This window comes from Microcoleus sp. C2D2, from assembly GCF_036702495.1.
In the GTDB taxonomy this organism is placed as follows: Bacteria; Cyanobacteriota; Cyanobacteriia; order Cyanobacteriales; family Microcoleaceae; genus Microcoleus.
This window is the reverse complement of the sequence record NZ_JAUBTO010000007.1, coordinates 1-113,514: the sequence shown is the minus strand read 5'-3', so window position 1 is coordinate 113,514 and position 113,514 is coordinate 1. Positions and strand designations below refer to the sequence as shown.

113 protein-coding genes and 1 pseudogene are annotated in these 113,514 nt (G+C 45.5%); 66 read left to right on the top strand and 48 right to left on the bottom strand.

From position 1 onward, the window contains the following. Together QUB61_RS39760 and QUB61_RS04550 are read right to left on the bottom strand one after the other, a co-directional pair. A partial coding sequence (locus QUB61_RS39760) for an ATP-binding cassette domain-containing protein (RefSeq protein WP_445300174.1) occupies window positions 1-1,863 on the bottom strand: 1,863 nt, incomplete at its 3' end. A 303-nt stretch (window positions 1,864-2,166) separates the two neighbouring features. Then, window positions 2,167-2,364, bottom strand: a complete 198-nt coding sequence (locus QUB61_RS04550; RefSeq protein WP_333124482.1) for a hypothetical protein — start codon at window positions 2,362-2,364, stop codon at window positions 2,167-2,169. 299 nt (window positions 2,365-2,663) lie between these two features. Here QUB61_RS04550 and QUB61_RS04545 point away from each other — a divergent pair, with 299 nt between their 5' ends. After that, window positions 2,664-2,861: a helix-turn-helix transcriptional regulator gene (locus QUB61_RS04545; protein WP_333124479.1), complete on the top strand. Its 198-nt coding sequence runs from the start codon at window positions 2,664-2,666 to the stop codon at window positions 2,859-2,861. 73 nt (window positions 2,862-2,934) lie between these two features. Here QUB61_RS04545 and QUB61_RS04540 read toward each other — a convergent pair whose 3' ends face one another. The 3 genes from QUB61_RS04540 to QUB61_RS04530 form a co-directional block, all read right to left on the bottom strand. Beyond that, window positions 2,935-3,582 carry a Uma2 family endonuclease gene (locus tag QUB61_RS04540; protein ID WP_333124475.1) on the bottom strand — a complete coding sequence of 216 codons (648 nt, stop codon included), beginning with the start codon at window positions 3,580-3,582 and terminating at the stop codon, window positions 2,935-2,937. 112 nt (window positions 3,583-3,694) lie between these two features. Further along, a complete protein-coding gene (locus QUB61_RS04535) occupies window positions 3,695-5,371 on the bottom strand; it encodes a trypsin-like peptidase domain-containing protein (protein ID WP_333124472.1) in 1,677 nt (558 codons plus the stop codon). Between the two features lie 515 nt (window positions 5,372-5,886). After that, on the bottom strand, window positions 5,887-6,585 hold the full coding sequence (locus tag QUB61_RS04530; protein WP_333124469.1) for a pirin family protein: 699 nt from the start codon (window positions 6,583-6,585) through the stop codon (window positions 5,887-5,889). 116 nt (window positions 6,586-6,701) lie between these two features. Here QUB61_RS04530 and QUB61_RS04525 point away from each other — a divergent pair, with 116 nt between their 5' ends. Beyond that, on the top strand, window positions 6,702-7,040 hold the full coding sequence (locus QUB61_RS04525) for a helix-turn-helix domain-containing protein (protein ID WP_333124466.1): 339 nt from the start codon (window positions 6,702-6,704) through the stop codon (window positions 7,038-7,040). Between the two features lie 71 nt (window positions 7,041-7,111). Then, window positions 7,112-7,510 (top strand): DUF4112 domain-containing protein, encoded by a 399-nt coding sequence (locus QUB61_RS04520; RefSeq protein ID WP_333124463.1) that lies wholly within the window; start codon window positions 7,112-7,114, stop codon window positions 7,508-7,510. A 266-nt stretch (window positions 7,511-7,776) separates the two neighbouring features. Here the strand turns inward: QUB61_RS04520 and QUB61_RS04515 are convergent, their stop codons facing one another. Then, complete coding sequence (locus QUB61_RS04515; protein ID WP_333124460.1) at window positions 7,777-8,835, bottom strand: beta-eliminating lyase-related protein; 1,059 nt, start codon at window positions 8,833-8,835, stop codon at window positions 7,777-7,779. 82 nt (window positions 8,836-8,917) lie between these two features. Between QUB61_RS04515 and QUB61_RS04510 the strand changes: the two genes are divergently transcribed. The 6 genes from QUB61_RS04510 to QUB61_RS04485 all read left to right on the top strand — a co-directional run bounded on the left by QUB61_RS04510 (window position 8,918) and on the right by QUB61_RS04485 (window position 14,052). Further along, a complete protein-coding gene (locus QUB61_RS04510; RefSeq protein WP_006633566.1) occupies window positions 8,918-9,130 on the top strand; it encodes a DUF2997 domain-containing protein in 213 nt (70 codons plus the stop codon). Between the two features lie 11 nt (window positions 9,131-9,141). Beyond that, a complete protein-coding gene (locus tag QUB61_RS04505) occupies window positions 9,142-9,924 on the top strand; it encodes a helix-turn-helix transcriptional regulator (protein WP_333124457.1) in 783 nt (260 codons plus the stop codon). Between the two features lie 123 nt (window positions 9,925-10,047). Further along, window positions 10,048-11,745, top strand: coding sequence for an Hsp70 family protein (locus QUB61_RS04500; RefSeq protein ID WP_333124455.1), 1,698 nt, complete (start codon window positions 10,048-10,050; stop codon window positions 11,743-11,745). Between the two features lie 54 nt (window positions 11,746-11,799). Continuing rightward, window positions 11,800-12,405, top strand: a complete 606-nt coding sequence (locus QUB61_RS04495) for a hypothetical protein (RefSeq protein ID WP_332960102.1) — start codon at window positions 11,800-11,802, stop codon at window positions 12,403-12,405. Between the two features lie 31 nt (window positions 12,406-12,436). Next, entirely contained in the window at window positions 12,437-13,294 is an 858-nt protein-coding gene (locus tag QUB61_RS04490; RefSeq protein ID WP_333124452.1) for a bifunctional class I SAM-dependent methyltransferase/HIT family protein, read from the top strand. 188 nt (window positions 13,295-13,482) lie between these two features. Further along, a complete protein-coding gene (locus QUB61_RS04485) occupies window positions 13,483-14,052 on the top strand; it encodes a hypothetical protein (RefSeq protein ID WP_333124450.1) in 570 nt (189 codons plus the stop codon). Between the two features lie 91 nt (window positions 14,053-14,143). Here the strand turns inward: QUB61_RS04485 and QUB61_RS04480 are convergent, their stop codons facing one another. Beyond that, complete coding sequence (locus QUB61_RS04480; protein ID WP_333124448.1) at window positions 14,144-14,698, bottom strand: GNAT family N-acetyltransferase; 555 nt, start codon at window positions 14,696-14,698, stop codon at window positions 14,144-14,146. Window positions 14,699-14,977: 279 nt separating this feature from the next. Between QUB61_RS04480 and ilvA the strand changes: the two genes are divergently transcribed. Both ilvA and QUB61_RS04470 read left to right on the top strand, forming a co-directional pair. Further along, the gene (gene ilvA / locus QUB61_RS04475) at window positions 14,978-16,510 is read left to right on the top strand and encodes a threonine ammonia-lyase, biosynthetic (RefSeq protein ID WP_333124498.1); all 1,533 of its coding nucleotides are present in this window, start codon (window positions 14,978-14,980) and stop codon (window positions 16,508-16,510) included. 33 nt (window positions 16,511-16,543) lie between these two features. Beyond that, window positions 16,544-17,752, top strand: coding sequence for a hypothetical protein (locus QUB61_RS04470; protein WP_333124445.1), 1,209 nt, complete (start codon window positions 16,544-16,546; stop codon window positions 17,750-17,752). A gap of 20 nt (window positions 17,753-17,772) precedes the next feature. Here QUB61_RS04470 and QUB61_RS04465 read toward each other — a convergent pair whose 3' ends face one another. The 4 genes from QUB61_RS04465 to QUB61_RS04450 all read right to left on the bottom strand — a co-directional run bounded on the left by QUB61_RS04465 (window position 17,773) and on the right by QUB61_RS04450 (window position 20,432). Further along, window positions 17,773-18,594 carry an Rpn family recombination-promoting nuclease/putative transposase gene (locus tag QUB61_RS04465; protein ID WP_333124442.1) on the bottom strand — a complete coding sequence of 274 codons (822 nt, stop codon included), beginning with the start codon at window positions 18,592-18,594 and terminating at the stop codon, window positions 17,773-17,775. Window positions 18,595-18,681: 87 nt separating this feature from the next. Next, window positions 18,682-19,551: an Rpn family recombination-promoting nuclease/putative transposase gene (locus QUB61_RS04460; RefSeq protein WP_333124440.1), complete on the bottom strand. Its 870-nt coding sequence runs from the start codon at window positions 19,549-19,551 to the stop codon at window positions 18,682-18,684. A gap of 48 nt (window positions 19,552-19,599) precedes the next feature. Continuing rightward, window positions 19,600-19,767, bottom strand: coding sequence for a hypothetical protein (locus tag QUB61_RS04455; RefSeq protein ID WP_333124437.1), 168 nt, complete (start codon window positions 19,765-19,767; stop codon window positions 19,600-19,602). 419 nt (window positions 19,768-20,186) lie between these two features. After that, window positions 20,187-20,432 carry a hypothetical protein gene (locus tag QUB61_RS04450; protein WP_333124434.1) on the bottom strand — a complete coding sequence of 82 codons (246 nt, stop codon included), beginning with the start codon at window positions 20,430-20,432 and terminating at the stop codon, window positions 20,187-20,189. 125 nt (window positions 20,433-20,557) lie between these two features. On the opposite strand from QUB61_RS04450, the gene QUB61_RS04445 reads away from it, so the two are divergent. The 3 genes from QUB61_RS04445 to QUB61_RS04435 all read left to right on the top strand — a co-directional run bounded on the left by QUB61_RS04445 (window position 20,558) and on the right by QUB61_RS04435 (window position 21,696). Next, window positions 20,558-20,830: a helix-turn-helix transcriptional regulator gene (locus QUB61_RS04445; RefSeq protein WP_333124431.1), complete on the top strand. Its 273-nt coding sequence runs from the start codon at window positions 20,558-20,560 to the stop codon at window positions 20,828-20,830. Between the two features lie 126 nt (window positions 20,831-20,956). Next, window positions 20,957-21,373, top strand: coding sequence for a XisH family protein (locus QUB61_RS04440; RefSeq protein WP_333124428.1), 417 nt, complete (start codon window positions 20,957-20,959; stop codon window positions 21,371-21,373). Next, on the top strand, window positions 21,361-21,696 hold the full coding sequence (locus QUB61_RS04435) for a XisI protein (RefSeq protein ID WP_333124426.1): 336 nt from the start codon (window positions 21,361-21,363) through the stop codon (window positions 21,694-21,696). Before QUB61_RS04440 ends, QUB61_RS04435 begins: the two co-directional genes overlap by 13 nt. Window positions 21,697-21,841: 145 nt before the next feature. Here QUB61_RS04435 and QUB61_RS04430 read toward each other — a convergent pair whose 3' ends face one another. Together QUB61_RS04430 and QUB61_RS04425 are read right to left on the bottom strand one after the other, a co-directional pair. After that, entirely contained in the window at window positions 21,842-22,186 is a 345-nt protein-coding gene (locus tag QUB61_RS04430; RefSeq protein ID WP_333124423.1) for a hypothetical protein, read from the bottom strand. A 123-nt stretch (window positions 22,187-22,309) separates the two neighbouring features. Beyond that, window positions 22,310-22,789, bottom strand: coding sequence for a DUF6232 family protein (locus QUB61_RS04425; RefSeq protein WP_333124421.1), 480 nt, complete (start codon window positions 22,787-22,789; stop codon window positions 22,310-22,312). 264 nt (window positions 22,790-23,053) lie between these two features. Here QUB61_RS04425 and QUB61_RS04420 point away from each other — a divergent pair, with 264 nt between their 5' ends. From QUB61_RS04420 to QUB61_RS04410, 3 genes are all read left to right on the top strand, one after another. Continuing rightward, complete coding sequence (locus QUB61_RS04420) at window positions 23,054-23,569, top strand: hypothetical protein (protein WP_333124495.1); 516 nt, start codon at window positions 23,054-23,056, stop codon at window positions 23,567-23,569. 139 nt (window positions 23,570-23,708) lie between these two features. Beyond that, window positions 23,709-23,915 (top strand): hypothetical protein, encoded by a 207-nt coding sequence (locus QUB61_RS04415; RefSeq protein WP_333124418.1) that lies wholly within the window; start codon window positions 23,709-23,711, stop codon window positions 23,913-23,915. Beyond that, the gene (locus QUB61_RS04410; protein WP_333124414.1) at window positions 23,915-24,262 is read left to right on the top strand and encodes a type II toxin-antitoxin system PemK/MazF family toxin; all 348 of its coding nucleotides are present in this window, start codon (window positions 23,915-23,917) and stop codon (window positions 24,260-24,262) included. The genes QUB61_RS04415 and QUB61_RS04410 overlap by 1 nt, the downstream gene beginning before the upstream one ends. Here the strand turns inward: QUB61_RS04410 and QUB61_RS04405 are convergent. Beyond that, window positions 24,250-24,501 carry a hypothetical protein gene (locus tag QUB61_RS04405; protein WP_333124412.1) on the bottom strand — a complete coding sequence of 84 codons (252 nt, stop codon included), beginning with the start codon at window positions 24,499-24,501 and terminating at the stop codon, window positions 24,250-24,252. The two genes, QUB61_RS04410 and QUB61_RS04405, sit on opposite strands and share 13 nt — an antisense overlap. Window positions 24,502-24,588: 87 nt before the next feature. Here QUB61_RS04405 and QUB61_RS04400 point away from each other — a divergent pair, with 87 nt between their 5' ends. Further along, window positions 24,589-24,927: a type II toxin-antitoxin system RelE/ParE family toxin gene (locus QUB61_RS04400; protein WP_333124410.1), complete on the top strand. Its 339-nt coding sequence runs from the start codon at window positions 24,589-24,591 to the stop codon at window positions 24,925-24,927. After that, the gene (locus tag QUB61_RS04395) at window positions 24,905-25,168 is read left to right on the top strand and encodes a prevent-host-death protein (RefSeq protein ID WP_333124407.1); all 264 of its coding nucleotides are present in this window, start codon (window positions 24,905-24,907) and stop codon (window positions 25,166-25,168) included. Before QUB61_RS04400 ends, QUB61_RS04395 begins: the two co-directional genes overlap by 23 nt. 54 nt (window positions 25,169-25,222) lie before the next feature. Here QUB61_RS04395 and QUB61_RS04390 read toward each other — a convergent pair whose 3' ends face one another. The 3 genes from QUB61_RS04390 to QUB61_RS04380 are packed head-to-tail and all read right to left on the bottom strand — an operon-like array spanning window position 25,223 to window position 26,682. Then, window positions 25,223-25,417 (bottom strand): hypothetical protein, encoded by a 195-nt coding sequence (locus QUB61_RS04390; RefSeq protein ID WP_333124405.1) that lies wholly within the window; start codon window positions 25,415-25,417, stop codon window positions 25,223-25,225. After that, the gene (locus tag QUB61_RS04385; protein ID WP_333124402.1) at window positions 25,401-26,261 is read right to left on the bottom strand and encodes a DUF6920 family protein; all 861 of its coding nucleotides are present in this window, start codon (window positions 26,259-26,261) and stop codon (window positions 25,401-25,403) included. The genes QUB61_RS04390 and QUB61_RS04385 overlap by 17 nt, the downstream gene beginning before the upstream one ends. Before the next feature lie 46 nt (window positions 26,262-26,307). Next, window positions 26,308-26,682, bottom strand: a complete 375-nt coding sequence (locus QUB61_RS04380; RefSeq protein ID WP_333124399.1) for a DUF1257 domain-containing protein — start codon at window positions 26,680-26,682, stop codon at window positions 26,308-26,310. 259 nt (window positions 26,683-26,941) lie between these two features. Here QUB61_RS04380 and QUB61_RS04375 point away from each other — a divergent pair, with 259 nt between their 5' ends. From QUB61_RS04375 to QUB61_RS04365, 3 genes are all read left to right on the top strand, one after another. Continuing rightward, on the top strand, window positions 26,942-28,138 hold the full coding sequence (locus tag QUB61_RS04375) for a WD40 repeat domain-containing protein (RefSeq protein ID WP_333124396.1): 1,197 nt from the start codon (window positions 26,942-26,944) through the stop codon (window positions 28,136-28,138). A gap of 852 nt (window positions 28,139-28,990) precedes the next feature. Continuing rightward, window positions 28,991-31,360, top strand: coding sequence for a PAS domain S-box protein (locus QUB61_RS04370; protein WP_333124393.1), 2,370 nt, complete (start codon window positions 28,991-28,993; stop codon window positions 31,358-31,360). After that, the gene (locus tag QUB61_RS04365; RefSeq protein WP_333124390.1) at window positions 31,360-33,021 is read left to right on the top strand and encodes an EAL domain-containing protein; all 1,662 of its coding nucleotides are present in this window, start codon (window positions 31,360-31,362) and stop codon (window positions 33,019-33,021) included. Before QUB61_RS04370 ends, QUB61_RS04365 begins: the two co-directional genes overlap by 1 nt. Before the next feature lie 385 nt (window positions 33,022-33,406). Here the strand turns inward: QUB61_RS04365 and QUB61_RS04360 are convergent, their stop codons facing one another. Beyond that, window positions 33,407-34,726: a J domain-containing protein gene (locus QUB61_RS04360; protein ID WP_333124387.1), complete on the bottom strand. Its 1,320-nt coding sequence runs from the start codon at window positions 34,724-34,726 to the stop codon at window positions 33,407-33,409. A 225-nt stretch (window positions 34,727-34,951) separates the two neighbouring features. Here QUB61_RS04360 and QUB61_RS04355 point away from each other — a divergent pair, with 225 nt between their 5' ends. From QUB61_RS04355 to QUB61_RS04320, 8 genes are all read left to right on the top strand, one after another. Next, window positions 34,952-38,389 carry a DNA polymerase I gene (locus tag QUB61_RS04355; protein WP_333189842.1) on the top strand — a complete coding sequence of 1,146 codons (3,438 nt, stop codon included), beginning with the start codon at window positions 34,952-34,954 and terminating at the stop codon, window positions 38,387-38,389. Between the two features lie 12 nt (window positions 38,390-38,401). Then, entirely contained in the window at window positions 38,402-38,602 is a 201-nt protein-coding gene (locus QUB61_RS04350) for a hypothetical protein (protein ID WP_333124382.1), read from the top strand. 43 nt (window positions 38,603-38,645) lie between these two features. Further along, a complete protein-coding gene (locus tag QUB61_RS04345) occupies window positions 38,646-39,218 on the top strand; it encodes a thermonuclease family protein (RefSeq protein ID WP_333124379.1) in 573 nt (190 codons plus the stop codon). A 46-nt stretch (window positions 39,219-39,264) separates the two neighbouring features. Continuing rightward, on the top strand, window positions 39,265-40,263 hold the full coding sequence (locus QUB61_RS04340; RefSeq protein ID WP_333124376.1) for a hypothetical protein: 999 nt from the start codon (window positions 39,265-39,267) through the stop codon (window positions 40,261-40,263). Between the two features lie 189 nt (window positions 40,264-40,452). Beyond that, entirely contained in the window at window positions 40,453-40,974 is a 522-nt protein-coding gene (locus tag QUB61_RS04335; RefSeq protein ID WP_333124374.1) for a hypothetical protein, read from the top strand. A gap of 803 nt (window positions 40,975-41,777) precedes the next feature. Further along, window positions 41,778-43,493 (top strand): HAMP domain-containing sensor histidine kinase, encoded by a 1,716-nt coding sequence (locus QUB61_RS04330; RefSeq protein ID WP_333124371.1) that lies wholly within the window; start codon window positions 41,778-41,780, stop codon window positions 43,491-43,493. A gap of 295 nt (window positions 43,494-43,788) precedes the next feature. Next, on the top strand, window positions 43,789-44,172 hold the full coding sequence (locus QUB61_RS04325; RefSeq protein WP_333124368.1) for a hypothetical protein: 384 nt from the start codon (window positions 43,789-43,791) through the stop codon (window positions 44,170-44,172). 75 nt (window positions 44,173-44,247) lie between these two features. Beyond that, complete coding sequence (locus QUB61_RS04320) at window positions 44,248-44,373, top strand: hypothetical protein (protein ID WP_333189839.1); 126 nt, start codon at window positions 44,248-44,250, stop codon at window positions 44,371-44,373. Between the two features lie 304 nt (window positions 44,374-44,677). Here QUB61_RS04320 and QUB61_RS04315 read toward each other — a convergent pair whose 3' ends face one another. Further along, window positions 44,678-45,232: a hypothetical protein gene (locus tag QUB61_RS04315; RefSeq protein WP_333189837.1), complete on the bottom strand. Its 555-nt coding sequence runs from the start codon at window positions 45,230-45,232 to the stop codon at window positions 44,678-44,680. A gap of 207 nt (window positions 45,233-45,439) precedes the next feature. Further along, window positions 45,440-45,694, bottom strand: a complete 255-nt coding sequence (locus tag QUB61_RS04310) for a hypothetical protein (protein ID WP_333189835.1) — start codon at window positions 45,692-45,694, stop codon at window positions 45,440-45,442. 438 nt (window positions 45,695-46,132) lie between these two features. Between QUB61_RS04310 and clpB the strand changes: the two genes are divergently transcribed. Beyond that, complete coding sequence (clpB, locus tag QUB61_RS04305) at window positions 46,133-48,748, top strand: ATP-dependent chaperone ClpB (RefSeq protein WP_333124357.1); 2,616 nt, start codon at window positions 46,133-46,135, stop codon at window positions 48,746-48,748. Window positions 48,749-48,862: 114 nt separating this feature from the next. On the opposite strand, the gene QUB61_RS04300 is transcribed toward clpB, so the two are convergent. The 3 genes from QUB61_RS04300 to QUB61_RS04290 all read right to left on the bottom strand — a co-directional run bounded on the left by QUB61_RS04300 (window position 48,863) and on the right by QUB61_RS04290 (window position 49,518). Beyond that, complete coding sequence (locus QUB61_RS04300; RefSeq protein ID WP_333189832.1) at window positions 48,863-49,039, bottom strand: ribbon-helix-helix domain-containing protein; 177 nt, start codon at window positions 49,037-49,039, stop codon at window positions 48,863-48,865. A 69-nt stretch (window positions 49,040-49,108) separates the two neighbouring features. Then, complete coding sequence (locus QUB61_RS04295; protein WP_333124351.1) at window positions 49,109-49,288, bottom strand: ribbon-helix-helix domain-containing protein; 180 nt, start codon at window positions 49,286-49,288, stop codon at window positions 49,109-49,111. Window positions 49,289-49,341: 53 nt separating this feature from the next. Continuing rightward, window positions 49,342-49,518, bottom strand: a complete 177-nt coding sequence (locus tag QUB61_RS04290; protein ID WP_333124348.1) for a ribbon-helix-helix domain-containing protein — start codon at window positions 49,516-49,518, stop codon at window positions 49,342-49,344. Between the two features lie 203 nt (window positions 49,519-49,721). Between QUB61_RS04290 and QUB61_RS04285 the strand changes: the two genes are divergently transcribed. The 3 genes from QUB61_RS04285 to QUB61_RS04275 all read left to right on the top strand — a co-directional run bounded on the left by QUB61_RS04285 (window position 49,722) and on the right by QUB61_RS04275 (window position 51,498). Further along, window positions 49,722-49,955, top strand: a complete 234-nt coding sequence (locus QUB61_RS04285) for a hypothetical protein (protein WP_333124345.1) — start codon at window positions 49,722-49,724, stop codon at window positions 49,953-49,955. Window positions 49,956-50,159: 204 nt separating this feature from the next. Next, window positions 50,160-50,693, top strand: a complete 534-nt coding sequence (locus tag QUB61_RS04280) for a DUF262 domain-containing protein (protein WP_333124341.1) — start codon at window positions 50,160-50,162, stop codon at window positions 50,691-50,693. A gap of 112 nt (window positions 50,694-50,805) precedes the next feature. Then, a complete protein-coding gene (locus QUB61_RS04275) occupies window positions 50,806-51,498 on the top strand; it encodes an MAE_28990/MAE_18760 family HEPN-like nuclease (RefSeq protein WP_333124338.1) in 693 nt (230 codons plus the stop codon). A gap of 160 nt (window positions 51,499-51,658) precedes the next feature. Here the strand turns inward: QUB61_RS04275 and QUB61_RS04270 are convergent, their stop codons facing one another. Both QUB61_RS04270 and QUB61_RS04265 read right to left on the bottom strand, forming a co-directional pair. Further along, a complete protein-coding gene (locus tag QUB61_RS04270; protein ID WP_333124336.1) occupies window positions 51,659-52,318 on the bottom strand; it encodes a hypothetical protein in 660 nt (219 codons plus the stop codon). A 690-nt stretch (window positions 52,319-53,008) separates the two neighbouring features. After that, window positions 53,009-54,043, bottom strand: coding sequence for a YihY/virulence factor BrkB family protein (locus QUB61_RS04265; protein ID WP_333124333.1), 1,035 nt, complete (start codon window positions 54,041-54,043; stop codon window positions 53,009-53,011). 150 nt (window positions 54,044-54,193) lie between these two features. On the opposite strand from QUB61_RS04265, the gene QUB61_RS04260 reads away from it, so the two are divergent. Further along, window positions 54,194-54,829 (top strand): hypothetical protein, encoded by a 636-nt coding sequence (locus QUB61_RS04260; RefSeq protein ID WP_333124330.1) that lies wholly within the window; start codon window positions 54,194-54,196, stop codon window positions 54,827-54,829. A 411-nt stretch (window positions 54,830-55,240) separates the two neighbouring features. Beyond that, window positions 55,241-56,227, top strand: a complete 987-nt coding sequence (locus QUB61_RS04255) for a mechanosensitive ion channel family protein (RefSeq protein ID WP_333124326.1) — start codon at window positions 55,241-55,243, stop codon at window positions 56,225-56,227. Between the two features lie 166 nt (window positions 56,228-56,393). Here the strand turns inward: QUB61_RS04255 and thrC are convergent, their stop codons facing one another. Continuing rightward, window positions 56,394-57,518: a threonine synthase gene (thrC, locus tag QUB61_RS04250; protein WP_333124490.1), complete on the bottom strand. Its 1,125-nt coding sequence runs from the start codon at window positions 57,516-57,518 to the stop codon at window positions 56,394-56,396. A gap of 120 nt (window positions 57,519-57,638) precedes the next feature. Between thrC and QUB61_RS04245 the strand changes: the two genes are divergently transcribed. The 5 genes from QUB61_RS04245 (at window position 57,639) to QUB61_RS04225 (ending at window position 63,455) form a co-directional block, all read left to right on the top strand. Further along, on the top strand, window positions 57,639-57,923 hold the full coding sequence (locus QUB61_RS04245) for a hypothetical protein (protein WP_333124323.1): 285 nt from the start codon (window positions 57,639-57,641) through the stop codon (window positions 57,921-57,923). A 257-nt stretch (window positions 57,924-58,180) separates the two neighbouring features. Continuing rightward, window positions 58,181-59,233, top strand: a complete 1,053-nt coding sequence (locus tag QUB61_RS04240) for a fatty acid desaturase (RefSeq protein ID WP_333124320.1) — start codon at window positions 58,181-58,183, stop codon at window positions 59,231-59,233. A 286-nt stretch (window positions 59,234-59,519) separates the two neighbouring features. Continuing rightward, the gene (locus tag QUB61_RS04235) at window positions 59,520-61,022 is read left to right on the top strand and encodes an AAA family ATPase (RefSeq protein WP_333124318.1); all 1,503 of its coding nucleotides are present in this window, start codon (window positions 59,520-59,522) and stop codon (window positions 61,020-61,022) included. After that, window positions 61,022-61,951 (top strand): ParB N-terminal domain-containing protein, encoded by a 930-nt coding sequence (locus QUB61_RS04230; RefSeq protein WP_333124316.1) that lies wholly within the window; start codon window positions 61,022-61,024, stop codon window positions 61,949-61,951. Before QUB61_RS04235 ends, QUB61_RS04230 begins: the two co-directional genes overlap by 1 nt. Window positions 61,952-62,366: 415 nt before the next feature. Next, window positions 62,367-63,455, top strand: coding sequence for a Rho termination factor (modular protein) (locus QUB61_RS04225; protein WP_333124312.1), 1,089 nt, complete (start codon window positions 62,367-62,369; stop codon window positions 63,453-63,455). Between the two features lie 242 nt (window positions 63,456-63,697). Here the strand turns inward: QUB61_RS04225 and QUB61_RS04220 are convergent, their stop codons facing one another. The 4 genes from QUB61_RS04220 to QUB61_RS04205 all read right to left on the bottom strand — a co-directional run bounded on the left by QUB61_RS04220 (window position 63,698) and on the right by QUB61_RS04205 (window position 67,698). Then, on the bottom strand, window positions 63,698-64,033 hold the full coding sequence (locus QUB61_RS04220; RefSeq protein ID WP_333124309.1) for a XisI protein: 336 nt from the start codon (window positions 64,031-64,033) through the stop codon (window positions 63,698-63,700). Continuing rightward, window positions 64,021-64,437, bottom strand: a complete 417-nt coding sequence (locus QUB61_RS04215; protein ID WP_333124307.1) for an element excision factor XisH family protein — start codon at window positions 64,435-64,437, stop codon at window positions 64,021-64,023. The genes QUB61_RS04220 and QUB61_RS04215 overlap by 13 nt, the downstream gene beginning before the upstream one ends. A gap of 85 nt (window positions 64,438-64,522) precedes the next feature. Beyond that, complete coding sequence (locus QUB61_RS04210; RefSeq protein ID WP_333124305.1) at window positions 64,523-66,052, bottom strand: phenylacetate--CoA ligase family protein; 1,530 nt, start codon at window positions 66,050-66,052, stop codon at window positions 64,523-64,525. A gap of 314 nt (window positions 66,053-66,366) precedes the next feature. Further along, entirely contained in the window at window positions 66,367-67,698 is a 1,332-nt protein-coding gene (locus QUB61_RS04205) for a transposase (protein WP_333124302.1), read from the bottom strand. Window positions 67,699-67,812: 114 nt separating this feature from the next. On the opposite strand from QUB61_RS04205, the pseudogene QUB61_RS39755 reads away from it, so the two are divergent. From QUB61_RS39755 to QUB61_RS04180, 5 genes and pseudogenes are all read left to right on the top strand, one after another. After that, a pseudogene (locus QUB61_RS39755) lies at window positions 67,813-67,941 on the top strand (IS200/IS605 family transposase); the annotation flags it as partial. Window positions 67,942-68,073: 132 nt separating this feature from the next. Next, window positions 68,074-69,978 carry a serine/threonine-protein kinase gene (locus QUB61_RS04195; protein ID WP_333124299.1) on the top strand — a complete coding sequence of 635 codons (1,905 nt, stop codon included), beginning with the start codon at window positions 68,074-68,076 and terminating at the stop codon, window positions 69,976-69,978. A 223-nt stretch (window positions 69,979-70,201) separates the two neighbouring features. Next, entirely contained in the window at window positions 70,202-70,471 is a 270-nt protein-coding gene (locus QUB61_RS04190; RefSeq protein ID WP_333124296.1) for a hypothetical protein, read from the top strand. A 596-nt stretch (window positions 70,472-71,067) separates the two neighbouring features. Beyond that, window positions 71,068-72,414, top strand: coding sequence for an EAL domain-containing response regulator (locus tag QUB61_RS04185; RefSeq protein ID WP_333124293.1), 1,347 nt, complete (start codon window positions 71,068-71,070; stop codon window positions 72,412-72,414). A 314-nt stretch (window positions 72,415-72,728) separates the two neighbouring features. Then, window positions 72,729-73,394, top strand: a complete 666-nt coding sequence (locus tag QUB61_RS04180; protein ID WP_333124487.1) for a response regulator — start codon at window positions 72,729-72,731, stop codon at window positions 73,392-73,394. Between the two features lie 319 nt (window positions 73,395-73,713). Here QUB61_RS04180 and QUB61_RS04175 read toward each other — a convergent pair whose 3' ends face one another. Beyond that, a complete protein-coding gene (locus QUB61_RS04175; RefSeq protein WP_333124292.1) occupies window positions 73,714-74,430 on the bottom strand; it encodes a pentapeptide repeat-containing protein in 717 nt (238 codons plus the stop codon). A gap of 191 nt (window positions 74,431-74,621) precedes the next feature. After that, the gene (locus QUB61_RS04170) at window positions 74,622-75,821 is read right to left on the bottom strand and encodes a phosphoglycerate kinase (RefSeq protein ID WP_333124290.1); all 1,200 of its coding nucleotides are present in this window, start codon (window positions 75,819-75,821) and stop codon (window positions 74,622-74,624) included. 184 nt (window positions 75,822-76,005) lie between these two features. Between QUB61_RS04170 and QUB61_RS04165 the strand changes: the two genes are divergently transcribed. Together QUB61_RS04165 and ylqF are read left to right on the top strand one after the other, a co-directional pair. Next, window positions 76,006-76,419, top strand: coding sequence for a universal stress protein (locus tag QUB61_RS04165; RefSeq protein ID WP_333124287.1), 414 nt, complete (start codon window positions 76,006-76,008; stop codon window positions 76,417-76,419). 433 nt (window positions 76,420-76,852) lie between these two features. After that, window positions 76,853-77,707, top strand: a complete 855-nt coding sequence (gene ylqF / locus QUB61_RS04160; protein WP_333124284.1) for a ribosome biogenesis GTPase YlqF — start codon at window positions 76,853-76,855, stop codon at window positions 77,705-77,707. Between the two features lie 19 nt (window positions 77,708-77,726). Here ylqF and QUB61_RS04155 read toward each other — a convergent pair whose 3' ends face one another. Next, on the bottom strand, window positions 77,727-78,542 hold the full coding sequence (locus QUB61_RS04155; protein WP_333124282.1) for an MOSC N-terminal beta barrel domain-containing protein: 816 nt from the start codon (window positions 78,540-78,542) through the stop codon (window positions 77,727-77,729). Between the two features lie 1,127 nt (window positions 78,543-79,669). Here QUB61_RS04155 and QUB61_RS04150 point away from each other — a divergent pair. Beyond that, complete coding sequence (locus QUB61_RS04150) at window positions 79,670-80,380, top strand: carbonic anhydrase (RefSeq protein WP_333124280.1); 711 nt, start codon at window positions 79,670-79,672, stop codon at window positions 80,378-80,380. Window positions 80,381-80,506: 126 nt separating this feature from the next. Here the strand turns inward: QUB61_RS04150 and QUB61_RS04145 are convergent, their stop codons facing one another. Then, complete coding sequence (locus tag QUB61_RS04145) at window positions 80,507-81,694, bottom strand: tetratricopeptide repeat protein (RefSeq protein WP_333124277.1); 1,188 nt, start codon at window positions 81,692-81,694, stop codon at window positions 80,507-80,509. 299 nt (window positions 81,695-81,993) lie between these two features. On the opposite strand from QUB61_RS04145, the gene QUB61_RS04140 reads away from it, so the two are divergent. Then, window positions 81,994-82,269, top strand: a complete 276-nt coding sequence (locus QUB61_RS04140) for a GlsB/YeaQ/YmgE family stress response membrane protein (protein WP_333124275.1) — start codon at window positions 81,994-81,996, stop codon at window positions 82,267-82,269. Window positions 82,270-82,502: 233 nt separating this feature from the next. On the opposite strand, the gene sppA is transcribed toward QUB61_RS04140, so the two are convergent. Both sppA and fni read right to left on the bottom strand, forming a co-directional pair. Further along, window positions 82,503-84,323 carry a signal peptide peptidase SppA gene (gene sppA, locus QUB61_RS04135; protein ID WP_333124272.1) on the bottom strand — a complete coding sequence of 607 codons (1,821 nt, stop codon included), beginning with the start codon at window positions 84,321-84,323 and terminating at the stop codon, window positions 82,503-82,505. Between the two features lie 415 nt (window positions 84,324-84,738). Continuing rightward, window positions 84,739-85,788 carry a type 2 isopentenyl-diphosphate Delta-isomerase gene (gene fni, locus QUB61_RS04130; protein WP_333124270.1) on the bottom strand — a complete coding sequence of 350 codons (1,050 nt, stop codon included), beginning with the start codon at window positions 85,786-85,788 and terminating at the stop codon, window positions 84,739-84,741. Window positions 85,789-86,252: 464 nt separating this feature from the next. On the opposite strand from fni, the gene QUB61_RS04125 reads away from it, so the two are divergent. Further along, entirely contained in the window at window positions 86,253-87,374 is a 1,122-nt protein-coding gene (locus tag QUB61_RS04125; RefSeq protein WP_333124268.1) for a transposase, read from the top strand. Window positions 87,375-87,379: 5 nt separating this feature from the next. On the opposite strand, the gene QUB61_RS04120 is transcribed toward QUB61_RS04125, so the two are convergent. Then, a complete protein-coding gene (locus QUB61_RS04120) occupies window positions 87,380-88,063 on the bottom strand; it encodes an SDR family NAD(P)-dependent oxidoreductase (protein WP_333124265.1) in 684 nt (227 codons plus the stop codon). 78 nt (window positions 88,064-88,141) lie between these two features. Between QUB61_RS04120 and QUB61_RS04115 the strand changes: the two genes are divergently transcribed. Both QUB61_RS04115 and fghA read left to right on the top strand, forming a co-directional pair. Beyond that, complete coding sequence (locus QUB61_RS04115; protein WP_333124262.1) at window positions 88,142-89,251, top strand: S-(hydroxymethyl)glutathione dehydrogenase/class III alcohol dehydrogenase; 1,110 nt, start codon at window positions 88,142-88,144, stop codon at window positions 89,249-89,251. A 193-nt stretch (window positions 89,252-89,444) separates the two neighbouring features. After that, window positions 89,445-90,299: an S-formylglutathione hydrolase gene (gene fghA / locus QUB61_RS04110; protein WP_333124257.1), complete on the top strand. Its 855-nt coding sequence runs from the start codon at window positions 89,445-89,447 to the stop codon at window positions 90,297-90,299. A gap of 260 nt (window positions 90,300-90,559) precedes the next feature. Here the strand turns inward: fghA and QUB61_RS04105 are convergent, their stop codons facing one another. Then, window positions 90,560-91,474, bottom strand: a complete 915-nt coding sequence (locus QUB61_RS04105) for a branched-chain amino acid transaminase (protein ID WP_333124254.1) — start codon at window positions 91,472-91,474, stop codon at window positions 90,560-90,562. Window positions 91,475-91,778: 304 nt separating this feature from the next. Between QUB61_RS04105 and QUB61_RS04100 the strand changes: the two genes are divergently transcribed. Then, window positions 91,779-92,147, top strand: a complete 369-nt coding sequence (locus QUB61_RS04100; RefSeq protein ID WP_333124251.1) for a Lin0512 family protein — start codon at window positions 91,779-91,781, stop codon at window positions 92,145-92,147. A gap of 566 nt (window positions 92,148-92,713) precedes the next feature. Here QUB61_RS04100 and QUB61_RS04095 read toward each other — a convergent pair. The 3 genes from QUB61_RS04095 to QUB61_RS04085 form a co-directional block, all read right to left on the bottom strand. Next, a complete protein-coding gene (locus QUB61_RS04095; protein WP_333124248.1) occupies window positions 92,714-93,517 on the bottom strand; it encodes a DUF4142 domain-containing protein in 804 nt (267 codons plus the stop codon). Window positions 93,518-93,585: 68 nt separating this feature from the next. Continuing rightward, on the bottom strand, window positions 93,586-94,641 hold the full coding sequence (locus QUB61_RS04090) for a hypothetical protein (protein WP_333189831.1): 1,056 nt from the start codon (window positions 94,639-94,641) through the stop codon (window positions 93,586-93,588). A 738-nt stretch (window positions 94,642-95,379) separates the two neighbouring features. Then, complete coding sequence (locus tag QUB61_RS04085; protein ID WP_333124242.1) at window positions 95,380-95,511, bottom strand: hypothetical protein; 132 nt, start codon at window positions 95,509-95,511, stop codon at window positions 95,380-95,382. Between QUB61_RS04085 and QUB61_RS04080 the strand changes: the two genes are divergently transcribed. After that, entirely contained in the window at window positions 95,506-95,982 is a 477-nt protein-coding gene (locus QUB61_RS04080) for a YqhA family protein (protein WP_333124239.1), read from the top strand. The genes QUB61_RS04085 and QUB61_RS04080 overlap by 6 nt on opposite strands. A gap of 201 nt (window positions 95,983-96,183) precedes the next feature. Continuing rightward, window positions 96,184-96,426: a ChaB family protein gene (locus tag QUB61_RS04075; protein ID WP_333124236.1), complete on the top strand. Its 243-nt coding sequence runs from the start codon at window positions 96,184-96,186 to the stop codon at window positions 96,424-96,426. Window positions 96,427-97,040: 614 nt separating this feature from the next. Here the strand turns inward: QUB61_RS04075 and QUB61_RS04070 are convergent. Then, entirely contained in the window at window positions 97,041-97,685 is a 645-nt protein-coding gene (locus QUB61_RS04070) for a hypothetical protein (protein WP_333124234.1), read from the bottom strand. A gap of 248 nt (window positions 97,686-97,933) precedes the next feature. Here QUB61_RS04070 and QUB61_RS04065 point away from each other — a divergent pair, with 248 nt between their 5' ends. Further along, window positions 97,934-98,653 (top strand): SAM-dependent methyltransferase, encoded by a 720-nt coding sequence (locus QUB61_RS04065; RefSeq protein ID WP_333124232.1) that lies wholly within the window; start codon window positions 97,934-97,936, stop codon window positions 98,651-98,653. Window positions 98,654-98,662: 9 nt separating this feature from the next. Continuing rightward, window positions 98,663-98,905 (top strand): hypothetical protein, encoded by a 243-nt coding sequence (locus tag QUB61_RS04060; protein ID WP_333124230.1) that lies wholly within the window; start codon window positions 98,663-98,665, stop codon window positions 98,903-98,905. A gap of 20 nt (window positions 98,906-98,925) precedes the next feature. Here QUB61_RS04060 and QUB61_RS04055 read toward each other — a convergent pair whose 3' ends face one another. Then, window positions 98,926-100,026, bottom strand: coding sequence for an iron-containing redox enzyme family protein (locus QUB61_RS04055; RefSeq protein ID WP_333124229.1), 1,101 nt, complete (start codon window positions 100,024-100,026; stop codon window positions 98,926-98,928). Between the two features lie 265 nt (window positions 100,027-100,291). Between QUB61_RS04055 and QUB61_RS04050 the strand changes: the two genes are divergently transcribed. Further along, entirely contained in the window at window positions 100,292-100,471 is a 180-nt protein-coding gene (locus QUB61_RS04050) for a Uma2 family endonuclease (RefSeq protein WP_445300175.1), read from the top strand. A gap of 3 nt (window positions 100,472-100,474) precedes the next feature. On the opposite strand, the gene QUB61_RS04045 is transcribed toward QUB61_RS04050, so the two are convergent. Next, window positions 100,475-102,277, bottom strand: a complete 1,803-nt coding sequence (locus QUB61_RS04045) for an AAA-like domain-containing protein (RefSeq protein ID WP_333124227.1) — start codon at window positions 102,275-102,277, stop codon at window positions 100,475-100,477. Between the two features lie 175 nt (window positions 102,278-102,452). On the opposite strand from QUB61_RS04045, the gene QUB61_RS04040 reads away from it, so the two are divergent. The 6 genes from QUB61_RS04040 to QUB61_RS04015 all read left to right on the top strand — a co-directional run bounded on the left by QUB61_RS04040 (window position 102,453) and on the right by QUB61_RS04015 (window position 109,296). Next, a complete protein-coding gene (locus QUB61_RS04040) occupies window positions 102,453-102,998 on the top strand; it encodes an NfeD family protein (protein ID WP_333124224.1) in 546 nt (181 codons plus the stop codon). Between the two features lie 61 nt (window positions 102,999-103,059). Further along, a complete protein-coding gene (locus QUB61_RS04035) occupies window positions 103,060-103,620 on the top strand; it encodes an SPFH domain-containing protein (protein ID WP_333124222.1) in 561 nt (186 codons plus the stop codon). A 116-nt stretch (window positions 103,621-103,736) separates the two neighbouring features. Next, the gene (locus QUB61_RS04030) at window positions 103,737-104,258 is read left to right on the top strand and encodes a type IV pilin-like G/H family protein (RefSeq protein WP_333124219.1); all 522 of its coding nucleotides are present in this window, start codon (window positions 103,737-103,739) and stop codon (window positions 104,256-104,258) included. A 275-nt stretch (window positions 104,259-104,533) separates the two neighbouring features. Further along, a complete protein-coding gene (locus tag QUB61_RS04025) occupies window positions 104,534-104,842 on the top strand; it encodes a type IV pilin-like G/H family protein (RefSeq protein WP_333124216.1) in 309 nt (102 codons plus the stop codon). A 160-nt stretch (window positions 104,843-105,002) separates the two neighbouring features. Continuing rightward, window positions 105,003-107,861 (top strand): AAA-like domain-containing protein, encoded by a 2,859-nt coding sequence (locus tag QUB61_RS04020; protein WP_333124213.1) that lies wholly within the window; start codon window positions 105,003-105,005, stop codon window positions 107,859-107,861. A 376-nt stretch (window positions 107,862-108,237) separates the two neighbouring features. Further along, window positions 108,238-109,296, top strand: a complete 1,059-nt coding sequence (locus QUB61_RS04015; RefSeq protein ID WP_333124210.1) for a potassium channel protein — start codon at window positions 108,238-108,240, stop codon at window positions 109,294-109,296. A gap of 153 nt (window positions 109,297-109,449) precedes the next feature. Here QUB61_RS04015 and QUB61_RS04010 read toward each other — a convergent pair whose 3' ends face one another. The 4 genes from QUB61_RS04010 to QUB61_RS03995 form a co-directional block, all read right to left on the bottom strand. Further along, window positions 109,450-110,034 (bottom strand): type I restriction-modification system subunit M N-terminal domain-containing protein, encoded by a 585-nt coding sequence (locus tag QUB61_RS04010; protein ID WP_333124484.1) that lies wholly within the window; start codon window positions 110,032-110,034, stop codon window positions 109,450-109,452. A gap of 42 nt (window positions 110,035-110,076) precedes the next feature. Then, window positions 110,077-111,402 carry a phthiocerol/phthiodiolone dimycocerosyl transferase family protein gene (locus QUB61_RS04005; protein WP_333124207.1) on the bottom strand — a complete coding sequence of 442 codons (1,326 nt, stop codon included), beginning with the start codon at window positions 111,400-111,402 and terminating at the stop codon, window positions 110,077-110,079. Between the two features lie 53 nt (window positions 111,403-111,455). After that, entirely contained in the window at window positions 111,456-112,406 is a 951-nt protein-coding gene (locus QUB61_RS04000) for a type I restriction-modification enzyme R subunit C-terminal domain-containing protein (RefSeq protein ID WP_333124204.1), read from the bottom strand. A 537-nt stretch (window positions 112,407-112,943) separates the two neighbouring features. Next, a complete protein-coding gene (locus tag QUB61_RS03995) occupies window positions 112,944-113,087 on the bottom strand; it encodes a hypothetical protein (RefSeq protein WP_333189829.1) in 144 nt (47 codons plus the stop codon). Window positions 113,088-113,241: 154 nt separating this feature from the next. Between QUB61_RS03995 and QUB61_RS03990 the strand changes: the two genes are divergently transcribed. Continuing rightward, window positions 113,242-113,514, top strand: a 273-nt coding sequence (locus QUB61_RS03990) for a helix-turn-helix domain-containing protein (RefSeq protein ID WP_333189827.1), incomplete at its 3' end; no start/stop codon positions are given.

Below are 113,514 nucleotides of genomic sequence, written 5' to 3'. Positions count from 1 at the left end.
TTCTGGTTGAGGATGTTCTAGGGACTCTACTGTTTCGACAACGAGCAGATTTTCGACAACCGGTTCTGGTTGAGGATGTTCTAGGGACTCTACTGTTTCGACAACGAGCAGATTTTCGACAATCGGTTCTGGTTGAGGATGTTCTAGGAACTCTACTGTTTCAACAACCGGTTCTGGTTGAGGATGTTCTAGGGACTCTACTGTTTCGACAACGAGCAGATTTTCGACAACCGGTTCTGGTTGAGGATTTTCGATCGACTCTTGTCTTTGTACAATTTCCAGAAAAGCTGCCACTGGTTGCATTCCTGGTTCTAAATCGCTTATTTCCTCTGGTGTTTCTGCAATTGGTTCGGATTCTGGTTGAGAATAGTCGAGCGACTCTTGGCTTTCGACAATCGGTTCTGGTTGAGGATTTTCGAGGGACTCTACTGTTTCGACAACGAGGAGAGTTTCGACAATCGGTTCTGGTTGAGGATGTTCTAGCGACTCTTGCGTATCTGAAACTTCCAGATTTTCGACAATCGGTTCTGGTTGAGGATGCTCGATCGACTCTTGCGTATCTGAAATTTCTAGAGTTTCGACAATCGGTTCTGGTTGAGGATGTTCGATCGACTCTTGCGTATCTGAAATTTCTAGAGTTTCGACAATCGGTTCTGGTTGAGGATGTTCGATCGACTCTACGGTTTCTGTAACTGCTTCTGATTCTGGTTGAGGATACTCGATCGACTCTTGCCTATGTGAAACTGGCAGATATTCCACAATCGGTTGGGATTCTGATTGATGAGCATCCGCGATCGTCGGTTGCGATTGGGATTGATGAGCATCCGCGATCGAGTCTTGAATTTCTGCTGCTTCTTGCAGATTTCGAGCGACCTCCGGTTCGCTGTGAACCAGATTTTCTTCGGGTTTCTTTTCAGCCGCTGTCAGCCTTAAAAACACATCTTCCAGAGTAGCGCGAGAGCGGCGCATTTCGCAGAGTCCAAATCCAGAGGCGATGATAGCTGCTGCAATTTCTCGTCCCGGTTCTGTTTCCGGTTCGCACAACGCCCGCAGGCGGTAGCGACTCACTAAAAATTGCTGGCTGGGAATCAATTCGACCGATCGAACTCCCGGCAAATTGTCCAAAGAAGGCAACAGCAGACTGTTTACCAAATCCGCCTCGCCTTCAACTTCGAGATCGTAACCCTCGGAGAGGGCCAACTCTCCCATCAAATTGTCGGGAGTACCCGCAGCGGCGATTTTACCGCGATTGATGATGGTAACGCGGTTGCAAGTCATGCTGACTTCCGGCAGGATGTGCGTGGAAAGGATGATTGTGTGCTGGCCGCCAAGACTTTTGATTAAATTGCGGACTTCGATGATTTGTCGGGGGTCGAGCCCGACGGTTGGTTCGTCTAAGATAATGACGGGCGGGTCGTGGACGATCGCCTGAGCGATACCAACGCGCTGACGAAATCCTTTAGAAAGCTTGCGGATTAAAACTTTGCGTTTATCAACCAGGCCGCAGCGTTCGATCGCGGAGGTAACTTGTCGCGCGCGGTCGCCCGCCGACACTTGCTTAATCCTGGCCACAAAAAACAGAAACCCTTCCACAGTCATTTCTGGATAAAGTGGCGGGTTTTCCGGCAGATAGCCGATGCGCTGTCTGACTCCCATCGAGTTTTCGTGAACGTCGAGGCCGGCGATGCGGGCCGTACCGCTGGATGCCGGCAAATATCCCGACAAAATCCGCATGGTTGTGGTTTTGCCGGCACCGTTGGGTCCCAAAAAACCCAGAATTTCTCCTGATTCGACCGAAAAAGACACGTCCGCGATCGCTGCGGTCGAACCGTAAGTTTTGCTTAAGTGTTCTACTTCAATCATTTGTCAGAAGTCACGCGATTTTAGATTTTAGATTGACTTTACCAGTTGCGCGCTGTGCGCCTTACCCTGTCATCACAGCCGGTCGATCGAATTTATGGCGCAAATCTTAATGTGATTTTGTCTTCCAGTGTAGTCCTGCAAGAACCAAATCTATCATAAGTGTCGATCTTACTTTGAAGCGAGACGCTAGTAGTAGGGTGCGGAGCGCGGAAAAGATTAGCCGATGTGCATCGAATCGCTACCAACTGACGCACCCTACCAGTAGAGTCTGTGCCTGACCGAACCCTCAACTAGCTGCCTTCGCTACAGACGCGGGGCTGCTTCTCGGTTGAGTTCGGCATTAAAAACAATCACAAATTGAGCATTGGGGATTAACTGCCGGATAATCCGCAGATAGCCGTCAGCATCGGAATGTCTCAAGAAATGGGCTACAGTGATTCGCTGCATATTGGGAAGCAGGCGAACAACCAACCACTTGTTGAGGCGGTCTTTATAAGGCATAATTAAGTTTGTCTCCACTTATAGTGTTGGAGCCAAAGCCAGTTCAATGCTTGTCGAGGGCGCGGACTGGCTTTTGACTTTTTTCAGGCTGGGTATCCAGGGTTCCTAATTCCATAGAAGGCTAGAGAAATTAGGTTATTTATAAGCATTATTTCTACCAAGTTTTTTATATCGAGTCAATAGTTATTTACAAAAATTGTTTAAAATAATCAACTAAATATAGTCAACTGACTGTAGATATTCAGTTGACTGTATACAGTCAACTGAATACATACAGTCAACTGAATGAGGGATAGATAATGACGCTGGGGCAAAAGCTAAGAATACGACGCGAAAGTTTAAATTTAACTCGCATACAAGTGGCAAGAGCGTGTAAAGTTGTGCAGTCAACGGTCATCAACTGGGAGACAGACAGACACGTCCCCAAGCTATACCCAGCACAGATGAAAGCCCTGTGCGACTTATTGAAGTTCACGATCGAAGATTTAGTAGTTTAGCTTGGGCAGTTAAGATAAAGTAGGTTGGACAATCGCGCTTTTTTGCAGAGAGGGCGATCGCTTTCTATTTGGATTACTGCTGCTGAAATTGAGCCAACAACCAAGCCCCTACCTGTGCTTGATCTTCAGTGCGACTCCGCCGCAAAGCCTCTTCCAACACAGCAATAGTTAATCCCGGCAAAACTTCCGATTGAACGATCCGCCGACTGCCATTATCAGCAATAATAGCAAAGGCAATAATTTGAGATTTCTGCACGTCTAGTACCCAATATTCAGCGACTTTTAACTCTTCATAAAGCAACCGTTTTTCACCGATATCATCAGCCAAAGTTGAGTCAGCAACTTCTATGACCAAATCTGGCGGTGGGGTAACGTCAAGACTTGCGATCGAACTTCCACTCGGTGCTAATTGCGCTCTTTCTCCAATATAGTATGATACATCCGGTTGACACTCTCGCACTCCAGTTTTCCGGTAGCTACAGTTATCCAATCCGTTAAGAGAAATACCTTTAATAGTACAAAATAGATTAATTGCGAAAAGTGCGATCGCATTATCTCGTGAATGATCGGGCCCTACCGACATAGTTTCAATCCTCATTTGTCCGTTGCGGTAATAGCATTTGGCTTTACTGTAAGCTGGGTCATCTGCCATCGCGATGAATTCTTCCCATGTTGCTGCTACCCAGATATCAGTTGGCAATTTAGTCTTTAGTCCACTCATTTTTTTATCCCAAATATCTCGATCGTATAACACCACTCAATTAAACTTAAACCGCCCTCTTTCTTCTCCTCCTTCGCGCCCTTCGCGCCTTCGCGGTTCGTAAAAAAAAATCTCAACTCCTTTTCCAAATCTTAATTTCCCCCAACCAACCCGCACTAACAATAGTCTTGCCATCTGCACTAATCGCCACAGCACTAACATAGCCAGAATGCCCGCTCAAATTCCCCCTCAAATCCCCCGATCGCACATCCCAAAGCCTCACACTCTTATCCCAACTCCCAGTAACCAGCGTAGTGCCATCCCGACTGAAAGCCACCGACCAAACCCCGTCAGTATGCCCGCTTAAACGCCGAATTAACTGCCCGTTTCCGGCATTCCACAACCCAACAGTGCCATTGCTGCTTCCCGCCGCTAAACTTTTGCCGTCGGGAGTAAAAGCTAGCGACAAAACAGCCAAGTTTTTGCCGCCAATCGTGCGAATTGCTTGACCTGTAGCTAAATTCCACAACCTAATTGAACCATCTTTGCTGCCGCTAGCTAAAACCCCCCCTAGCCCCCCCTTGCCAAGGGGGGGAATTGGAGGGGTGGGTGCGATCGCCACAGCATTCACTAAGCCCGAATGCCCGGTCAAAGTCCGCAGCAATTCCCCCGTTTTCGCATTCCAAATCTTAATCGTTTTGTCCCAACTGCCGCTGGCTACAAATTGACCGTCGGGACTGACGGCAACGCTCGAAACTGCATTGGAATGCCCGCTCAAAGTGCGTACAACCGCGCCAGTTTCTAAATTCCAAATTTTCACAGTTTTGTCGTCGCTGCCGCTAGCTAACACCTTGCCATCCGCACTCGCGCCCAGTGCGTTTACGGCTTCCGTGTGTCCTTGCAGGGTAGTTTTTAATTGCCCGCCGGGAAAATTCCAAACAGAGATTGTGCCGTTGCTATTTCCTGTGGCAAAATAAGTTGAAGCTAGGGCAACGGAACTGACAACTTCCGAAGGTCCTTTGAGGGTATTTGTAGCAGCAAAAGCGATCGCACTTGCTGGCCTGCGGGGCGCATTATTCGCTGGAGTTTTAGGGTTTCCGGCAGTAGGAGATTGGGGAACTACTGGCAGCGAAATAGTCGATCGCCATTTCATGAAAGTATTAATTTCTATCCCCGCCGCCACGATTTTATCAGAGTTATCCTCTAACCTGACAATGCCGTTAATTGCAACAAGTCGCCCCGCGTCATCGAGTACCGGCCCGCCGCTCATGCCCGCTCTCACTAAGTTATTGTATACCAAAGTATAACCGTTCCAGGGAGTTTGGCGGCCGGTAAGCTGACCTTCCGTGGCGATGAAAATCGGCTGTCTCAGAGAACCGCCGGATATCGGCCAGCCGGCCACATAAGCCTTGTTTCCCTTAGTTGCTGCGGAATTGGCTAATTGAGCCAGGGGGTAGCTTTGAGTGCTGCTGAAGGGCACGACCGCTAAATCCATCCCCGGCACTCGCCGCACGAGGCTGTAGTATACAGAGTGAGCTTTGCCGTCCGGAGTTACAACCTGGTAATCGCCGGCTTTATCGACAACGTGCCAGTTTGTGAGAATATAGTATGTGCTGCCCTGTTTTTCTAAAATTACTCCCGAACCGCCTTTTGGCCCCTGGATGCGAACAGTAATTTCTTTAGCGACGGTTTTAACTTTGTCGGCGGTTAATGCGAGGGCAATTTGAGGTGATGTCAGTGGGATGAGGGCGATCGAACTCAGGGCGATCGTAGCACTCAAAATAGCCGGAATTGTTCTGCTGTAATTCATTATTGTGTAAATTTAACATACCCACATATCAACTGACGGATAACTTTTCCGGTTTGTGGCATCTGGAGGGTTGACAACGCTAAAACGCCTGCGCGATCGAACTTTCGACATTCGCACAAGCCTAAAAATATTTGACACAGCCCTCTGGCTAGCAGAAAAATTTAGAATCGGGGACCACAAATAGACTCAACCATAGCAACTGGCTTATCTCTATTTTTTTCTCGGCAAACGATACTTTGAGCCATACGCTGGTCGGAATAATACCCATTAGCCATCCAGCCGAGGGGTGCGCCTGCGATGGCGCCGACTCCTAAACCAGTGATCAGGCTCCAAACAAGATGCTTTCTGGCGAGCGGGTTTTGTTGCATAAAAATTTATCCTAAACACTTAACCTTAGCAAAAATACCACAAATAAAATTTACTGTCTTCCTCCTATTTACTTATTTCCTAAGAAGTAACCCATACTAAGTAGGGTGCGCAATGCGCACCTTACCGAGTATGTAGGGTGCGGAAGTTTATGCTAAATCAAACAGCAAAAATTCCGCATCTTCCGCCGCGTCAATCACCACCTCAGCCTCATCGCTAACCGCCGCAGCGTCGCCATTTTCTAAAGCCAAACCGTTGAGCAAAACCGAGCCGCGAGCAACTTGCACCCAAGCATGGCGATTCGGCCCCAAAGCATGAGAAACCCGCGAGTTTTTATCCAAAACAGCCGCATACAAATCCACATCTTGATGCACTTTCACAGCACCATCTCTCGCATCTCGCGCCGCCACTAAGCGCAGTTTTCCGCGCCTTTCTGCTAGGGGAAAATCCCGCTGCTCGTAACTGGGTGATAAGCCTTTTGTATCGGGTAAAAGCCAGATTTGCAGCAAATGAACCGGGTCTGTTTGCGAGTGATTGAACTCGCTGTGCTGGATGCCCGTACCCGCAGTCATCCGCTGCACTTCACCGGGTTTAATCACTGCACCAGTACCCAAACTGTCCTTGTGTTCTAATGCTCCTTCCAGTACATAAGTAATGATTTCCATGTCGCTGTGCCCGTGAGTGCCGAAACCTCTGCCAGGGCTAACGACATCCTCATTAATTACCCGCAAAGAGCGAAAATTCATATAATTTGGATCGTAATAGCCAGCAAAAGAAAATGTGTGGTAACTGTCCAGCCAACCGTGATTAGCGTGTCCTCTTGCTTCACTTTTTCTAACGGTAATCATTTTCTGAATCCTCAGTGAAATTTATCGGGTGTTTCTGTGATGTTTTTATTTTAAACCGAGTTAAGTTATTATGGGTAGTACGCACTTAAAAGTACGGTACTTACCAAAAAGATACTATGCAAGTCCAAGAAGTAAAAGTCGATCGAGCAAATTGCCCTGTAGAACGAACTCTAGAGGTGATTGGCGGGCGCTGGAAAGTCTTGATTCTGCGGGAGTTGTTTCAAGGAGTGAAGCGTTTTAACGAGCTGCAACGATCTGTCAACGGCATTACTCAGAAAATGCTGACGCAGCAACTGCGCGAAATGGAATCAGACGGGATTGTGCACCGGGAAATTTACCTGCAAGTTCCGCCGAAAGTTGAATATTCGCTAACGCCTGTGGGCGAAAGTCTCAAACCGATTATTGATAGTATGCACGAATGGGGAATTAAGCATATTAGCGAAGAGCGAAAATGAGCGGTTTCTAGATGGTTTTTTTCCATCTTCCGACTGATGTCAGTTTTTCAACCTAATCCAACAATAATAATATGAACAAAATAGAGCGTCTCGCCACCCTCAACCGCATCCGCAAACTCAGCCGCCTGATGGATACCGCCATTGGCATCCCCGGCACTAAATTTCGCATTGGTTTAGATCCCATTATCGGTTTAGTTCCGGGTGCTGGGGATATCGTAGATACCGCGTTTTCCGCATACCTAATTTACTTAGCAACTCAATTCAACATCCCCCAAAAAACTCTAGGGAAAATGATTTACAATATCGGTCTAGAAGCCGTTCTGGGTTCAGTACCTTTAGTCGGAGATATCTTCGATGCTTTTTATAAATCAAACATGAGAAATCTTGCGCTTTTAGAAGCACACCTCGAAGCAGTTGAACCCGACCTAGCCGCAGTTGCAGAACCGATTCCTGAATCCATTAAACGGTAGGGGCGGGTTTCACAAACAATAATTGTAAATAACCAACAATCTCTCAAACCCGCCCCCACCCAAGGAGAAATCCTCGCAGAGATTTTTGATATTTAAACGGTAGGGGCGGGTTTTACAAACAATAATTGCAAATAACCAACAATCTCTCAAACCCGCCCCCACCCAACGAAAAATCACAATATACATTTTCCGCATTCGATTCAAATTTAATGTTGATGTGGGTTATTTGTTGTGGGGGGCGGGTTGATCTAGATTTTTCGTACTGGTCAGATATTATTCGTAAAACCCGCCCCTACGAAATAATCACTGTTTCGTTTAACCGCTTCCACCAAAGCAATAACATCCGCTTCCAGAGTATTAAAAGTCGTTACCAGTCTAACCGTACATTTATCCCACCGATAAAACAGAAAACCCTCAGCTAGAACCGCTGTAATTACCGAGTCTGGAAGTTGAATAAAAATCTCGTTGGCTTCAACCCGATGGCAAAAATTCGCTCCCTCAACTCCTGCCAAACCTTGGGCTAAGTTGGCTGCCATATTATTTGCATGAGCCGCATTGTTCAGCCACAAATCATCCGTTATATACGCTTCCAACTGCGCCGACAAAAACCGCATTTTCGAGAAAAGATGCCCGCTGCGCTTGCGGTAAAAAGGGAAAGTCTTTGCTAATTCTCGATTAAAAAAAACCACAGCTTCCGCACCCATCGCGCCGTTTTTTGTCGCTCCAAACGATAGAATATCCACACCTGCGCGCCAAGTGACATCCGCCGGAGAACAGCCCAAACTGATAACAGCATTGGCAAAGCGGGCTCCATCCATGTGCAGGTGCAAATTATGAGCGCGAACCACTTCCGAAATGTGGGAAATTTCCGCTGGATTGTAGACTGTGCCGGCTTCCGTTGCTTGAGTGATGCTGACGGCTGCGGGTTGTACGTGATGGACGACACCTGCACCAGCGCGATCGAGCATTTTTCCTAAAGTCTCTGCCTCTATTTTAGCATGATTTCCTGTTACTGTCACTAACTTTGCACCGCCTGTAAAAAACTCCGGCGCGCCGCATTCATCTACATTAATATGAGATTCCCCGTGACAGTAAACAGCCCCGTAAGGAGGAGTCACAACCGCAAGGGCCAGAGCATTAGCAGCGGAACCGGTTGCTACAGGAAAAACAGTCACCGATGTCTCGAACAAGTCCGAAAATTTAACTTGCAAACGCTGCGTATATTCATCATCTCCGTAAGACATCGCAGCACCGCAATTAGCCGCTGCTATCGCAGCCATAATCTCCGGCGAAACCCCGGTTGCATTGTCGCTACAAAAATTCATTAGAATAATTGGTAAATAGAATCTATAATATAACTCAACACTCAACAGTCAACACTCAAGCATTAAACGAAGAGGAAGAATTATGGCAGAATACCGCCAAATAGAATACCGCATCGGCAAAGACGGTAAAATTACCGAAACCGTCCTCAACGCCACAGGTTCGAGTTGCACCGAAACCACTGCGGGAATTGAAAAAGCCCTCGGAAAAGTAGAATCTCAAGACTTGCTGCCAGAATACTACCAAGGCGAAGAAAATTTGGTCGTTGAACAAACGCAGACTTTAAAACAAGTTTAGAAGAGTTAAAGATGTTTGATCTCGTCGGTGCAACAGTTGATGTAACAACAGTGCCTGCCTTCAGCATCGCACTAGGTGTCGGGGGCATTTTTCTAATTTTAGTCTACCTTTATGCTGCATCTGAGGCGGGAGATGCGATCGAGTTTAAGTACGATACAATTCTGCGGGAACGCATGAATCAACTAGACATTCTCGATTGGCAAGATTTAGGCGCAAAAGCAGGCTTAAGTCGCTACGCGGTGCGTTTAGTGCGGCAGGGAGACGTGGGAAAACTCACGCTAGACCAACTGAGGCGACTGGCAACAGTGCTGAATTTGAATTTTCAAGAGTTCGATCGCACTTTGAGCGCGCTGCCAATATCGGCTACAATCACAACTAATCCCACCGAAATTGAAGAATTGAGGCAGCAGTGTTTCCGGCTGCGAGAAGAACTGCAGCAGCAAAAAGCTCAACTAACTGCCGATTTTCGCCGCGCTACCTTTGAACAGTTGCAAACTTTGTTAACTAACTATCCCGCCGCCCGCAAAATGGCAGAAGCCAAGCCGGATATGCCCGCCAAAAATCTCTCAGCTTTGTTTACTCCCTTAGAAAATCTCTTGTCAAGCTGGGATTTTCAAACAATCGGTTCTGCCTGGGAACAAACTGCTTACAATCCGCAGTTGCACCAGCCGGATGTTGAGGATATAACAGAAGGAGAATTAGTTTATATTCGGTTTGTCGGCTATCGGGAGGGAGAGCGAATTATTACTCCTGCTAAAGTTAGCCGCACCCTTCCAGGTGGCATAAAAAATTAAGTAAGGGGCGCAATGCGACCCTACAAATAGAGTAGATGCGTAAGTCCTATAAACTTAGCTGCACCACCCAGGGCCGCATGAAAAATTAAATCTAAAATCTAAAATCTAAAATCTAAAATCACCATGACTATACTTGCAATTGACTTCGGCACCAGCAACACGGTTGTCTGCATTCTCAACCCGGATACGCAAACACCAGAAACTTTGAGATTGGGCGAGATGTCCCGCATTTTTAAAACGAAGAATTTGAGCGGAGATGTTCGAGAAATATCTGTAGTGCCGACTTTAGTTTTTGTGAACAAGGCGGGAGAGTTGCTGGTGGGAGAAAAAGTGCGATCGCAGCGTTTGGGGCAATCCCAGCCCGACCGTTTATTCAAAGCTTTTAAACGCAATTTAGCTGCCGACTTTCAGCCGCCCCCCCGCAATATCGACGGCGACACCTACACAGCCGAATCAGTAGCAGAACATTTTATCAAAACTATTTGGAAACAATTATATTTACAAAATATACAGCCAGAAAAAGTAATTTTTACAGTACCAGTCGGAGCATTTGAGCGATATCTAGATTGGTTTCGCGACTTAGGAGAAAATTTGGGAGTTGCGGAAATTCAGGTAATAGATGAATCCACAGCCGCCGCCCTGGGATATGCAGTAAAACGCCCCGGCTCTCTAGTTTTAGTAGTTGATTTTGGCGGGGGAACTTTAGATTTAAGTTTAGTTCGTACTGCTGTAACTCCCCCCTTACCCCCCCTTACCAAGGGGGGGAGAAATCTCGCTCCCCCCCGAAGCTTGGGGGAGAGAAATCTCGCTCCCCCCCGAAGCTTGGGGGAGAGAAATCTCGCTCCCCCCTTTGACAAGGGGGGGCTGGGGGGGGTGCGTGCCGAAGTGTTGGCAAAATCCGATGCTTATGTCGGCGGCGAAGATATTGACATCTGGATTGTGGAAGATTATTTGCGGCAAATTGGTTCGTCGCGGGCAGAAGTCGGCCCAGTTGGCTGGCAAAATTTATTAGAAATAGCGGAAAGATTAAAGATTCAACTTTCTCAAGTTAATGAGGCTAAGGAAAGTTGGTTGGACGATGAAAATTTTATGTCTTACGACTTGCAGCTAAACCGAGAGAAGCTTGAGGAAATTCTGGAATCTAGGCAGTTGTTAGAACAGTTGCGACAAGCTTTAGATGAAGTGCTGAGCATTGCACAGGGAAAAGGTATCTGCAAAGCAGATATCGAACAGGTTTTGCTGGTAGGAGGAACTTCTCTAATTCCGGCTGTATCTAATTTAGTGGTTTCGTATTTTGGGCGGCAAAAAGTCAAAACAGACAAGCCTTTTGAAGCTGTAGCGCACGGTGCTTTAGCGTTGACACAATTAGCGAGTGTTGACGATTATTTGCGCCACAGCTATGCAATTCGCCTCTGGGAACCTTATGCTAAAGCTTATGATTATTCGCCGATATTTAGCAAGGAAATGAAGTATCCCTGTCAAAGTTCCGAAGAGTTGACGCTGCAAGTGGCAATTGAAGGGCAAAGGGAAATTCGGTTAGATATTGGGGAAGTTGCGGAGGTATCGCAAGCGGAGGTTATTTTTAATGAAAAAGGGCAAATGACGAGCAGCTTGCTCAACAAACAGACGGATTTTCGGTCTCTGGAAAGCCACCACCAGCAGGTTTGCGTAGCGCATTTGAATCCGCCCGGGGTATTGGGAATTGACAGGGTTTCGGTGAGTTTTGAGGTGGACCAGAGGCGGGTTTTGTTGGCGACGGTGCGGGATTTGGTGACGGGTAAGGTGTTGGTGGAAAAAGGGGCGATCGCCAAACTGCAATAATGGTAAAATCTCAAGTAGCCTCGGTAATTTGTAGTTAATTTAAGGACTTTTAAAATGTCATATAGTGAATTTACTACCATCACCAAAGTGCGTGCAGCATTTAACCTCACTGTTAATGAAAAAACAGTTTTGTTTGCAGATGTAGAATCAATTGCACCTAGCGACTATCTCAAAACAACCCTAGCAGAATATATCCCTCTCGCCAATGCTATCAATACTGAAAAAGCTCGATCCGAGTTAATTATTGCTCCCGTATTATTAGAAGTACGGCGCATTTTAAACTTCCAAATAGGCTTTTTTTCCGGTACAGAATTTAACCCAGATCCAGAAAGCGGACTTAGCGGCTATTGCGATTATATCCTCACCGCATCCAGCGATTTGTACGAAATCCGAACACCAGTTGTCACCTTAGTAGAAGCCAAAAATGAAAACATCAAAAACGGATTAGGACAGTGTATTGCTGAAATGTTGGGAGCCCAGCGATTCAATCAACAGCAAAATGATGAAATTGAGGCGATTTACGGAGGTGTTACCACGGGAAATGCTTGGAAGTTCCTCAAATTGGTAAATCAAACAGCTTTTATTGACTTGAACGATTATTATATTAACGAAGTTGACAAAATTCTCGGAATTTTAACAAAACCTTTACGCAAAGACTAAAAACCACAATTGAAATCAAATTTATGCCGGCATGAAAAAGCAACAAAATAAATTCAGCCACCTGACGGCAATCGAAAGAATTTATCTGTCATTTCCGGCAAGATTTTTATTGGATAAAAACTTGCTGCAAGGCAAAGTCTTAGATTTTGGGTGCGGCTTGGGCAGCGATGTGAGATTGTTGCAGCAAAAAGGCTTCGATATTACGGGTTATGACCCTTATTATTTCCCGGAATTCCCCGAAGATAAATTCGACACAATCATTTGCTTTTATGTTTTGAATGTTTTGTTTCCTGAAGAACAAGCTAATGTCCTGATGGAAGTGTCGCACCTGTTGAAACCGGGAGGGCATGCGTATTTTGCGGTGAGAAGGGATATCAAAAAAGAAGGCTTTCGAGAACATTATGTCCACAAAAAACCTACATATCAGTGCATTGTCAAACTTCCATTTAAGCCAGTTCACCTAGATGAGTATTGCGAAATATACAAATACGTGCATTACAACCATCAAAGAAATTCTACTAATAACTGCATATTCTGCAATCCGTATAAAAACCTAATTTTGCTAACTGAATCAGCAACAGCTTATGCGATATTTGACGGTTATCCAGCCAGCAAAGGTCATGTTTTAATCATCCCCAAGCGTCACGTTGCCAATTATTTTGAACTGCCGTTTCGAGAGCAATCGGCTTGCTGGTTTATGGCTAATAAGGTGCAAGAAATGTTAAGTAAAAAGTTTCATCCTGACGGGTTTAATGTGGGAATAAATATTAATAAACAGGCTGGTCAAAGTCGCACTCACACGGCTATTCATGTTATCCCCCGTTACAATGGCGATGCGGCTGGGAATAAAGGCGGAATTAGGTATGTGATTCCCAAGAGTGAAAAATAAAAGTTAGCTAATTGTGAAAGGAATTATTTTTTACCGCAGAGGCGCAGAGAACACAGAGGAATAGAGAAGAGAGGACTTTATAATTTGTGTAAGAATTGTTATATTTGAGCAAACGGCGAGCAAAATAGAGTTAAAATGTGTTTGCAAGGTCTAAAACTACACATTAGCAGCAATTTGGTGTTCTGTTTATGTCTAAGCGCAAAAAGCAAGAATGGCTCAAGGAAACCCTAGAGCTCAAAGAAGACCACAATTGGAAGTCAAAGCCTGGAACTCGAATTTTTGTAGCAGGAAGAGGTGCAGTCCGCTTTGATGTCCCGGAAGATTGGCATTTTGAACCGGATACTAAGTCGTTCCGGTTTACGGATAAAAAGCCGCCGGATGATGATTGTTGTTTGGAGGTTTCGTTTAATTTGCTACCACCTGGTAACTGGGCAGATTTTCCGCTGGTGCCGCTATTACAGAAGGTGGTTGAAGATGATACGCGAAATCCGATCGCTCCTGGGGACATTATCCAATTAAAGCGGCAAACTGCCCGCATTGTTTGGACTGAATTTAAGTTTATCGACCCTCCAGAACAGCGGGAAGCTTATTCGCGAATCTGTATTGGATTGGGTTCTAATGTTCAGTGTTTGATTACTTTTGATTACTGGGTTGACGATGCAGAGCGTTTGACTCCTGTCTGGGATACGGTGATGGATTCGTTAGTTCTGGGTTTGTTTATTAGCGACCCTCGAACGGGGTTCGCACGTCCAGACTAGACCGATTTTCTGGGAAACTTTCAACCACTAATTTTGCTAAGTGTTGGATTGGCAAGCCACCTGTCAGTAAATTTAGAACCTACATTAAACTTTACAACCGCTTTGCCATGAAAATATCTGGCTTGCCAATTCCGTTCGCGTCGGGCATCACTCCCACGATCGCAAAACCCATTTTTTGATAAAATTCGTAGGGATGACCGCGCAAATTTCTAATTTTGGCGATGTGTTCCCAAACGTTAGGATAAAGATTGATGCCTGAAAGAGTGGTTTGATTGTCTTCGTCGTCGGTACCCACCCACAGCACGATCCCTCCCCGGTTTTTAGCTTCTGTGGCTAAATCAGCTACGAGCGATCGACCAATTCCTTGTCTGCGAAATTCTGTTCTCACTACCAGCGGGTGCAGTTCCCAAACATTACCGTCATACTGTTTAATCCCGCCAATCCATCCCAAAACTTGATTGCTGTCGCCGACAGCAATTCGACTGATGCGATCGGCTCCTAAAGATTCTTGCACTTCTTGCAAAGCAGATTTTAGATCGGGCCAAGCATCGGGCCAATGCTCTTTAAAACCTTCAACTATTAATCTAGCTACCTGTTGAATTTTTGGCTCGTCAACCGCACGCAAATCTGTAATTTGTACGTTCATGAATTTACATACTAAATCAAGGATTACGGACTAATACGCTCACAAACTGGATTTTATAACCTGGGAAACGGCAAAAATGAAATATTATTCATAGTCTTCAGGCTCCTTATGTTCCCAAAGCGATAAGTTATTATTGAAAACTTGCGTGAAGCGAAGCTATCGGGCTCTTAATCGCCCGTTAGCGTTAGCGAAGCGATCCGAAGGAAAGCCCTCGAAGAGGATCGCCAATTCCCCGCAAAATACTAACACAAGTGCCGTACAATTATCCCACCATCCGGCATCAACCAACCTGCTAACCCCATGCTTTGCGATTACCTGGTACAAATCCTCACCGCCCGCGTCTACGATGTTGCTCAAGAAACAGCCCTAGAAGTAGCCCCGAATCTATCAGCACGGCTCAACAATAAACTTTTGCTGAAGCGAGAGGATATGCAGTCGGTGTTTTCCTTCAAGCTGCGGGGTGCGTATAACAAAATGGCGCAACTGTCGCCGGATTTGCTAGCACAAGGTGTCATTGCAGCTTCCGCCGGCAACCACGCCCAAGGAGTCGCCCTCGCCGCCCGCCACCTGGGAACTCGCGCGATTATCGTCATGCCCGTAACGACGCCGCAGGTGAAGGTAAATGCGGTGATATCCCGGGGTGGAGAGGTAGTTTTGCATGGGGATACCTACGACGATGCCTACGCCTTTGCGCGCCAATTAGAGGCGGAAAAAGGTTTAACTTTTATTCACCCTTTTGATGACCCGCACGTAATTGCGGGACAGGGTACGATCGGCATGGAAATTCTGCGGCAACATCAAAAACCAATTCACGCGATTTTTGTGGCTATTGGCGGCGGCGGATTGATTTCGGGAATTGGGGCCTATGTCAAGCGGTTGCGGCCGGAAATTAAGATTATTGGCGTCGAACCCATCGATTCCGATGCAATGAATCAATCGCTGAAAGCGGGTAAACGGGTGCGTTTGTCGCAGGTGGGTTTATTTGCTGATGGCGTTGCTGTGCGGGAAGTGGGGGAGGAAACTTTTCGGCTGTGTCAGGAGTATGTGGATGAGATTATTTTGGTGGATACGGATGATGTTTGCGCGGCGATTAAGGATGTTTTTGAAGATACGCGATCGATCTTAGAACCTGCTGGTGCTTTGGCGATCGCAGGTGCGAAAGCTTACGTGGAACGGGAACAAATCGCAGGACAAACATTAATTGCTGTTGCTTGCGGCGCGAACATGAATTTCGATCGGCTGCGTTTTGTAGCAGAAAGAGCTGAGTTTGGCGAACGCCGCGAAGCCATTTTTGCAGTCACAATTCCCGAACAACCGGGAAGTCTCCGCAGGTTTTGCGAATGTCTGGGCAAACGCAATTTAACTGAATTTAGCTATCGAATTGCAGATGAGAAAGAGGCACATATTTTTATCGGTGTACAAATTCAAAACCGTGCCGATGCGGTGAAGATAGCGGCAAGTTTTGAAGGTTGTGGATTCAAGACTTTGGATTTAACTGATGATGAATTAACGAAATTGCACGTGCGGCATATGGTGGGCGGGCGTTCGATGCTGGCCGATCATGAATTGTTTTATCGCTTTGAATTTCCCGAACGTCCGGGTGCGTTGATGAAGTTTGTCGGTTCGATGAGCCCTAACTGGAATATCAGCGTTTTTCACTATCGAAATAACGGCGCCGATTACGGGCGAATTGTGGTGGGAATTCAAGTACCGCCCGATGAGATGCAGGAATGGCAGGCTTTTTTGGATACGCTGGGCTATCAGTATGGGGATGAGAGTCAAAATCCGGCGTATAAGCTATTTTTAAGATAGTTTGGTTTGTGGTCTTGAAACAAATTAATATTTATGAACGTACTCAAAAAAATCTTGCCGTTTTTTTTGATGATTTTTGCTGTTGCTGTTGTGGCAGCAGTTGCACATTTTGCGATCGAACAACTTTCCAGCCCAGTCAGTTATTTTCAACCTGTGGATACCAGAGATGGTGCAGAGTTGTACAAAAAAGAACTACCCAACGGAAATCTGGCTTATTTGCAAGTTATTAACGTCCAAAAAATGCAAATAGACCAGCTAATTGGAGAGGTCGATCGGATGGCTTTCAATAAAGGATTGTATTATCATGGAGAAAACAAATATTACAGTCCTTTCTTTAAGAGCAAGTTATTCTCTGAAGTTACAGGTGAATACAAAAAGCTTTACGCTAACGGTGTTTTTTCCGTGATTAACTGTTCTTTTTTTGAACAATACGAACGCAGCACGCAGCTATCTTTTCCTATCAAATTTAACGGTCAAGTTATTACTGGCGGTAACGGCATCTACGGCCCCGTCAAGAAACCCAAAGATGGGCAGTATAAAAATGTTCGATTGAAAGCTTTGGTCTGGAACGATCGAGAAGCATATATCACAAATTACGAACCGCAAACCGGAACGCCATTGAATCAAAAACAAGTACAAAATGCAGTTGTTACTTACGAATACAAGCACCATCCAGCTAAACTCATATCTAAAAATCCCGCAAATAGGTATCACGTCATCGGTACGCTGGACAAAGATGGTCGCAAGGGTAACGAATTGCTGGCAATTATCACTGTTAATGAAGCGACATTAGACGCAGCAGCTAAGTTAATGCGAGAATTCGGAGTGAAAGGAGATATAGTGACGATCGACGGCGGACTCTCAACTTATCTATTCAATCCTAAAATCGGGGAGATTATGTTGCCTCAATCAAATAATATTGCCACTCGGGAACTGCCGCACTATTTAGGATTTAGGAATAGAAAGTCTCAGACAGCTTCACCAAAAATATTGGTGGCTCAACCAGCAGGAAAAGTGCAGGTGGAAGCAAATAAACCTTATTTGATTTTGTGGAGAGACAATATTCAGGATGAGGTCAAGATTGAGCTGTATCAAGAGAATAAGTCGGTTGAAACGATCGCCAACCGCGCGACTAGCGATGGGGTTTATGAATGGAAACCTAAGATTGCTGTAAAATCAGGGTCTTTGATTCGGATTTCAAGTGTTAAAAATGCTAAGGTGTCTGGGGCTTTGCAGTTGTGATTGTTGTTGGCAAAGAAATCTCATTGCGATCGCAAATTCCGCACATCATCAATACTGAGTCCGGTTGTTTGACTGATAGTTGCATCATCCAGGCGATCGAGCAATTGCCGCGCGATCGCCAGCTTTTCTGCTTGAACGGCTTGGAGTATAGCTCCTTGTTGGTCATAAATAAACATTTCTCGCCGTTCGAGATCCGCCAATTCATCGGGGGTTAAGTTCACTTGATTTGCGATGCCAAAGGCTTGATGAATCTCTGGAACGCTATCCATTACTGGCGGGACATCCGTTATCGTCCTCGCATATTTCATGAAATATATCCATTTATCCGCAAGCGTTTCTAGCTGGTCTACTTCTTTGGTGAATTTAGGAAGTTCTACAAATACCAACTCGATGTTATTATCGGTATAGAAGAGATTTGTGCTTGCTTCTTTGTAGATAAATCTCGAAATTAGCTGTTCGCTATTTGGAAACATCTCAAAATCAGTCAGTGTTAATGCAATCACGGGTTTGAGCATTCGGTAGCCTTCTCCTTTCTGCAATTGAAAGGCGTAAGTTTTGGCTGCGTTGTACAAAACTCTCTTGCCGAAGGACTCTACGTTTAATACCTGCATTTCAATAATGACTAGGGTACCATCGGCAAGTTTGGCTTTGACATCTAAATAAGTATCTTTCAAACCTTCGACTCTGGGCGGCAGGTTGGGGTTGATAATTTCTAAGTCTGCAATGGTAGGATTGCCATCGTAAATCATGGCGTTGAGAAAACTGATGAGAATGTCTTTGCTTTCTGAGGAGCCAAATATTTTTTTGAAGGCGTAATCGGTTTTGGGGTTGATGAATGTCATGGTGGGAATCGGGAATAACGATCGCTATTTCGATTCTATCATCGGCGCAATGGGACTTGATGGGCGATCGCCCTTTTGAAATAAATCTCATTCCGATCGCAAATTCTGCACATCCTGAACGCTAAGTCCGGTTATTTGAGCGATTGTTGCGTCATCTAGGCGATCGAGTAACTGCCGTGCGATCGCCTGTTTTTCTTCTTGTCTGCCTTCTTGTCTGCCTTCTTGTCTGCCTTCTTGTCTGCCTTCTTCAACAGCTTTAATTATAGCTCCTTGTTGGTCGTAAATAAACATTTCTCGCCGTTCGAGATCCGCCAATTCATCGGGGGTTAAGTTCACTTGATTTGCGATGCCAAAGGCTTGATGAATCTCTGGAACGCTATCCATTACTGGCGGGACATCCGTTATCGTCCTCGCATATTTCATGAAATATATCCATTTATCCGCAAGCGTTTCTAGCTGGTCTACTTCTTTGGTGAATTTAGGAAGTTCTACAAATACCAACTCGATGTTATTATCGGTATAGATGAGATTTGTGCTTGCTTCTTTGTAGATAAATCTCGAAATTAGCTGTTCGCTATTTGGAAACATCTCAAAATCAGTCAGTGTTAATGCAATCACGGGTTTGAGCATTCGGTAGCCTTCTCCTTTCTGCAATTGAAAGGCGTAAGTTTTGGCTGCGTTGTACAAAACTCTCTTGCCGAAAGACTCTACGTTTAATACCTGCATTTCAATAATGACTAGGGTACCATCAGCGAGTTTGGCTTTGACATCTAAATAAGTATCTTTCAAACCTTCGACTCTGGGCGGCAGGTTGGGGTTGATAATTTCCAAGTCTTCAATGGTAGGATTGCCATCGTAAATCATGGCGTTGAGAAAACTGATGAGAATGTCTTTGCTTTCTGAGGAGCCAAATATTTTTTTGAAGGCGTAATCGGTTTTGGGGTTGATGAATGTCATGGTTAGAATCGGGAATAACGATCGCTATCTCGATCGTAACACTTGATTTCATGGCGAGTAGGAAAAAACTGCCACCAGGGGGGTAATATCGCCAGCAGCTCTTGCTTCATTCATCTTGCGGATCTGTTGTGCTTGTTGCTGTCGAAGCTGCAAATATGTTTCGACTTCCTGCTGATGATTGAGGTAAAAAGCGATCGCGGCATACACATCAGCCAATAGAGCGCGACGGATAACGATAAACGATTTCCTCTGCGGTTGTTCCCTGCTTCAACACTGCAATCACGGTATCTAAAGTCACGGGAGTTTTACCCACTCGCACCACACCGTCAGCATTAGTTTCTAGCGGTGCAGGTTCCGCTACAACTACTAATGTTATGGCAACCTCAACGTTCGCGGTTTTAATTGTATTAGAAGGTCGATCGAACTTGACAAGCGAATTTCAAAGGTGGTACCCGCCACGTGATTTATCCGTGGAATCAATCCAAAATCGAAAATCGAAAATCCTCAAGCCCCCGCATTTATCCGTGGGGTCAATCTAAAATCTAAAATCTAAAATCTAAAATCGATTGACGGGCGATCGCACGATTCCCAAACATCAGGTTTAGGAAATGCGATCGCCCTACTCGTCAGTAGCCTCAATTCTTCTGCAACCATTTTGTCAGCACGCGCATCCACTGGCCCGTATTCGGTGCACGCTGCAAGTCGCTCCAGTCTGCCATTTGGGCAAAACCTAGTCGCACCAGCCAATTTACTACGGCGGTTATGCCTTGGCGGGAGCCAACAACCATGATACGCACGGGTTCCCGGTTTTCTCGATCGTCCGTGGGAGCTGGGTCTTGTTGGGTGTCGTTGGGCGGTTCGGTTAGAAAGTCTTTAGCCATTGGGAAGTCCTCATCTTCAAAATCAACTAATCACTACATATTGTGTAGTTATTACTAATCAGAACGCAATGACTACACATATGTAGTGATTTACGGTTGGAGCATCCCTTGGTATCATGGGGTGCATGAGAAAAGCTGGTCGAGTTCTGAGAGATGTACTAAATACCTATGGCATTAGCCAAAACAAATTGGCGAGCGCAATGGGTGTGCGAAATTCTGTTGTCTATCGTTGGTTTAACGAGCTGATCGATCCAACTGGAGAGACGCTTGTGAAGATGGTTGTGGCGTTAAAGTTGCTCGATATAGATGCAGCGCGGGAGTTTGTGCAGCGCTATTTGGGTGAGATTTTGGAGGATGAGGGTGAGGGTGAGGTCGATCGATCTACAAACACAGAATAGACTTATTGTTCAGAAGGTCGATCGCATTTGACGGGCGATTTCCTTCCGGATAGCTTCGCTGGCGCGCACTTTTCCAGATAGACGCGATGGGAAGTACAATAAAGTTGAAGTGTAAAAAAGGGAAAAATGGCAGCACGAGACCTGTTTCATGAATCTGTTAAGATTGCCCTTCAGAAAGAGAATTGGGTGATTACCGACGATCCGCTGAAGGTGGAAACAGGTGGAGCAAAGTTTGAAATTGATTTGGGTGCAGAGCGCTTACTGGCAGCACAACGGGGAGAAGAGAAAATCGCCGTTGAAATTAAAACATTTTTGGGTGACTCCCCGATTACAGATTATCATGCGGCATTAGGACAGTTTCTGAATTATCGGCTTGCCTTAGAACTTAAGGAACCCGATCGCAAGCTTTATTTAGCAGTTCCTGTTGCGGTGCACGAAGCTTTTTTTCAGCGGGAATTTTTGCAAATCTCGGTAGAGCGGCATCAAGTTAACCGCATTGTTTACGATCCAGTGAATGAGGTGATTGTGCAATGGATAAGCTAGAGCATTATCGTCAGTCGATTCAAGCATTATTGACTGAATATGTGGCAACTCCGATCTCCAATGGTGAGATCGAATCCCAAACGCTTTTTGATACGCAGCGGGATCATTATCAGGTGACGAATGTTGGTTGGGATGGGCATCGGCGGGTGTATGGATGTGTGCTGCATTTGGATATTAAGGATGGCAAGATTTGGTTGCAGCAGAATACAACGGAGATCCGAGTCGCGCACGAGTTGGTGGCTATGGGTGTGGCAAAGGAGGATATTATTTTGGGATTTCAAGCAACCTATGTGCGCGAATATACGGGCTTTGGGGTGGCTTAGCCATTGCCAAGGATGCGGCAATGTTTTTTTTAGAAAGAAACCGGGTTTTTTACGAATAGGATATTCCTTACGTTGAAACGATTTGGTAGTTGCGGGCGATCGCACTTTTGTCTGGTAAGGGCGATCGCTCCTGGCACACCACAATCTATTCTGGTTTTATCCAACCTTTAACGATCGCCTTCCCGACATTGACATAAGGATTGTCTAAAAACTCTTCGATCGCAGCTTCACCGCCAGCCTGCAACGCACCCACCACGCGACGTTTGAAACTACGGGTAGTTTCATCATTAACGTAAACAATTTTTTCAGCCTCAGTAGCGGTAGGATTAGTTTGTTCCAACTGCTTGAGAAGTGTTTGAATCTCAGCAGCCGCTTCTGCTAGAGTTTTCTTGTTTTCAGATATAATTTTATCTCCTATTTGATTGCCCTCTCCTTGAATGAAGTTGCCATCAAAACTACTATTGTCGATTCTTGCAGAATAATTTGTCATTTCTTTTTACCTTATTAATTACTAGACTTTGTGTGATATTGTTTAATATCAAAACTGAACCAGTGCTTCACACAGCAATCCCCCTATAAAATCCTACTTTTTTGAAGTTTTTTTGTTGAGGCATCACATCCTATTGTCAGTACCCATGATAAATTGACCGCTAACAGTGCTGTTCAATATAGATAACTCGTAAGTTTTATTCTCTGCTTTCTCAATAAGCTCATATATAGTGTTAATTTTTTCCTTGAGATGGGGCTTATCATTTGTCACAAAAAGGGTCTGATGACCAGAATTGAAAGTGAGTAACAATCCATAGTGTTTTGGCTTGACAAAGTTCCAAACTGCACCTCCAATTGCAGCCAAACTTAAGGCCAAACCTATTCCACTGTTTGCCAAACCAGCAATTGAACCCATTAAAAGAAGAGCAACTATAATCCCCCAAGGAATCGTTCCTATCTCTACCTCTCCTTCACTAAAACCTGTAATATTATGAGTTTGGTAGACATCATTTGAAAAACGAACAGTTCTTTTAGTTATGGTAATAACTTTATTCCTCTCTAAAGTGATGTTCTGATTACTTGCCAGGGGGTTTGATGTTGCCATTCATTATACCTATAAAATTGATGGTTGAGACTATGTGAAGACACCCATTTCAGCTCAGAGGCGCAACTATGCACCTGTCAATAAACACTCTAGTAAGATGCTTGTGTCCGGTTTATCCATGCTAGACCGATCGCACAAAAAATGTAAAGTAAAAAAAGTTGGAAAAAGTGGGAACTTCCTAAAATTGGGATGCGAGGCCCAAAAAGTTGGAAAAAGTGGGAAAAAGTTTGGTATAGTAACCATACCTATCTCACCATCCCACCTATGGACAGTCCTCAGATATTGCAATTTGTCGATGAAGCTGTCTATACCAACACAGGTAAACGTCTAAATAACTTGCAGCGGAGGATTATCGCAGGCATACTGAATCGTCAAAGATATGCTGACATTGCAGAAACTTATGGTTATAGCTCCCAGCACGTTAAAAAGGCTAGTCACGAACTTTTACAAATGTTATCTGAAGTGTTTGGCGAACCAGTAAAAAAAAGTAATCTTGAATCCGTTATAGAAAGACAGATAAATCAGAATATAAATCTTGGTAATAATACTACTATTAAAAATAGTAGCAATATTAGCTACATTAACAACTGTTCTAATTCCTCTACTCCTACGCCCGATCTGAGTCAGCCGGAAACTCCCGACTTGCAGCAGAAAAGCAAAAATCAAACTAAGATTGAAACAATTGATAAATTACGGCAGTTTGGCTTGAGCGACGAGCAAATTGCAGAAGCGCTAGATATACCTTTAGAGCTGGTTAAGCAGGTGGACTTCGAGGAGTAAATCTGTGCTATCTCCGAATTTTACTGGATCGGGCGATTCCCTACGGGATAGCTTCGCTTCACGCTCTTAGTTGTTTTGTTATAATCATCGAAGGTTGCCTTGTTGAAGTAAAATAAAATATCCCCAGATTTTTTCAGCTATGAACACAAAACTCATTGAGTCCTTAGTACAAATCATCCAGACACTCTCAGAAGACGAGCAATTGCTAATAAAAGCAAAACTATTTAATAACATACCCTATCCTTCTAGTGTGGAAATAACCCAGTTAGCCCAAAGCGGAGGAGCATTTCAATTCCTGCACGACGAACCTGATATTTACACCCTTGAGGATGGAGAGCCAATTTAGTGAAGCTAAAAAAAGGAGATATTGTTTTAGCTGAATTTCCCTTTACAGATTTGAGTCATAAAAAGTTACGTCCTGCTTTAGTTCTGTGGGCAAGTTCAACCATAGAGGAAATTACGCTCTGCTTCATTTCTTCGCAAAATGTCACTAGCCTAAGTTTAGATGAATTTGCTTTAAATGCTTCAGATGCCGAATTTCCCAGCACGGGATTAAAAGTATCTTCTAAAGTTAGAGTGACTCGGATTGTCAGTCTTGAACAGAGATTAATACTGAGACGATTGGGCGAGTTAGGGAGTCAGCAAATGCTGGAATTGAATGCAACTATCATACAAGCATTTCAATTAGTATAGCCTTGTTTACTCTCGCGTACTTGCCGGAAACGATCGCAAATCCCTGCAATAAAGGTTTCGCCATCAATCGGTGGAGTATGTTCGGACATGGCAACAGCAGCATCTATCTTAACTCGTACAGTATCGATCCACTGGCGATCGGCGAGAGCTGCTTGGAAATCATTAAGCCATTCGAGAAACTGTGCGAGGTCATTTTCTGGAAGTTCCCTTACTGCTGTCTTGAGTTCTCTAATGTTCATAGGTAAGTAACTTTTTATTTCCTATTTTAGCCCGTGCTTGTCAGATAATATATCATAACTATATGAAAATTGCAGTATAATTAGTTTATGGCGATTTCGCAATACAGAATTGAGTTTACCGAAACGGCTTTGGAAGATTTAAGGGTTTTGCGTGCCAGCGATCGATCTAAGATTGAGGATGCAATAGAAACTTACTTGCGTTACGAGCCGGACAAGGTGACAAAAAGCAGGATTAAGCGTCTCAGGGGGCTAATTTCACCTGAGTACCGTCTGCGAGTTGACGAGCATCGCGTGTTTTATGACATTGAATATACTGTTGAACCAGAAAATAAGTTAGTCTTGATTCTGGCTGTCAAACATAAATCTGAAGTTAACGAATGGCTCACAGTTCAGGAGGTTAGTGATGAAACAGATTCAGCTCAGTGAAGTTCAAAAAGACTTGCTTCAATTCTTGCTGGTGGCTCAGGAAGAAGATGTGATTCTGATTTATGATGGCAAGCCAGTTGGCTATCTTGTCGGATTTGCCGATGAAGATGATTGGATTGATTATTTGATGCTGAATAATCCTGAGTTTAAAACACGATTGCGCCGCTCTCTTCAAGATGCGCGAGAAGGAAAAACGATCGCTTTTGAAAAAGGAAAGTTGGTTTCAGAGAACGAGAATTAGAAATTGGGTTCTCGCGATCGCACTTGCGATGAAAGCAACAACCCAGCCTACAAGCTATTTTGGGAAACGATCGCAAATCCCTGCAATAAAGGTTTCGCCGTCAATCGGTGGAGTATGTTCGGACATGGCAACAGCAGCATCTATCTTAACTCGTACAGTATCGCTCCACTGGCGATCGGCGCGATCGTACTCATCTAACAATCGCAAAGCAACTTCACCACACAAACTAGAATCATCGTGCAAACTCATAGGCAATATTCGTGATGCGGCCGCGCCAGTAGGGCAATAGCGAGCCATCAGGCAGTTGCCACGCCACCTCACCCGATCGCGGAATCCGCATACCGTCTCGCAATTCGTAGTCCCAGAAACGGCCTTGCCAGGGCGCAAACACCAGTCCCCCGTTAACTGTACGGGCGCGGGCCTCGGCGCGGATACTGGCGATTAGCCCTGCTTCATCAAAGCGGAAATCCAGGGAAACAGCGGTGTCGCCATCCTGTAGCGTTGCTCTGGCCGAAGAATTGTCTATCGCCTCCCAGCGAACACCCTGACTCGGCAGCAGTCTCGTCGGATACCAAGCCGCCTCCGCCAAAAAGCGCATCAGTTCCCCTTGTGCCGCTTCTGGAGTGCCGCGGAGATCCGCCAGAGTCACCAGCCCAAGCAGCGCTGCATGGAGGATGCCTTCGCCAGAAATGTAGGCATCATGAACGAACGCATTGATACCGGGCATCATGGCAATTCGCCCGTCCCAGTCAAAGCCTGGGCGCTGAGTAATTACGAGTTGAGTTGAGGTGAAGGCGCTCCATTTTTCTGCGGTTTCGCTCATGTTAAACGTGCCTTCGTGGGAAACCCGCGCTGCTACAATTAGCGGTTGTCCATCCTCGAGCACCGCGCGAAAGTAGCGCTGCACGGGCTGGGGTAAATCGGCAATTTCCCGCGCATCAAATGTGAGAGGTTTAATCGCCAAGCGTGCAGCTTCCAGATTCGCTCGCAGTTCCTTCGTACCGAGATGCCAGCGGTATGCTCCAAGGGCGATCGCGCCCACAATGCCAACTACAAGCCCCAGGATGATTAGTACGATCGCCGATCGCCACATGGTGATTCCTCTTGATACCTAAAAACGAGTTAATCAAGCGCCAGTCTTAAACCCATCGACCCACTACAACTCTCAGCGTTCCATCTGCCAAAGTTTCCTCTTCTTCAACATGAAAACCCTCTGACTGCACCGCCGCCATCAAACTTTTGCGCGCGTATTTTTGACTAATTAAATTGACAAATTCCTGCTGATTAATTCGAGCGCCCCAAAAATCCGCCACCAATTCGTAATCCTCTCCGCTGCGGCGAAAACCCAAATCGTAACCATTGGATTGCCGAATCACGTACTCGGCATTAGTTTTGTCACCCCGATAACCCCGTACCTGCACATTGGACTCTACTTGATAACCCAACTCTTCCAACACTTGATGCAGCAGTTCGCCGTTTTTTATCTGAACCTTGATCGTTGTGAAGTGTGACATATCACTTTCGGATTTTTGTGTAAAACGCTGATTTGATTATAATAGCATAAACAGCAACAGTCAATAAGTTAGAAGTTTGGATCTTAAACCGGGTTTGAGCGTCACCGAAAGCAGCCCGGGTACAAGCCCCCGGATTCATATGTGCAGAAATTAAAAACATAGTATCCGATAACAATTCCCCAGATTCATCCGTGAGTTCGCTTTCTTCAATCCTCCAATTCTTAAAATCTAAAATCTAAAATCTAAAATCTAAAATCCTATGATGCCCGACAATTCTAACCCACCCAGAGAATATGATGCCGTCCTCGGCGGCCAAAGTCAAATCCCGATCGCCGGCGCTGTTTTGGGAGGCATCGCCGGGGTCAAGCAGCGCTTCAACAGTCTTAGTATCGAGGCTCGGATTGCCGCTGTTAAAGATGCTCCTAAATACGGAGGCGCTGGTTTAAATTTAGCAATTGAGGCGCTGCTTGACCCCGCAGCAGAAGTGCAGCGAGTTGCTTATTTAATTTTGCGACCGAGGACAGAACCTCTAGTGCGCCAAGCTTTAAAAGACTTCGTGCCTTACAAGCTTTTTGACTGCATCCGCAGTGTGAAAACTGGGACAAATCTGGCGATTAGTCCCGGGGGCGATCGCACGGCGAGTTTGCACGGGAAAATAATTAGAATTTGCGATGTAGATACAGGAGAAATACTCTATACTGTTGACAAGTATCCCCGCGCTCAAGAAACTTTTGTCCTTTGCCAAGAAAGCGAAGTTTTTGTGAGGAGCAGAAATACTCCGAAACATCGTGCGATCGAAATTTGGCAGGGAGGAGAATTGCGGCATACTTCCCTCGGACATGAAGCGGAAATTAGCGCAATTGTCATCAGCCCCGACAGTCAAGTTATCGCCAGCGGTTCGGCAGATGCTACTATCAAAATTTGGAATTTAGAGACGGGAAAGTTAATCTGTACTTTTGGCAGTCATTTAACTTGGGGAGCTCATAAAGCAGGAATTGTTAGTCTTGCTTTTAGCCCGATCGCACAAACTCTCGCTAGCAGCAGTTCTGACGGTACAATTAAACTGTGGAACCTCCGCAGCAGAGAATGCTCCCAAACAATTAAGGGTTACGCGAATTGTCTGGCTCATGCTCCAGACGGGCAGACTTTGGCGCATGGCGGCTGGGACAGAAATATTCAACTGCGGCAGCTATCGGATCCAGATAGTTCAATCACTTTGGCAGGGCATTTTAACTCGATAAATGCGATCGCCTTTAGTCCCGACGGACTCACTGTTGTCAGTGCTAGTGCCGATGGTAATATCAAATTTTGGAATGCCAGTACCGGCGAACATATTCACACTCTCAGCGGACATCAAAACTCTGTTACTTGTCTTACTTTTAGCAGCGATGGTGAAACTATTATCAGTGGCAGTACAGACAAAACTTTCAAAATTTGGGGAGTTATACCATTTTAGATTTTAGATTTTAGATTTTAGATTGAAGAATTGGGCATGACTGATCTGCTATGGGTTTGGAGCTTGCCTACAGTTGCAATTTCATTGACCGAAAGCATCCAGGATACAAGCCCCCGGATTCATTCCGAAAGCAGACTCAGGACCCAGAAATAAAAAACCTGTATCCGATAAAACTTGCCCCCCGAATTTATCCGTGGGGTTAATGCTTCAATTCTTTAATCTAAAATCTAAAATCTAAAATCTAAAATCGATTGACGGCTATTAATTGAATTCCCGCGAATACCAGACTAAAAAAATATTATTCCGATGCAAATGTCAACGATATTATTCTTATATTTTTGATCGCTCAACCCGAGCTTTTTTCGTATAAACTGGGTTTAGCAAGGCAAGCCTGTGTTCAGGACTATCCTCATAAAACTCCCTCGGACGGGCTTCCTAACTACAAACACCTTTTATGAGTGGTAACTGACCGGACATGAGATCGAGAGTGCGTCCAGGACTGTTTAATATTTCCCAATTCCCAATTCCTCGGTGCGTGAATATACGCAAACAAATATAATAAATTTACACTTCCAGTTCTTGTGTAAACCGAGGATGGCGGAACTTTTTTTTGCACGACTACACATACTTACAGTACAAGTACCGATTCACAGGCATTATTCACCTGATTGTCAATTTCTGAACAGTCGCCAGAAAGCCGGAGCCAGCCGCAATTCCTGAATCGTTTAAACTAGCTTTAAACTATCGCATCTGGCTCGGCTGAGTATCGCAGCTAACGGTAATATTTGACTGAAAAAGTTTATGCTTAAAAGATAGGCTGGGGTTAAATATACAGTGCAACCCAGAGTAACCATGTCACACTGCAACCAATCCATCTGTCCTTCCCGCAATCTCGCAGAAATGTGCGACACTGCTGCCAGTTGGCAGCACAAAGCCGATCGACTAACGGTAGAATTAAACAGCACCCAGGAGCGGCTTCACGCAGAAATCGATCGGCTCAAACAAGCGAACGAAACCCTGCTGGCCGCCGTCAGTTGTGCCTCGATTTTCCTGTGGGCAACAGACAGAGACGGCAAGTTAACCCTTGCAGAAGGCAAAGGATTAGAAAATTTGGGACTCCAACCAGGTGCAACTGTAGGGCTGTCGATTTTTGAAGTTTACAGCAGCCAGCCAAATATGTTAGAAAATATTGCCGAGGTACTAGCAGGAAACGATCGCACTTGGAAAGCCCGAGAGGGGCATTGTATTTACTCCATTCGATCCGCAGCCCTGCGAGATGGAAACGGCGAAGTTGTCGGCGCAGTCGGTGTTTCTACTCAAATTACCGAGCCCGAGCAGTCCATCGCAACTCTGTTCGTGGCAAATCAAGAATTAGAAGACAGACTTCAGCAGCAAACGGCAGTCTTCAATGCAGCACTTGCCGAAAGCGAAAAAAAGTACCGCAACCTCGTAGAAACCTCCCAAGAATTGATTTGGTCGATCGATATTGAAGGGTTCTTGACTTTTGTCAATTCCGCCGCCAAACGCATCTACGGTTACGAACCGCCAGAAATGATCGGCCGCCGCTTCACAGATTTTTTAGTTCCCGGGCAAAAAACTCGACCAAGAGAAATATTTGCGCAACTTTTAGCGAGAACCAGCGTTGGGCCACAAACCGCTAATTCTGCTTACGAAACAGTACACATTCGCAAAGACGGTACTCCCGTCCACCTGCGCGTCAACAGCATCGTCAACCAAGCTGAAAACGGCGCTATTATAGGCTTGTGCGGAACCGCGACAGATATTAGCGATCGCTTGCGATCGGAAGAAGCACTCCAAGAAGCTACAGACCAACTTCGCGCCGTCTTGGATGCCGTGCCCGGACTAATTTCTTGGATCAGTTCAGATTTGCGGTATATTGGAGTCAACAAGCACTTAGCAACCTCGTTCAAACTGTCTCCTGAAAGCTTTGTCGGTCAAGAAATAAACTTTCTCGAAAAAGGCTCGAATTTTGGAGAACTGATCCGAAAATTTTTTGACAGTTCATCTCAGCAAATCTGGCAAGAAATAGACCTAGAAAATAACGGTTCCGTCCGAAATTATTTGATAGTAGCTCAGAAATATCATCAGGGAACCGCAGCAGTTTCGGTAGGGATAGACATTACCGAGCGCAAGCGCGCCGAAGCTCAAAAAACCAAATTAATCGCTTCTTTGCAAGAGTCGGAACACAAATTCCGCAGCCTTTACGAAGCCACCAGCGACGCAGTAATGCTGCTCGACGAACAAGGTTTTTTTGACTGCAACCACGCCACCTTAACAATCTTTGGCTGCTGCAATAAAGAACAGTTTTACGGCAAGAAAATGAGCGAATTTTCCCCGCAATTTCAGCCAAACGGACAAGACTCATCCAGTCTAGAAGCAGAGAGAATATCGACAGCAATGCAAACAGGTAGCTGTCGCTTTGACTGGATACACAAACGGGTAGACGGTTCAGAATTCCCTGCCGAAGTGCTATTAAATGCAATGGAAATTAACGAGCGAAAAATAATTCAAGCAGTAGTGCGGGACATTACCGATCGCAAGCGCGACGAGGATGGCATCAAAGCATCCCTCGCAGAAAAAGAAGTTCTCCTCAAAGAAATTCACCACCGCGTCAAAAACAACCTCCAAGTTATTTCCAGTTTACTCAAACTTCAGTCCCGCTACATCCAAGACAGCCGGGTTAGTGAAATGTTAAAAGAAAGTCAAAACCGAGTCCGCTCAATGGCCCTGGTTCACGAACAATTGTATCAATCCAAAGACTTGTCAAACATTGACTTTGCTGAATATATCCAAAATCTAGCCCACAATTTATTCCAAGCTTATGAAATTCACGCACAAGGCATTAAGTTGCAAACAAATATAGCGCAGTGTTCTCTTAATATTGATACGGCTGTTCCTTGCGGATTAATTATCAACGAGCTTGTGACAAATGCCCTAAAATATGCTTTTACAGGACAAGTTAAAGGTAAAATTAACATAGATTTCACTTTAGATAACAGAGTTTGCGTGCTAACCGTGAGCGACAGCGGAATTGGTTTTCCTCAAGACTTAGATTATCGAAAAGCCCGAACGTTGGGTTTGCGACTGGTCGGGTCTTTAGTTAAGCAAATCCGGGGAAAAATAGAACTGTTAGAAACTGCTGGCACGACTTTTAAAATAACCTTTTCCCAACCAAAATTGCATTCTAAGGAGAGAATTTAATGTGCAAGAAAAAAATTTTGATAGTTGAAGACGAGAGCATCATTGCAGAAGACATTTCCGACAGTTTAATATCTCTAGGTTATCGAATAACTGGTATGGTCTATTCGGGAGAAGAAGCGATTGAAGCGGCAGCAAAATGCCGGCCGGATTTGGTTTTGATGGATGTTAACCTGCAAGGAGAAATCGACGGCATTACAGCAGCAGCAGAAATTCGCTCGCGCTTTCAAATCCCGGTAGTTTATCTGACAGCTTATGCTGACGAAAACACTTTGCGGCGCGTCAATGCGACCAAACCCTTCGGCTATATTGTCAAACCCTTTGAGGAAAAAAACTTGCACACAACTATTCAATTAGCTCTCCACCGACATGAGTACGATAGCTTGACAAACTTGCCAAATCGTTCGCTGTTGCGAGAACAGCTAAATCAGGTATTAGACAAGCAAAAAGAATTGCCAGCAATGATTCCCGTTATCACTCTCAGTTTAGATAGAATTAACCGGATTAACAGTACCTTGGGACACGATATCGGCGACTCGGTACTTTGCAAAGTTGCGCAGCGGCTGAGTAACTGCGGGGAGAACATTAATATTGTGGCTCGTTTGGAAGCTGCCGAATTTGCAATTGTTATCCAACCAGTTACTGAAAAACAGGAGGCTGCCAAGATTGCTCAAAATATTTTAGATATTGTAGCCCAACCTATGATTGTCAAAGGCTCAGAACTTTACCTCACGGCAAGTATCGGCATTTCTTTATCTCCAAGCGACGCCAGCGATGGAGACCAACTGCTGAAAAATGCTTATACAGCTATGTACAATTCTCAGCAACAAGGTGGTAATAATTATCAGTTTTATATGGCAAAAGTCGCGAATAGTTCCATCAATATATTTACTCAAGAAACTTGTCTCCGCAATGCTTTAAAACGCTCGGAATTTGAAGTTTATTATGAGCCGCAAATAGAAATTAAAACAGGAAAAATTATTGGTGCTGAAGCTTTGGTGCGCTGGAATCATCCAGAAAGGGGCAGAGTTTCCCCGGGAGAATTTATTCCAATGGCTGAAGAAATGGGCTTGATTGCACCGCTGGGCGAATGGGTGTTAGAGACTGCTTGCAAGCAAACTAAAGCTTGGCAAACACAGGGTTTGCCTCCGCTGCGGGTAGCAGTCAATTTGTCAGCCCGCCAGTTTGAGCAAAAAAATTTGACGGAGAGAGTCAGCCAGATATTGAGAGAAACTAATCTCGATCCTAAATGTCTGGAATTAGAATTGACGGAAGGTCTGATTTTGCAAGATGAAACGGCAGCCCATCAAGCTTTTACGGTGTGGAGAGATATGGGGATTAGGATAGCAATTGATGATTTTGGCACTGGTTATTCTTCTTTGAGTTATCCGAAACGCTTTCCGTTTGATGCGATCAAAATTGACAAGAGTTTTATTCGCGATCTTGCAGACGATCGCCAAAATGCAGCGATTACAATAGCAATTATTCAAATGGCCCACTACATGAACATGACTGTGATTGCTGAGGGGGTAGAAAATGAGTCGGAACTTGCTTTTTTGTGCGCTCACGGGTGCGACGAAATTCAAGGTTATTTTTTCAGTCCGGCTTTGCCAAGGGCTGAGTTTGAAGCGCTGCTGAAAAGCGATAAGTGCTGGGATATATAGCCTTTCTCAGTAACATGTTCCGACGTGCATAGGCCTCCGTGGCCTCCGTGGGCATAGGCCTCCGTGGGCATAGGGCATAGGGCATACCTCACTTTCTTAAGAACCGCTATATAGGAGAAGGAAGAAGTCCGATAGCAGCCGGAACAAAAGCGAGGAGTTCAGCAATTAATAATGTCCTAGTCGTCTTGGGAGTTGCTATAAAATAGGGTAAGAGGTAATTGGTAATTGGTGTAAGAGGTAATTGGAAATTGGAAATTTTTGCTAAAAACTAAGGACTAAGGACTAAGGACTAAGGACTAAGGACTAAGGACTAAGGACTAAGGACTAAGGACTAATGACTAATGACTAATGACTAATGACTAATGACTAATGACTGCTGACTAATTTAAAAGATACGATCGACCAACCAACTTCCCAGCCACAGCCCGAAACTGGAAGTAGCCACCAACAGGATAAACGTGTAAACCTCGCTGCCGGTGTCGATCAACCTTTCTCCGGCTACCATCCGCGCCACGACTCCAGCAATAATGCCGACCGCCGCCCAAGCCCCATAAACAGTCTTAGACCCGGCGATGCCCAAGGCTTGGGCGATCGCCCCCGAACCCGCCCCAGCCAAAACCCCCGCCCAGGCCCCAATCCCCAGCCCGATCGCACCAGAGAGCCCGACAGGGCCGCCAGAATTCACCCCTAGTTCCGTCGCCAGCCCGCACGTCAAGCCGACAATCGCCCAACACACGGCCGCCACCAACGCCTTAACCCAATCCCCAGAACCAGTTCCAGCCATCAATCCCACCACTGTCACCACTCCCGCCACCGCCAAAACAGCAGCCACAGCCCGAGACTCGGCCTCGGAACTGGCGATCGCCCCCAAACCAGCCCCAACGGCGCCCCAAGCAGCCCCTGTTACCATTCCTCCCGCCTGAAAACCGGCGATCGACCCCCCTACCGCCCCAGCCAAAACTAACGCCGCCAGCCACACTCTGGGCGTTGCCGAACCCTCCGCCAGCAAAATCGCGGCCCACAGCCAATCTGCACCGCAGATTAAAGTCCACATCCACAGCGGGGCGACTGATACCGTCAAAATCCAACCGGTCAAAGCGTAACTCGCCACGGCGACTGCCAGCGGCCCCCAAGGGAAGCTTGAATAGTGTTGAGATGACCGCACTTCCCTCGGCGCGCTTGGCGGTTTTGAGTATTGAGTTGAAAATTCTTTTTTCCTTTTCGAGGTAAGGTTTGGATAGTTTTGAGATGGCCGCGCTTTCGCAGCAACGCTTCGCCCTGGTTGCTTTCTTGGGCCCCACCCTTGGCGATTTTGAGTTGAAAATCGTTTCTTGCTTGAAGAGTTCTTTTGAGTTGAAAATTTTGGGGAGGCGGCTTTTGGGCGGGTTTGACGGCGCTGGGAACCAGGTCTGGTGGCTGATTTTGCAGAACGCCTTCTCAGCGGCTTTTCCGGCGGGGGCGACTGCTGCTGAAACTGTTTTTCGATCGACTTCGATTCAGGCTGACTCAGAAACAACACCAACTGCTGGTAAGCTTCATTAATTTCTGTTAATCTTTGGTGAGCTTTTTGTTGCAGGCGGTCATTGTGGGCAAACCGATCGGGATGCCACACAAACGCTAAATCCCTGTAAGCGCGCTTAATTTCTTCTAGGGAACTTCCCGGCTCAATTTCGAGGATTTCGTAGCATTGATTAATGTCAGCCATAGGCTTCGATCGGCAGGTCTTGGTAAATTCGCGTGAAGCGAAGCTATCGGGAGCAGGAATCGCACTTAACATCTTGTACTATTCTCAGCCAAGCTGCACAGTAAGCCGAGATCCGATCGAGTGTCAAGCGTCCTCAAGTCTGTAGGCCATCCCTAGGGTCGATCGATGCAGACTGACAACTAGCTACAATGAGAAAATCCTTTCGTGCGATCGGTATTTGTGTCTGTGTCCGCAAATCAAGCTCCCATCTTCATCTTAGTTGACGGTCACTCCCTGGCCTTTCGCTCCTACTTCGCCTTTGCCAAAAGTCGAGACGGAGGCTTGCGAACTACGACAGGGATTCCCACCAGCGTCTGTTTTGGCTTTCTCAAGTCGCTGCTGGAAGTAATGGCGGCCCACGACCCCCAGTACATGGCGATCGCCTTTGACCTCGCCACACCCACATTTCGCCACGAAGCAGACGAAACTTACAAAGCCGGTCGTGCGGAAACTCCCGAAGATTTTATTCCCGATATCAAAAACCTGCAAGAACTCCTCACCTATTTGAATTTACCTGCAATAACTGCTCCCGGCTACGAGGCGGACGATGTTTTGGGAACTTTGGCAAACAAAGCCAGCGCGGCGGGTTATCAGGTCAAAATCCTCACGGGCGATCGAGATTTGTTTCAATTAGTAGAAACCGAAAAACAAATCAGCGTATTATATTTGAGTACCGATGAACTCAGGCGATCGGGCAAAGGCAAATCCCAAGAATACGGCCCGGAAGAAGTCAAAGCCAAACTCGGTATTTTGCCCCAACAAGTAATAGATTACAAAGCTTTGTGCGGCGACAAATCCGACAACATCCCCGGAGTCAAAGGCATCGGCGACAAAACCGCCCTGCAATTGCTGGAAGCTTACAATTCCCTGGACGGCATTTATGCAGCCCTCGACGAGATTAAAGGAGCAACTAAGAAAAAGCTAGAAGAAGGCAAAGAAGCTGCTTATCATTCTCAGCGCATGGCGACAATTGTCCAAGACGTGCCATTAGAAATCAACTTAGAAGATTGCCAGCTTATAGGTTTTGACGAATCAGCCTTGATTCCCATGCTGGAAAAGTTGGAATTTAAAACATTTTTAAGCAAAGTTAAACAAATTCAAAAGCGCTTCGGCGGCACAGAAGAGCCATTGACCGACAGTGGAACAGGCATCTTGCCTGTGGCAAAGGGCGGGCAAGATGCCCACCCCACAATCAATTCCACAGACAGTGGAACAGGCATCTTGCCTGTTTCTTTGGGCGGGCAAGATGCCCACCCCACAATCAATTCCACAGACAGTGGAACAGGCATCTTGCCTGTGGCAAAGGGCGGGCAAGATGCCCACCCCACAATCAATTCAACAGACAGTGGAACAGGCATCTTGCCTGTTTCTTTGGGCGGGCAAGATGCCCACCCCACAATAGATAAGTCACCTCCAACTTCTGAAAGTTCAGAAGAAAATGCCTTATGGTTTTGGAGTCATGATGATACCATAGCCGCTCAGCAACAGAAAAAACTGCCAATTAAACCCCGAATAATTCAAACAACCGAACAGTTAAACGAATTAGTCGAACTGCTGCAAACCTTCACCGACAAAGCCTCACCCGTGGCGTGGGATACCGAAACCACCGCCATCGAACCGCGAGACGCCGAATTAGTCGGAATTGGCTGCTGTTGGGGAATCGGTGAAGAAGATCTCGCTTACATTCCCACGGGACACAAAACGGGCACAAACTTGGACAAAGCCACAGTTTTAAATGCTTTGCGTCCGATTTTGGAAAGCGAGAATTATCCCAAAGCGCTGCAAAATGCTAAGTTCGATCGATCGATCCTGCGCTGTCAAGGAATTAAACTAGCAGGAGTTGTCTTCGACACCATGCTAGCCAGTTACGTACTCAATCCCGAAACCAGCCACAGCCTCAGCGAATTGTCAAAGAAATACTTAGGCATTGTTGCCACAACTTACAATGAATTAGTGTCGAAAAACAAAACAATTGCTGACATCAGTATTGTAAAAGTAGCCGACTACTGCGGCATGGATGTCTACACCACATTTAGGCTAGTAAATAAACTTAGAGCAGAATTGGATAAAGCTGATGAATCTAGCTTTCCCGATAAGTCTTTGCACAAGTTGCTGCTGGAAGTAGAACAGCCCCTAGAACCAGTTTTAGCAGAAATGGAATATCAGGGGGTTCGCATAGACACAGGATATCTTAAAGAACTCTCCAATAAACTGGAACCGCAATTAGCAGCAATTGAACAGGAAATTTATAACGCCATACCTCTTGAGGATTTCAAGGCTTATATAGCCGAAAAAATCGAACATATCGAACCCACTTTAGGGAAGGTTCCTCAGAAAGTTTACGAAGCCGTACCTAGTGCAATTTTAAAGCCTTACCTCAAGAAAATATTGCCAAAAAATAACCTTAATTTGGCTGAAATTAAGCAGAAAGTTGACAGCACAGCACCGAGTAAACTTTTAAAGTTGAACTCACCATCCCAGTTGAGCGAACTGCTGTTTGACATACTCAAGCTAGACACCAAAAAGTCTCGTAAAACCGCGACAGGCTTTTACTCCACCGATGCTTCCTTCCTAGAAAATTTGCAAGGAGACCATAAAGTTGTCGATGCTATCTTAGATTACCGTACCCTGCAAAAGCTTTACTCTACCTATGTAGATGCTATACCGAAGCGGGTGCGTCCCGATACTCAGCGATTGCATACTGATTTCAATCAAACTGTTACAGACACAGGTCGTCTGTCTTCTTCTAATCCTAATTTGCAGAATATTCCAATCGGTACGGAATTTTCTAGGCAAATTCGCAAGGCTTTTGTACCAGAAGCAGGTTGGCTGATGGTGTCGGCTGACTATTCTCAAATTGAACTGCGGATTTTAGCTCATTTGAGTCAAGAACCTGTTTTAATCGAAGCTTACCAAAACAATCGAGACGTGCATACCGTGACGGCTCAACTGTTGTTTGAAAAGGAAGAAATAACTCCCGACGAGCGCAGGTTTGGCAAAACGATTAATTTTGGGGTAGTTTACGGTATGGGGGCGATTAAGTTTGGGCGCTCGATGGGCAAAACTTCAGCAGACGGCAAAGAGTTTATTAAGCGATTTAACGAGCGTTACAGTAAGGTTTTTGAATTTTTGGAGAAAGTAAAAAAAGAGGCGATCGCCCTCGGATACGTTACCACAATACTCGGCCGCCGCCGCTACTTGAACTTCGAGAGCGAAAGCCTCCGCGACTTAAAAGGCCGCAATCCCCAAGACATTCACTCCGATAGACTTAAATCTCTCAGCAGAGATGATGCCCAATCTTTGCGCGCCGCAGCCAACGCTCCGATTCAAGGCTCTAGTGCTGATATCATTAAACTTGCCATGATTGAAGTAAGCAAAATTTTGCAAAACTATCAGGCGCGGCTGCTGCTGCAAGTTCACGACGAATTAATATTTGAAGTACCTCCCGATGAATGGGAAGAATTGCAGCCGAAAATTAGAAGTGCGATGGAAAATGCTCCGAAAATTAGAAGTGCGATGGAAAATGCTCTGCCGAAAAATACAAGTGCGGAGGAAAATGCGCCAGGTATGGTACCGCTGATAGTTGACATCCACGCAGGGCAAAATTGGATGGAAACAAAATAGACAGCAGCAATAGTGGCGAATTACTCTGGCGGCGAACTGAATAATGACCAGACGAATTGGTTCGGACCAAATGGTCAGGCGGTAAAAGGGATGCTGGAAAGTGCAGGATTTCGCGACATCAAAGCTGTTAATATTTCCCAAGCTAGCGGTACGTGCGCCCGCATGGTTTTTCACGCTTGGCGTTCGGGAAAGACTGAAAGTGCGATCGGTTAATTAAACTCACCACATAAATGTAAACTAATAGACAGACAGAAATATGAGCAAAACTAAAATTGCCATTTTCCCAAAAATAAAAAGCTTAAGTGCAGCGATCGTGCTATTGCTACTATTCGGGTGTCCACAAAACTTAGCGCCCAACAACTATCCTGTAAAGCGAGTTAGCGACGGCGACACCCTGGTCGCCAGCGATAGCGCTGGAAAAGATATCAAAGTGCGTTTTGCCTGCATAGATGCACCGGAAGTCGCCCACACCAATGCTGAGAAAAATAGCAAAGCATCAGCAAAAAAAAATCAATTTAAGTGGGGAAATCTAGCCCACCAAAGAATGCAGCAGCTAGTCAAACAAGGGGGCGGTCGCGTTGTTTTGACCGTCACCGATACTGACCGCTACGGCCGCAAAGTTAGCGAAGTTCGCTTGCCAAACGGCACATTTGCCCAAGAAGTTTTGACGCGCGAAGGATTAGCAATGGTTTACCGTCCTTACTTGAAAAACTGTCCGAGTGCAAGTGTTCTGCAACAAGCCGAAGCCGAAGCTAAGAAAAATCGCCGCGGCGTTTGGGGTGATTCCAAGTTTGTGCCAGCTTGGCAATTTAGACAGAACGACAAATGAGCGAAATTTTGATTTTCTGGTAATTGTTCTTTATCTAAGGATGCCCATGTTAGAAATCACCGTAAAAAAGAACGCTATCTGTTTCGGTAAACACTTCTCCCTGAATTTTGAACGCACTTTGCGGATACCCGACGACGGTAAAACCTATCCCTTACCGCCGGGATTAGGCAAGTTTCCAGTCTGCAAAGTTGATGACTACATTTCTACAGTACCTGAAACTTGGAAAGAACACGGGGGCGTGTTTATTCCCATGTATCAACGGGAAGCTTTGTGGATTGATTTTAGAGGCGTTAGTTGGCGACCCAATGCTGTTAAAATTGCTGTTGGTAAAATCAATGCCGTTTCAGGCAAACCTTGGCACCAAAAACTGCAAGCTGATGACCAAGATTATGTCATTTGTCCCGATCAACCCTGGTTAGATGGTATCAATTCTGGTGAAGGTTACATCCGCCAATTTGTTGCTATGCCTCTGGGTATGGGTTACACTGTCGAAGGACAAGTAACTGGTAAAGAAGAATTTGGCGGCATTCAAATCATTGTATTCGATCCGAAACCAGGGTTATTTCCAGAAGAACCGCCGCCCTCGCAATTAATGAGAGGTAGAGGTTTTGGTGATTTTGCACCTGCGGGTAGTCTCGCATTTGGTAGTGCGGAAATGGGATTAGCAGCAGGTGGTAAAATGAAACAAGAAATTTATCCCGATAGTTACGGTATCAACACCTGGGACGAGACAAATTTTGGCAGAGTCTACGTCCACATTGTTAATAGCATGATGTATCGGGAAATCACTGGTAAAGAACCGCCAAACACGCCCGTTTCTGCCAAAACTTACAGTGAATACCATCTTCCTTGGTTCGACCTTTACGACGAACAAAAAGGCGATGTCGCAGCCTCAACTATCCTTTCTCAAGTCAAATCTGTCAAAGAGATGGACGAAAATCAGGGATTTGCACCGCAGCAAGACGATACATCTGTTGACATTCCTCAAGCAGAAATTAAAAAGCTCAAAGTCGATCCCGATGGAGTCAGAGATGGCAATTGGTAGTCTACTAGCAGCATCTCGATTGTATATAGGGACAATTTAATCAATTGCCTTTGCAAATAGACAGTGCTGCATCAGGCCTGCTAAATTAGACACTACCTGTCGCAGTAAGGCGCGCCGAGACGTACCCTACCGATAGATTCTTTGTGCAAGTCCAATCAATTAGCAAAAAATTCACTTTAAGGGACATCAATGAATTTCAAACATCTGGTTATTTCCGGCATGGCTCTGATCCTCGGTACTGCAATCGTAGGAAATGCTATTGCTCAAGAACTGACCGAGGACCAAAAAACGGTTGTTTGTCGCTTGAAAACAGAAGTTGACCAGCGGAAAGGCAACGGTCAAAAATTAGTATTTGTGCCGTTGCTGGGTCAAGTTCGCAAGCAAGTTTCCTCTCCTTTTAGAGCCACCCTGCATCCTGATGTTGAGTATGTTTTTGTTGCCACTTGCGACGGAAATTGCCAGGATTTAAAATTATCTCTCAAGGATGCCAGCGGCCAGGAAATAGCTGCGAGTCAAAAGACGGGCGAACTGGCGTCAATCTCTTTTACTCCCCCATCTCAAGGCGAATATCAAATCACTGCCAAACCGGGCGAATGCACGAAGGCAGAGGGTTGCAGTTTCGGCATGGGAATCTTCGTGCCAGCAAGAGCTAGCGTACCTAATGCTTCAAATATTCCTGCTGAGATAGCACAATTTCGACTTTGCCAGTAGAGGAACAGCGATCGAGTTGTGGGTTGCGAGTAGAGTAGAGTTTTGAATCAGAAATCTAACTCATAACTTGCAACTTATAACTCGCGCCTGATAATATCGCCACCACGCCCGACGGTGAAGACGTTTTTAATGACTCAAATCCTCCCTTTGACTGTTTCTTCCTTCCTGCTTCTGCTATAATTTGTTAAGCATAACTCGTCCAAACTGTCAAGCCGAGCGAGCTGTGGAACCCTGCAAAGACCCCATAATAGCCGAAACCTGACCCGAGGACAGAACTTGATCAGAGAAATGGGTTTAAAACCCCATCCTTTAGGACGGCTTTAATTTCTTAAATCCCTTGCTAAAAATCAGGGGATTCCTAATGTCTGTGGTATACTAGAACAGTCAAGGTTAAACTCCTTCGCCCGAAGTGAAACAGGGACTCAGACACACTTTTAGGCGTTAATCGGGGGACAAAGAGCGGCGAAAACTCTTAAAACAGCTAGAGGCTTAATACAGTCTCACAACCAGAAAAACAAGCAATTTACTTTTGTTAGGTAGGGTAGGGCATACCCAAACTCTAGGTCAATATCCTAGTACGCTTTTGGAGATAGACCCTCTGGGGTGGCTGCTTGCTCAGGCTCATTGATTGGTAGGATTTCTACGGTTAAAAGGTTTGAGTATTGCCGTAAGGACGCAACACTTAAAGGTCAGTCGCTGAATTAAGAATCCCCATCCTTTAGGTTGGGGAGTGTCAATTACCCTCAGGCAGGTATCAATTAGAATATAGATGGTGCCTCTCAAAGGTGACGAGTACATTGCCCATGTCTTTAACCTTAGTCTTGAAAAATAAACTGCAGAACTGTCCTCAAATAGGGTTGAAAAGTCTGTTGGGTCGCTTGGGTATCAGGCAGAAAATCGGCTGCGGATACGCCTTGGTCATTGGTATTGCCGTTTTGGGTGCTGTGGGGGGACGGGGAGTAGAATCCTATCACAAACAGCAAGTTAGAGAAAAACTAGCGATCGACCGAGATAAAGCGGAAATCCTGGCAAACCTCAATAACACGGTGCAGGAAGTCAGAATTCAACAGCAAGAGCTGCCGAGTCTGACGGCAAAACCACAAATTTTCGATCGCCAACGCTCGGAATTCCTGACTCGCGTGGCTCAGATGAGCGGCATCCTCGAACAACTGCAAACTTTTCCACCGACGAAGAATCCCGAGATTGCCAAAGACTACCAACTGCTTCAACAGTTCGCTGAAGCCAACGGCAAAACCGTAGAATCATACTTTCAACAAGTACAAAAATTGTTGGCGGCTGCGAAATTATCTGCTTTGAATCCGAAGCAGAAGGAGGCTTTGCGGCGGAACTTGAACAATTTTGTGGCTGGCGAAACTGCTGTGAAACTCCAACTGTTTTCCGAGGATTCAGCCAAACTGGCGGGCAACTTTCGCGATCGAGCAGATGAGGCATTTAGAACCTACCAGGAAGCAGAACAACTTGGAACTCTGATTCTGGTTTGCTCTCTAGCAGTATCCGCCGGTATGGCAGCCTTACTTGCAGGATACACCAGCGGGGCGATCGCCGACCCCCTAGATGCTACTACTCTCATCGCTCAGCGAGTTACCGAAGAATCAAACTTTGATTTGCAAGTACCCGTCACTACTTCCGACGAAGTGGGAAGGCTAGCAATTTCTCTCAACCAACTCATTCAGCGGGTAGCAGAATATACAGAAGACTTGCACGAAGCAAAAGTAGCAGCCGAAGCTGCCAACCGCTCCAAAAGTGCATTTCTCGCCAACATGAGCCACGAACTCCGCACCCCCCTCAATGCCATCATCAACTACAGCGAAATGCTGCAAGAAGATGCTCTAGATTCCGGTCCCGAAGATTTTCTCCCCGACTTAGAAAAAATTCAGACCGCAGGCAAACACCTTCTGGACATGATTAGCGACATCCTCGACATTTCCAAAATAGAAGCCGGTCACGTCACTCTTTATTTAGAAAACTTCGACGTGGCGACGATGATTGAAGAAGTGATGACTACGGCTCAACCGCTGGTAGAAAAAAAAGGCAATGCTTTAGCACTGAAAACCACAGGCGAACTCGGCACAATGTACGCCGACCAACCGAAAGTGCGGCAAATTCTCCTCAATTTGCTCAGCAATGCGGCCAAATTTACCGAAAAAGGCGTCATTACTATCGGCGTCGAAAGAATTATAATTGAAAAATCAAGATCGGGGAAACACAATAAAAATAATGATTTTTACTCGGGATCAAACTACAGTTCTCCAGTTTTAATGTTTCGAGTCAGCGACACCGGTATTGGGATGACTGACGAGCAATTAGAGCACATATTTAAACCTTTTATTCAAGCTGATGCCTCGACTACCCGCAAGTATGGAGGCACGGGTTTGGGACTGACAATTAGCCAGCGTTTGTGTCAAATTCTCGGCGGCGAAATTAGTGTCGAAAGCGAGAACGGTAAAGGTTCAACTTTTATTGTCAGTCTCCCGGAACGGGTGGTGATGCAGGCATGACGGAAGTTAGAGTGAAATCAGAGTGAAATTCGATCGGGCGATCGGGCGATCGTAAATCGGTAAAATAGAAAGTGGAAAATGGAAAATGACTAACGGTCGTTCCGAACTTAATCCGGAAGACAACACCTCTAGGCACGCCGTAACTGAGCGCTGGCGGTGTAGGAAGATGTAGGAGAAGTACGGCTGGAAGTTGCTAGGAATAGAAAGAACCGGAGACGACACCCTCAAGTACAATTGCGTATTTGAAGGCGAAACTCAGTTTCCCGACTATATGGACGACAAGGAGGAATAAGCAATGGGCAAGTATATCGTTTTTAGAGCTGATTTGACTGAAGAAGAAGGTGCAGAAAACAGACTGCTAGCGCATACGGGAATGCTCACTGACATTCTTGCCGAACACTTCGACTCTTCTAACCGACCAATTCCTCAACCGGGGTATAGATTTCCAGAATTTCACCGGATAGAAAAGTTTGCCGATCCAAAATTTCCCGCTGCGAACACCCACCGCCGAGTAGGAGACTGGGAAGTCGTCAGAGTTCAGACTTACTCGGAAGATTTACCTAGCAGCGAGTTTGAGAAAATTGTCGTGTGCTATTGCAGGTTCGCACCTGTAAATACTCCCCTCGAACCGATGCCACAGATTCAAGTTGCCCCCATGTTACAGGAAACACAGGTTTAGGAGGCATTTTTTCAAGGTCGATCGCCAACAATTCTATTTTATGAAGTTCTATCCAATTATTTAGACAATGACGATTTGGTGCGATCGGCTAAAGTGCGCCATGTTGGATTGAGCGATACGCCTGCTTGGTACTCAGCGCGATCGCCAACTTTGGCCCTGTGGCGCGCCTATAAACCAGTTTCTACTTTGCAAGTTGTTTAGCTCCTATTTACCCCTCCACTAATTTAGTACGCTGTAAGCAAAATAAAAATGACCTCGACTTGAGAAAATGCAAGTTTTCCCTCTTGATATAATCCAACTTTTTGAATCAAGAATTAGAGCATCTTGGGATGGGTTAATACTGAAATATTTACAGTCATCTACCTATTGCCATGATATTAATCATGATATAGTGGTTAGTTTGGCAATCCACGAAGAAGCCCGGTTTCTGGCCTCGTCGTGCGTAATTCCTGGTATTGTAAAGTTGTGGTACAGTTCCTTACAGTTGGTAGTAAGCATCGTCTTACTACCAAGAAGCATCAGTTAGCATTCTGTCGTGGAGAATCACAAAAGATAGTGCATCTAACAACATCAAATACTTCATAGAGATCGCTTCGCTTTCAAAACCAGTAAAAACTCCATGTACAACGCCGTGGCGATTAATTGAAGATGTTGAATCGGAAATTGTCGAAGTATTTTTCCAGAAAGAACCGTCTTCAAGATAATCAAATATCGAATCAAGGATGTCCCTAGAAAAACAAACTACTTTTCTTGAAAGGACAATACTCCTAAGCTTTCTCACACAATCAATGTATCCATTTGGTGGATTATTACCACAAAGACGTAAGTAGTCTTTCACAATACCATCAAATTGGGGTACTAAAACGTATATAGAACAAATGTAATCCTTTTTAAGGTGAGCGTTAATAGCTCTTTCTATATACTGAAGTCTGTGTTTAAAAAAGTTAGTTTCTTGCCAAAAAGCGATTCTTTCCTGCCAAAAATCATCACTGTAGGCTTGATTAACAACTTCCAAGAAAGAACGCTCGTCTATGGTTTGGTGTTCGTGGAGGTATAGCATAGCGTGTCTACAGTAGCCAGGTGCAGGAACCCAGTTACTGCTTATTAAAGTCTGAAGCTTCTCCTTTGGCTTGACTACATTTATAAATTCCTGGTTTTCTGCATACTTCTGAATTGGATAATTGAGAGTTGCTTTCTTTAGTTCTTCAATTTCTTCCTGCGACAGACCTAGCTGATTTGCTCTACAGTCAAATAATATTAAATAATCTCACAAAAATGTTTGGCACAAAAAGTATGCGGCGGGTTGCTCATCATATATGGGTGGAACAATAAAACACTCTTCGGGATGAATTTTATCGAAAGTGACTGGTTCGCCTGCTTGCACAGCCTGTTTAACTCTGACTTCTAAGATTAAATTTATTTCGTTGTTTATCTCAACAATAGGCTCAATACTGCCATCTGGTAATTGCCTTTGTATAGCTCTAAACGCTCTGAGTTCAAGTGGTAGTTCTTCCACCTTCACTGACCCGTTGTCAACTCTGCCCTCAACTTCAGGTACAACAAAGACCCTAAGAATATCAGAGATTGATCTGTAGAAGAGCAAATTGTTGTCCATCGTAGGTTAGGTTGCCCAGGCGAATTTTGGGATTAGAGTTATAAAATAAGAATTCTCTACATACTACATTGTAGCACGCAGCAGAGGGAATCGTTTATCCTTGCCCGAAAGTCGTATAACAAGTCGCTGTTTTTGAGGATAACCCGTACCGACGACTTATTTGCACGCAAAACAGCCGTTGTCTTTTTGCTAGTCGTATTAGTAATCAGGACGGAAATACCTATCTCAAGATAGGGGAACACCGATCCGCCCCCCCTCTGCAACTCCCTACAATGACAATTGTACGAGCAATCAAGCAATTGCCTCTACAGCAGTCATCATTTTTAATGCAGGGAATTAAAATTTATGCAACCGAATAATCCAAACCAATTTACCGAAAAAGCCTGGGAAGCCCTCGCCCGCACTCCCGAACTCGTCAAAGCAGCTCAGCAGCAGCAGCTAGAAAGCGAACACTTGATGAAAGCTTTGCTGGAACAAGAATCGGGACTCGCTAGCAGCTTATTTAACAAAGCTGGAGTTTCTGTAGCAAAATTGCGCGATCGCACTGATGAGTTTATCAGCCGCCAGCCGAAAATCTCTGGAAGCGGCGGCAACGTTTATCTAGGTCGTTCTCTCGACACTTTGCTCGATCGCGCCGAAACTTATCGCAAAGAGTACGGCGATGAATTTATTTCGATCGAGCATTTGATACTAGGTTACGTTAAGGACGATCGCTTCGGCAAAAATCTACTACAAGAATTTAAACTATCTGAAGCCAAGCTCAAAGATATCATTACCCAAGTCCGGGGGAACAACAAAGTGACCGATCAAAATCCAGAAGGGAAATACGAAGCGCTGGAAAAATACGGCCGAGATTTGACAGAAGCCGCGCGTCAAGGCAAACTCGATCCGGTAATCGGACGGGATGACGAAATCCGCCGCACGATTCAAATTTTGAGCCGTCGCACCAAAAATAACCCGGTATTGATTGGGGAACCGGGAGTCGGAAAAACTGCGATCGCCGAAGGACTCGCCCAGCGAATTATCACCGGAGATGTCCCCCAATCTCTCAAAGACCGACAATTAATTAGCTTAGATATGGGCGCTTTAATTGCCGGGGCCAAATTCCGGGGAGAATTTGAAGAACGCTTGAAAGCGGTACTCAAAGAAGTGACCGACAGCAACGGCAAAGTCATCTTATTTATCGATGAAATTCACACCGTTGTCGGTGCTGGCGCAACTCAAGGCTCGATGGATGCCGGCAACTTACTTAAACCCATGTTAGCGAGGGGAGAATTGCGCTGTATCGGCGCTACAACTCTCGACGAATACCGCAAGTACCTCGAAAAAGATGCGGCACTAGAACGCCGCTTCCAGCAAGTTTATGTTGACCAACCGACAGTTGAAGATACTGTCTCGATTTTGCGGGGCTTGAAAGAACGGTACGAAGTTCACCACGGCGTTAAAATTTCTGACAGCGCCCTAGTGGCGGCGGCTACTTTGTCTACTCGATATATTAGCGATCGCTTCCTTCCAGACAAAGCCATTGACTTAGTGGACGAAGCAGCCGCTAAACTCAAAATGGAAATTACCTCGAAGCCGGAAGAACTAGACGAAATTGACCGCAGGATTTTGCAGCTAGAAATGGAAAGACTGTCGCTGCAAAAAGAAAGTAACTCTGCTTCGATCGAACGCTTGGAAAGACTGGAAAAAGACTTAGCCAACCTCAAGGAACAGCAAAACGGTTTGAATGCCCAGTGGCAATCTGAAAAAGGTGTCATCGGCAGCATTCAAAAGATTAAAGAACAGATTGATAAGGTGAATATTGAAATTCAACAAGCTGAATTAAAATATGACCTGAACCGCGCTGCTGAGTTGAAATATAGCAAGTTAACCGAATTGCAAAAACAACTGCAAGAAGCTGAATCTCAACTGTCAGCAACTCAAACCACTGGTAAAAGTTTGCTGCGGGAAGAAGTTACAGAAGGTGACATTGCCGAGATTATTTCCAAGTGGACGGGAATTCCGATCAGCAAGTTAGTTGAATCGGAAATGCAGAAACTTCTGCACTTGGAAGATGAACTGCACAAGCGGGTAATCGGACAGGATGAAGCGGTGACGGCTGTTGCAGATGCAATTCAGCGATCGCGCGCAGGTTTAGCCGATCCCAATCGTCCGGTTGCGAGTTTTATCTTCCTCGGCCCCACGGGTGTTGGCAAAACCGAATTAGCTAAAGCATTAGCGTCTTATCTGTTCGACACGGAAGAAGCGATCGTGCGAATTGATATGTCGGAATACATGGAAAAACACGCGGTTTCGCGGTTGATTGGTGCGCCTCCGGGATACGTCGGCTACGATGAAGGCGGACAATTAACTGAGGCTGTGCGGCGCCGTCCTTACTCTGTGATTCTATTCGATGAAATCGAGAAAGCGCACCCGGATGTATTCAACATCATGCTGCAAATTCTGGATGACGGCCGCGTTACCGATGCTCAAGGTCACACAGTAGATTTTAAGAATTCTGTGATTATTATGACCTCGAATGTCGGCTCTCAATACATCTTAGATGTGGCGGGAGATAACGAACAAATGCGGAGTCGGGTGATGGAAGCGATGCGGGGAACTTTCCGCCCGGAATTCCTGAACCGGATTGATGAGATGATTATCTTCCACGGTTTGAGCAAGACCCAACTGCGGCAAATCGTGCAGTTGCAAGTCAAGCGCTTGGAAAAACGGTTGGCTGAACGCAAGATGTCTCTGAAGCTGTCGGAATCTGCGATCGACTTTTTAGCAGAAATTGGTTACGATCCGGTTTACGGTGCGCGGCCTTTGAAGCGGGGAATTCAGCGGGAGTTGGAAACGCAAATGGCGAAGGGTATTTTGCGGGGAGATTTTGCTGATGGCGATACGATTTTTGTGGATATCGAGAATGAAAGGTTGGCGTTTAAGCGGCTGCCTGCTCAGTTGGTGACTGCTAAATAATTGGGGTAGGGTGGGTTGCGGCCCACCTTATTTTTTTGAGGGGCGAGCTTTTTTAACCGCAGATGTAGGCGGATGGACGCGGATGGACGCGGATGGGATAAGGGGCGATCGCTGTTAAGGGCGATCGTTTTCTGATTTATCTTTTTTCTCGTCTTGGCGATCTCTGACTGCTTTAGCTGCGACATGGGAAAGCAGGTTTGCGAGGGTTCTATCTTCCTCTTCGGCCCATTCGGACAAGGCTTGATGAACGTCTTCTGGCAGTGTAACTGTGACTCGCATACGTGAAGGCATTGGCCGGCATGGTTTTTGTTCAATTGTCTTAAATTTTACACTCCAAACCCTTTCAGTATCGCGCCGTCTTCAACTCGGGCGATCGCTCGGGGATTCGTCCTTTTTCTGCTGTTGACGCTCTCTAACAGATTTCGTCAGCAGGTAAGTTGTCAAACTGCTGACGGATCTGCTTTCTTCTTCTGCCCATTCTTCCAGAGCTTTTTGAATTTCCTCTGGTAGGTATGCGGTAACTCTTCCCCGTGAAGCCATTCGTTGTACTGCCAAACATTTCAACACAGTCCATCTTAGGCCGTGGCCATCGCTTAAGGGCGATCGCTTTCTGATTTATCTTTTTTCTCGTCTTGGCGATCTCTGACTGCTTTAGCTGCCACATGGGAGAGAAGGTTTGCGAGGGTTCTATCTTCTTCTTCGGCCCATTCGGACAAGGCTTGATGAACGTCTTCTGGCAGTGTAACTGTTACTCGCATACGTGAAGGCATAGGTGGGCACGGTTTTACTTCAATTGTCTTTAATTTTACACTCTAACATCATTATATATATTTTTATGTCATTTGCGTCTTATAACATCAAATGATGCTATAAGTGTATATAGGGTTCAGACCCTAAAAAGTCAGAAGCCAGCCCCTTACTCTGGAAGGTTCCGGGCTGGCTCTGGCTCCAACATTCAATGGAGACGAATTCTATGATGACATATAAAGACCGCTTGCACTGTTGGGCGATCGCCCGTTTGTTACCTTCTCAGCAATGGATGATTGTCGCCCGCTTCCGCAGTCGTTCAGATGCAGACGGGCATTTTCAGTTTCTGCGACAAACTATACCTCAGGTTAAGTTTGAGGTTGTGTTCGATTTAAGCGGGGACAGCAACCGTTTATCGGCGTTGGGCCGCTCTGCCAATTCCCTCGCCAGCGGGTTATAAATGGTAATTTTTGAGGCGGTTTCAGTTAACTAAACATTGGCGATCGCACTTTTTTTTGATATGTGCGATCGTCCGTACCCTCTCAGCCAAATCAGAATTTATACTGGGGTGGCTGAGAGACTAAAATTCTCCGAACAGGACTTTATCAACCTTGGGCTGTGGTAAAATTATCGTATCCACAACACTTTCTCGTTACTTAAAAATATGCGATCGAAACTAGAAGGAATTACGCTTCAAGACAGAAATGCTGCAGAAATGGAAATTCGCGATAATCGGCAGCAAATTAATTACGACACCAAACAGTATCCAGTCGAAATACTCGTTCAAAAATATATGGAAGGAATTGACGATGATACTAATAAGTTGTTTATTCCTGACTACCAACGTGAAATGACTTGGGATGAAGCAAGGCAATCAAAGTTTATCGAATCTGTAATTTTGGGGCTACCAATACCTTATCTATTCGTTGCCGATCTCGGTGATGATGAAAATGATGAATCACGTTTAGAGATCGTAGACGGTGCAGAACGCATTCGTACTCTAACCAGATTTGTCAACAACGAATTAACCTTAAGTGGACTGAAAAAATTAGAGCATTTGAATGGATTTAAGTTTAGTGATTTACTCATGCCTCGTCAGAGGCATTTCAATCGAACTACACTTCGGGTAATCCAACTAAGCAAAACTGCAAATGAGGAATTCCGAAGAGATTTATTTGAGCGGCTACAATCATTTTAATAGCAAAGTAAATACATTTGAAAGAGAGCCAAAAATCTCTGGGTATTAGTTTGGGAAATCAAAAATTTGTTGTGTGTATTGAATATGTCTGCGATCGACTGCTAGGATAATCATGGAAACTGTACTCTTCGACTTTAATACACGCGCTAAAGATGTGGATAATTACTTTATTTTTCTGGAGAGCTTGGAAAAACAGACAACGAAGTTAGCTGTATTCGATCCTGCTGGCACATACAAAATACAAAGTCTCGATCCTGAGTTAGCAAAAACCCTGAGAGCTAATGGTTTTTTGTTACTGTATAACTTAGTTGAATCCACTATGCGAAATGCGATTGAAGCCATATTCCAGGAGTTCAAAAATAAAGGAATCTCCTTTGACCGACTAAAACCCAAAATCAAAGTGATTGTCCTCCAAAATCTGAAAAACCGTTCTCCTCAAAAAATTCATTTAACAATCAACCAAATCTCTACAGATATCATCACAGCTACATTTGAGCGCGAGGAACTGTTTTCAGGAAATGTGGATGCTAGGTTGATTAAAGAAATAGCAGAAAAATATGGTTTTTCATATCAAACCGACTTTACTAAGACAAAGAACGGGCAAAATCTTGTAGTTGTTAAAAGCAACAGGAATGATTTGGCGCATGGGATTAAGTCTTTTGAGGAAGTGGGGCAAGATCAGGCTATTGAGGAACTATTAGAAATGAAGGAAGAAGTCGTAGAGTATTTGACGCAAATACTGGAAAATATCAGAGATTATCTTGACAATGAAGAGTATTTGGAGTTACCCGCAGGTACTCCTTAATTTTTATATTTCTAGACTCGCAGGTGTCCAGAAACCGGGTTGTTGCGAGAATACTTCCTACAGCCTGCTGAAACAGCAAAAAACCCGGTTTCTCGCGCCATCAACCTAAAATGACGTAATTACCTTAAAAAACCAGGTTTTTGCGTCCAGGAATACTAACTTACTTCCGCACCATCACAGACTTAATTACAGCATTCGGCTGATACTTGTTAGTCTGATAAAATCCCCCTTGACCGGCCCCGTAAACCCCCGCAAATTGTTTCCCTTCAGCCTTGGGAACAAACATAATCTTTTTAGTGGGTTGCTTGGCAAATACAACCCCTTCTCTCATTTCATTCTCAACATTGTAAGATAAAGTAGCTTTACCGTAAATTGCCTCAGCTTGTTTCAGAGTCATTCCCGGCCCGACGCCCTGAACTGTTTTATAATTAGAATTCTCAGTCATCAAAAGTTCAATGACATCCGCATCTTTCAGCTTTGTACCCGCAGCGTAGATAATCCGATATTGCACTTTTCCCGACAGGCTGACAGCCACAGCATCAAAGTCTACCATAAAAGGAGACTCTACCTTAAACAAAGCCGTGGAACCCAGAGCTTTTTTCAATTCTCCGAAAGTCATCCCCACCTTCGCGGCTCCAATTGTGCGATCGGAAATTGTTAAACTTGCAGCAGGTGTTTTTTGAGCAGCATTGGCGACTTCTCCCAGCGCATTTGTACCCCCAGGCGCAACAGTGGAACCGGGAGTCGAAATAAAAGTGAGGTAACTGCCGATCGGCAGCAAAGCAGCTATCATTGATCCAGACAAAACTTTAACATTCAACGTCAGGAACCTCAGCCTAAAGGCATGAGGCTTGAAAGAGAAATCTGACAAGCCGTTCTGACGGGCCATCGTCTTAACTGACTACGTTTTTTGAGTCACGACACCCTGGAATGCGTAGCTAGTTCCTTGCTCTGTCGCTGAAGGTTAAACACTTCTAAGGTCACTGGGACAGTGCTTTGGGCCTAACAAGCTCTTAAAACAAAGGCGCGTGCTAACTTTACTCCGAAAGGAGATTGAGGCAACCATACCTCGCCGGAGGGGCAACCATACCCCTCCACCCCACAAAAGTTTTAACTCTAATGTAAAGCCGTCCTAAAAGGACGGGGTTTCTAACCCATATTTCTGATGACTAATTCTCCTAGATTTCAAATGCGCCTCTCTACCCGCATCTTTTGGACTATCCTGGGTATCACTTTGCTAGTTTGGATTCTCAGAGGCGTTGGTCTCTTGACATTCATTCCCGGTGGTGTTATTTGGATACTGATTTTGCTTTCTTTTGTTTCGGGTATCCTCACCACTTTACTGCGCCGGTGAGCCGGCTGCCGGCAATTAACAATAGTTATTTGTTAGTTGTTAGTTGTTATTTGTTATTCGTTACATCCTTCCACGCAGATCCTGGGAATACAAATCGGTCTGCTCTGACTCCAATTCCCAATACTTCGGCTACGCGAGCGTACTTCCAATTTCCAATTACCCATTACCCCTTATTTTAGCTTGTTTGATTGCCTTTCCCACGGTCACATTTAACTGAGCGCCGATCAGCATCACCAAAGAAGAAAGATCGAGCCACAGCAGCAACACAATAAAAGTTCCGATCGTGCCGTAAGCCCAACTAAAATTGCCCACGTGCAAAACATAAAACCGAAATAAAGCTGAAAACAGCGCCCACAAAATAGCAGCAAAAACAGCTCCCGACAAAATAGGAATATCTGCTTGACGGCGGCTCGGCCCGTAGCGGTAAATAAAAGCAAAGGCAAGTGATACAATTCCTAAAGAAATCGGCCACCGCCACAGCCGCCAAACACCTAACAGTTGCGACTCCAAAGGGCATTTGTCGGCGAGCAGCAAGCAATTTTGGACATCTTTTAAATCGCAATTGGCGACGGACTCCAGCAGGCAACTCTGCCGTGCAATAGCTTGTACAATTAAGTCGCTGACAAATACTACTCCTGATGCCAGAATCAATAGTATAATTGTGCCGATACTCAGCGCCAGAGAAATAAGTTTGGCTTTCCAAAATGGTCGAGTTCGATCGCTCGGGATTTGATGGATGCGATCGAGTGCAGCCATGGCCGCGCTCATTACTCCAGAAAATGCCCAAATCGCCGCAAGAAAGCTCGCCGAAAACAGCCCTTGATTGCGAGTTAACAGAATTTCTTTGATTAAGCCCCGAATTAAACTCCGCACGTCATCGGGTATAACTTCGCCCAAAAGACGGGCCATTTGATAAAGTGTTGACTGCAAAGGTTCAAACAGAGCGATCGCAGATAAGATAGCCAACAGCCCCGGAAACAGCGCCAGCATAGAATTGTAGGCCATTTCTGCAGATAGCCCCGGCAAGCGCTGCTCTCCCGCCTTGGCGCCGACTTCCTTGAGCGTGCCCCAAGTCAAACACCGACAAAAAAGCCAAAAACCACAAAATTTTCTCTTGAGAGCTCGAAGCAGTCTCAAAAGCGCCTTAAACAAAGCTAAAATCAGGTAGCGCAACCAGTAAAAAATGTTCATAGCGCACAGGAGACGGGGAAGGGGAAAATGGAAAATGGATGCAGGACGATCGCGCAACTGGAAATAACGAGCGTTAATTAATTAAGGCATTACCAATGCGCCATTGTTAATCTAAAATCTAAAATCTAAAATCTAAAATCTAAAATCAATATGGATCAGGATGTCAGACAGTGGTTAGATGAAATCAAGCGGCTGCAACAGCAGTTAACAGAAGTTTCGCGCGATCGAGATGAGGCCGGTGAAAGTGCTGCTCAGTGGCGCCAACTCTACAATACCGAAGCCGAGCAGCGCCGGAATGATGCCAAATTAACTCAGCAAAGCATCGCTTCTCTGCAACGGCAGATAGAGCAATTACAAAGTTTTTCCCCCATTGTGCCCGAAGAGGAGGGTGCTGGAGTGGCTCGGCAGGAGGAAGTCGCACAACTGCAAACAGTAGCCGAACTTAAAGCTAAGTTAGCAGAAGTTCTCCAAGAGCGCGATCGGGCGATCGAACAAGTTAAACAACTTACTCAAGCCCTCAAACAAGAAGAAGCCCGTCACGCCGAGACTAGCAAAAATTTAACTAGCGCTCTCGGAGATGCGGTTGATTTACTCACCAAAGCACAAACTTCTTCCCCTGCAAAGACAGAGACAGTATATTCTTTAGAGATAGTACCTACTCGCACGGAAAATCCTGCCGAAACGGCTCTGGAAATCCGCCAAACTTCCGCCCAAACCGGCAGAACTCCCGCCCCGCTTCCACATTCTAAAAATCAGTTACTCGATCTACCGCCGTTTGGGAATTAGGAATTAAAAATTCAGGAATTGTCGGCATGGCGATTACCATCGGCAGGTGGGATTTAGTCACCGATGGGTTGTTTTTCCTTTTCCTGCAATTAGGCGCCATTAATTTATCCGCTTCTTTATGATTCTCCATCTACAGATAATCTACTAATCGATGTAACTTTACTATAGCAATCCTAAATCATTTGTGAATTTCTTACTCCCTCCCCGAACTCGCGGGGAGGGCTGGGGTGGGGTAAAAAATTTACGACTCCTGCAAGGATTGCTATATATCCCAACCTATAATCCGCATTCAAAATTTTGAGAACGGCCCAAAAATATTCCTCGCGTCGTACCAACCTACAGTCTTTAGATAGAACTTAATCGAGCTACATTCTACTACTATCAACAGCGACTGATAGGCGAGGAAACTTCATGAAGGCAGAGATATCCCTAGTCTGGAAAAAGATGCAGAGCATGATCGACGGCTTTACGATCATGCTGCCTAATATTGTGCTGGCGTTAATTGTCTTTGCAATCTTTTTCTTTTTGGCTCGGGAAATTAAGAGAGTGGTCAGGCGAGTTACCCGCCACCACCGCCAAGCTCGAAATTTGGGGCTGGTGTTAGGACGGTTGGCGCAGGGTATTATCGTTCTAGTTGGCCTGTTTGTTGCTCTTTCGATTGTAATTCCCACATTTAAAGCTGGGGATTTGATTCAATTGCTGGGAATTAGCGGGGTGGCGATTGGTTTTGCCTTTCGCGATATCTTGCAAAACTTCTTAGCCGGTATCCTAATTCTGTTGACGGAACCGTTCCGAATCGATGACCAAATTGTGTTTAAAAACTTTGAGGGAACGGTAGAAAATATTGAGACGCGCGCTACAACAATCCTCACCTATGATGGTCGCCGGATTGTTATTCCAAATGCCGAATTATTTACGAATTCGGTGACAGTGAATACTGCTTTCGATAAACGCCGCACGGAATACGATTTTAGTATTGGTTACGGCGACGATATTGACCGCGCCAAGCAGTTAATGCTGGAAGCACTGTACAGCATAAATGAGGTGTTGAAAGATCCTGCACCCGATGTGCTGGTGCTTGAGCTAGCAGAAAGTACCGTCAAGATCCGCGTTCGGTGGTGGATTTCTCCGCCGCGCCGAATTGACGATATGCGATCGCGCGACAAGGTAATTTGTGCTATTAAAAAAAAGCTTGTGGAAAACGGCATCGATTTGCCTTATCCCACGCGACAAATTTTGTTTCACGACCAAACCGAAGAAACCGATGGCGATCGCTCCCAGCAGCGCGAAGGATGGCCGGCAGGCAAAAGTAAAGTTCCGAAACCTCGTCGTATTGGCCGCTCTTTGCGAAAACTTGCCCCAGGGCGATCGCAAATTGACGACAACGGAAAATCTTAACCGCATCCAAAGTGATGAAATATGCAGGCAAATTCGACCCAACAGCCGATCGTATAACTCAAGAAAAAAAGGGAGAACAGGAGAATCGAATTGCCCATAACTTCTTCCCTGTTCCTTATTTTTACCCGCTCGCGAAGCCCAAAGGTCTTCTTCCCTCGGACTTCTTCTAAAACCCCATCGCCCCAGCTACTGCATCCAAAGTCGGAGCAATGCCGCTTTTAAATAGATTGTTGCTGTGATTAATTGCCGTATCCGGGTCTTTCAAACCGTTACCAGTCAGCACGCAAACCACTGTCGCCCCCGTCGGAACTTGGTCTTTTACCTTCAGCAAACCGGCCACAGAAGCTGCACTCGCCGGTTCGCAGAAAATCCCTTCCTCGGATGCTAACAAACGGTAAGCGTCGAGAATTTCAGCGTCGGTGACGGCAGCAAAACTGCCGCGGCTGGCTTCGGAAGCCGAGATCGCCTGTTTCCAGCTAGCGGGGTTGCCGATCCGAATTGCCGTCGCCAGGGTTTCTGGGTTCGCCACTGCTTGGCCCGTTACCAAAGGCGCAGCCCCGGCTGCTTGAAATCCCATCATCTGCGGCAAGCGCGAACATTTTCTAGCTTGGTGGTATTGACAAAAACCCATCCAGTATGCTGTGATGTTTCCCGCATTTCCCACGGGAATGCAGAGCCAGTCGGGGGCGTCGCCTAAAGCGTCCACCACTTCAAAAGCTCCGGTTTTCTGACCTTCCAAGCGGTAAGGATTGACGGAGTTGACCAATGTCACCGGATAATTGACAGCCATTTCGCGGACAATTTCTAAAGCTCGATCGAAATTTCCGCCAATCGAAATTACTTCCGCACCGTAAAGCAAAGCTTGCGCCAACTTGCCCAAAGCCACGTAACCCTCGGGAATCAACACGAAAGCTCGCATCCCCCCGCGTCGGGCGTAGGCGGCGGCGGCGGCCGAAGTATTGCCGGTACTGGCGCAAATTACTGCTTCGGCACCAGCTTCCTTCGCCTTGGAAATCGCCATTGTCATCCCCCGGTCTTTGAAACTACCAGTGGGGTTGAGGCCGTCGTATTTCACCAGGACGCGCACGTCTCGACCGATGAGAGAGGCGATCGCAGGTGCTGGAATCAGGGGAGTATTGCCCTCTTGGAGAGTGACTACCGGCGTGGTTTCCGTCACCGGCAGGTAGGGGCGATAAGCTTCGATCAAGCCCGGCCAGCCGTAGCGTTTCGGCGAGGCTGCGCGGGCAGCGGAGTTAACAGCAGAGTCAGTAGCAGGTAGAATCAGGGTCACGATGTCAATGGTTTTAGGCAATGGCCGAAGAATTTACACTAATTTTAGCTCGATCGGTTAATTTGATGTTTAATACGATCGGTTCAGGTTAAAGTATCTTAATGGTGTGAGTAAGTAGAAATGTCTACACAATTACTGATGTCAAATAGTTCATCCACTCTTTCGAGACCTCAAACCGAGGCTAGCAATTCCGAAATGGCTAGTTCTTCGGTTCGATCGACCAGTTTTGCCAGCAAAGTAGATTCGGTGAAGTGCCCGTACCAAGCCGATCAGCAAGTTAAGTTCCTGCACCTGCAAGCGGAAATCGACTCCTTGCTGCTGCAAGTGCAAAGCCTCAAACAGCAACGCTCGATCGCTGGCTTGCCGGCTCTCGACCCGATTTCTGGTAGCAGCAACAGCAATTAGCAGACAACAGCCGCTAATGCTAAGTGTGCTACCCCTGTGTTATAAAAACAAAGGTTTGGCTACCCGCAGTATTTTTTGCCAAAAGTGCTAGAAATTCCTAACTGCGGATAGCGATCGCTAGCATTTGCTAAAACGCGTTTGCCTACTGCTCAACTCGTCTGCCACAAGCTGGCAACGAGCTGACATTTTATTGCGCTTTTTTAGGGCGCTAATTTGTTAAGCCATCCTCATGGCATACGGAGAATCGAAATCTATTTATGACAGCATCGATCGAAAAACCACTAAATTTGACATCCGCAAGTGACCCTTCCAACCTGCGCCTCAAAGATATTCTCAAAACCCTGCCGCGGGAAGTATTCGTCAAAAACCCCCGCAAAGCTTGGACAAAAGTCATCGTCAACGTTTTGCTAGTTGCTGTCGGTTACTGGGGCATAGCAGTATCGCCTTGGTATCTACTGCCCCTGATGTGGATTTTCACAGGCACCGGATTAACCGGTTTTTTTGTGCTCGGCCACGACTGCGGTCATCGGTCATTCGCTAACCGCCGCTGGGTTAACGATTTAGTCGGACATCTCGCATTTCTGCCGTTAATTTTCCCGTTTCACGCATGGCGGCACGGGCATAATTACCACCACAAGCACACCAACAAAATGGGTGAGGATAATGCTTGGCAGCCGATGACAGCAGAAGACTACGCTGGCGCGTCCAAGCCTTTACAAATAGCTTATAGTTTAATATTCGGTCGGATGTGGTGGATCGGCTCGATCGCCCACTGGGCAAAAGTACACTTTAAGTGGTGGCGCTTCAAAGGCAAACAGCAACAAGAACAAGTGCGGTTTTCAGTTTTTGTAGTTTTAATCGGTGCTGCGATCGGATTCCCGATTTTAATTGCAACCACAGGCATTTGGGGATTTGTCAAATTTTGGTTAGTGCCCTGGATGGTTTACCATTTCTGGATGAGCACTTTTACGATCGTCCACCACACAGCACCAGACATTTCATTTAAAGAACCCGAAGAATGGAACGAAGTCCAAGCGCAACTATCGGGAACAGTTCACTGCGATTATCCCCGCTGGATAGAGTTTCTGTGCCACGACATTAACGTCCACGTTCCCCACCACCTTTCAACTGCTATTCCCTGGTACAATTTGCGCCTCGCCCACAGCAGCTTAAAGGAAAATTGGCAAGATCATCTCTACGAAACAGAATTTTCTTGGTCTTTAATGAAGCGGATTGCCGACAACTGTCACCTATACGATCCGGCTGGGGGCTATCAGACATTGCAGGAATTTAACGCTCAAACAAAATAGTTTTGAAGCGCGCTCGCTCCCCTAAAAACCCGGTTTGTCAAACACAACCGGGTTTTTCAATATTACAATACGTAGCTTTTGTAAGGTGAGGAATGCGTACCCTAATGTCAATAAGCTGTTGCGGCATTTAAATTGTATGTCAAAAAAAATCAAAGTCTTGTGGGGTGTCCCGCCCGCCCTGAATATACAATTTAAATGCGCGACAGCTTATCACAATCCGTACCATTATTAAATCAGTCATTCCCCATCTAAAATCTAAAATCTAAAATCTAAAATCTAAAATCGAATGACTTTCAATCCCAATAACTGTCGCAACGAAAGCGAAGTAGAAAGCAAACTCATTGTCAGTTATCTGTTGCCAAAGCTGGGATATACCCCCGACTCGTGGCACCAAGAAATCGCATTTGGGAATATTCGTCTAGACTTCCTCTCATTTGCCACCCCAGTTATCCCAATAGTTGTCGATGCAGACTCGCCGATGAGTGTAGTTATGGAGGCTAAACATCCCAAGGAAAATTTAGACCGCCACCTGCGAAAACTCAATCGCTATTTAAAAAGTTTGAGCATCCGCTACGGCCTCATAACTAACGGTAAAGAAATTAGAATTTATGCAAGAAGCGCCGATGAGGTTCAGCTAGTCTTTAAGTGTGCTGGACAAGACGTAGAAACTAGAATTGAGGAAATTATAGCTTTAATTGGCAGAAATAGTTTAAAACCTATAAAAACTCCCGATAAACTTGAACTGGAAGATAATAAAATTAATTTAGTTAGTCCTGAGTTAATTAGCGAAGTCCCAGTACAACCAGACAATTGGGCCACCGCAGAACCTGAGCCAATTCAAATCTCAGAACCGGAAGAAATACCTGAAAATAATCTCGTTAATATTCAAGCTAAATCAGATGTAACCGTTCCCCAAAAAAGGCAAAATACTATGAAAATCATTGCAGTTTACCATAACAAAGGCGGCGTTGGCAAAACTACAACAGTAGTCAATTTAGCTGCCGCGCTGAGCAAAAAAGGTAACAGAGTCTTGGTAATCGACTTAGACAGTCAGGCAAATACAACCTTTGCGACAGGTTTAGTAAAATTTGAGGATGAAGAACAAGATGACTTGAAAGATTGCAACATTCTTCACGTTTTGCAGTCAGAAGATGCTTACTCGATAGGCGAAGTAGCACGCAAGTCAAGTTTTTGCCATCCCGAAATTGATGTGATTCCTTCCCACATAAATTTGATGCACGAAGAAACAGAATTTAATCAACTAGATTACAGCCGAATGATTTTAATTCAGAAACTAGCCGTAGTACAGGATAAATATGATATTGTACTGATCGATACGCCACCATCTTTGAATTTTTACGCCAGAGTTGCCCTGATTACGGCGGATTATTTAATTATTCCTTCTGACTTAAAGCCTTTTGCCAATCAAGGATTGGTTAATGTCAAGGATTTTATCAAAAAAGTTAACGGATTCAGGAAAATAATCGGCAAACAGCCGATCGCAATTTTAGGCGTACTTGCTTGCAAAATCTCCGCTAATGCTAAATTTGTACAGTATAGTTTGCCTAAGCGGAGGGAGACAATTCCCAAACGCTACGGCCTTGAAATCATGGACAGCGTAATTTACGAGAGAGACGATTTAGCAAAGTGTGCAGAACAATTTCAAATCGTGGGAAATATGGAAATCGCCGATCCGATTTCAGTGCTAGACTTTAAACCAGATTCCATCGCCTCCCAAGAATTTGAAATGCTAGCACTTGAAGTTTTAGAAAAAATAGGTAAAAACTAATGAAAAAATTATTTCCGTCACTGGTTGCAGTGAAAAGAATTACATCCGCAGTGCCACGTTCCAATTTTGCAGAGCCTGATTTGGATAAATTAGCGAGACTGATTTTAGAATCAGGAGGATTGATTAATCCGATAATTGTCCGCCGCAACGGTATGGATGCCTACGAGATAGTAGACGGAGATTTTGAATACTACGCGGCGGCAAGAGCAAAGGAAATAGAACCTCTCAAAGGCGAGACAATCGGAGCATTCATCCTGGAAGAAGAAAATGAAGAACTTCTCCTCGAACAACTTGAAATTCTCAGAAAAACCGCAATCATTGAGAATTTAGTTGAGAACCCAGAAACCGGGTTTTTGTACGAAAATACTTCGTCGCAGCCCGCAGATTCAATAAAAAACCCGGTTTCTTTGGTCGAAGTCCCTAATTTAGGTGAAAATGAAACTCCCCAAGAGTCATCTAGTTTAGAACAGCGACTAACAAATATTGAAGCTCAGTTTGCCAGTCAAATTAATCAATTAAAAGCCGAGTACGCCCGCGAACAAAAAGTTTTAGCCCAGAGTATACAAGAACTTGAAAACCGAATCTTACAACAAGTACCTCTGTTAGTTGAAGCTGGGTTAGCAAACAGAATTAATGAGTTGAAATCAGAGTCGCCACCCGAAAAACAAGTGGTGGTAGAGAGGATACCAAAAGTTGAAAACCTAACTTCCGAATCAATGTCGGCGTTGGAAGCACTCAATACTCTAGATAAATCTGGATTCTTGGCGAATTTTAAAGATACTGGCTTGAAGTCTCAGATAATCGACAGAATAATCAAAGAACGAGAGGTGCAGCCGTTTGTGTCATTTACAAGTGCGGTGAAACGTATTGAAGGGTTAACCGACAAAGCAATAATTAAAATAATTGATAAGTGGCACAAATATTCATAACTCGCAATTCCTGTCGCCACTGGCAACTTTGACTCAGTGAGTCTCTACGCCACAAAAAGTAAAGATGAGTAAAGCAGTGGATCATTGGTGTCCCGCAGGCAGTTAAACTCATCACAACCGCTTTTTTTAGGAATTGCAGTAACTTTTGTCGCCCTGGCTGTCACCGCACAGCCAGCCGCACAGGTATAGCAGCAAGGCGATATCTCCCCAGATAACTGAGTTCGATCGCAGACTTGGAATACTGAGGTCAAGAAACCCTTTAACTTACCACAGTCAGGGTAAGGTGTTTGTATCACACCCTACAGTTAGAGTTGTTGGGTTAGTCCTGCAGCACTTAAAACGCAGGCTGTAAAGTGCAAATATACATAAATACCCAAACACCAGATTTTCATGACAAAAGGGGACTTGTAACAAGATGGATCGATCGTCCGATCAAAATCGAATAGTGGAATATTTGCGGATTAAGCCAATTAGTCACAGTCAGATTTATACTTCCCAAATAGCAGTACCAGACCCTCACAGGGGGGAGATTCCCCGCGAACGCCGCGAAGCTATCAGGAGAAGTTTAATCGAGCAAGGCAGCAACTTAATTCCTTTAATTGTGCGCCCCACTGAAGCTTACAGCAATGAAGAAGAATATGAAGTTGTCTGCGGCTCAGATTGGTGTATTCTTGCGAAAGAACTCGGCATCGAGCAAATGTGGGCTTGGGTATTTGAAATGACCGACGAGGAGGTAGCTGTTGCTCAAGCAGAAATGGAACATTTAGCTCCGCAACCGACTCAGAAAACTGCCCAAATTGAGACTCTACTGCAACAATTTGAGCTATCATTTCAAAAAAAAGTAGAAAGTCTAACAAAAGAAATAGAAAAATCTGTTAAAAAAAATGAAGCTCTGCTAAAAAAGCAAGTAAAAGCTCTAACTGACCAGCAGTTTGAGCGTGACCCAATAGAACAGATTAAACGTTTGCTCGAACAAGTTGAAAAAACATTTAATGAAAAGGTAGATAAAATGGCTAATAAAATTGCACAATCGGGCAGCGATAATCCGCCGATATCTGCTGTTATTTCTGAGGTAAATCTAGAAGGTGCGTTGAGACAATTGGATGAACTAGAAAAACTGCTGTCAAGAAAATTAGAAAGCACAGTTCAAACAATTAATCAGTTTGTTTCAGACGCGATAGAAGACGTAGAGAAAGACCTGAAAAATCAAATAGAAACACTCCGCCGCCAACTGGGAGCCGCGGCGGCGCACTCAGAAATACAGCCAGAGGCACAACCGAAAACCCAGTCAAAAACACAGCCTAAGAAGCAGCCGAAGGCCCAGCAAAAACCTCAGCTACCGCAGTTGCAGTTGGAGTTGCCGTTTCCGCCCCCAAAGGAAGACTACGACACTCTTTCGCTGAGGCGATTGAAGGCGATCGGCAAAAACCGGAAAATTCGGGGCTACGCGCGCATGAAACGACCGGAAATTCTGGCGGCTCTCAGGGAAGCTGACGGCAAATAAAGCGGTAATTGCTAATAGTTAAAGACTAATTATATCAATTCCGGCTAATTCATCTGCGTTAATCTGTGTTTATCTGCCCTCATCTGCGGTTAAAAAAAGAGAATTTTGTAACCGCAGATGACAATTGATGGACGCTGATTCACGCAGATAAAGAGAATAGAGCTCGGCAAAAAGCGCGATCGGGCTTTCAGAATAGTCCTCGGCAGAGATATAAAAACCTGTTTCCTCTATTGTAAGCTGGTTTAGGCGATCGCATATCCCGTATGCTGCCGAACATGATACGGATGAAACCCTAAAACTATCTTGTCTTTAGGCACTCCTAATTCTACAAGTTCTGGGGTAATTCCCGTTTCTATACCATCTTGTTGAATCCAGATTTTGCCGTCGATAATTTCCACATGGACGATACAATCGTGAATTCTTTGAGGCCCTTGCCAGCCTTCGTGAATCAGTAAAAAATTGTTTTGTTCCCTGTCAACAATAACGCTGCTTTTAATTTCTCCGTAGAGGTAGGGAATCTGGGCATAACTCTCTAAGATTTTCTGAATAAATCGGCGATATTCATCTAGTCTATCCATCTGACAATTGTCTCCTTTAACGAATCAAAAACAATTAATTTAAATCTCTTTTTTTCTAACAAAAGCTGCCCGATAGGTTCAGAAAAAATTTGTGCATAAACTTCTGCACGGATTGCCAGATATATTATCCGTTCAGGTTCCGAGCGCTCTAGAATATCTTCGTAGACAATATACTGTCCAACAGCTTCTTCTAAGTCATGAACTGGTGAAGCACTCACGAAACTTTTTACTTCTACAGCAATTTTGCGACCTTGCTTTTCGGCAGCAAATAGTTTTTTGGCACCCAAATCGACGTTGAGAGTACGTTTGCCAATTTTTAATGGTAGCGGATCGTTTGTTATCGTCCAGCCGTCTTTTTCTAGAGCTGTTCTGACAGTATTGTGGTAGATGTCTTTTGCTGGCATATTTTAAGCTGAACCATCAAATGTCACCCTAATTATATAATAACACAAAACTTTTTAAAACTGATAGATCGTCAATTCAAACTACTTATTGCCGCGTGTATCGGTGCTTCACCCCAATCGGAAAATACTCCGCATCGCCCGTCTCCGTTAATGTCACCACAGGTAACTGATATTCGGGCGGCACGTAATTAGCAAATTCGCTGTTTAACCGCCGCAATTGCGCGAGAATTGAAGATGCGATCGCCTGCTTCATCTCCTCGTCGCCCTCCACCCCCGCGGCTAATTCCACAACCACGGATAAAAACCGATTTTGCTCCGAATCCTCCCTGACTTGCAGTACAAATTTTCCCGTCACCCATTCCCGAATGGTGGGAACTTCTAAACCTACGGTGACATTTTCCGGGTAAATGTTAGCACCGAAGTAGGAAACGGTAAAGTGCGATCGCCCGAATACATAGACAAAGGGCAAGCAGCGAATTCCTCTGGGGAACTCAGAAACTTTCATACCTGCTGCTTGCTGCAAACGTGCCACAGGGTTAAATCCCCATTCAGCCAAAAAATTGAGCATTGCTTCGTAACAAATTAAACCGCCGTTATCCGAGATGTGATAGCGTATTAGCGGGATGCCGTTGTCGCCAGAAAATAACAGCGTGCCGTCATTATTCACTTCAAAAAAGCGACTTTTCGGATCGTACTGCATCAGCGTTGGCAATCGCGATTCCCCGAATAAATTGCGTGCTGCTTCCGGATTGTTTGCTAAAAAGCGGCGGATGCAAATGCTCAGCGGTGTCTCGTTGCCCAAAACGCCCGCGTCGGCAGTACCGTAAAGGCTCGCCGAGTTGTAATATAGATTGTCAGAATTAGTGCGATCGCTCACCAAACTCCGCCATTCTTCGCTAAACACTTCCCCCGCAAACACCATCTTAATTCGATATTTTTGCCACTCCACACCCCCAGCAATTCCGCTATCAATCACATCTTTGATAAACGGCGGATATCCCAACAAAACTACTTGCTCAAAATGCTCCCCAAGTTCCTGCACAACTCGGAATATTTCAGTCTTATTATTCCCAGGCGTCACAACTGTAACGGGATAACCCTTACTCGCTAGATAGCGGCAGCAATTTGCCGAGTACATTCCGCCTACCCAAGTTCCCAACGCAAAGCAAATGACAGCTAAAGTGCGGCGAGTGTCAGCGTAAAAACTGTCGTGAAATATTTGTTCAAAACGAGCAGCAATTTGTAACTCGTCGCTGATAAAACGCGGCCAAAATGTCGGGTTTCCTGTCGAACCCGATGAAACAGCAATGAAATCGCAAGTTTCTAATTTGCCCTGGGGGCACAACTGAGGTAGCGGGTGACAGCGTAAATAATTCTCTTTGGTAATTAGCGGCAATTTTTGGAAGTCTTCAAGGGTTTGAATTGAGGCGGGATTGATGTTGAGTCCAGCTAGGAAAGTCTGGTAAGCTGGTACTGTGGCAGCGACTTTTTGAAAAAGCGCGATCGCCCCGGATTCGGCAACTCGACTCTGCTGCTGTTGTAATGGTTCCTCAAGCGGCGCCCTCAAAAACTCTTCAAACGCCCCAATTGCTCGCTGACGCTGTTCTGGCTGCATGATTTGCTCCTTAAAATGCGTATTTTGTACCTCGATCGCTAAGCGAGTCAATTAGTAGCGCGGCGCGACCGGATGGCACATTGGGCTGGACACTAAAAATTTGAACACATTTTGAGGTCGATCGAAAAGAGGGCGCAGTCGATAAACTTCAATAGCAGGAAACCGCTTTTTTAACAATAACCGCAGGTCATGACCGAGCAGCCGATCGACTAATAAACACTGACACACTATGTCAAGATTAATTCAGCGATCGTCCAAAACTCCCAGTCTCAGTCAAGCGTGAAAATCTGACGCAGCAAGTTCCATTGACACTCTCAGGGCTTAAGCCACTGAGATTCTGCGGACAAAGCAGCTTTAGGTAACACCCAAAGTTTTACTCTCGCTACGGTGGTCAAACACCGTCTACACAGTCGGTCAAGTTTTACACCTAACTTACTGGCTACTTTTCTTAAAATGTTGGCAGCCCCGTTTATATCTGCATTGATTACAGTTCCATCAGCAGAGCGATACAGTCCACGTTTAATTCGTTTTCCAGATGCTTTCCACTCAGGCGGTTTTTCACCGTACCTGGGTAGGGAGTCTCCATCAAGAAAACTACTTTTGGACGTATATGCTTCTTCTGTTTCGGTGAACTTAATGCCGTGCAAGTTGCACAGTTGGCTCAAGCGATCTTTCAACTTTCCTAGTGGCATTTGAACAAACTTTTGATTGTTCAGTTTACCCATATCGACCTTATTAGACTTAAAGCCTTGGTTCCATCCAATTACCAGATTGCCGATACCGTGTTTCAAACAATGGTCAACAATTAGCTTCGCAGCTTTATTGATGCCATCGCGCATCTGGTGATTGCGCTTGCGGGTTACGCGGTCTAGCCAACTATCCCAGTAACCTGCGGGCTTTCCTTCCTTTCTAGTTGCTACTTTCTTGTTCCAAAGCTGATTCATCGCTTTCATGGCGCGAGCATCAATCAAGAAGGAATTTCCGAGCGTATCAACGCAAGCTGCCAAATTATCAGCAGTTCCCAAATCGATTGACAATGCTTGGCTGCGATCTAAATCATGCTGCTGACATTCTACTTCGTAAGACATTTCTAAGTAGAAAGCACCGTTCTTAGGAAGGATTGTGAACTCTTTAACCTTTGAGCAATCAATGTTTGACGGCATGGGCAAAAAGAATTCAGAAATCCCAAACCAGCGCCGTACAGTTAAACCCAAGGAAAATCTCAACTGGTTGTCGATAATAGCTGGCTTTAATCCACCAGAATTTGGGTAGGCAACTTTAAACAATTTAGAACCTGTTAAGTAGCTCGGAGGCTGAGGTCTAAAATGTAATTGACCTTCATTGTATAAGACTTTCAGCTCTTTGAAACTCTTAAACGCTTCCGTTACCGACATCAAAGTTTGCTGCATGGGTGTTGAAGGCAACGACTTAGCAACCATCGACTTAGAAATTGACGGTTCAAAAGATAAATCAAACTTCCCCGTCAGCAACCTTCCAGTCTTGAAAAAACTTTGGCGAGCAAAATAGACAGCGCTGTTGTACAACTTACCAGATTGCCGACAAAGGTAATTTAATACTGCTTCAACTTCTTTAGTGGGAGACAGCAATACTTGCTGTACTCCCATCGTTTTTTTGACCTTAGCCACCTCTTTTTTCGGTAAATTAATTGATTTATTTAGTTTAGGTGGATATAGTAAATAAGTCAAGCTATAACAACAAAACTTTATGTTATTATCACCTGAACCAAGTGGTATATTTCGTTAGTGGTTAAGCTTTTTGAAGATAGTTTTAATTATTATTTGAGAACCCACATCCTAAAACTAAAATAGCTGCCGTCCTTATGGACGAGCGGCTATTTTGTTACTACCGCAGGTAATATTAGTAGTTGAGTTGTGAAGAAATACATAGAAGATCCGCATCATTTGATCGACTAAGAAAGAACACGGGGACTGAAGTCCCCCGAGTCGCTTACCTCTCAGGACTAAAGTCACGCTCGTTTCCCGCATCCCGTATAATTTTTTATGAACAATCCCATCTACCCCGGCATAACTCTCAACAATCACTACCGCATCGTCCGCGAATTGGGACACGGAGGCTTCGGACGCACCTACCTAGCAGAAGACGCCCACCGATTTAACGAACCCTGCGTTTTAAAAGAATTTGCGCCCCAAGTACACGGAAGTTACGCTTTACAAAAATCCGAGGAACTGTTCGAGCGGGAAGCGGGAGTCCTCTACAAGCTGCAACACAATCAAATCCCGCGCTTCCGCGAACTCTTCCGCGTCAGTATCAGCGATCGAGGCTACCTATTTCTCGTCCAAGACTACGTGCCCGGTCAAACCTACCGCTTTCTGCTCGACGCCCGCAAGCGTCAGGGTTTGCGGTTCATAGAAGCAGAAATCAATCAACTGCTGATCCAGATTTTGCCCGTGCTCGAATACATTCACTCTCTAGGAGTGCTTCACCGCGACATCTCCCCGGACAACCTGATTCTGCGGCTGTCTGACGGAATGCCAGTGCTCATCGACTTCGGCGGAGTAAAACAAGTCGCCGCCACCGTAGAGTCTCTTTTCGCTGAGGCTAACGGCACTCCCGCCCCCGCGACACGCATCGGCAAGCTCGGCTACGCTCCCGTCGAACAGATGCAGATGGGCATCGTCTATCCCCACAGCGATTTGTACGCCCTGGCGGCCACGGTTTTAGTGTTGCTGACGGGGAAGGAACCGCATCAGTTGCTCGACAGCCAGACGCTGCATTGGAACTGGCGGGCGGAATGTTCTCTGTCTCCGAATTTGTCCCTGGTGCTGGATAAAATGCTTGCTCAACAGCCGAGCCAGCGTTACTCCTCGGCTCGCGAGGTAATGCTCGCTCTCTCGGGGAATCCGCCTTTACAGCCACCTTTGCCGCCAGCCCCGGATTTTGGGCCCGCGCAGCCGCCGGATCTCTCGCCTATACCCGTGCCGGCCCCCGCGCCAAAACTGCCGGGAACTCCGGTGCGAGTTGCTGTTATTGGCAATCAGCAAAAGATGCCTGCTTGGAAAATGGTTTTGTTTGTGGTGGCGGTGCTCTCAAGTATGGGGGGAATTGGCTGGTTGGCGGGCAATTCTTTGTTAAATCTGCAATCAAAAGTGCAGAAAGGTTCCCAGCCTCCAAGCCCGAAGCAGCAGCAAGAAGATGCTTTGCAAGCTCGCTTTGTAAAGCTCAAAATTGACGATCGATTCTATAACGGTTACGTCAACCTTGTGGACGAGACTTTCTATGCCAAATACCCCGAATTGGGCGGACGGCTGTTAAAAGAAGGCGATGACGATCGCCAGTGGCGCGAAAGGTGGCAGAAAATCGGCGACGAGTTGCTCGACAAGCTGGAAAACCTCAGCAGCGACGCTAGAGCGCGGTTGGGTACTTACGACACCACCGATCTCGATCGCTCGAAAACGGAGGTTAACAAGCTGAATTTGAGCAGCCGGGCTTTGTACGATTTGGCTGATGCTAAATTCTTTTATTGGTTTCCAGAACAGCCGCGCGATCGCAATCTCATTGGTTTGCCGATCGGACAAATTTGGCAAGCAATTACCGCTGACGCCCTCGCATCTTTGCAAGCTGGAGCAACTGTCGAGAGCGTTGAATTTAACCGCCGATCGAACAGCAAAAGCCTCACAGGCAATCTCAAACCCGGAGAAGGGAAAGCTTACATTGCCCGGTTCGCTCAAAATCAAACTTTGCGCGTGAATTTGCAAGCACCGCGCCAATCTACTCTACTGTCAATTTATACTCCGGGGCGGACAAAGGGCGCGCGAGCGTTGCTGGAAGATGCAGAGGGGCTTAGTTGGTCTGGATTGCTGGATGATGCTGGTTATTATGAATTCGTGGTAGTTTCTCAAGCATCTGAGCCGATCGCTTACGAGTTGAAGCTGACGGCCGAATAACTGCTATTGACCGAAAGCATCCAGGATACAAGCCCCCGGATTCATCCGTCCAGAAATAAAAAACCTGTATCCGATGAAACTTGCCCCCCGAATTTATCCCTGGGGTCAATGCTTCAATCTAAAATCTAAAATCTAAAATCTAAAATCGATTGACGCTTTCTATCCACCCGAGCAATAATAAGGTAATACCGATCGGGTAAGTTATCCTGTTCAAACAAAGAATATGCTGAGATTCGCGATCGTAGCTTTAGTGACTTTTGGATTAGTATTAGTGACTGCACTAGGTTTACATCCGGCCAATGCGACAGTCAGCACTCCCGAATTTTATGCTTGGAACTTTGCCTCTGTAGGCAGTAGCGAGCTTGTTTGTAAAAAGACGGTGGTAGTTCCGCAAGACCAGATAATTCCGTCATCATCAATGCAGGCTGTCAGTATCACTTCTACAATTGTAGATTCCAAGTTTTGCGCGAATTCCACTAAGCCTGTGAATTAAGGCACATCATAATATGATGTCCGGTTATACAACCATAATTAAGTTCTCCGTCAGTCGATTGTAGATTTGAGATTTGAGATTTGAGATTTGAGATTGACTTCACAGATGAATCTGGCAGCGCGAACAAGAGTCTAAAATTTTGCTCTCTCCAGGACTGTTGTCCTTCGCAAGTATCCGTTTTTGGACGGAAGCAGGAGGCAGCGTCCTGATGCATCCATCGACAGAAAACAAAAGTCCTAACTACAAACACTGGCTAATTATGAGCAATTAACCGGACATCAAATAAGAGATTGCCTGAGTGATTAGCGCCATCGACGCAGTGACAGTGTTGGTGGCATTTTTTTATGAGAAACCACGGTTAATTTGTAATAAAAGTTTATCAAACGAGTCTCGCGCCGCAGTTTTCGGCTCTTGAAAGATCTCGAAATGTTCCTACTTTTGGCAGTTCTTTTATTGTGACTTAAGAACAGACGGGAAATATTCAGCCATTTGGCTAATCATTTATTGGCTAATTGGCCGAATTACTAATTCTCTAGTTTGAGTATGCTAGAGTTAGTCAGTTTCAGATATATAGTGCGATCTGTTATCTAATTATCATGCTCAAAATTTTGGTGATTGAAGACGACGAATTAATTCGGGAAACTCTTCTGCAACTCCTGGAATCTCACAACTACCGGGTCATTGCAGCCGAGAACGGTCGAGTTGGAGTGCAGATGGCACTTTCGGAGATACCTGATTTAATTTTGTGCGATGTGCAGATGCCGGAACTAGACGGTTATGACGTGTTGCGGACTCTGCGGCAAAACTCGCTAGCTGCAACAATTCCATTTATTTTCCTCACGGCTCAAAGTGACAAAACCGATTTTCGTCGGGGGATGGAATTGGGGGCCGACGATTACCTGACAAAGCCGTTTACCAAGGCTGAATTGCTAGGAGCCATTGCTTCTCGCGTCTTGAAACGGCAAACTATTACTCAACCGCTGACCGTTGCGCTTCGCCAAGCAGAAGCCAGACTCAAAGATTTAGTTAACGACTCGACCAAGGTTACAAGCCTCTCTCCTGAAAAGTTTGCTCTCGAAGCTTTGCTGCGCCACGCTTTGGCACAAGGTGAGTTTCAGGTATATTATCAGCCACAGGTGAATATTGCGAACGGCCAAGTTATCGGCGCCGAAGCTTTAGTGCGCTGGCAAAATCCCGATCGAGGTATAATTTCTCCCGGAGAATTTATTCCCTTAGCAGAAGAAACAGGTTTAATTATTCAGATTGGCGAGTGGGTACTGCTTTCAGCTTGCGCTCAAGCCGCTAGTTGGCTGGCGGCGGGGTTTTCGCCTTTTAGAATATCAGTAAATTTGTCTGCCCGGCAGTTGTCCGACCCGGAACTCAAGGCGCGAATCGTGCAAATATTGGAAACTACCGGCTTGGAGCCTACTAATTTAGAATTAGAAATGACCGAAAGCGCGTTGGTGGAAAATGCGACAGTAGCAGGCGCTACTTTAAACGAACTTAAAGCTCTAGGAATTCGGATTGCTATTGACGACTTCGGCACCGGTTACGCTACTTTAGGATATCTCAAGCAATTTGCTTTTGACAGTTTAAAGATCGATCGAATTTTCGTCCGTAATGCCAACGAAGATACTCAAAATGCTGCTATTACTACAGCAGTAATTTTACTGGGTCACAGTTTGAGTATGACAGTAATTGCTGAGGGAGTGGAAACAGAAGCAGAACTAGATTTTTTGAAACAACATCAGTGCGATATCATGCAGGGATATCTGTTCAGCCGCCCCGAACCAGCACCGATAATTGAAAGTATGTTGATTGCCGACCCGCGTTTGTTCGCGCAGCCCCCAGCAGCAGCACCTGCTCGCGTTGTCCCTTTTGTACCTGAGTCCGAACCCGAAAAATCTAAAAACCTTTCCATGTCTGGTCTAGGAATAGTGTAAGTGTCACCAAAATTTCTGTATAATAGAAAAATATTCTTTCTTTTACCTTCTATTTACTGCAGAAAAGTTGACGTTATATCATAAAAAGTTGTAGCTTTTTTGGAGAGATGAATAAAAGAAGGAAATTTTAGCCCAACATTCCTTAACTTCTTCCCATTTTATGCGATCGGCGCCCGTAATTGGACTATTTGAGGAATTGTGGCGTCTTGAAATTGCGAGCTTTTATCAACTTGCAGCAGGTAAACTCATTGAAGTTCCTACTTTGGGAGCCGCAGTTTCAAGAACTGTCCAACTGGATTTGGTGCAAGCCTCTCATGGAAAGAATATTAGTAGTTGACGACGAAGCAGACTGTCAAACAGTCTTAGCAATGTATTTGGAAAGTCAAGGATATCGGGTTGAATGCGCTAATTCAGGGGTTGAGGCGCTCTCGATTTTTGAAAATGCCCCCCCAGATTTGGTAATTTCAGATGTCATGATGCCGGAAATGGACGGGTTTGAGTTTTGTCGCCGTTTACGCACTACCCGTTTGGGACAGTTGGTGCCGTTTATATTTTTGTCAGGTCAAGGCGAGATAGAGTCAAAAGTTGAAGGTCACTCGATCGGCGCTGATGATTATCTGGTAAAACCTTTTCAGTCTGAAGAAATGTTAGCTAAGGTGAAGGCGCAGTTAGAGCGCTCTCACCGCATTCACGCCGAGATTGTACGACTGCTTCAAACTTCTACCGTTAGGGCGGTGGAGCCAAAAGCTATGGCAGTATTGCCAGCACCTGCACCTTTGCCTTTAACACCAGCCGAGGAAAGAGTTTTTTGGGAAGTTATTCAGGGTTATACTAACAAACAAATTAGCGATCGGCTGTTTATTAGCCCCCGGACTGTGCAAGCTCATTTAGGCAGCATTTTCAGCAAATTACAGCTAGAAAATCGAGCCCAGCTTGTGAGATTTGCCCTAGAAAAGGGATACAAACCACCGCAAACTTAGCTCGAATCTCAACCTAGGGTGCGCCAGCCAGTCAGTCAGTCAGTCGATTTTAGATTTTAGATTTTAGATTTTAGAGATTTACTCCACAGATTAATCTGGGAGCTTGAACTAGGACCTAAAATTTTTATCTTTCCACGACAGTCGATTTTAGATTTGAGATTTTAGATTTACTCCACAGATTAATCTGGGAGCTTGAACAAGACTCTAAAATTTTTATCTTTCCACGACAGAATTACGTGGCACGGTATCCGTTTCTGGGCGGGGTCAAAAACTCCCGTAGCTGCCAAATTAATCGCGGCTGACGCACTCAGCAGGCAGATTATTCCAAATTCAAAACGCAATCAGGAAAACTAGTGATGACACAAACCCCCGGCCCCAAATTCGTACCCCGAAAGTTGGCACGTTCAAAATCAGCCTGCCGCACGTTATTAGCCGCATCGATATTTGTACCGCTCAATTGAGCGTTAGGAAGCCTGGTATTTGACAGAATAGCATTCTGCAAATTAGTATCGCGTATGTCAGCGAAAGACATATCCGCCCCGCTCAAATTCGCACGAGTCAAATTAACTCTAAACAGCAGCGAGCGCCTCAAATCCGCATTCGACAAATTAACTTGCAGCAGATAAGCTTCGCCCAGATTCGCATTAAAAAGTTTAGCACCGCGCAAATCAGCATTCGTCAGATTCGCTCGCCCCAAAAAAGCATTAGACAAATTCGCATTCCGCAGATTAGCACTGTCCAAGTCAGCACCGTACATCTCGGCGTTGACTAAATTAGCATTAGACAAATTAGCATCACTTAAATCCGCTTCCAACAAATTAGCTTCATAGAGATTTGCTCCGCTTAAATCGGCTCCTCTTAAATTCGCTCTGTACAAGCTAGCCTTAAACAAATCAGCATTTCTCAAATCACAGCCCTCGCACTCATTAGCTTCCAGCAATTGCCTGACATGATCTGGATTTTGAGCTTTAACGGGAGCTGCAAGCCAAAACAAAGCTAAACTTGCCGTTACAGTTGCCAAGATTTTAAGTTTCACAAACAAACCTCACTGCTACTTCGGATTAATTATACTAGCAAACTGTAGACTTTAAACCCATATCCTTCTCTCTTTTCTCTTCCTCTGCGTTCTCTGCGCCCTCTGCGGTAAATCTTCAAAAAAATGATTCGCAGCCAAAGATTTAGACCTGCTTCCAGCAAGGCGGGCAAAGCCCGCCCTACTTAACTTAATTAAGCCTCATCCAAAGCCGCAACACCAGGCAATTCCTTACCTTCGAGCAGTTCCAAACTAGCACCGCCACCAGTGGAAATGTGGCTCATTTGTTCGCCTAACTTCAACTGTTCCACAGCCGCCACCGAGTCACCACCACCGATAATTGTGGTAGTACCAGTTTTAGTAAGTCCAGCCAAAGAACGAGCAATACCTGTGGTTCCAACAGCAAACTTATCTATCTCAAACACGCCCATCGGCCCGTTCCAGATTACAGTTTTGCAATCGGCCAAAGCATCTTGGAAAGTTTTTACTGAATCCGGGCCGATATCCAAACCCATCCAACCTTCCGGGATGCTTTCTACAGGAACAGTTTGAGTGTTAGCCGCCGCATCAAACTTATCAGCAACTACCACATCAGTAGGTAACAGAAAAGTAACTCCCCGTTTCTTCGCCTTCTCTTCCAAAGACTTAGCCAATTCCAGCTTGTCATTTTCCACCAAAGACTTGCCAACGCTCAAGCCGCGAGCCTTGTAGAACGTGAAAACCATGCCGCCGCCCAACAGTAGTTTGTCGCACTTTTCCAGCAGTTTTTCAATGACTCCAATCTTGCTAGAAACCTTAGAACCGCCGATAATAGCAGCCAAAGGACGCTGGGGATTGTCGATCGCACTGCCGAGATATTGCAGTTCCTTCTCCATCAAAAACCCAGCCACAGAAGGACTCAGATACTTAGTAACGCCCTCAGTAGAAGCGTGAGCCCGGTGAGCCGTACCAAAAGCATCATTGACATACAAATCCGCCACAGAAGCTAACTTCTTAGCAAATTCTGGGTCGTTTGCCTCCTCCTCTGGGTAGAAGCGCACATTTTCTAGCAACAGCACATCGCCATCTTGCATCGCCGCGACTGTAGCAGCGACTTCATCGCCGATGCAGTCGTCAGTCTTTTTGACCTCTTTGCCCAACAATTCCGACAGCCGCACAGCAACGGGCGTTAAGCGCAACTTCTCCGTCACGCCCTTGGGGCGCCCGAAGTGGCTGCACAAAATGACCTTAGCACCCTTAGACGCTAAATCTTGAATTGTCGGCAGAGCAGCCCGGATGCGAGTATCATCGGTGATACTGCCGTTGTCGAGCGGCACATTAAAGTCCGCCCGCACCAATACCCGTTTGCCCGATAAGTCCGATGCCGATAAATTTGCTACAGTTTTTTTTGTCACAGGATTAACCTCCTAATATGGGTGTTTTTGTCTAATTCCGTTGAAATGGCGGCACTGGTCACTTGCACTTGGGGCCTCGGACGCATTCAACCGCGTCCGTACAAAAAACGGAAGATGAAACAAACGGCACTGATTGGCTCAACGTAAACATTTTATCGGAGTCCGCGTCCGGGAGATGCGCACTATGTTCAAGACTGTCTTATTTCCTGTCGATCAAAGCCGAGAAGCCCGCGAAGCCGCGGAAAAGGTTGTCAATATTGTGAAAACCTACGCTTCTCGTTTAGTTATTCTGTCGGTAGTCGAGCCCCCAGCCGAGGAGGCCGACTCCCCGGCGCGAGAGGTGATGAGTTCCCCCGAAGCAGTCGCCAAACTGCTGTCTGAGGCCCAATCGATGTTTTCCCAGCAGGGAATCGAAGCTGAAATCATTGAGCGAGAAGGCAAACCGGCTTTCACGATTTGTGATGTGGCTGACGAAATTGGGGCCGATTTGATTGTGATGGGCTGTCGGGGGATGGGTTTAACCGATGATGGGGCGTCTGACAGCGTTACCAATCGGGTGATCAATCTGTCTCCTTGTTCAGTTTTGATTGTGCCTTAGTCATTAGTCATTAGTCATTAGTCATTAGTCATTAGTCACGTGTTATATCGTGTCGGACTAAATAAACCTAGATTCTGTAGGGGCGGGTTCACCCGTATCTATTATGTACATCCAGGGTATGCGTAAACCCCCCCTGACACAGCGACTAATGGCTGGTGACTAATGACTGCTGACTGCTGATATCGTGTCCGGTTGCATGGGAAGCATAATTTTCCGAGTTCAGCACTCTGGTTCAGCTTGGCTCCGCGGGACTCGCGCACGCTAGTTATCATTCCGATTTAACCGGATTTGATATCACTAATGACTAATGACTAATGACTAATGACTGATGACTGATGACTAATGACTGCTGACTAATGACTGCTGACTAATGACTAATGACTGCTGACTAATGACTAATGACTAATGACTAACGACTAATAACTAATAACTAATGAAAATTCAATGGTATCCCGGTCACATTGCCAAAGCTGAACGGGCATTAAAAGAACAGCTAAAGCGGGTAGATGTGGTTCTCGAAGTCCGAGATGCCCGCATTCCATTGGCTACTTATCACCCCCAAATGCCGAGTTGGGTGGGTGGCAAGGCGCGAGTATTGGTCATCAACCGCATGGATATGATTGCGCCTCGCGCGCGCGAGGCGTGGGAAACATGGTTTGAGGCCCAGGGGGAAACTGCGTATTTTACTAATGCCGAGCACGGTCAAGGAGTAGATGATGTGGCGGATGCCGTGCAGAATGCTGGGGTGCAGCTAAATAAAAGAAGGTTCGATCGAGGTATGCTGCCCCGTCCAGTCCGTGCAGTGGTGATGGGCTTTCCAAATGTCGGAAAATCTGCTTTAATTAATCGGCTGTTAGGGCGGAGAGTGGTGGACAGTGCCCGCAGAGCTGGAGTCACTAAATCGCTCCGATGGATTCGCATTTCTGACGAAATTGAATTATTAGACGCCCCCGGAGTCATCCCCACCCGAATTAACAATCAAGAAAATGCCATAAAATTAGCTATTTGCGAAGATATTGGCGAAGCAGCTTACGACAATCAGGTAGTAGCAGCAGCGATGGTAGATTTGCTCCAAGGGCTGGAGGCGGCTGATGAAACGTTGATATCGCTATCTGGTTTCAAATCCCGCTATAAATTAGATGCAGCCTCTAGTAATGGTGAAGATTATTTGCACGAGGTAGCAAAAGACAGGTATAAAGGAGATGTCGAACGAACGGCGCGGCAGATGTTAAACGATTTTAGAACGGGTGTGTTGGGTCAGCTTGCTTTGGAGTTGCCGCCGACTTGATAGGACTCGTGCCATACAACTAATCAGCAATGGTATTAAATAGGGATTTTCTGACGCCCAGAATTTGAACTTCGTCTCCTATGCGTACTATTTTTTCTGCTGCTTGAGGTGGCACTCGCGTCTTAACTATCAGCTGACTAAAGTGATTAAAATGCCCTCTCTTTACCAAGTCAGGCATGATTTGCTTCTGCTTGGCTCTTAGTATATTTTTAAAATTTGAATAACTTTCTTTCGCTGCATAATTTCGCGTAGATAGGAGACACGGCTGACGGGGATTAATACCTTCAAATATTACTGTCCCTATTTTAAACCTGACAATTTCATCAGCTTGTGGGAAAAGTTGGTTTTCCCAAAAAGCCGGGACATCTCCTATTTCAATATTAGCTCGCAAGCGATGGCGCATCTCGTTAACGCAAACTCTCGGAAACCAAGATGCAACTTCGGCGATTGTTTCGGTACTGATAATGCTTGGCCCGGGCGCAGCGGTATCGTCGGGAAAGCCTGTCAGCAAGTTTTCAATTAATTTGACGGGGAAACCAAAGTAGTTGCTCAACCAATCTTCTATCCCTGGGCGTTCTCTATCTACATGAAAAAATATTTCTTGTTCGGTGTCTTGTATTTTCAGGCAGGCCATTCTGTTTTTAATATCAAATGATAAGCGCAGAAAATGGAGTCCGCTGTTGCGCTTAGTGTTAACAAATTCTCCTGCTTCATCGCAGATTGCCAAAGAGCGATCGCCTTCTAGAGATCCGCTGGCAAGAATAGTTGCTTGACTGACAGCTATGCCGTCAAGGGACTTGACCGGATAGATATGAATGCTGGCGACGTAAGACATTTCGATTTATTTATAAATAATTGTCGTTTTAGATAGATTCTAGCATCCTGTGCAGGCAGAAGGATGACCGCAGTTAGCTTTATGAAATAACAAGGGGCCGCTTTTCTGACGTTTAAATTTTGCCGAAGCTGCTTGTAAAGAAAAAATAAAGAAGTCTGACTGAGCTTCGGGTAGATATTATGCTATAAAATACAAACAATTGAACCGAGTTGCAAGCAGTCAACGACCCTGGTCTAAACATACGCTCGCTTAAGGCCTTTGACTTAAACCACAGTTGACAGTCATGCGTACCTGGGTACTACGTTAACGCTAAGATTTTAAAGACCTACCAAGGAGTACGGAGCTAGTTCCTGGAATCGCGAAATTTAGGATTGAACAGATTTATTGGGTTAAATCAGTTTTCTAAATATAGTACCGACCGTAAACTAAGGCGCAAGCTAACATCACCCCTCTGATAGAGGCTCGAAAGAGCAAACATTATGCGTGAGCTGATTGCTCCATTCTCCATGGTAATTGTCAAGAGTGAAAGTGCAGTACATTCATTACACCGAATCTAGCAATCCCCGTGTAATGGAAAGATTCACGGCGGTTGAAACCGCCCGCGCGATGCCCTGCCCTTCGACTACCCTCAGGAACAGCGTAGCCGAAGGGTAATTTACCAGGCGGGCACTCTTTGGGACCCTCGTTTCACCGAAAAACGAGACGGAAGCCCCTGGCTTTAGACACGGGGAGGAAGTCGGCTGCGGTTTCAACCGCCTTCAATATTTCTTTACACAACTGATTGAAAGGTTGTATTAGAATTAGATTGCAAGTAAAACAACCATCTACGTGTTGAAACACTCTAGTATCGGAGAAATCCCGGCACAGTGAGCCACCACACTCTTGAGGAGTAGTAAGCCTGTACAACTGACAAGTAATGACAGAGTGTGAAGCGTACCTATCTGGCATTGTGATGGATTATGAAAGCAAACACAATTTAAAAGTAAGCGCAATTGCAATACCCTTTGTACTGGTAGTTGTTTTGAGCGTATAGAGGTGCTTTGATAACGCCTTTGAGAGTTTTCGGATTCATTCAAGAATCCCCGTGGCTTCAGCCGTGGGGAGTATCAAACTTACGGAGTTTTTTTATGACTGAAAGCGAAAGAACAGGCATGATTTCGCGGCGCAATTTAATGTTGAGGGCTGGTGCAGGGATGCTGGCGGCAAGCTTTGCACCTACGCTTTTACAAGCCCAAGCCGCAAATGCACAGGAAATCTCTGACATTAGTCCCGACGGCGCTCTCGAGAAATTGATGGAGGGGAATCAACGCTACATTCAGCAAAAACGGACATTTCCCGACCAAGCTCGATCGCGAATTGTAGAAGTAGCACAGGGTCAACATCCGTTTGCAACCATCCTGGCTTGTTCTGATTCGCGGGTTGCTCCCGAAATTATTTTCGACCAAGGATTGGGGGATTTATTTGATATCCGAGTAGCTGGAAATTTTCTCGACGATGTGGTTCTCGGTAATATAGAATATGCCACATTAGAATTAGGCGTTCCGCTATTAGTAATTCTGGGCCACGAACGCTGCGGTGCTGTTAAAGCAGCTTTAGATGGCAAAGCTGTGCCGGGTCACATTGGCACTTTGGTGGCGGCGATTCAACCGGCAGTTGATGCCACAAAAAATCGAGGGGGCGATGCCTGGGATAACGCAGTCAGAGCTAATGTGAAAATGAATGTAAATAATTTAAAATCCTCGTCGCCTCTTTTAGCAGCAGCCGTCAAAGCGCGCCAGCTTAAAGTTGTTGGTGCCCGCTACGATTTGGATAGCGGCAAAGTAGAGATAATTGCTTGATTTTGCTGGTAATTGTCAGAATTTGTAGGCTAGTGCCAAGAGTGTCTACCCCTTGGACTCGCCAGGGGCAACCATCGGGGATTGCCCCTACAAATTACTTGCTAACGAGAAAGTAGATATGCAAGTTTAGATTAAACCCATTTCTTGCAGTCCCCGGCGCAGGCGTTCTGCTTCAAAGGGGCGGCGCTGTTCGTGAAGGGCGATCGCTCTTTTGAATTCTGCTAAACTTTCTGGCATTTTGCCAATTTTCAACAGGGCTACTGCCAAGTTTTGATGAGCTTCGGCGTGTTCTGGATTGATTTTAATGGCTTGTCGGTAATAGGCGATCGCATCTGCTAAATTTCCGGCTGCCTTCAGGGTCAGTCCCAAGTTGTAGTGACCTGCTCCAAAATTCGGGTCAATTTTTAAAGCTGCTTTGTAAGCTTTTTCAGCAGATTTCAAATCTCCTTCATCTTTGAGCAAATTGCCCAAATTATTGTAAGCGCCCAACTTGAGCGCGGGGATCACATCTGTATTAATCGCCGCTTGATAGTGTTCTTTTGCTTTAACAAATTGCTGCTGCTGGCTATAAGCAATTCCCAAATGATAGTTGAGTTCGTAAACAATAGAATCATCATTTTTCGCAGCAGTCAAGCCCTTGGTTAATAAATTAATTCCCCGCCCGATTTGCCCGGTTTCTACATACAAAGCCCCTAATTTGCTACAAGCATAAGCATCGTTTGGATAATAAGCGAGATAGCGTTCCATTGCTGCTTGAGCTTTTTGGAATTTACCTTTTGCTGCGATCGCATCTTTTTGATAACCAGAGTGCCAAATCGCCACATCGGGGAGAGAAGCTATTTTCCATTTTGGTTCCCTGTGCAAAATCTCAGCCACGCTGTCGTCTACCATTGCGTGGTAAGGGCGAGAAAAGCGGATATCGAGGCGATTGCGAAACAAGCGCGACACTAGGGAATAGGGAGATTGAGAGGCACCGATTTCTTGACGGATGAGATTGATTAGCAGCAGCCGATCGCTCCCAATTGCCTGCTTGATTTGAGGTACAATCTCCGGTACCAAAACCTCATCGGCATCCAACACCAAAATCCAGTCGCCCTGGGCGTGCTTGAGACACTCGTTGCGCGCCGCTGCGAAGTCGTCGCACCATTCAAAGTCATAAACCCTCGCCCCGAATTCTCGGGCAATTTCACGAGTGCGATCGCGCGAGCCCGTATCCACCACCACCATTTCGTCAACAACACCCTTAACGCTGTCCAAAGTCCGCGACAGTGTTGCCTCTTCATTCTTCACGATCGTGCACAGAGTCAGATTCATCGGGCGCCAACTTTCCTCATTTCACAGAATTATTGTAATTTTTTTAACCAGCCAAACACACAAAGTCCCAGAAAAAATTCTCCTATTTCCCTTTTGCTTTGAGCATAAATACCTTTCTTTCCTTGAAAAAGTGGGTTAACTCTTTTGAGAGATTAAGAAGCCTCAAACTCGGACGATTCATGAGAAATCCTACCACTTTCGGTTCCTCCCTACGGTAGAGGTAAGGGCCGGAGCGGGGTTGTTATTCTAAGAACATAAGACAAGGCACTAAGAAAGTTAAGCATTCAGGAGAAAAAGACATGATAGGCGGTATTATTGCTTGGATCGTTTTAGGACTGATTGCCGGTGCGATCGCCAAAGCGATTTATCCGGGAACTCAAGGTGGCGGTTTTCTGGCCACAACAGGCTTAGGAATTGTAGGCGCGCTAGTAGGAGGTTATCTAGGTCAAGTCTTGCTCGGGACGAGCGGGGGAGCTTCCTTCGGGGCAATAACTCTACCCAGCATAGCTTTTGCAGTCGTAGGTGCGATAGTGGTACTTTTCATCTGGGGATTGTTAACTCAGCGTGCTGCATAACAAATATTGCCACTTCGGAGCCGATCGACTTTCAGGGTATTCAGAAACCCGGTTTCTTGAAGAAACCGGGTTTATCATTTGTTTGTAGGCCCAGGTAGCCTACTCATACCAAATCTGCCTTAAAAACCCCGATCGGACTCGGCGGTTGAAACCGCTCAACAGTCAAGCTTTCGTCCGAACAGAGGGGGACTGAAGAATAAAGCGGTAAAAATCTCGGATTGGGTATCACTTCATTAATCAATCCGCAAAGTGAAAGGCAAGCGAACATAAATCCCGTGCGGGTCGTTCATCGACTCGATCGCAGCCAATTCCTCCTGCATTTTCTTCACTTCAGCAGTCAGCGGGTCGAGTTTGGCGGCTGGTTGCAAAACGCGAACGCCTGAAAGTCTTGCCAAAATTTGCTCCTCGAAACTGCGGCGTTTTGGATATTCTTCCAATTGCCAATCGTCGCCGAGTTTAGCTTGCTTCGCCGCCTCTGCGACAGCATCTTCAAAGCCGCCAATTTCATCGACTAAACCCAACTGTTTCGCGGCCGTACCAGACCACACCCTGCCTTGAGCAATTTCTTGTACCTTGTTTTTCGGCAGTTTGCGGGAGTCGGCGACTTTAGTAATAAATCGATCGTAAATGCGATCGACTATTCTCTGAATATTCGCCAATTCTTGAGGATTTTTCGGGCGGGAAACCGTGTTAATATCCGCAAAGCGGGCGGTTTTCACAACGTCCCAAGTCAGGCCGTTGTTAGCAGCCAACTTTTCGGCGTTGAACAGCATTCCAAAAACGCCGATGGAACCGGTAATCGTATTGGGTTCGGCAAAAATGCGGTTGGAACCCATCGAAATCCAATAGCCGCCGGAGGCTGCTAAATTGCCCATCGAAACGATAACTGGTTTCTTTTTGCCCGTCAGCATAACTTCGCGCCCAATGACTTCGGCCGCTGTCGCGCTGCCTCCGGGACTGTTGACGCGCAAAACTACTGCTTTTACGTCGTCATCTTCTCGGATTTTCCGCATTTCTTGAGCGATGCGATCGCCTCCTACTTCAGTCGGGCCCCCTTCGCCGTCTACAATTTCTCCCTCGGCGTAAAGTACAGCAATTTGGTTTTTCTTGTTAGCGCGAGTTGATTTTTTATCTTCAGCAATTCTCGCATAGTTTTTCACACTAATTTGCTTGAAAGATTTGTTTTCGCGATCGGTTCCTGTGAGTTTTTTAAGTTCCGCGGCAATTTCGTCAAAGTATACAACTTTATCAACTAACTTGCTTTTGAGAGCTTCGTCAGCCATCAAAATTCCGCCCTTCTCTGCAACCGCTTGCAGTTGCCCAACGGTCACTTTGCGGTTGGGTCCGACTGTTGTCAGGTATTCTCCCCACATATCTCCGAGCAACTTTTGAGTTTGCTGGCGATTTTCGGGACTCATTTTTGTGAGCAAAAACGGCTCAACGGCTGACTTGTATTTGCCGACGCGAGTCACTTGTACTCCCAGGCCGTATTTCTCCAAAGCACCGGTGAAAAACATTGCCTGACTGCTAAAACCGTTGATTTCTAGAGATCCGTAAGGATTGACAGCAATTGTATTGGCAACTGAACCGAGGTAATAATCTCGCTCGTTCCAGTCCATTTGGTAAGCAAAGATGGGTTTTTTGGCATCTCGGAAACGCTGTAATGCCGATCGAACTTCTTTGAGATTGGCAAACCCGCTGCTGCTCGAATCCGAACTGCCTTCGAGATAAATGCCAACGATTTTCGGGTCTTTTTTCGCAGATTCGATCGTGTCTAAAACAGTCCGCAGCGTCACAGCATTGGCGCCATCGTCCGAAAGCACATCTTGAATCGCTGCGCTAGTGCTGCGGATCGGTTTGCTGTCAGTAATATTTAAAGAAAGGTCTAATACCAATACAGACTTATCTTTAACTTGCGGGCCTGAATGTTTAGACGACGATGCCGCGACAGCAATTAGCAGTACCAGTCCCCCCAATCCGATGCTGCCCAGCAGCAACAATCCTAGGAAGGTTCCCAGCAAACTTGCACAGGTATATTTTAGGAAATCTTTCATTAGATAATTGGTAATTGGTAATTAGCGATCGGTCATTAGTCATTAGTTATTAGTCATTAGTCATTAGTCATTAGTCATTAGTCATTAGTCATTAGTCATTAGTTATTAGTTATTAGTTATATCACATCCGGTTAGAGAGGAATGATACTGAGCGTACAAGCGTCCCCGCACGCGAGCGAGACGCTCGCACTGCACTCGGCAAAATATTATTCCCATGCCACCGGAAACGATATTATTGGTCATTGCTGCAAGTAGGATGTAGCAATTATCCGCTGTCGTTAGTTATTAACTAATGACTGTTGACTGTTGACTAATGACTGCTGACTAATGACTGTTGACTGTTGACTAATGACTGTTGACTAATGACTGTTGACTAATGACTGTTGACTAATAACTGCTGACTGCTCACCCACTTTTATCTTAACCTTTCCAAAACCCCAGAATGTTTTAACTCATCCAAGTTAGCGCAGCCCGTACAGAACATCACGGTGGCGATTTCTGCAATTAAGACCTCAGCTAGGAGGGCTGCTGCTGATTCCGATTCCGCGGCAGCTTGTAGAAACGGCCGCGCCAGTCCCGCAATATCCGCGCCAAGGGCGATCGTCTTGGCTGCATCCAACCCGTTTTGCAAGCCTCCAGAGGCAATCAGGGGAACATCCGGCGCTACGGCGCGGGTGCTGACAATGCACTCGGCTGTCGGTATTCCCCAGTCGGCAAAGGTTGCGCCTAACCTGCGCTGCTTGCTATCTTTAGCTCGCTCTCCTTCTATTTTCGCCCAAGAAGTGCCTCCTGCTCCGGCAATGTCGATCGCAGCTACCCCGGCGGCGAGCAATTTCTTTGCCATGTTTCCTGAAATACCGTTGCCGACTTCTTTAGCAATAACTGGTATTGGTAATTTCTCGCACAATTTGGCAATTTTCTCTAGCAGTCCTTTAAAGTTAGTATCGCCTTCGGTTTGAATGCACTCTTGCAGCGGATTGAGGTGCAAAATTAGGGCATCTGCTTCGAGAATATCAATAATTTTTTGGCACTGTTCTAAACCGTAATTGTAGTTTAATTGAACCGCTCCGATGTTGGCAAATAGCAGAATATCTGGAGCGCGGTGCCGGACGGCAAATGTAGCCGCCAGTTGAGGATTTTCTACGGCGATTCGCTGGGAACCGACTCCCATTGCCAGTTTGTATTCTTGAGCGACATCGGCGAGGCGATAATTGATTGTCTGGGCTAATTCTGTGCCACCGGTCATCGAGGAAATTAGCAGGGGAACGGCTAATTTTTTGCCGAGAAATGTGGAGGTTAAATCGATTTCGGTGCGATCGAGTTCTGGCAAACAGCAGTGAGCAAAACGGTAGCGTTCGAGTCCGCTGGTAGTTTCGCGAAATTGTACGTCTTCTTCGAGGCAGATCCGCAGGTGGTCTGCTTTGCGGGTTTCGGTTTGCGAGGGCGAGGTTAGCGGCGAGTTCACTGTGGCTATTTGGGGAAAGAGTTTTGAGTTGGGAATATAGCAATTTTATTTCATTTTTGAGATTTTTTTTTATGAACCGCAGAGAGCGCTGAGGGCGCAGAGGAGAAGAAAAAAGAGATGTTGGCACATCCTGCAAGGGTTGCTATATTAAGCTTTCCCCCAGATAAGTTGTATTTTTCGGGCGGGCGCGACACCCACCCCACAAGATTTTCATCAAACTTGACTATAAAATTTAGAGGCGCCTCTGTTTATCAGAAAATTGGGCGGAGCGAAGCGGAGGGCTGAAACCCCTTCTGAGCGTGGCAGGCTTTTAGTATTGTATTTTTCCCAGATATTTGTTGCTTTCTCACTGTAATATATTGTACATTGTACAATGAAAACGACGCTGACAGATTGGACGATGAAAGCAAGATATCAATACAGATTCTACCCCACAGACCAACAGCGATTGAGCTGAGCTGCGGTTGTTTGGTTGCGTGAGAGTGGTGTGGAATGATGCCTTAGCTTTGTGCAAATCTGCTGATAAACTACCAAACTACAACCAACTATCTGCACTATTAACCAGTACCAAAAAGACCGAATCAAGAGTTTGGTTAAACCAGGTTTCGGCTGTTCCTTTGCAGCAGTCTTTGAGGCATCTAGCCACGGCTTACAAGAACTTTTTTGATTCCCATAATGGCAAGAGAAAAGGGGGGAAAGTTGGAGCGCCTAAGTTTAAGAAGAAGACCAACAATCAATCAGCGGAGTTTGCTAAGTCGGGATTTTATCTTAAAGGAACTCAAGTTTACTTGGCAAAAATAGGGTTGGTCAGTCCTATTAGGTCTAGGGAATTGCCCTCAAAACCTAGTTCGGTAACAGTAATTAAGGACTGTGCCAATCGGTATTTTCTAAGTTTTGTAGTAGATGTAGAACCTCAAGATTTAGAGCCCATTAATCCTTCAATTGGCATTGATTTTGGTTTAAAAACCTTCGCTACTCTCAGCGACGGAACGCAGGTTAAAAGTCCAGACTACTCAAAATCGGAGCGCAAAATCAGGAAGTTGCAGCGCCGATATGCTCGGCAACAAAAAGACTCAAAACGCCGTCAGAAGACCCGCATTCAAATTGCTAAGTTGCACAATCAAGTTACTGATATCCGCAAAGACTTTTTGCACAAACTATCAACCAAAATAGTCAACGAAAACCAAGTGATTGTTTTGTCAGACCTCAACGTGTCGGGCCAGGTTAAGAATCGGCGCTTAGCTAGAGCGATTAGCTCTCAAGGATGGAGAGAATTTCGGGGGCTCTGTGAAGCTAAATCCGACAATTTTAGTCGGGAGTTTAGGGTAATTAGCCGGTGGGAACCTACAAGCCAAGTCTGTTCTAAATGTGACTATCGATGGGGTAAATTAGACCTCAAAGTCAGAACTATTACCTGTTTAAGCTGCGGTACAACTCACGATAGAGATGAGAACGCAGCCAAAAATATAAATAAAGTCGGGATAGGGCATTGTTACGACTCTAAACGGACGCAGAGGGGACGTAAGACTACTTCTGTAGCAGACCCCAAAGAAGCGTCAAGAATCACCGCACTTTTAGGGCGGTGAGTATGTCAACCAGGAACACTCACCGGCATTCCGTTATCTGAAGGTTCCAAGTTCAGTAAAAAAGGAACTGCTTTTTGCACCCATGCTTTGGGAGACGGGTAATTTGCCGCATCTTCGCCGAAACAAATGTCCAGCATATCTGTGTGGATTATCCCCGGACTCAAAGGAACCGCTGCCATACCTTCGGGCAATTCTTGAGCGAGCGATTGCGTAAGTCCTTCTATTGCCCACTTAGAAGCGCAATAGGGCGCGACTTCCGGCGAAGTTGACCTTCCCCAAAGAGAACTAAAGTTGACAATTATGCCGCTTTTTCGAGCAATCATTGCCGGGACAAAGTGGCGAATTACATTAGCTGTGCCTTTAATATTAACATCAATTAGCTGGGAAAATTCTTCGTTACTAACCTTCCAAAGAGGCGCGAGATTGTTGGCTAAAGCTGCGTTATTAATCAGCAAATCTGGCGGCGAGTAATTTGCCAGCAGTTCTGTTGCCCAAGCTTTTACTTGCTCGTCGTTGGCGACATCCAAACAAGTAAAATGGTGGGGCGTACTATATTTTTGTTTGAGCTTTTCCACCCCTTCGGAAGAACGGGCGCATCCCAAAACTGTATGTCCCAATTCAATAAAGCTTTCGGTCATGGCAAGACCAAGACCGCGACTCACCCCGGTAATTACAATTAATTTTGTCATTAATTTGCTTAATTTTGACATTAAGTAATACAATACATCTTGACGGGTCAATTGACAAATCGATCGCAGGGGGAAAGCATGAAAGTAAAAGCAGCAGTTGCTCGCAGTGCAGGCAAACCTTTGAGCATTGAAACGGTTGACCTAGATGGGCCGAGGGCTGGAGAGGTGTTGGTGGAAATTAAAGCCACCGGTGTTTGTCACACTGACGCTTACACTCTTTCCGGGGCCGATCCCGAAGGTTTGTTTCCTGCTATCTTAGGCCACGAGGGAGCCGGGATTGTCGCAGAAGTTGGGGCGGGAGTAACGAGCGTCAAAGTGGGCGATCGGGTAATTCCTCTCTACATTCCCGAATGCCGCAACTGCGAATATTGTTTGAGCCGCAAAACAAATCTCTGTCAAGCAATTCGCGTGACTCAAGGCCAGGGAGTGATGCCCGACGGCACGAGCAGGTTTTCCATAGACGGGCAGAAACTTTACCATTACATGGGAACTTCTACCTTCGCTAATTATACAGTATTGCCGGAAATTGCAGTAGCAAAAATTCGCGAAGATGCTCCTTTTGATAAAGTTTGTTTGATCGGCTGCGGCGTAACAACTGGCATCGGCGCTGTCATAAATACTGCGAAAGTAGAACCGGGTTCTAATGTGGTAGTTTTCGGTTTGGGCGGCGTGGGTTTGAATGTAATTCAAGCGGCTCGCATGGTGGGAGCTAACATGATTGTCGGCGTAGACTTGAATCCGAATAAGCGAGAGATGGCCCAAAAATTCGGCATGACTCACTTTGTCAATCCCCGCGAAGTGGAAGGCGATTTAGTGCCTTATTTGGTAGATTTAACCAAAGGCGGAGCTGATTACAGTTTTGAATGTATCGGCAACATTAATGTGATGCGGCAAGCTTTGGAATGCTGCCACAAAGGTTGGGGCGTGAGCGTAATTGTCGGGGTAGCGGGAGCCGGTCAAGAAATTAGCACCCGCCCGTTTCAGCTAGTAACTGGTAGGGTTTGGAAAGGGACGGCTTTTGGCGGCGCGAAAGGCAGAACTGATGTTCCTAAGATTGTTGATTGGTACATGGACGGTAAAATTGATATTGACAGCCTGGTAACTCAGGTAATGCCGATCGACAAAATTAATGAAGCCTTTGATTTGATGCACAAAGGTGAAGCAATTCGCACAGTTTTGACTTTTTGAAGGAAGAAGGAAGTTCGGCAACGAGCAATGTACGGGATGTAACGGATGTAACGGATGTAACGGATGTAACGGATGTCAGGAAGAAGGAAGAAGGTACTCTTCCGCGCACCCGACATAACTTCTCTCTTCCTCTGCGCCCTCTGCGCCCTCTGCGGTTAAAAAAAATCCCATTCAGAAAAGAAATACAATTAATATGATATCCGAATCCTTAAAACAGCACAAAGAACATAAAAGCTTCGGCGGCAAACTCGGATTTTACAGCCATCAATCTTCAGCCTGCAATAGCGAAATGAAATTCGCCGTTTACCAACCGCCGCAAGCCCAATATCAAGCCGTACCAGTTTTGTATTTTCTATCAGGTTTAACCTGCACAGAAGAGAACTTTATGGCAAAAGCGGGGGCGCAACAATTTGCGGCAAAATACGGGTTAATGCTGGTTGCGCCCGACACTAGCCCGCGCAATACTGGTATTCCTGGGGAAGAGGACGATTGGGATTTAGGAAGTGGTGCGGGTTTTTATGTTGATGCGACAGCCGCACCTTGGAATGCTCACTATCGAATGTACAGTTATGTGGTTGATGAATTACCGAATTTAATCGCCGAAAATTTTCCAGCGCTACCGGAAAAACAGGGAATTTTCGGTCATTCGATGGGCGGACACGGGGCTTTAATTTGTGCTTTGAAAAATGGATCTCGCTATCTTTCAGTTTCCGCTTTTGCGCCTATTTCCGCGCCAATGCGCTGCCCTTGGGGACAAAAAGCTTTTACAAACTACCTCGGCAGCGACAAAGAGATTTGGAGGGCTTGGGATGCTAGCGAATTGGTGCTTGAGGCGCAATACAACGGTCCGATTCTGATTGACTGCGGCACTGCGGATTCGTTTCTTGCTGACGGGCAGTTGTTGCCGGAAGTGTTCGGGGCAGCTTGTGAAAAAGCGGGACAGCCGCTAACTTTAAGGATGCAGGAAGGTTACGATCACAGCTATTATTCGATCGCGAGTTTTATGGAGGATCACATTCGCCATCACGCGGCTGTTTTGTGCGGGTAGTTCCTAGCAGGAAGCAGGCAAGATGCCTGCTTCACAACAACTGGTTCTTAGGCTCTGCCTGGGAACCGATATCTAGAGGCTCTGCCTCGAATCGCTGCCCTGAAATGTGGAGGCAGAGCCTCCGGATCTGCTTTACCAGGCAGAGCCTGGTAACGAGTGACGAGTGAAATGTGGAGGCAGAGCCTCCGGATCTGCTTTACCAGGCAGAGCCTGGTAACGAGTGAGAGTGAAGTCGCTTCTACGAGCACAGGTATTTTTGGTTAATTAAGATCGATCGGAAATATCCATTCTTTATAATTGCTATCGCGATTTTCGATAATTTCCGTCAGTTTGTCCAAAATCTTTTCGGTGATGGGTCGGTTTTTGGGCAAGTGATAGTTTTCCACTCGCTTAATTGGGGTAATTTTGGCTGCGGTTCCGCAGAGGAAAATCTCGTCTGCAATCAACAATTCCGATCTGTCAACTGGTCTTTCTATGACTTCAATTCCTAAGTCTCGGGCAATTGTGATGACGCTGTCTCTGGTAATTCCTTCGAGAATATCTTGCTCGAAACCGGGAGTAACTAATTTACCGTTTCTGGCGACAAATATGTTCATTCCTGAAGCTTCGCTGACTTTTCCCTGAGTGTTCATCATAATTGCTTCGTCGAAGCCGGATTCTACTGCTTCTGTTTTGGCTAAAGCTGAGGTGATGTAGGCGCCGCTAATTTTACCTCTTAAGGGCAAACTGCGGTCTTCTTGGCGGTACCAAGAGCTAATTCTACAGTTGACTCCTTCTTTGGGCAAATAGTCTGAAAGTTCTAATCCGTAGACAAAAAAGTCTGTGTCTACGTTGTGCAGCCTGGGGGCAATTCCTAAACTGGATGTGTAGATAAAAGGGCGGATATAAAATGATTTTGTTGGCTGGTTTTTCTTGACAAAATCAATGATTATTTGTTGGATTTTGCTGGCTGGCCAATCGCAGTGCAGGAAGCTGGCACTTTGACTTAATCTTTGACAGTGGCGGTCTAATCTAAATAGCAAGATTCGATCGGCATTTTGGGGGTCGGGAATTCCCCGCAACCCGCCTAAAACTCCGGTTCCGTAGTGCAGTGCGTGGGTGGCTATGGAAATTTTGGCGTCGGTAAATGGGAGAAATTGGTTTTGAAAGTAGGCAATTGGCAGAAAACTATCCATGATTCAAGCTGGCGATGAGTTTGGCAGTCCGCGAGGAATGGTGAATTTGGTTATATTACCATAAGTTATACCATTTGAGATTTTAGATTAAAGAATTGAAGAATTGGCAATGACTGATTCGATATAAGTTTGGATCGCCCACAGTTGTATTGTTTTTTTTAACTGGGATTATTATCTGGTTATATCAATTTATAAAATAATATCAAGAGCGGTCTATTTGGTTGATAATTGTTTTGGGAAAAAGTGCGATCCTCTTCGAGGGCTTCGCTAACGACTAAAAACAAAAATCAACCAAGGGGCTACTATGGCACGTAAATGTTTCATCATTGAAATGGGGATGGGTATAGACCAGCACGGGCAGGAACCGACTGTAGCCTGTGCAAGGGCTGTACGGAATGCGATCGCCCACAATGCTTTGCTGGGTGTCTGGGAAGTGGCGGGTTTGAGCGACCCCAATCAGATGATTGTTGAGGTTAAGGTGGCCGTTCCTTACCCGGAACAAGTGCGCGCCCAGGAGGTGTTGGCGGTACTTCCTTTCGGCAGCAAAACTCTGATTGTGGAGCAAGGGGGCATGATTGTGGCAGGAAGGGCGATCGCCTCTCTGAATGATAAAAATGATGAAATGCTAATCGCTGTGGCGGCTGTGAGTGTTTTTGTGGAAACTCAGGACTAATATCAATTCCGGTTGCACTCCTTATGATGGGGAGTCGGGAGTCGGGAGTCGGGAGTCGGGAGTCGGGAGTCGTCCGTTGGGGAAGGTGGAATTATTGACCTTGACTTTATCATTCCCATCCAACGGGAAACGATATAATTAATTTTGTATTGTTTGAATAAATCTGCGGTGAAGTTCGATCGCCTGTCTGTTAAAAAATGATTAATATAGACTAAATTGTAGGGGCCTCAGAGAGCTCGCATGAAATACTGTAGAAAATCTCAGGCTCTGAGGCACCCTAGAATAGGTGCGTTGCACGCTAAGATTTATTTGCGCCTACCTACTTAATTTTGAACTTTTAAGTGATAATTTTTAATTTCTCAGGCGGCCGGGTATGTAAGCAAGCCAGCAAAACCCTACGATTAAGAACAGCCACGTCACTGTAATATTGCTGCCCAACAAGTTGCGGAGAAAATCTTCCATTGTTCTCAAAAATTATAGGGTTTAAAAGAATTTAGTAGTGTTCCCTCTCGGAGCAGAAGAGGTAGAGTCCGATCGGGTTTTAGGCGATCGGACTCTACTTCATATTATGGCTGGCTGGTATCTGCCAACATTTGGTCAACCATTTCCAAGTGCGCCTGAAGGTTCGGCAACTTCTGGGTGGCCCAAGCCTTCAACTGGGGATCTTGTCCCTGTTGAGATTGTGCCTGAAACAGAGCAATAGCCTGATTGTGGCTGTCAATCATAGCCTGCTTGTAAGCAGTGTCAAAACTTCTATCGGAGAGTCCCGAAAGTCGATCGATCGTAGCTGTGTTCTGGGTACTCATCTCGGTTGGCAATTCTACCTTTTTTTGCCTTGCTAACTGCATCAGTTCTTGATTTGCCCGAGTGTGTTCCTCTACCATTTGTTGCCCGTACTGTTTCACACCAGCACTAGAACCGCGCTCCACTGCCAATCTGCCGAGTTCCACTTCCATCATACCAAGTTGACCTGCTTGCATGACAAAGGTTCTGTCTCTGCTGCTGAGAGAATTAGGCGAAGTTTGGCCACCTGCTGGAGTGTTGGGAGAACGGCCGGGATTGTTGTTGCTGGGAGTAGTTGGAGTGTTGGGAGAACGGCCGGGATTGTTGTTGCTGGGAGTAGTTGGAGTGTTGGGAGAACGGCCGGGATTGTTATTGTTGTTCGGCTCGGTAGCAGGAGACCCAGGAGCAGTACGATCGTCGGTAGCGTTATCAGCAAGATCGAAAACCCGATCGCCCGACTGGTTGAAGCCGTGAGTCTGGCGGTTTAATTCTGCCAATCCCGGCACAGCTATCAAGGAACTAACGCCGGCAATTCCGGCAACAGTAACCAATTTTTTGAACAAACTTTTGCGATTTAGTGAAGTCATGAATTTCTAAGCCTGTAAGTTTTCAAAAGTCCGCGCGTGCGAAGCTATCCCGTAGGGAATCGCCCGAACTAGTCAGCGGAGGGTGTACCGCCTTTCCGAAACAAGTTGATCAAACCAAACGCGCCCAAAGCACCCAGCCACCCGAAATTGTTGGGGCGATCCTCCCGAGCACTCAAAACTCCAGAATTAGTAGCAGCCGGCGCCGATGTCGTACCGGTTGTACCAGTTGTACCCGTTGTGCCGGTGCCTGTCGTACCAGTTGTACCCGTTGTACCCGTGCCAGTCGTACCAGTTGTACCGCTTGTACCGCTTGTACCCGTGCCAGGCGTACCGCTTGTACCGCTTGTACCCGTGCCAGGCGTACCGGTTGTACCGCTTGTACCCGTACCAGTCGTACCGCTTGTACCGCTTGTACCCGTGTCGGTGCCTGTCGTACCGCTTGTACCCGTGCCGGTGCCTGTCGTACCAGTTGTACCAGTTGTACCCGTGCCAGTCGTACCAGTTGTACCGCTTGTGCCCGTGCCGGTGCCTGTCGTACCGCTTGTACCCGTGCCGGTGCCTGTCGTACCGCTTGTACCCGTGCCGGTGCCCGTCGTACCCGTGCCGGTGCCGGTGCCTGTCGTACCCGTCGTACCCGTGCCGGTGCCAGTCGTACCGCTTGTACCCGTGCCGGTGCCGGTGCCTGTCGTACCGCTTGTACCCGTGCCGGTGCCAGTCGTACCGCTTGTACCCGTTGTGCCGGTGCCAGTCGTATCGGTTGTACCAGTTGTACCCGTGCCGGTGCCTGTCGTACCAGTTGTACCCGTACCAGTTGTACCCGTACCGCTTGTACCCGTGCCTGTGCCTGTGGTACCGCTTGTGCCAGTGCCGGTGCCTGTGGTACCGCTTGTACCCGTACCAGTTGTACCTGTACCGCTTGTGCCTGTACCGCTTGTACCCGTACCGCTTGTGCCAGCAGCGCCGCCAACACCGCCGCCAGCAGCGCCGCCAGCAGCGCCGCCAGCACCGCCGCCAGCACCGCCGGCTCCCGACTGGGCTGAAGCAGGCACTGCTAAGGAAACCGTTGCTAAACCTAAAGAACAAGCGCTTGCTAAAACAACTTTCAACAATTTAGAAGATTTCATGGTAATTTTTGCTTTTACGTAGAGTGCTGCGATCGCTTGTGATGCCAAAACCGCAGGGTTCAATTGACAGCGTAACGTGGGACTTTTGTAACCTTTGCTGCGGAATTAATGAAGGTAAGGGAGCTAATGCGAGTCCCGTTCCGTTGATTATTTTCCCCCGATAAATTACACCGCAGCCTTAATAGTTTATAAACTATTATGTATCGTTCAAGTTCGCCATTCGTCTTTAGGAATATTTGGTAAAAGGGCGTTTTATTTCAGGTGGTGGATGATATTTGATTGGGGGGCCTACTAGCTAAATCAAAACTTGCGCGCGGGGGATAGAAACCGGGTTGAGCTGAAAAATTTTTGGTTGAGTAAGGAGACATATACGAATCAACAGGGTTTCTGAGACAAGCGCGCGGATATTCCTATAAATTTTCCCCGGCTGCTGGTGCTTTGAGGCAGAAATTCTTGATTTTCTCACCGTCAATTTTGGGTTAGCGCGTCGCCTGATGAGTTGGTTTAAAATTTTTTAGAGCGCTATTTTTCCTTAACTTGCTGCTGGCAATTTCGGCACTCGCAGAATACCGCTCAAACTTTTCCAGGAAAATAAATTATCTCAAAATGCGCGATCGACCCTCCTAGTCCCAGAGCGCCTACAACCCAGTTACAGCAAGGGTTTTGACAGGGATTTGACTTGCGTTAAACCGGAAGGCGAACTGAGGGCTATCCGAGTCGGGTTCGCGCGACATTCAATTAACCAGCGGCGGCGCACTCGTCAGAATTGCTTGTGAGTGCGATCGGGCTAACTCTGATATAGTAAAGCCAAAGGTATGCCAGAGAGCGCTTGTTCTCTAACACATTTTCCAAGGAGACATCAACTTGCATCGAATTCTTGCCAGAAGTCGCTATCTAATGTTAATCGCTGTATTCGGTTCTTTTGCTGCGTCTGTGACGCTTTTGATCTACGGTGCCCTGGAAACCGTCATTACCATCGGCCACACAACTACAGTACCGGTTTCCCGCGAAAACTCGAAACAACTGATTCTGTCTTGCATCGAAGTTGTAGATTTGTTTCTCCTCGCCACAGTATTTTACATTACTGCACTCGGACTTTACGAGCTGTTTATTGACGATCGCATCAAAGTACCCATCTGGCTGGAAATTCACACCATCGACGACCTGAAAACCAAACTCACCAGCGTCATTGTAGTCGTGTTGAGTGTATTGTTTCTCTCTGAGGTAGTTCGGTGGAACGGCGGGACGAACATCCTTCCCCTGGGAGCAGGTATCGCTTTAGTAATCGCTGCGCTGACGTATTTTCTAAGTTCGCAGGTGAAAAAGCCGAAATCAGATTAATGGCTGTTTGAGCAGGGAAATTAGCCAAATCCGGCTGAACCAGCAACGGCAATCAAATTGCATTATATCTTCACAATAAATTTAATATTACATCTGTCTTCAGACTGATAATAATGGCATCTCAAACTTGCTTTTAGAGAGAGGAAGGTAGTTCCTTGAAGTATATAAGATAAAACTTATGTTTAATAATTGGAAACCATTATGCCAGAACAACAATTTGACACCTTACCTTCAGAAGCACAAGAACTGCCCCAAGGAGCACAGCAAATTTTTCAAGCTGCTTTTAAAAGCGCTAGCGAAGATGGAATGAGCGAAGATGCTGCTACTCGCGTTGCTTGGAACAGCGTAAAATCTGAATATGTTCAAGGCGAAGGCGGCACGTGGCATCACAAGGGCGACGATACTAACCAAACCAACAAATCTGTACAGTCTGGTGGCAATTAAGTAGGTGGTTACAAATAAACAGTACATGGAAAGGGCGGGTGAGAGCAGTCATAAGCTGGCTTCAATAAAAGTGATTTTTAGGTAAACCCGCTCCTACAAAATACTGTGTTTTTTTGGCGCGTACCTACTTACTCATGAGTCATCAGTCATATCCAGCTAAAATAACGGAGCTCAGGTTATTAGTAAGGACTAAAGTCCTCACTAATAACCAATTTGAGAGAAGTTGTTCGAGCGGACATAATATCATCCGTCATTCGCCATGTACTGATGACCCAGCACGAAAACGGATACTTGCGAACGACAGGAGTCGCCAGCAGCCGAAAATTTTCGACTCTTGTTCTAGGTCCGAGATTTATCTGTGGAGTCAATCTCAAATCCTCCGACGCTCGCGCTGGCGCCGAAATCTCAAATCTAAAATCTCAAATCTCAAATCGACTGACCGTGAGGTAATGATTTAGGTTGGTAACGGTCGGATTCGGTGCTGTTCATGATTTAAATGCTGCTGTAGTCTCAAATCTAAAATCTAAAATCTCAAATCTCAAATCGACTGACCGTGAGGTAATGATTTAGGTTGATAGGTGTCGGATTCGGTGTTCTTCCTGATTTAAATGCAGCTATTGGGGAGTTAATGCAGCGTAATTAATCGGGTGTTGCATATCCCATTGCAATTCGGCTAAAACCAGCAAGCTAAATACCATTACTGCTCCCGTAAATAGGAAAGACCAGCCGCCGATGTAAGGCAAAATTAAAATCGCCGCCAGGTGAAACAAACTTGCTGCTAAAATCGCGCGCGATCGCACTGCGAATCCAGTCCCCAAATACCCAATTCCGCAGATTCCCAACCACAGGGGACAGAGATTCGCCAACACTTTTCCCCAACCCAAAAAAATGCCCAAATCGGTCAGCACCAATCCTAATAACATGAGTATTACCCAACCATAAAGCACCCAAGTCAGGCGTTCTATTTTGACCCAAGAGTATGTCATGCTTACCATTGCTGCTGTACCTACGAGGCCCAGCACTGACCACAAAGCTGCTTGCAACATCCAACTCACAGGAAAAAATTGTGCCGTGCCGAACATGGGTATTAACAGCAAGCTCCACAGCAGGCAAGCTCGATCGAGACAAGTATAAAATTTTGAATAAAATCGCTCTTTCCCAAGGGGAAGCTGAACCTGCCAAAGCCCTTCTAACTCCTGAACGTCCATGTTAAGTTGTTTGCGGCGCAGAGGCGGAACTGAATAATTAAAAAAGGTCATATCTGACACTCTTAAAATTTACAATTAGTTACTTATATACGATCTCAACAGCAATCACTCTAATTGCAATCTGTCAATCGGATTAATCTCGTTAATTTTCTTATATGTCGGCAGTAATAGTTATTCGGTCGCCGCAGGTTAAACAGGAAGAGATAGATTTCACAAGTTGATAAAATAGCTCTTCCGACAGATGGCTACAATATTACTTATTGGATATTTTTAAAATAGTAAACTTTGTTACAGAATTTATGATCACTTCATCCCATCCTCTGAAACAGGTATTCCACTGCCCGGAAGAATCGGATTTTTACGCGCACTGCTTGGAAAGTTTAGTGTTAAATGGCAGGAACCCTTCTCGAATTATAGTAGAGTTTGGTTCAGGAGAGGGAAGTCCAGTTATTAAGTCTTTGCTGAGAACGGATTTTGACGGGAAAATAGAGGGATTTGAGCTAAATAAAGTAGCTTGGAAAATTGCTGAGTCTCAAATTAAGGAATATGAACTGAGCGAACAATACACCGTCAACAATTGCTCTTTTTTTGATTCGCCTTTATACCAGTCGGCGGATTGTGTAATCTCAAATCCGCCTTACTTGCCGGCGGTGGATGATAAGATTTACCAGCCGCTGTTGCACGGGGGAAGTGATGGTTGTACAATTGCTAAGAAACTTTTATCTTTGGGCTGCGATGAAGTTTTGTTGATGGTTTCTAGCTATTCTAATCCTGTGGGTTTGATCGATTATGCCTTGGATCGCGGCTACTCGGTTGCGAATTTTGAAATTGCACCTTTAAATTTTGGCTATTATAGCTCGGAACCCAAGGTGAAAAGCGCGATCGCCACTCTGCGAGAACAGGGAATGGCTTTTTATTCGGAAAATATCTATCTGCTGGCGGGAGTTTTGTTTAAGAAGCAGCAAAAAGCGCAAAGAGATTTGTCGATCGAGCTAATTAAGTTAATGACAGCATTTTAAAATACAGCCGTGGTAGGGTGGGGTGCCTCTGAGATGTTGCACCATTGTCAGCAACAGGCAAGATGCCTGTTCCACAAAGAGTGTATTTCTTGTGGAACAGGCATCTTGCCTGTTGCTCAAAGGCTGATTGAGAAGGCAACAGGCAAGATGCCTGTTCCTCAAAGAGTGTATTTCTTGTGGAACAGGCCGGAAAGCCTGTTCCTCAAAGGCTTATTAAGAACGGTGCAAGATATAGGGTGCATCAAAGACTGATGCACCCTACTATATAGCCGTTAATTGTGTTCTGCGGTTTGGATCGATCGCACTACAGCAGCCCCAGCCCGATCGCCCATCGACTTCGCCTGATCGTACCCCAACACCAGCTCCCACGCATCCTGCGGGTATCTATCAACCAGCGGGATCGCCACTTCATCCACCATCCAGCGGCCGTGACGCTCGTCTTCTCGGACGTGTAGTTCCCAATAACTCATCGCAGCCTCCGAGAGGCCCAGACGCTGAACCCCGGCTACATAATTGCGGTAAGTGACGGGCCCCGCCACCTCAAAATAAGTGAGTCCGCCGTTGTAGCGCAGAAAATAGCGCTTGCGGTCCGTCAGCAGAAAGTTGTGATTGATGCTTGCGAGCACTTGCCAAGGCACTAAATCGAAGTACGCTTCCGGTTCTGTACTCATATCGAATTCAGCCAGCATTTGAGCAAAAAAGGTCGAGTGCTTGCGGGGGAGGCGACCGCCGCCGTATTCTTCGATCAGCACCCGCGTCAGCGTTGACTGAATTTCGTTGCCGACACCGCCGAGGATGCGAGAAAGGTGGCTGGCTTCAACTAAACCGTCGATAGAACCGATCGCCAGCAGGTGTCTGTATCCGGCTGCTGTCATCTGTTCCCGCAAATAGCGATCGGTCTCGTTCAAAGGACGATCGACATCGGCGGCCGCGCGATCGCGCAGCGCTTGCTTGACATCCGGCAATTTTTGCAGCGCTGCAACGTCGATTTGCGCGGTTTCCCACTGCTGCCAAGGTTCCTCAATGCGATCGCGCACAGAACGCAAATAGTGCGATCGTTCGTTATTGTAGCGGCGCAAATCGTCGTACCAAAACAAGTTGAGGCGGTTGATACGGTAAAGCACCCGCTGCAAGAAGCGGTGAGCGGCCTCATCGCCGTTCGGTTCCTGATAAGCCGATCGAACAGCCACTGCGATCGCGCTTTCAAAATCGCTGACAAGTAACGGTTTTGTCGCCACCGTCTTGTCTAAATCCTCCAGCTCTAGCAAATCGACAAATTGCCCCTCGGCCGCTTCATAATTTGGGAGTACGGGTTGCTTTTTGGAAACACTCCGCGAGTCTGAAGAAGGAAGTATCTCTATCGTGTTTTGCATGGAATCTAGTTATGCTAACTCTAATTATTGTGCTGCCTGCCCAAACAGCCAACCGTTGCAGATTGCTGAATATTATGGCTACTTAATTTCAAGATAGCGAATCAGTCAGCCGCATACACCCTTCCATCGATAGATATTTTTGCCTTACCCTTGTTCTCTTCTCTTCTCTTCTCTTTTCTTCCTTCGCGTCCTTCGCGCCTTCGCGGTTCGTTAAAAAAATCTCCACCAAAGTTGTACTTTTTGATTACCGCTGTTAATCTAAAAAATTAGAGAAACCCTAAATTATGGCAGTGCCGAAGTAGCTGACAGTTCAATAGACTATGACAGAGGCGGGAAAAATCCTATTTACGCTCGATCGGGCATTCAGGAAGTATGGATTGTCAATTTACAGGAAAACTGCTTAGTTTACCGCCAGCCAACTGTTAACCGTTACAGTGGTAAATAGGGATTATTTGCAGTCAAGGCGATCGCGAAAATACTCCTGATACAAATTGCATCTCGCACTGCCATAATTGCCCTCCAGTTTCACCAAGCCCATACTATTTAATTTAAACGCTAATTCTGACCTCAATCTGACTGGCTTTGAGACACTCGAAACCTCTCTCATCGCCTCAATTAATTCTGGATATTTTTCTAAATTCCACAAATGCCTCCGCAAATGGTCGCTGTAAATTCCTGCCTCCGTTGTTGCCGAGTTCAGCAATTGATTTAAAGTCACATCTTGACGGGCAATGCGATACATAGCCAGCCGCACTAAATAGGGATGTCCTCCCACTAACGCCATCAATTTTGCCACTTCTGTAGCACTCCACTTGAGACCGTGTCGCGCTGCTAACTCTTGCACTTGCTGCGAATTAAACTCCGGCAATTCAATCGGCAATCCCACATTAAACGGCGATTTATTCACATCCAGCGGGATATAAACTTCCGTCGAATGCACCACAACCAAGCGAAACTTTTTCCAAATATCTCGCCGTTTCGCTTCTTCGTGTAAAGCTCGCAATAAGCCAAAAAAATCATCGGCAATTTCCGGCGATTCAAACAGGCGATCGCTCTCATCCAAGCCTAAGGTCAGAGGTCTTGAGGATTCTGACAGTAAATACTGTTCAAAATAAGCCTTGCAGCACTGATTGCTGCCAATCAAATCGGCTAATTGCCAACACTTAGGCAACTGCTCCAGCATTCCTAACTCTTGACCGATGCTAGCACAAAACCACTGCAAAAATGTATCTGAATTAGCGAATATTTTCCGATTTGCTAGCTGAAAACTCAGCGCTACCGTGCGAGAACCTTGCTGTTCTGCGTGATGCAAAATCCTCGCCATCAAGGAAGTTTTGCCCATTTGTCTGGGTGCTTTTATGCGGATCAGCGCTCCCGGCTGGGCGATCGTCTCGTAACAGCGGGATTCGATCGGAGGGCGATCGATATAAAGATAAGAAGTGAGTTCAACTTGTCCTCCCGGCAATTCTGGCGGCGCTGCTGACAGGGGTTGAATTATTGACTGTTTTGTGCTAGTAATTGCTTTCCATTCTACAGCCAATTCATGGTCGGTCGTTAACGATGTGCGACCTTCTTTGATAATGGTTAAAATTTGTGATAATAACTTAAATGAGTCGCCAGCACCGCGCCACAGCCAGGGCTGAATTCCTGCCAAATAGCTCAGTAAATCAAAGGAAAGCGGTGTATTTAATTCAACGCAAATCGGTAAAATTGCTGGTTTGCGAGCAGTAAGATTTTGCAATTCCTTGGCTAGCTGCACTTGTTCCAATACCATTTCGCTAGCGGCCGATTCTTCGGAAAGCAGTAACAGCAAATAATCGCAACGCTTTAAATATGAGAGTGAATCGCTGCTGTTGTTAATAAAAAAGACTTCGTGGCCTCCCGCACTCAAAGCTTGGTGTAACTGCTGGGAAAGGGTGTTGTGTGAGGTCGTGAGGGCGTTGGCGAAAGCGTTGCGATCCGAAGGAAAGCCCTCGAAGAGGATCGCCACTTTTGCTCTCACAAGCAGTACCTCCTCTGGGTCTGAATTCGCCTCAAAATCAGCTATATCGCGCCATTCCTGGCCCAATCCGCGACAAATTTCGATGAAATTGGCATAATCCACAGGTTTGCCATTCAGAAAATGGCTGACAGTAGATTGCGCCATCCCTAAATCCTCAGCCAGGATTTTCTGACTGGGAAAGCCATTTCTCAGGAGACAGGATTTAACTGCGCGAATGCACTCTTCGCGCACCCTTAGCGATCGTGGCATTGCTTATCACAATCAAGACACTGAAACTATCATAAATGCCAACCGCCCCTAAAGTCGATGAAAAGTCGATGAAAAGTCGATGATTTTTCAAATAACTCAGTCGCCAACTCAAATAGCCGCCTGATTAGATTAGAAATAACAAGGTTGAATCCCATCAAAACGAGGTAAAAGCATTGTGTATTCTATCCTAATTTTGTCGCTGGCGTCAGCCACTAATCAACCAGGTTTCGCCTTCACCCCGCCCCTTTTATGGCTGCTGATCGGAGTTGTGCTTAGTGCGATGGAGCTGTTAATCATCAAAACTCAACCCCAGAAATACAGGTTTTACCTACTAATGATGGGAGCTTCGGCTTTAATTGAATCCTTTATTTTGTGGAGGGGATCTGTAGCATTTCAGTTTAGTTGGGCGAACATAATGTATGAAGATTTTGACTGGCAAATCTTCTACTGGATGGGGATAGCCCTCGCGCTGAGCATCTGGATTCGACCGATTTTCATTGTTCGCAAAAAGTTTGTGATTCCCGAAGCAACGGAAGCGACAACAATCTCCGAGATTTTCCCCGGAGAAACCGGAATGGTGATTTATGAAGGGGCTTCGTGGAAAGCTCGCAATGAAGATTCTTATGGGGCGATCGCACCCAGACAAAAAGTTTACGTTTTGCGCCGCGAAGGAAACACGCTGATTGTTGTACCTGACAGATTAATTCATATCAACAGCTAAACCTTCGCCACAACCTCAATTCATCTTTAGTTCACAGTTTAAAATTACCAGGAGATTCACTATGTATCAGTATTTTTTGATGGTGTTGTTTGCAATCACCGGAGTATCCTTAGCCAGCAGCGTAAAAATCGTCCGTCAAGGAGATGAGGCCTTAGTTGAAATTTTCGGAAAGTACGATCGAAAAAAACTAGAACCTGGTTTGACTTTTTTGATTCCCTTTGTCGAAACAGTCGCCTATAAACAAACTCTGCGCGAGCAAATTTTAAACTTGCCACCGCAAGAATGCACAACGCGCGATCGGGTGGCCATCACCGTTGATTTTATTGTGTACTGGCGAATCATTGACTTAGAAAAAGCTTCCTACAAAGTGCAGAATCTCAAGGAAGCGATGTTAAATATGCTGATTCTTTCAATTCGGACTCACATTGCGACATTAGCTCTGGAGGAACTTTACACGGCTCGCAATGAAATCAATAATGCTTTAGTGGAAGAGTTGGATACAACGACAGATCCTTGGGGTGTGAAGTTTACGAGAGTGGAATTGCGCGATTTTGCGATCGGCAGTAAAGTGATTGGGCCGACATCCATTGACCGGAAAGAAGTACAAAAGCTGCGAGCTTAGAGATTAGTATTCCCTCGTTTTCCTCGTTACCAGGCTCTTCCTGGTAACGCAGATGCTTTGGCTCTGCCTCGCCGAATTTAATTCGCCTCGTACATACCATTTAAGGAGACAAAAGCATGACGACTAACAATCAAGAATCAATTTTTAGCAATGCGACTTATGGCGGTTGCGGATGCTTATTGCTTTTAATGGTCATTGGAGTAATTGGCGCGATCGCTCTGCCATCATTTCTGAATAGTACCCATAAACCTATGATTTCAGAAGCAAAACAGTATGTTGGCTCAATGAACCGCGCACAGCAAGCCCTATTTATAGAAAAAAGTGCTTTTGCTACTTCTGTTAATGCTTTGGGGATTGGGATTAAAACGGAGACAACAAATTACAAGTATTCAGTTCGCGCCACTAAGAAAGCAGGATTTAATTATGCAGTAGCCAAGGGAAAAAACTTAAAAAGTTATGTCGGTGGTGTTTTTCTGGTTCCTGCTAAAAACTTTGAGCCAAATGCTGCTCAAGAGGAAATAACTACAAGATCCATATTGTGCGGAGCTGATTTTCCCGGTACAATTAAACCAGCGGAACCCACTTATGAAAATGGTAAAATTGCTTGTGGTAAAGGCACAACACAAGTAACCAGATAATCTAACTATACGCAATAAAATGACAGTCGATTACCAATATCAAATCGGCATTCAATTGAGATTTACCGGACTAAAGTCCTTACTACAAACATAGAGGATAGAAAACTATGACTCAACAAAATTCTAAATTAGCTATAGCAATTCTTGCAGGAGTCGTAATTTTTTTACCCCACCCCAACCCTCCCCGCGAGTTCGGGGAGGGAGTAAGAAATTTACAAATGATTTAGGATGGCTATAGCATTGCATCTAATAATGGTAGGTGGTTAGTGCTTTTAATGGTGATTGGAGTATTTATTTCGGTCGCTGTGCCATCATTTATGGCTAAGGTTAGGAACAGAAAGCAAGGGTCAGCCAGAGAGTATGTTAGCTCAATCAACAAAGGTCAGCCAGCCTATTTTGCAGAAAAAAATGTTTTTAGCACTTCTGTTAAGGCTTTAGGAATTGGCATTAAAACCGAGACAGAAAATTACAAATATTCCATTCTGATAACTAAAAAAGCAACATTGAATTATGGAGTATCAAAGCAAAAATACCTTAAAAGCTATGTCGGTGGTGTCTTTGTAATTCCTGCTAAAAATTTTTAATCAAATGCTCCTAAGAATAAAATAACGACCACATCTATATTGTGCAAAGCTGATTCTGCTGGTAAAATTAAACCACCAGAACCCACCAATCACAATGGTAAAATTTCTTGTGCTACAGGCACAGTAGAACTGACAGACCGTTATTACTAGAGGCTAGATAATGACAGTGGATTACCAATATCAAATCGGCGGCAGTCTCCCGCAAAATGCACCTACTTATGTAGTGCGACAAGCTGACTCAGAACTTTATCAAGCCCTGAAAGCTGGAGAGTTTTGTTACGTGCTCAATTCCCGACAAATGGGCAAATCCAGCTTGCTGGTGCGAACTGTACAAAAGCTCTCCGCTGATGGCATTGCCTGTGCTACGATCGACCTTTCGGACATTGGCAACCAGCAAGTCTCTCTAGATAAGTGGTACGGGGGCGTCGCTTACAAACTCTTGTGCAGTTTCAACCTGTTTAACCCAGTCGAGTTTATGACTTGGTGGCAGGAGAGAGAGTTGATGTCGCCAGTACAGCGCTTAGGAGAGTTAATTGAAGAGTTGCTACTGGCAAAACTTCCTCAACCTCTTGTCATTTTTATTGATGAAATTGATAGCGTTCTAAGTTTCAAAGAACCGCTAGATGATTTTTTTGCCCTAATTAGAGCTTGCTACAACAAACGCGCTCAGAAGTCAGAATACCAGCGGCTAACATTTGCTTTGCTGGGAGTAGCTACGCCATCGGATTTAATTAGCGATGCAACTCGCACGCCCTTTAATATCGGTTTAGCTATTGAGTTGCACGGTTTTAACTTACAGGAAGCTCTGCCTTTATCAAAGGGATTTGAGGGAAAAGTAGACAATCCTCAAGAGATTTTAAAAGAGATTTTGGATTGGACTGGAGGGCAGCCCTTTCTGACTCAAAAGCTTTGCAAGCTGATTCTGCACAATGTAAAAAGCTTAGCAGCGGCTTCTATTATATCAGACTCAACGGATGAAATCACGACTGAAAGTCTTCCTACAAATCAATTATTAATTAGCGAGATAGTGCAATCTCATATTATTGATAATTGGGAATCATCCGATGAACCGGTACACCTCAAAACAATTCGCGATCGCCTTCTTAGAAATCACCACCACGCCAGTAGGTTATTAGGATTATATCAAAAAATATTGCCACCCTTTGATCCCGCCCAACCCCCCTTAAAAACGGGGGATGAAATGCCTGAATTACCCTTGTTAAGGGATGCTGGAGGAATCTGGGCAGATGATACTCCCGAACAAACAGAATTGCGGCTGAGCGGATTAGTAGTAAAACGAGCTGGAAAATTAACTGTATACAACCGCATTTACGCAGCTATATTCAACCCAAACTGGGTAGAAAAAGCACTCAGTGACTTGCGCCCCTATGCCGAATCTCTAACAGCATGGATAGCTAAAAACTGTCAAGATGAATCTCGCTTGTTGCGCGGTCAAGCACTGGAAGATGCCAGAAAATGGGCGGCAAATAAAAGCTTGTGTACCCAAGATTATCAATTTTTAAATGCTAGTCAAGAAGCGGAATTAGCCCAATTCCGCTGTCAAGAAAAACAGCATCAAGCTGAAATAGAACAGCTGCGACGCGAAAAAAAGTTACTAGAGGAACTAAGCGAAGCACAAAAGCAAAAAAAAGTGATTGCAGCTAAACTTTGGCGCGAGCAACAACTGAGAGTGCAAACAGTTACAGCAGCAGCAGGAATACTGATATTAATTCTGATAGGAGCCTTTTGGATTAAACCATCAATCGAAGAAAGAAACAACAAAATTCTCACTCTCAGTCTACTATCAGAAACGCTGTTTTCTGCCGATAAAAAAGAGGAATCTCTGCTAGAAAGCATTAGAGCTGTTACAGAAATGAACCGATCGCTCGGAGTCAGCTCAGATATTCAGATGCGAGTGGCGATCGCCCTCGAACAGGCAGTTTACAGCTTTCGGGAACGCCGCCGCTTGCAGAGTCAAGCCAGCAGCCTTGCTTTCGCGAGTTTCAGTCCTGACAGTCAAACGATTGTGACTGCTACCGATGATAATTCTATCAAAGTTTGGCAAACTAATGGAACTTTGCAAGCAACATTGACAGGGCATACTGATAAAATTAGAAGGGCAATCTTCAATCCTAGCGGTGAGATTATTGTCTCAGCCAGCGACGATCGCACTGTAAAAATTTGGCAAAAAAATGGCAAATTGATTCACGATCTAAAAGGACACAGCGGTAAAATAACAAGCGTATGTTTGAGTCCAGATGGTAAAATCATTGCTTCAGCAAGTGCCGATGGAACTGTTAAACTCTGGACAATCAACGGTGAAGAATTGTCAAGTTTAAAAGTCGAGCGAGGTTGGATAACCAGCGCGAGTTTTAGCCCAGAGTGTCAGATAATTGCTGCGGCTGGCACTGATGGTACTGTTAAACTTTGGAGTTTGACAAAGGTTGTGGAAAAGTTGCAAAAACAGCAGTCCATCGAAGCAAGCACCGATATTCAATTGCTCCGAAGCTTAGAGATTGAAAGTGATAAAATTATGAGTGTAACTTTCAGTCCCGACGGAGCAATGCTGGCGACTGCAAGTGCTGGGGGAAATGCGAGAATTTGGAGTAAAGACGGCACACCGCTAAGTATTTTAAAGCATACAAGTGGATTGACAAATATCAGCTTTAGTCCCGACAGTCAAATGTTGCTATCTGCAAGCACAGACAAAATGGTGAGGCTGTGGAACATTGACGGTACATTGCTCAAAACTTTAAAAGGTAACAAGGATGCTGTTTGGAGTGCGAGTTTTAGTCCAGACGGCAAGGCGATCGCTAGTGCTAGTGCTGACGGTACGGTGATGCTGTGGAATTTTAATCTTGAGGATTTGTTGCAGCAGGGTTGTAATGGAGCCCGCAATTATTTTCAGACAAATCCGATCGCCAATCAAAACAATCGCCACCTCTGCGACGGGATTGGAACTCAGTCGGGACTCAGACAAAAAAAAACCGGTCAGTCGATTTTAGATTTTAGATTTTAGATTTTAGATTGACCCGACAGATAAATCTGGGAGCTTGAACTAGGGTCTAAATTTTTTATCTTTCCACGACTTAAGTACGTGGCACGGTATCCGTTTTTGGGCCTTGTCAAGAGTCAAAATCTTGAGTTTTGCAGCAAAGTATCTAGGAAAAAACCGGCTTTTTGACAAGCGAATTTCAAAGGTGGTACCCGCCACGTGATTTATCCGTGGAATCAATCCAAAATCGCAAATCGAAAATCCTCAAGCCCCCGCATTTATCCCTGGGATCAATCTAAAATCTAAAATCGCAAATCGAAAATCGATTGACCCCCCCTGCGTCTAGGGCTGATATGGTTACAATGGTGACCAGCTAATAGGTAATAGGTCAGCCCGATCGGTGTATTCAACTCTAGAGCAAAAGTACCAGCGCCTGCAAAAAGACTTAAGGGGCGGAGTCATAGCCCTTGGCGGCATTTTATGCACCGGTACTCTCTGGTATTGGCAAGTGGAAAAATGGTCTTTGCTCGATGCCGCTTACATGACAGTATTTACCCTAGCAACTGTGGGCTACGGTGAACTTCAGCCCCTAAGCCAACGCGGGCGAATGTTTACCATATGCCTGATTTTGATGGGCGTGATTGTGATTGGTTTCATCGTCAACCGCTTTACAGAAGCGCTGATTCAAGGATATTTTCAAGAAGGAGCAAGAATTAGGCAGCAGCGACGATTGGTAGATTCTTTGATCGGGCATTACATTCTCTGCGGTTTTGGGCGCATTGGGCGTCAGATTGCCTTGGAATTTCAGGCAGAAAATATTCCTTTTGTGGTGATAGATTCGGCGGTGCAGTCGGTTGAGGCAGCTTTGGCGCTGGGGTACACGGCTGTCCAAGGAGACGCGACTCTGGACGAAACTTTGCTGAATGTCGGGCTCGATCGCGCACTTTGCATAGTAGCAGCTTTGCCTTCGGATGCCGAGAATTTATACACTGTCCTGTCAGCGAAAACTCTGAATCCGAAGGTACGGGCGATCGCCCGCGCCACCACAGAAGAAGCCGCAAAGAAGTTGCAGCGGGGCGGCGCCGATGCCGTTGTATCCCCATACATTACCGGGGGAAAACGCATGGCGGCGGCTGCTTTGCGGCCTCAAGTTATGGATTTTTTAGACGGTGTTTTGACGGGCACGGATAGTTCTTTTTACATGGAGGAATTTTTGATCGATCCCAATACTTGTGTCTACGTCGGGCAAACTTTGAGAAATGCCAAGTTGCGATCGCAATCGGGGGCCTTGGTTTTAGCGGTGCGGCGCGCTGGCGGGACTTTGATTGTGGGGCCTACTGGAGACACTGCGATCGAAGGAGGAGATATGCTGATTTGTTTGGGTACCGCACAACAACTGCGCACCCTCAATCAAATCCTCAGTCCCCTGAGTTTTCGCCTCCCCCGACCCCCAAACTAATACGATTAATTAGGTTTGTAGTAAGGACTTTAGTCCTCTCTCGATCAATGCTGCAGTAATAGCTTCTGTTTGCAGAAACTCCCGTTCTTCGTCGCTGAGTAAATCCCCGATTAACTGCGGTTTTCCTTTTTCATCCGGTTCGCTGTGCTGTTCTCAAATGTACTCGCAGGCATTCACCAAAAACCCACAAGTCCCCGCCGCCAAATCCCCGATTCGTTGCTTCGGTTTGGGGTCAACCATCTGCACCATCATGCGGATAATATGGCGAGGCGTGCGAAACTGTCCGTTACGCCCGGCACTATTGAGTTTACTCAGCAGATATTCGTACAAATCGCCTTGAACATCCTGATTCTGTTCCGAGATTTTCATCTCATCAATCAAGTTGCAGACTTCAATCAGCGTCGCAGGTTTGCTGATTTTAAACTCAGCATTCTGCATATATCGCTCAAAAGAACTCCCCTCAGTCCCCGCCGTCCGCAACCAGGTAAAAACCCGATCGCGAAGATGCTTGAGCTCCCGATCTGCCTTAAAGTTAATCGAGTGCGACCACCGCAATTCTGGGTTAATTTGCGTTTCAAACGGTTGATTGCGGCGTTTGGCCTGTTTCTCGCGCTGGTTCTCGGCGTCGTCTAGGCGTTTGAGGAATAGCAGATAGGAGAATTGTTCGATCGCATCCATCGGGTTCGATAGTCCCGACGACCACAATCTATCCCAAATTTGGTCAACTTTCGATCGCAGTTCGGGCTCCTTAGCATGGGTGACTTCTTTCCTCTTTTGCCATTATTTGACAGCCATTATAACCTTTTCTTGGCAAACCTCAATCAGACAATTGATGACACCTGTAGCAAGCATCTCTATAGTCTCTTGACTAAGTGAAGGCTTAGATGCTATGAAATTAAGAAGCATTTTTTCTTGAAAAGTAGCCGTTGCAACTGCAAACATTTTGCCGAAAATAGCATTAGACAGAAGAAAACTGATTTCTTCTATTTCCAAATCCCCATAAACTTCAGAAATATTAACTCTGCCAATATTAGTCACCGAAATTGTGAGCAATAATTCATCAGGATTGTCAATATAATATTCAAGGATTTTTCTCAACATCATTAAAGGCTTAAAAAAATCTTTTCTTTTTAAACCTAATTCAATATTCTTAGTAATATCTCTGGATAAATCCCAAAACGACATCTGAGGTTTTATCTGATGGAAGGAAGTTAAAAATGAAGCGAAAAACCCCATATTCTTCTGTTTAATAGGAGGTTCTAGACGCCTGCGCAGATCCACATAAGAACGGCATGAAACCTTAATGCTTCTTGGCTTTTCCCTGCTAATTTTATTAGCTACTGTAAGTAGCATTGCTGCACATAATGCCCCCTGAACTGTTGTCTTTTCTTGGCGACAAAGTTCAATTAATTTTTGGGTTAACTCTTTTTCTAAGAATCTATGACTCATGCCACAACTACGAGACTCAATGGGAACCGTCTCTTCAGACTCTAATGTTTCTGGTTTGTGTAAAAGCATTTGTAATTTCATTTTCAGCAAAAACCATTTGCCCTTGTCGATCCCTTTCTTTCCTTTCATCCATTTAGGTAATAATTCCTCTAAGGGTGGAATAGCAGACTCGCAATCTATATCAATGGAATCTCCCGAGGTAATTATTTGGTAACATTTCAAGATTTCTGATTGTAAGCTTATACAAGATAATCCGTCTGATATGGCATGATGTACAGTTGTGATTAAATAGCTGGTGTTGATTTCGGATTGTTTGTAAATAAGAACGCATCTTAGCAGAACCTGACTGCTATCAATAGTCTTGTTCAATTCTTCTGTCACAACATCTTGCCAGTTGTCATGTATGCCCTGTGAAACTACACATAAAGGAATTTTTCCTGTTCCTTGATTTGTAAATTCGAGATGTTCGAGCGTTCCAACTATCCGAGAGTTCAGTAGAGGATGAATACTTTGGATCGCATCTAACGCCTGCCTCAAAATCTCTTTCCTAATTTCACCTTTTATCCGGCTGATTGTTACTATATTTAATGAGCCATTTTGGCGGTTCAATAGCTCCATCGCTTGTTCTATGACCGAAAGCGCTCTGTTGTTATTCATAAATTTAATAGCTCTTTTATTTATCTGAAATCAATCATTAACTATTAAGCCGCTCACTTTTCAGTAAACTCAATCATCTCATCCACTTCCTGCTGAGTAAACCACCGTTCCACAGCATCCTCCCCAAACCGATCTAACGGTGCCTCATACAAATCCGGAACTTCCAACCGCCGCTTTTTCAAAAACACATTCTGCACGGCCCTTAAAAACTGAATCTGATTGGAGTTAAACTGCCGTTGGGCAATAAAATCCTCAAAATTCCGCCTTACCACATCTTGATAATCCGGCAATGCCTCAATCTCGAACAACTCTCCCAGAAACGATAATAAACTATTCACCTTCAGATTAAACGCCTTGCGAATATTCGACTCGGATAACTGCACATTTCCCCCACCTAACTCCTGCCTTAGAATACGCTCTAACGCCACCAGTTGCAAGTCCGTCACTGCTTCCCGGTTGCGAATTGCTGCAATTGTCCGGTGAGTCTCCACAATCTCCAACACCTTAGCCTCAACTCGTTGGCGATATTCCTCCACATAAACCTGTTCTCCCCCTTCTGGCAAGCTGATATAACCACTGGTAGCAATGCGATCGCCCAAATCAATCTCAATAAACGAACTGGGACGCTGACGCCGATTTCTCATCTGATTTGCCAAAGAAGCGTGAGCCCCATTTAACTCATCCGGTGTCGCCCTCCGCAGCCGATGCGACAAGCAAAAATCCGCCGAACCCCGACGCTGGGAGTCCTCAAACACAAAATCCGGCAACCGACTCACATCCTCCGCGATCGATTCCAACCTCCCCGGTTTTGCCCCATCGGTGAGAATTTCCAGCTTCAACCGTTCCACCTTATTCGTAAACGTCGCCGCCGCCACATCCACCCCCGCCACAAACCTCAGCAGCGGCGCAACCTGAGTGCGGAGAAAATCAATATTGCGCTGACTCAGATACCGCCAAAATCCATCCGTCCAAGCTTGCTCAATCTGAGAATAAACCTGCTGCACGCTAAACGCATCGCGGGGAATTGGGTTAATTTGCTGCCGTAAATCCCTAATTGCCTGCTGACAATCTGCCGACTCTTGATTATCTAAATAAAGTTATCGTAATCTCTCCAAAATTGGGTCAACTGGCGATCGGAGTTCGGCGCCAGCGAGCACAATTTAAAACCCGGTACTTGTAGAAACCTGATTTTACTACCTTTTTTGACTGCAGGCGTAGTTCAGCACCTTTCTTTGAACTTCATTAGGGGGAAAGTACGCTTCTCGATATCTTTCATAGACTACAATTTTTCCGGTTTTAACGCTTCCCTCTGCTAGTCTCTGCATCATCCGAGTTTGGCAATTGGCGGAGTACAGCACGTATTGTTTTGAGTTAGTCCTCACATCAAAGGTAATACGAGCCCCTTGTCTATTTATTGTGTTAGTTCCTACATACCAAAAATCATTATTAATAGACCTCTTGCAAAAATAAATAGGACGGGCTCTTCGGCCCATCCCACAAGAAAAAATAACTCTTGTGGGATAGGCATCTTGCCCGTCCCATCAATTGATCGAAAGGATTTTTGCAAGAGGTCTAATCTTTGTTCCAGGAACAGGTTTCCACACAACGTCTGAAATTGCCGAAGCTGTCATTGCTGGACTTAAAACCCCAAGCGCAGCCACCAGTGTCAAAGAAATAAATTTCATATCTCTCCTCTTGGATATAAAAAATTAAGCTGCTAACTCTTCAGTAAACTCAATCAACTCATCCACTTCTGAGTAAGTAGTTAAGCAAAATTAATTACACAAACAAACATTATGCTACAATAAGACTATTGAGTTGTACAGAGAGATATTGTGTATGTTTTTACTTAGAGATGTTAATCCACTTTCATTTAAATTACTAATCCGAATTTATCGTGAAAGTAGACATCATCAAGTGCGTCAAAGAGCACATTTTTTGATCTTGGTTTCGCAAGGTGTCAAAAATAAAGACTTGAAGAAAATATTTAAAATCAGTCATAAGACTATGTATAACTGGTTGAATCGATGGGAGGCCGAGGGAATGCTCGGACTATATAATAAGCCAGGTCGCGGTAGAAAACAAACATTTGATTGTACACAATTAGCTCAA

Excerpts from the sequence above, each read along its gene's own strand:
- QUB61_RS04525 (WP_333124466.1), top strand. The coding sequence starts at position 6,702 with ATGCAAGTCCAAGAAGTAAAAGTCGATCGAGCAAATTGCCCTGTAGAA.
- QUB61_RS04055 (WP_333124229.1), bottom strand. The coding sequence starts at position 100,026 with ATGCAAAACACGATAGAGATACTTCCTTCTTCAGACTCGCGGAGTGTT.
- QUB61_RS04415 (WP_333124418.1), top strand. The coding sequence starts at position 23,709 with ATGAACACAAAACTCATTGAGTCCTTAGTACAAATCATCCAGACACTC.
- QUB61_RS04515 (WP_333124460.1), bottom strand. The coding sequence starts at position 8,835 with ATGAATTTTTGTAGCGACAATGCAACCGGGGTTTCGCCGGAGATTATG.
- QUB61_RS04390 (WP_333124405.1), bottom strand. The coding sequence starts at position 25,417 with ATGAGTTTGCACGATGATTCTAGTTTGTGTGGTGAAGTTGCTTTGCGA.
- QUB61_RS04510 (WP_006633566.1), top strand. The coding sequence starts at position 8,918 with ATGGCAGAATACCGCCAAATAGAATACCGCATCGGCAAAGACGGTAAA.
- QUB61_RS04230 (WP_333124316.1), top strand. The coding sequence starts at position 61,022 with ATGAAAAAATTATTTCCGTCACTGGTTGCAGTGAAAAGAATTACATCC.
- QUB61_RS04405 (WP_333124412.1), bottom strand. The coding sequence starts at position 24,501 with ATGAACATTAGAGAACTCAAGACAGCAGTAAGGGAACTTCCAGAAAAT.
- QUB61_RS04420 (WP_333124495.1), top strand. The coding sequence starts at position 23,054 with ATGGACAGTCCTCAGATATTGCAATTTGTCGATGAAGCTGTCTATACC.
- QUB61_RS04480 (WP_333124448.1), bottom strand. The coding sequence starts at position 14,698 with ATGAACGTACAAATTACAGATTTGCGTGCGGTTGACGAGCCAAAAATT.
- QUB61_RS04430 (WP_333124423.1), bottom strand. The coding sequence starts at position 22,186 with ATGACAAATTATTCTGCAAGAATCGACAATAGTAGTTTTGATGGCAAC.
- QUB61_RS04535 (WP_333124472.1), bottom strand. The coding sequence starts at position 5,371 with ATGAATTACAGCAGAACAATTCCGGCTATTTTGAGTGCTACGATCGCC.
- QUB61_RS04445 (WP_333124431.1), top strand. The coding sequence starts at position 20,558 with ATGAGAAAAGCTGGTCGAGTTCTGAGAGATGTACTAAATACCTATGGC.
- QUB61_RS04275 (WP_333124338.1), top strand. The coding sequence starts at position 50,806 with ATGGAAACTGTACTCTTCGACTTTAATACACGCGCTAAAGATGTGGAT.
- QUB61_RS04360 (WP_333124387.1), bottom strand. The coding sequence starts at position 34,726 with ATGGCTGACATTAATCAATGCTACGAAATCCTCGAAATTGAGCCGGGA.
- QUB61_RS04385 (WP_333124402.1), bottom strand. The coding sequence starts at position 26,261 with ATGTGGCGATCGGCGATCGTACTAATCATCCTGGGGCTTGTAGTTGGC.
- QUB61_RS04140 (WP_333124275.1), top strand. The coding sequence starts at position 81,994 with ATGATAGGCGGTATTATTGCTTGGATCGTTTTAGGACTGATTGCCGGT.
- QUB61_RS04265 (WP_333124333.1), bottom strand. The coding sequence starts at position 54,043 with ATGAACATTTTTTACTGGTTGCGCTACCTGATTTTAGCTTTGTTTAAG.
- QUB61_RS04145 (WP_333124277.1), bottom strand. The coding sequence starts at position 81,694 with ATGAATCTGACTCTGTGCACGATCGTGAAGAATGAAGAGGCAACACTG.
- QUB61_RS04345 (WP_333124379.1), top strand. The coding sequence starts at position 38,646 with ATGAGCAAAACTAAAATTGCCATTTTCCCAAAAATAAAAAGCTTAAGT.
- QUB61_RS04485 (WP_333124450.1), top strand. The coding sequence starts at position 13,483 with ATGTCTAAGCGCAAAAAGCAAGAATGGCTCAAGGAAACCCTAGAGCTC.
- clpB (WP_333124357.1), top strand. The coding sequence starts at position 46,133 with ATGCAACCGAATAATCCAAACCAATTTACCGAAAAAGCCTGGGAAGCC.
- QUB61_RS04450 (WP_333124434.1), bottom strand. The coding sequence starts at position 20,432 with ATGGCTAAAGACTTTCTAACCGAACCGCCCAACGACACCCAACAAGAC.
- QUB61_RS04240 (WP_333124320.1), top strand. The coding sequence starts at position 58,181 with ATGACAGCATCGATCGAAAAACCACTAAATTTGACATCCGCAAGTGAC.
- QUB61_RS04300 (WP_333189832.1), bottom strand. The coding sequence starts at position 49,039 with ATGCCTTCACGTATGCGAGTCACAGTTACACTGCCAGAAGACGTTCAT.
- QUB61_RS04150 (WP_333124280.1), top strand. The coding sequence starts at position 79,670 with ATGACTGAAAGCGAAAGAACAGGCATGATTTCGCGGCGCAATTTAATG.
- QUB61_RS04365 (WP_333124390.1), top strand. The coding sequence starts at position 31,360 with ATGTGCAAGAAAAAAATTTTGATAGTTGAAGACGAGAGCATCATTGCA.
- QUB61_RS04290 (WP_333124348.1), bottom strand. The coding sequence starts at position 49,518 with ATGCCTTCACGTATGCGAGTAACAGTTACACTGCCAGAAGACGTTCAT.
- fghA (WP_333124257.1), top strand. The coding sequence starts at position 89,445 with ATGATATCCGAATCCTTAAAACAGCACAAAGAACATAAAAGCTTCGGC.
- QUB61_RS04440 (WP_333124428.1), top strand. The coding sequence starts at position 20,957 with ATGGCAGCACGAGACCTGTTTCATGAATCTGTTAAGATTGCCCTTCAG.
- QUB61_RS04280 (WP_333124341.1), top strand. The coding sequence starts at position 50,160 with ATGCGATCGAAACTAGAAGGAATTACGCTTCAAGACAGAAATGCTGCA.
- QUB61_RS04210 (WP_333124305.1), bottom strand. The coding sequence starts at position 66,052 with ATGCAGCCAGAACAGCGTCAGCGAGCAATTGGGGCGTTTGAAGAGTTT.
- QUB61_RS04500 (WP_333124455.1), top strand. The coding sequence starts at position 10,048 with ATGACTATACTTGCAATTGACTTCGGCACCAGCAACACGGTTGTCTGC.
- QUB61_RS04550 (WP_333124482.1), bottom strand. The coding sequence starts at position 2,364 with ATGCCTTATAAAGACCGCCTCAACAAGTGGTTGGTTGTTCGCCTGCTT.
- QUB61_RS04095 (WP_333124248.1), bottom strand. The coding sequence starts at position 93,517 with ATGACTTCACTAAATCGCAAAAGTTTGTTCAAAAAATTGGTTACTGTT.
- QUB61_RS04065 (WP_333124232.1), top strand. The coding sequence starts at position 97,934 with ATGATCACTTCATCCCATCCTCTGAAACAGGTATTCCACTGCCCGGAA.
- QUB61_RS04330 (WP_333124371.1), top strand. The coding sequence starts at position 41,778 with ATGTCTTTAACCTTAGTCTTGAAAAATAAACTGCAGAACTGTCCTCAA.
- QUB61_RS04340 (WP_333124376.1), top strand. The coding sequence starts at position 39,265 with ATGTTAGAAATCACCGTAAAAAAGAACGCTATCTGTTTCGGTAAACAC.
- QUB61_RS04490 (WP_333124452.1), top strand. The coding sequence starts at position 12,437 with ATGAAAAAGCAACAAAATAAATTCAGCCACCTGACGGCAATCGAAAGA.
- QUB61_RS04295 (WP_333124351.1), bottom strand. The coding sequence starts at position 49,288 with ATGGCTTCACGGGGAAGAGTTACCGCATACCTACCAGAGGAAATTCAA.
- QUB61_RS04380 (WP_333124399.1), bottom strand. The coding sequence starts at position 26,682 with ATGTCACACTTCACAACGATCAAGGTTCAGATAAAAAACGGCGAACTG.
- QUB61_RS04115 (WP_333124262.1), top strand. The coding sequence starts at position 88,142 with ATGAAAGTAAAAGCAGCAGTTGCTCGCAGTGCAGGCAAACCTTTGAGC.
- QUB61_RS04070 (WP_333124234.1), bottom strand. The coding sequence starts at position 97,685 with ATGACCTTTTTTAATTATTCAGTTCCGCCTCTGCGCCGCAAACAACTT.
- QUB61_RS04100 (WP_333124251.1), top strand. The coding sequence starts at position 91,779 with ATGGCACGTAAATGTTTCATCATTGAAATGGGGATGGGTATAGACCAG.
- QUB61_RS04220 (WP_333124309.1), bottom strand. The coding sequence starts at position 64,033 with ATGGATAGACTAGATGAATATCGCCGATTTATTCAGAAAATCTTAGAG.
- QUB61_RS04505 (WP_333124457.1), top strand. The coding sequence starts at position 9,142 with ATGTTTGATCTCGTCGGTGCAACAGTTGATGTAACAACAGTGCCTGCC.
- QUB61_RS04195 (WP_333124299.1), top strand. The coding sequence starts at position 68,074 with ATGAACAATCCCATCTACCCCGGCATAACTCTCAACAATCACTACCGC.
- ylqF (WP_333124284.1), top strand. The coding sequence starts at position 76,853 with ATGAAAATTCAATGGTATCCCGGTCACATTGCCAAAGCTGAACGGGCA.
- QUB61_RS04245 (WP_333124323.1), top strand. The coding sequence starts at position 57,639 with ATGTCTACACAATTACTGATGTCAAATAGTTCATCCACTCTTTCGAGA.
- QUB61_RS04035 (WP_333124222.1), top strand. The coding sequence starts at position 103,060 with ATGTATCAGTATTTTTTGATGGTGTTGTTTGCAATCACCGGAGTATCC.
- QUB61_RS04235 (WP_333124318.1), top strand. The coding sequence starts at position 59,520 with ATGACTTTCAATCCCAATAACTGTCGCAACGAAAGCGAAGTAGAAAGC.
- QUB61_RS03995 (WP_333189829.1), bottom strand. The coding sequence starts at position 113,087 with ATGAAATTTATTTCTTTGACACTGGTGGCTGCGCTTGGGGTTTTAAGT.
- QUB61_RS04020 (WP_333124213.1), top strand. The coding sequence starts at position 105,003 with ATGACAGTGGATTACCAATATCAAATCGGCGGCAGTCTCCCGCAAAAT.
- QUB61_RS04215 (WP_333124307.1), bottom strand. The coding sequence starts at position 64,437 with ATGCCAGCAAAAGACATCTACCACAATACTGTCAGAACAGCTCTAGAA.
- QUB61_RS04495 (WP_332960102.1), top strand. The coding sequence starts at position 11,800 with ATGTCATATAGTGAATTTACTACCATCACCAAAGTGCGTGCAGCATTT.
- sppA (WP_333124272.1), bottom strand. The coding sequence starts at position 84,323 with ATGAAAGATTTCCTAAAATATACCTGTGCAAGTTTGCTGGGAACCTTC.
- QUB61_RS04435 (WP_333124426.1), top strand. The coding sequence starts at position 21,361 with ATGGATAAGCTAGAGCATTATCGTCAGTCGATTCAAGCATTATTGACT.
- QUB61_RS04460 (WP_333124440.1), bottom strand. The coding sequence starts at position 19,551 with ATGACATTCATCAACCCCAAAACCGATTACGCCTTCAAAAAAATATTT.
- QUB61_RS04370 (WP_333124393.1), top strand. The coding sequence starts at position 28,991 with ATGTCACACTGCAACCAATCCATCTGTCCTTCCCGCAATCTCGCAGAA.
- QUB61_RS04375 (WP_333124396.1), top strand. The coding sequence starts at position 26,942 with ATGATGCCCGACAATTCTAACCCACCCAGAGAATATGATGCCGTCCTC.
- QUB61_RS04255 (WP_333124326.1), top strand. The coding sequence starts at position 55,241 with ATGAAGGCAGAGATATCCCTAGTCTGGAAAAAGATGCAGAGCATGATC.
- QUB61_RS04025 (WP_333124216.1), top strand. The coding sequence starts at position 104,534 with ATGGTGATTGGAGTATTTATTTCGGTCGCTGTGCCATCATTTATGGCT.
- QUB61_RS04090 (WP_333189831.1), bottom strand. The coding sequence starts at position 94,641 with ATGAAATCTTCTAAATTGTTGAAAGTTGTTTTAGCAAGCGCTTGTTCT.
- QUB61_RS04005 (WP_333124207.1), bottom strand. The coding sequence starts at position 111,402 with ATGAATAACAACAGAGCGCTTTCGGTCATAGAACAAGCGATGGAGCTA.
- QUB61_RS04325 (WP_333124368.1), top strand. The coding sequence starts at position 43,789 with ATGGGCAAGTATATCGTTTTTAGAGCTGATTTGACTGAAGAAGAAGGT.
- QUB61_RS04225 (WP_333124312.1), top strand. The coding sequence starts at position 62,367 with ATGGATCGATCGTCCGATCAAAATCGAATAGTGGAATATTTGCGGATT.
- QUB61_RS04045 (WP_333124227.1), bottom strand. The coding sequence starts at position 102,277 with ATGCCACGATCGCTAAGGGTGCGCGAAGAGTGCATTCGCGCAGTTAAA.
- QUB61_RS04030 (WP_333124219.1), top strand. The coding sequence starts at position 103,737 with ATGACGACTAACAATCAAGAATCAATTTTTAGCAATGCGACTTATGGC.
- QUB61_RS04470 (WP_333124445.1), top strand. The coding sequence starts at position 16,544 with ATGAACGTACTCAAAAAAATCTTGCCGTTTTTTTTGATGATTTTTGCT.
- QUB61_RS04075 (WP_333124236.1), top strand. The coding sequence starts at position 96,184 with ATGCCAGAACAACAATTTGACACCTTACCTTCAGAAGCACAAGAACTG.
- QUB61_RS04315 (WP_333189837.1), bottom strand. The coding sequence starts at position 45,232 with ATGCTATACCTCCACGAACACCAAACCATAGACGAGCGTTCTTTCTTG.
- QUB61_RS04120 (WP_333124265.1), bottom strand. The coding sequence starts at position 88,063 with ATGACAAAATTAATTGTAATTACCGGGGTGAGTCGCGGTCTTGGTCTT.
- QUB61_RS04155 (WP_333124282.1), bottom strand. The coding sequence starts at position 78,542 with ATGTCTTACGTCGCCAGCATTCATATCTATCCGGTCAAGTCCCTTGAC.
- QUB61_RS04545 (WP_333124479.1), top strand. The coding sequence starts at position 2,664 with ATGACGCTGGGGCAAAAGCTAAGAATACGACGCGAAAGTTTAAATTTA.
- QUB61_RS04425 (WP_333124421.1), bottom strand. The coding sequence starts at position 22,789 with ATGGCAACATCAAACCCCCTGGCAAGTAATCAGAACATCACTTTAGAG.
- QUB61_RS04165 (WP_333124287.1), top strand. The coding sequence starts at position 76,006 with ATGTTCAAGACTGTCTTATTTCCTGTCGATCAAAGCCGAGAAGCCCGC.
- QUB61_RS04465 (WP_333124442.1), bottom strand. The coding sequence starts at position 18,594 with ATGACATTCATCAACCCCAAAACCGATTACGCCTTCAAAAAAATATTT.
- QUB61_RS04400 (WP_333124410.1), top strand. The coding sequence starts at position 24,589 with ATGGCGATTTCGCAATACAGAATTGAGTTTACCGAAACGGCTTTGGAA.
- QUB61_RS04520 (WP_333124463.1), top strand. The coding sequence starts at position 7,112 with ATGAACAAAATAGAGCGTCTCGCCACCCTCAACCGCATCCGCAAACTC.
- QUB61_RS04190 (WP_333124296.1), top strand. The coding sequence starts at position 70,202 with ATGCTGAGATTCGCGATCGTAGCTTTAGTGACTTTTGGATTAGTATTA.
- QUB61_RS04185 (WP_333124293.1), top strand. The coding sequence starts at position 71,068 with ATGCTCAAAATTTTGGTGATTGAAGACGACGAATTAATTCGGGAAACT.
- QUB61_RS04395 (WP_333124407.1), top strand. The coding sequence starts at position 24,905 with ATGAAACAGATTCAGCTCAGTGAAGTTCAAAAAGACTTGCTTCAATTC.
- QUB61_RS04105 (WP_333124254.1), bottom strand. The coding sequence starts at position 91,474 with ATGGATAGTTTTCTGCCAATTGCCTACTTTCAAAACCAATTTCTCCCA.
- QUB61_RS04540 (WP_333124475.1), bottom strand. The coding sequence starts at position 3,582 with ATGAGTGGACTAAAGACTAAATTGCCAACTGATATCTGGGTAGCAGCA.
- QUB61_RS04285 (WP_333124345.1), top strand. The coding sequence starts at position 49,722 with ATGATGACATATAAAGACCGCTTGCACTGTTGGGCGATCGCCCGTTTG.
- QUB61_RS04260 (WP_333124330.1), top strand. The coding sequence starts at position 54,194 with ATGGATCAGGATGTCAGACAGTGGTTAGATGAAATCAAGCGGCTGCAA.
- QUB61_RS04530 (WP_333124469.1), bottom strand. The coding sequence starts at position 6,585 with ATGATTACCGTTAGAAAAAGTGAAGCAAGAGGACACGCTAATCACGGT.
- QUB61_RS04085 (WP_333124242.1), bottom strand. The coding sequence starts at position 95,511 with ATGCAAGTTGATGTCTCCTTGGAAAATGTGTTAGAGAACAAGCGCTCT.
- QUB61_RS04335 (WP_333124374.1), top strand. The coding sequence starts at position 40,453 with ATGAATTTCAAACATCTGGTTATTTCCGGCATGGCTCTGATCCTCGGT.
- QUB61_RS04180 (WP_333124487.1), top strand. The coding sequence starts at position 72,729 with ATGGAAAGAATATTAGTAGTTGACGACGAAGCAGACTGTCAAACAGTC.